Here is a 115343-nt window from a genome sequence, read left to right as displayed (position 1 = left end):
TGCTCTCGCATATCGGGGTGCCGCAGGCAGGCAACGTGATGAACCTGGTGGTGCTGACCGCGGCACTGTCCAGCCTCAACTCGGGCCTCTACTCCACCGGCCGCATCCTGCGTTCGATGTCGCTGGCCGGATCCGCGCCGAAGTTCACCGGCGTGATGAACAAGAACCACGTGCCCTACGGCGGGATCCTGCTCACTTCCGCAGTCTGCGTGGTCGGTGTCGGCCTGAACGCCGTCGTGCCGAGCCAGGCCTTCGAGATCGTGCTGAACTTCGCCGCCATCGGCATCCTCGGCACCTGGGCGATCATCGTGCTGTCGCATCTGATGTTCGTGCGCAAGGCCAATCGCGGCGAGGTCGAGCGACCGTCGTACCGCCTGCCGTTCTCGCCCTACACCGAGATCGCGACGCTGATCTTCCTCGCCGCGGTCGTGGTGCTGATGGGCTTCGACGAGACCGGCCGGATCACCCTGTACTGCCTGCCGATCATCGGGCTCGCGCTGGTGGCCGGCTGGTTCGGGGTCCGCAAGCGAATCAACATGGACGTCTTCGAAAAGACGAAGCTGTGATCCCCGAGCTCCGCGTTCCCGCTCACGAACCGCTGGTGCACCTCCTCCGCGACGGAATGGTCGAGGGGGTGCACCACGGTTCGGCCGTGGTCCTCGCGCCCGACGGCCGCGTGCTGTTCGCCGCGGGCGACATCGATGCGGCGTTCTATCCGCGTTCGGCGGCGAAGCCCTTGCAGGCAGCGGCGATGGCACGGCTCGGGGTCGAGCCGAGCGCCGCCGGGTTCGCCGTCGGCGCGGCCAGCCACTCCGGCGAGGAGATCCACCTCACCGAGGTGCGCAACACCCTCGACGGTGCCGGGCTCACCGCGGAAGACCTGCGGACACCGGAGGATCTGCCGTTCGATCCGGTCGAGCGCGACGCCTGGATCGCGTCGGGACGGACCGCTTCGAGACTGGCGCACAACTGCTCCGGCAAGCACGCGGCGATGCTCGCGACCTGCCGCCTGCACGAGTGGTCCACAAAGGACTACCTGGATCCCGCCCATCCGTTGCAGCGCGCGATCGCGGAATGCGTCGAGGAGCTGACGGGGCAGCGGATCCCGAAGGTCGCCGTCGACGGCTGCGGCGCTCCCCTGTTCGCGGTTTCTTTGCGCGGTCTCGCCACCGCTGTCGGCAAGATCGCGGCGGCCGCCCCGGGTACACCGGAAGGTCTTGTGGCCGAAGGGATCCGGAAGCATCCGGAACTGGTCGCCGGCACCCGTCGTGACGTCACCGCGCTCATGCGCACGGTGCCCGGGCTGATCGCCAAGGACGGTTTCGAAGCCGTCCAGGTCGCCGCCCTGCCGGACGGCACGGCGATCGCGATCAAGATCGCCGACGGCGGCGACCGCGCGCGGCGGCCGGTGCTCGCCGCCGCGCTCGCGCTGTGCGGTGTCGATCCGGACGTGCTGGAACCCACCCCCGGCTTGCGCGTGACGGGCGCGCTGGCCGAACTCCATCTCGCCGCCTGAGGAGCCTTCGATGCACCGCGTGGAACACGATCTGCTTGGCGACAAGGAAGTCCCCGCCGACGCCTACTGGGGTGTGCACACCGCCCGCGCCAGGGAGAACTTCCCCATCACCGGGACCGCGATCTCCGCGTATCCGCATCTGATCGAGGCGCTCGCCTCGGTCAAGGAGGCCGCCGCCCACGCCAACGCCGACCTCGGCCTGCTGGAGCCGGACGTCGCCGACGCGATCCGCCGGGCCTGCCGCGAAATCCGCGAGGGCGCACTGCACGATCAGTTCGTCGTCGACGTCATCCAGGGTGGAGCGGGCACGTCGACGAACATGAACGCCAACGAGGTGATCGCGAACCGCGCGCTCGAACTGCTCGGGCACGAGAAGGGCGACTACGCCCGCGTGCACCCGAACGAGCACGTGAACCTCGGGCAGTCGACCAACGACGCGTACCCGACCGCGGTCAACGTCGCGACGATCATCGCCGTCCATGAACTGGCCGAGGCGATGGTCGTGCTGGAGCAGGCTTTCGCGGCCAAGGCCGTCGAGTTCCACGATCTGCTGAAGATGGGCCGCACTCAGTTGCAGGACGCGGTCCCGATGACGCTGGGGCAGGAATTCGGGACGTACGCGGTCATGCTCGGCGAAGACCGGCTGCGGCTCACCGAGGCGGTGACGCTGCTGCACGAGATCAACCTCGGCGCGACCGCGATCGGCACCGGCCTCAACGCCGCTCCCGGATACGCCGAGGCCGCCGTCGCACACCTTCGCGAGATCACCGGGCTGCCCGTCGTGACCGCGGCGGACCTCATCGAGGCGACGCAGGACTGCGGGGCGTTCGTGCACCTTTCCGGGGTGCTCAAACGGATCGCGGTGAAGCTTTCGAAGAGCTGCAACGACCTGCGGCTGCTCTCGTCCGGGCCGCGGGCCGGGTTCAACGAGATCAACCTGCCGCCGGTGCAGGCGGGATCGTCGATCATGCCCGGCAAGATCAACCCGGTGATCCCCGAGGTGGTCAACCAGGTCGCGTTCGAGGTCATCGGCAACGACGTCGCCATCACGATGGCGGCCGAGGCCGGGCAGTTGCAGCTCAACGCGTTCGAACCGCTGATCCTGCACTCGCTTTCGGAGAGCATCACGCATCTGCGGTCGGCCTGCCTGGTGCTGGCGCGGCGGTGCGTCTCCGGGATCACCGCGAACGCCGACGTGATGCGAGGCTACGTCGAGAACTCGATCGGGCTGGTGACCGCGCTGAACCCGGCCATCGGGTACGCGGCGGCGACCGAGATCGCCAAGGAGGCCCTCGAGACCGGGCGCGGGGTGGCGGAACTCGTCGTCGAGAAGGGCCTTCTGCCCGCTGAGGAACTGGCGAAGCTGCTGAAGCCGGAGACGCTGGCGCGGCTGTCCTGAGACCCGCGGGGCGGTACCGGGCGGTCCGCCCCGCGCCATGAAAGCGTCCTTCATCGCAAATTTCGCAATGAAGGACGCTTTCATTTCAGGCGGGCGCGGGGGCGCGCGAGTACGGTCGTAAGTGGAAGGTGATCCTCCGCACGAAAGGCGGCACTGGCGTGCTCGACCGACTTCTCGACCGGTACCTCGGCCTCCCGCCCGCCGAAGGCCCCGCCCCCTCGGTGACCAAGGGGATCCCCGTCCCGATGCCCGACGGCGTCCGCCTGCTCGCGGATCGCTACGCCGTCCCGGGCGACGAGCCGCGGCCGGTGGTCTTGATCCGCACGCCGTACGGCCGCAAGGGCCTGATGGGCAAGATCTTCGGCGAGACGTTCGCGCGGCACGGGTTGCAGACGGTCCTCCAGAGCACCCGCGGGACCTTCGGCTCCGGCGGCGAGTTCCGGCCGTTCCACCTGGAGAAGGAGGACGGCCTCGCCACCGTCGCCTGGCTGCGCGAGCAGCCGTGGTGCGACGGCCGGGTCGCGATGGCGGGCGCGAGCTACCTCGGCCACACGCAATGGGCTGTCGCGCCGTACCTCGACGAGCCGCTCGAAGCACTGTGTCTCGGCGTCACCGCGTCGGAGTTCGTGTCGACCTTCTATCCCGGTGGGATCCTCGCTGTCGACAACATGGTCTCGTGGTCGGCGCTGATCGGCCGTCAGGAGGGCCGGTTCGCCGGCCTCCCGAATCCCTGGCAGACGAGGAAGACCCGCCGGGCCATGGCCTTTCTACCGATCTCCGGCGCGGACGTCGCGGCCATCGGCGAACAGGTGCGATTCCTCCAGGACGTCACCGGACACGCCGAACCGGGCGACGACTTCTGGGCGCCGTCGGACCACAGCGCCGAGGTCGCCGCGCTGCGGACCCCGGTGACCATGGTGACCGGCTGGTACGACCTGTTCATCTCCGCCCAGCTGCGCGACTTCAAGGAACTCGCCGCGGCCGGACGCGCACCGCGGATCACCATCGGCCCGTGGGCGCACGGCGAACCCGCCAGCCTCAAAACCCTGCTGACCGACCAGATCGGTTTCCTCTCCGCCCACCTCCTCGGCGACCGCGCGCCGCTGAGGCGGTCACCGGTGCGCCTGTACCTCCAGGGCTCCGGACGATGGCTGGACTTCGAAAGCTGGCCGCCCGACTCCGAAGCCACACCGTATTTCCTGCGCCCCGGCAGGCTTTCCCCCGATGCGCCGGTGGAGTCGAAACCGGGCAGGTTCACCTTCGACCCGGCCGACCCGACGCCGACCGTCGGCGGCCCCCTGCTGTCGGGCGTGCAGAAACAGCAGGACAACAAGGACATCGAGGCACGGCCGGACGTACTGCTCTTCGCCGGTGACGTGCTGAAACGCGACCTCGACGTCATCGGCGAGATCTCCGCGCTGGTGCACGTCCGGACCGACATCGGGCACGGCGACGTCTTCGTCCGGCTGTGCGATGTGGACGGTCGCGGTGTCTCCCGCAACGTCACCGACGGCATTCTCCGCCTGCGCCCCGGAATCCCCGAGTCCGATGTGGACGGCGTGGTCGCGGCCGAGGTCCACCTCGACCCAACGGCTTATCGGTTCCGTCGCGGACACCGGCTGCGGTTGCAGGTCGCGGGCGGGGCGTTCCCGCGCTTCGCCCGCAACCACGGCACCGACGAGCCCGTTTTCAGCGCGGTGGACGGGAAACCCGCGCGGTTCGAGATCTTCCACGACCCCGCGCGGCCCTCCCGGATCACGCTGCCGGTGTTCGCGGGCTGAGGCGGCAGTGGGGCCGGCGCTGCGTCAGGCCGGGACCACCCGCTGGTGCGTGGTCAGCCTGCCGTCGTCGTGCAGCACGTGGAACAGCAGCGACGGCGGCAGGTCGTAATCGATCGGCCCGCCTTCACTCCACGGCCGGAGGCCGTTCTCCTCCCACGGGAACAGGATGCTGGACCCGACCGAGGGCGCCGAACGCAGCGGCACTCCCGCGAAGATCGTCGACGCTGACGCGTGGACGTGTCCGCAGAGCAAGGCCACCACTCGCGGGTGGCGTGCGAGCAGCTCGGCCAGTTCGTCCTCGCCGTACTGGCGCATGGCGTCCACCAACGGCAGCCCGAGCGGAACCGGCGGATGGTGGAAGGCGATGAAGACGGGGCCGTCGCCGTCACCGAGCACGCGGTCCAGCCAGGCCATGGTCTCGTCGTCGAACTGACCGTCCGGTTTTCCCGGGATGCTCGAATCGGCCATCACGAAGGTGACGTCGCCGACCGTGTGCACCGCGTTGACCGGGGCGTCGTCCGGCGCCTGGCCGAGCAGCCCTTCGCGGAACGGGCCGCGCTTGTCGTGGTTGCCGGGGCAGGTGAACAGCGGGACGTCGGTCTTGAACAGTTCGGCCGCGCGCCGGTACTCCTCGAGCGTGCCGTGGTCGGCGATGTCCCCGGTCACCAGGATCGCGTCGACCGGGGTCGCCAGGTTCTCCAGATACCGCATCACCCGTGCGGTGCGTTCGTCGGCGCGTTCCCCGCCGTCGAGATGGTTGTCACTCAGATGTGCCGTCACGAACATCGTTTCACCCCATGTCTTCCAGATATGCCAACGTTTTCACCCAGTTCCGCACGAGCAGCTCCAACGCCGTCGCGAGGTCGGCGGCGCGGATCGCGCCGGCGATCCGGTAGTGCTCGTCGATACTCTCCCTGGCGCGCTCGGCGCCACCGAAATAGCGCGCGTCGTAGCGTTTCAGCAGCGGCTTCGTCTGCTCGAGCAGGCGCAGCAGATGCGGATTCGTGCACCGCGAGACGAGCAGCGCGTGCCAGCGATCATCCAAAGTGGACAGATCACCCTGCCGCTCGAGCTCCGCGGCCATCTCGTCGGCGATCCGGTCCAGGCCGCCGGTGAGACCGGCGAGGTCCTGCGGCGAGCTCCATCGCAACGCGAGCGACTCCAGCTCCGCGACGAGCGGGTACAGCTGCCGGGCCTCTTCCGGATCGAACGGCGGCACGAGAAAACCGCGCCCCGGCGCCGAAACGAGCAGCCCGCGATCGGCAAGCCCGATCAGCGCCTCACGCAAGGGTGTCCGGCTGACGCCCAGCTCGCGCGCGAGGTGTACCTCGTTGATGCGGCTGTCCGCGGCGATGCGGCCGTCGAGCACGCGGGCGGTGATCTCCTCCGCGAGGTCGCGCCGGAGCAGGTTCCTCGTCATCGGTGCAGTATTGCATGCAGTTCAGCCGTACTGTATTCAGTTAGACATGACGGACTTCGATGTGAACCGCGCTCGTGCCGAGACGCCGGGCTGCGCGGAAGTGGTCCACCTCAACAACGCCGGATCGTCGCTGCCGCCCGCGCGGGTGACCGACACCGTCGTCGGCTACCTCCGCGAAGAAGCCCTGATCGGCGGGTACGAGCAGGCCGCGGCGACCGTGGAACGGATGAACGGCGTGTACGCCTCGGCCGCACGCCTCGTCGGCGCCGACCCCGAAGACATCGCGCTGACCGACAACGCGACCCGGTCCTGGCAGGCGATCTTCTACGCGCTTCCCTTCGCCGCGGGAGACCGGATCCTGACCGCGAAATCCGAGTACGCGAGCAACGTCATCTCGTTCCTGCAGCTCGCGAAGCGCACCGGCGCCGTCGTCGAGGTGGTCGAGAACGACGAGTCCGGGCAACTGGACGTCGAGGACCTGAAACGCCGTGTCGACGGCGACGTCAAGCTGATCGCCATCTCCCACGTGCCGACCCAGGGCGGACTGGTGAACCCCGCCGAGGAGATCGGCGCGGTCGCACGCGAGGCCGGGATCCCGTTCCTGCTGGACGCTTGCCAGAGCGCCGGCCAGATCGACCTCGACGTCGCGCGCCTCGACTGCGACGCGCTCAGCGTGACCGGCCGCAAGTACCTGCGCGGACCGCGGGGCACCGGGTTCCTCTACGCGCACCCGCGGCTGCGCGAGCGCGTCGAGCCCGCGATGCTCGACCTTCATTCGGCGGCGTGGACGGCGCCCGAAAGCTACGAAGTCGATCCGACCGCGAAGATGTTCGAGGTCTGGGAACGCGATCACGCCGCCCTGCACGGTCTCGGCGCGGCGATCGACTACGCCCTCGAATGGGGCATGCCCGCCATCGAAGCCCGCGTCGCCGCGCTCGCCGCGAAACTGCGCGACGCGCTCCGCGAGGTCCCCGGCGTCCGCGTCCACGACCAAGGCTCGCGGCAGTGCGGGATCGTCACGTTCAGCGTGGCGAAAACGCCGGCACAGGAAGTGAAGAAGCGCCTCGCGGCGAAGAAGATCAACGTCAGCGTCGTCGAAGCGACGTCCGCGCAGTTCGACTTCGCCGCGCGCGGGCTGCCGTCGATGGTCCGGTCTTCGGTGCACTACTTCAACACCGAAGACGACATCGCGCTCCTCGTCGGCGAAGTCGAGAAGCTGGCTTAACGGCGGGAAAGCACGGACTCGGACGGCGGGGCGTACGGAAGCCCCGTCGTCTTCGCGCGAACGCCGATCACCAACGCCTCCCCCAGCAGGCTGACGCCGATCGACAACGTCACCGGCCGCGCGTCGGGATGCGCCCCGGCCGTCGTGGCCAGGAAGCCGATCCCGAAGTTCACCACCAGTGAAAGCACCCACACGCCGAACGTCCAGCCGGTGTAGCGCAGCCACAGCACGCCGTCGCGCTCGAACAGTTTCGTGGTGGCGGCGCGCACCGCTCCGAGACCGCAACCGATCACGGAGCCCAGCACGAGCCAGGCGCCGTCCGTGAAGGTGAAACTTTCCAGCTTGACCAGGCCGTAGACGCCGAAAGCGAGCAGGACCACCGGCGCCCCGAACACCTCGCGGGCGACCAGCGGCTCCCCGCTCAGCCTGCGCACGACGATCACGATCACCACGGCGACCGCCAGCGCGATCAGCAACCAGGTCCGCATGAACTCCCCCTTTGTAGCACGACTGTGCCAAATAAAATAGCAAGGTCGTGCTATAAAGGCAACATGCCGAAGATCGTCGACCCCGGGGCCCGGCGCCTGGAGATAGCCGAAGCCGTCTTCCGGGTGATCCAGCGGGACGGCCTCGCGCAGGCGTCGCTCAGGAGCGTGGCCGACGAGGCCGGGCTCGCGATCGGTTCGGTGCGGCACTACTTCCGGGGCCACGACGAGCTGATCGTGTTCGCCATGCGCGCGCTCGGAGACCGGGTCGAAGCCCGGCTGCTGCGCCATCTCCCCGAACTGCTCGATCCGGAGACCCCACGTTCGCGCCGTCAGGAGCTCACCGAAGCGCTGCTCGGCGAACTGCTTCCGCTCACCGAGCAGACCTGTGCCGAGACCGACGTCTGGCTGGCGTTCTCCGCCGCCGCGAAGTACCGCCCGGATCTCGCCGAGGAAGCCGCGCGGACGCACGCGGGAGTCCGCGCGCTCGTCCGCCGGGTGCTCGAAGGCGCGCGTGGCGCGGGCGGCCTGCTCGACGACCTCGACCTGGACGTCGAAACCGAACGGCTGGCGGCGTTGCTGGACGGCCTCGCCATGGCGGGCGGACGGACGCCGCCGGAGCTGATGCGCACGGTGCTCGGACGGCATCTGGAAACCCTGCGACACCCCGGATCGGTGACGAAATGAGCACGTTCTACGAGGTCGCCGCCCAGGACCCCGGCCGCGTCGCGGTGATCGACGTCGACGGGCGCGAGACCACCTTCGGCGAGCTCTCGGCACGCGCGAATCAGCTGACCCATGCCCTGCGGGCGCTCGGCCTCGGCGAAGGCGACGGCGTGCTCGCGATCATCCACAATGGACTCACCTACTACGAGCTCCTGCTGGCAACCCTGCAGGCGGGGATGTACTTCACGCCGGTCAACCATCGGTCCTCGCCCGCCGAGATCGCCTACATCGCGGCCAACAGCGGCGCCAAGGTCGTCGTCGCGGACGCGGACATCGCGGCCACATGCACCGCGGAATTGAAGGGCCTGCACCGGTTTTCGCGTGGTGTGACACCTGGCTGGGCGGACTACGCGGCCTGGGGCGCGGACCTGCCCACCACGACGCCGGAGCGGCGGACCGCGGGCCAGACGATGCTCTACACGTCCGGGACCACAGGGCGCCCCAAAGGCGTGCGGCGTGCCCTGTCCGGGCGGCCACCCGCGCTGCACCCGATCCACGCGCACGTGCTCGAACGGCTGGATGTCCTGCCAGGGCACGGCGTGCACCTCGTCGCCTGCCCGCTCTACCACGCGGCGCCGGGCATGTTCTCGACGTCGATCCTGCATCTCGGGCACACACTCGTGCTGATGGACCGGTTCGACGCCGAGGAAACGCTGCGGCTCACGGAAAAGCACCGCGTGACGAGCACGCATCTGGTGCCGACGATGTTCCACCGCATGCTGCGGCTGCCCGAGGACGTCCGCGTACGTTACGACCTGTCGAGCCTGATCTCGGTGATCCACGGTGCCGCGCCATGCCCGCGGGAGGTCAAGGAGCGGATGCTCGCCTGGCTCGGGCCGGTGGTCCACGAGTACTACGGCGCGTCCGAGGGCCTGAACACGGCGGTGCACGCGCGCGAATGGCTCGCCGCGCCGGGCACCGTCGGCGAGCCACTGGACGGAGTGCGGGTCAAGGTTCTCGACGACGACGGCGCCGAGCTCCCCGCGGGCGAGACCGGGACGCTCTACTTCAGTTCCGCGCACACGAAATTCGACTATCACGATGATCCGGACAAGACGGCCACCGCACGCTCCGGGGACTTCGTCACCGTCGGGGACGTCGGCTATCTCGACGCCGCGGACCGGGTGTTCCTTTGCGACCGGCGGACGGATCTCATTCTGTCCGGCGGCGTGAACGTCTACCCCGCCGAGATCGAGGCGCGACTCCTGAGCCATCCCGACGTCGCCGACGTCGCGGTGATCGGGGAACCGGATCCCGAGTGGGGGCAACGGGTCGTCGCCGTCGTGCAACCGGTCGAGGGCGCCGTCGGTGATTCCTTGCTGGCGAAGCGGCTCGAAGAGCATTGCCGAGCCGAGCTCGCCGGGTTCAAGACGCCGCGCCGGTTCGAATTCCGGGAGCGGCTGCCGCGGACCGAAAGCGGGAAGATGCTGCGGCGGACGCTTCGGGCGAAGTGAACAGCCCTTTCGGGCAGCGCCGATCGCGGTACCGTTTTCCCATGCGCCTGCGGTGACACACAACTCGGCCGACTGCGGGCTCGACGGCCTGTACCGGCAGGGCGCCGCCTTCACCGAACCGAGCGACACCGTCCACATCGGACGAAACCTCGGGACGACACCGGTGGTGCTCCAGGTGCTCTACGTGCTACCGCACGGGAGCCCGCTTTCGCAGGACACGGCCTAGGCGCTGTCCGGTAAGTCTGTTCGATGGGCTTCGTGATCCAGGTGGTTCCTGGCGGTGCGGGCGGATCGGCCTCGTACCGGGTCGTACTCGGCCGCGTCCGCCCGTGCCGTCAGGGACCGCCTGGGCGCGAAGACCGCGAACATGACTTACCGGACAGCGCCTAGGCTCCGAACCAGCCTGCCACGTCGAGACGGAAGCCCTCCGAAGGCGCCATCGTGCGAAGGTCGGCTTCGAGCGCGCGAACCCTTTCGACGCCCAGCGCGCCGACCCACTCGTTGCGCAGCTCCTCGAAGATCACCGCGGATCGGCCGAGTGAGTCGAATCCGCGAGCGGTCAGCCGGACGACCTTGCGCCGCGCGTCGGCCGGGTCGTCGGCGCGTTCGACGTAGCCGAGCTGCTCCAGCTTGTCGATGGTCTTGCCCGCCGCCTGCTTGCTGACCCCGAGCCGCCGCCCGATCTCGCTCGCCGTCGCGCCGTGGCGGCCGATCGCCTGCATGGCGAAGCCGTACGCCGGGCGGACGTCGGGATGTCCCTGCTCGGCCAGCTCGGCGTGCATCCGGTCGATGATCGAGCGGAAGCCCGCGAACAGCAGGAGCGGCAGCTCGAACCCCGGTGGGTCGGAAACCTGCTTGCGCCGTTCGACAACCTGGTTTACCTTTTCGTCAACCACGTTGACCATCCTAAGGGGCTGCCTTGTTCACCGATCACACCGTCGAAACCGCGCCCGAAGCCTCGCGTCGCTCGATGGAGGCGACCATCCGGAAGTTCGGCCACCTCCCCACCGCCGTCGCCCGTCAGGCGTCGTCACCGGAACTGCTCGACGGATTCCTGAAGCTCAGCGCGAGTTTCGAGCGGACGACGCTCGAACCCCTCGCGCGGGAGACGGTCGTGATGACCGTGGCGACCCGCAACGGCTGCGAGGTGTGCGTCGAGATCCACACCGGCAAGCTGAAGGGCCTGCACGCGGACGACGACGTCATCGCGGCGCTTCGCTCGCAGGAGCCCGTGCCCGACGAGCGGCTGGAAGCCGTCCGGCAGTTCACGCTCGCGGTGCTCGAAACCGCCGGCGGCGTGGACGACGACACCCTGCGGACCTTCTTCGAGTACGGCTACACCGAGCGGAACGCCCTCGAAGTCGTCATGGGCATCGGGGCCTACACGATGTCGACCCTGGCGAACCGGCTCATCCGCGCCTAGTCGCTCTGCGTGATCACCCCTCGTGACCCGGATCACTCCAATGGCCGCCGATCTTGATGTATCTGGGCAGTCCCGACCGTCTCCTGTCTTGTGCAGCCGAAAGTTCGCCACCCGCGGCGCGGCGCACCGGCGGTCTGGCCTGCCGAGGGGGCAGACCAGACCGCCGAAAAACCGAAAACGTTCCACAGGTGTTGGGGGTACGCGAAGGCCCTCTTCCCGCGACTGAGTCACGGGAAGAGGGCCTTCGCGTGTCTTCTTCCGCAATTAGTCACCTACTTGCGTCAGACCTCGAGGGCCCAACGCACGTACCGCATCGTCGGCGCGAAGCCCGCCTTCTCGAAGACCCCGAACGCCCCGGCGGGATCCGCGGAGTCCACGGTCGAACTCGCGCGGTCGTATCCCTGATCGGCGGCGACCCGCAACGCGTGCCCCATCAACGCGCCGGCGACGCCTCGCCGCCGGTACTCCCGAAGCGTTCCGATGACCATGAAGTGCGCGTCGCGAACGCCGGTGGCCTCCGTGTCGGCGTCCCAGCACATCGTCACCAGCATCCCCACCGCGGAGCCCGCCGCACGGAGGGAGGAAGCTGACCTCGGGCCGGAAAGTCTGGTTGGTGATCTTGTTCCGCCAGAGATCGACGGGCATCGGCACGGCACCCCAGTAGTCCCGGTACGCCTCGTTCCGGACCGCCCGGAAGTCCTCGTCGTTCCGCTCCGGCCACGGCTCGACCCGGAATCCGTCAGGGATCGCCGAACCGTCCAAGGCGCCGAGCGAGTGCTCCATGCGCTGGAAGTAGCGCACCGGCACGAAACCCCTGGACCGGACGAGTTCGGCCAGGCCCGGGATGCGCGCCGGCCGATTGACGTCGACCGCGAGCTTCGCCGACGGGTGATGCAGCGCGTGCACCACCTTGGCCGCCGCTACTCCCGCATCGACGAGCGCGCCGCCGATCCCCCTCCGGCGATACCCGGGATGCACTCCGCCGTGTAGTTCTCGCCGATCCGTCGACGGTCTCCATGGCGTTGAGGAGGTCGGCCGACGCCTGGGCGTCCCGCGGGGTGAGCGGCCGCCACGCGAGGTCGTGCATTCGGCCGAAGGTAGCGCCGCGCGTGCGGCCTGTCGCGGGGTTTTCGGTGGGCGCAGTAGGGATCGAACCTACGACCGCTCGGGTGTAAACCGAGTGCTCTCCCGCTGAGCTATGCGCCCGGGAGGTGGCACCCGCGCACGGGTGCCACCGGTGAAGACTCAGGCCAGCGAGGCCACGGCCTTCTTCCACGCCTGCTGGTCACGCGCCTCGCCGGGCTGGTTGACCTCGGCGAACCGCACGATGCCGTCCTTGTCGATCAGGAAGGTGCCGCGGGTGGCCAGGCCGGCCGTCTCGTTGAAGACGCCGTAGGCCTTCGCGACCTCACCGTGCGGCCAGAAGTCCGAAAGCAGCGGGAACTGGTAGCCCTCCTGCTCGGCCCACGCCTTGAGCGAGAACGGGGTGTCCACGGACACGCCGATGACCTGGACGCCCTGGCCGTCGTAGTCCGCGAACTCGTCACGGAGCTGGCACAGCTCGCCGGTGCAGATGCCGCTGAACGCGAACGGGTAGAACACGAGCAGGACCGGCTTCTCGCCCTGGAAGGACGACAGCTTCACGGCCTGCTTGTTGTAGTCGTTGAGCGTGAAGTCCGGGGCTTGCGTTCCGACCTCGACGGCCATACCGGCGGTTTCCTCTCAAGAGCGAACAGGGGCCTGCGACGACAACCCTATCGTGTCGCTCGCGCGGCTCCTGAGGTCACCGCTTGGTCTTCGACGACTTCGGCGACACCAGCCGGGTACCCGCCCACTTGGGGCCGGCGCTGATGTTGGCCGTCTGCGCCAATCCCACCTGCGGCACCGCTTCGGCGATCTCGCTCGGCTGGACGTGTCCTGGCTGCCCCGTCTTCGGGGTCAGCACCCAGATCACGCCGTTCTCGTTCAAGGGGGTCCGGACCTCGATCAGCGTGTCGCCGAGATCACCGTCGTCTTCGCGCCACCACAGCAGCACAACGTCGATGACCTCGTCGGCGTCCTCGTCGAGGATGTCGCCGCCGATCTGCTCCTCGATCGCCGCACGAAGATCGTCATCGACGTCCTCGTCCCAGCCGATCTCCTGGACCACCATGTCCGGCTTGATCCCAAGCCTTTCGGCGACGCTGTTCTGATCAGCGTCTCCCGCGGCGACCACTGCTGTCACTCCTCCAACTACGACGGAGCGTGGTGTCGCCACGGCCGGATCGACCGGGCGGGCACCACACTCGGGTACACGATGCCCGTTAGCGAACACTGGTGAGGCGCTGCGCGCAACCGTCCACACCGGATCTTGAACAACTCGTGTCGCAGCGTACGGACATTCGGACCACTCGTGCGAGGTCAATTCAGGCGCGCCTGGGCGCCTCCGAACGCCCTGCTCTAGGGTGGGAGAGAAAACGCGCGCGCGAATACAGGCGCGTGCGAGGCGTGTCGCAATCGGGTCCGCGAACGTTACCGATCAGTAGCGGTGACGAGAACGGAACCGGAGGACGACGATGGAAAGCGAACACGCCCGCGTACGAGCACAACCAGCTACCACCTTTTGCAAGGAGACCCCTTGGCCCCGCAGAACGACGGCGCCTCCGGCAAGGAGACCCCGGCACGCGTCCGCGTCATCCGTGACGGCTTGGCGGCGCACCTGCCCGACATCGACCCGGAGGAGACCGCCGAATGGCTGGACTCCTTCGACGAGGCGCTGGCCAGGGGTGGTCAGCAGCGCGCCAGGTACCTGATGCTGCGCATCCTCGAGCGGGCCAGGGAACGCCACGTCGGCGTTCCGGCGCTGACGTCGACGGACTACGTCAACACCATCCCCACCGAGAACGAACCCTGGTTCCCCGGTGACGAGGAGATCGAGCGCCGCTACCGCGCCTACATCCGGTGGAACGCCGCGATCATGGTGCACCGCGCGCAGCGTCCGGGCGTCGGTGTCGGCGGGCACATCTCGACCTACGGCTCGTCCGCGGCGCTGTACGAAGTGGGCTTCAACCACTTCTTCCGCGGCAAGGACCACTCGGGCGGCGGCGACCAGATCTTCATCCAGGGACACGCCTCCCCCGGCATCTACGCCCGCGCGTTCCTCGAGGGCAGGCTGAGCGAGAACCAGCTGGACGGGTTCCGCCAGGAGTACTCGCACGCCGGCGAGGGCGGCGGCCTGCCGTCGTACCCGCACCCGCGGCTGATGCCGGAGTTCTGGGAGAACCCGACCGTGTCCATGGGCCTCGGCCCGATGAACGCGATCTACCAGGCGCGGTTCAACCGCTACCTGCGCGATCGCGGCATCAAGGACACCAGCGACCAGCACGTCTGGGCGTTCCTCGGCGACGGCGAGATGGACGAGCCGGAATCGCGCGGCCTCATCCACGTGGCCGCCGGCGAAGGCCTCGACAACCTGACCTTCGTGATCAACTGCAACCTGCAGCGGCTCGACGGTCCGGTGCGCGGCAACGGCAAGATCATCCAGGAGCTGGAGTCGTACTTCCGCGGCGCCGGCTGGAACGTCATCAAGGTCATCTGGGGCCGCGAGTGGGACTCGCTGCTGCACGCCGACCGTGACGGCGCGCTGGTCAACCTGATGAACACCACGCCGGACGGCGACTTCCAGACCTACAAGGCCAACGACGGCGCCTTCGTCCGCGAGCACTTCTTCGGCCGCGACCCGCGGACCAAGGAGCTGGTCAAGGACCTCACCGACGCCGACGTCTGGAACCTCAAGCGTGGCGGCCACGACTACCGCAAGGTCTACGCGGCCTACAAGTCGTCGCTGGAGCACCACGGCCAGCCGACGGTGATCCTGGCCCACACCATCAAGGGTTACGGCCTCGGGCCGTCCTTCGAGGGCCGCAACGCCACGCACCAGATGAAGAAGCTCACCCTCGACGACCTCAAGCTGTTCCGGGACGCCCAGCGCATCCCGATCAGCGACGAGGAACTCGAGCGCGACCCGAAGCTCCCGCCGTACTACCACCCCGGCAAGGAATCGCCGGAGATCGAGTACATGATCGGCCGCCGCAAGGCGCTCGGCGGGTTCCTGCCGGAGCGTCGCCCGAAGGCCTCGAAGGCCCTCGTGCTGCCCGGCGACAAGGTCTACGAAGGCATCCGCAAGGGCTCGGGCAAGCAGGAGGTCGCCACCACGATGGCGTTCGTCCGGCTCGTCCGCGAGCTGGCGAAGGACTCCGAGATCGGCAAGCGGATCGTGCCGATCATCCCGGACGAGGCACGCACCTTCGGCCTCGACTCGATGTTCCCGACGGCCAAGATCTACAACCCGCACGGCCAGACGTACACGTCGGTCGACGCGAGCCTGATGCTGGCCTACAAGGAGTCCGAAAAGGGCGTCATCCTGCACGAGGGCATCAACGAGGCGGGGTCCACCGCGTCGTTCACCGCCGTCGGCACCTCGTACGCCACGCACGGCGAGCCGATGATCCCGATCTACATCTTCTACTCGATGTTCGGGTTCCAGCGGACCGGTGACGGCCTCTACGCGGCGGCGGACCAGATGGCCCGCGGGTTCGTACTCGGCGCCACCGCCGGCCGCACCACGCTGACCGGTGAGGGCCTGCAGCACGCCGACGGGCATTCGCTGCTGCTGGCGGCGACCAACCCGGCCGTCGTGGCCTACGACGCGGCGTGGTCGTTCGAGATCGCCCACATCGTGCGGGACGGTCTGCGCCGGATGTACGGCGAGACCGGGCCGGACGGCAACGGCGAGAACATCTTCTACTACATGACGATCTACAACGAGCCCTACCAGCAGCCCGCCGAGCCGGAGAACCTCGACGTCGACGGCCTGCTGAAGGGTCTGTACCGCTACGCCGACGCCCCGGCGGGCGACGGTCCGGAGGCGCAGATCCTGGTGTCCGGCGTCACCATGCCGGACGCTCTTCGCGCGCAGCAGATGCTCGCCGAGGAGTGGGGCGTACGCGCGGCCGTGTGGTCAGCGACGTCGTGGACCGAGCTGCGGCGTGAGGCCGTCGAGGTCGACCACGACAACCTGCTCCACCCGGGCGACTCCCCGCGTGTGCCGTACATCACGCAGAAGCTGTCCGGCGCGAACGGGCCGGTGGTCGCGGTTTCGGACTGGATGCGCGCCGTACCGGACCTCATCCGCCCGTGGGTGCCGAACGACATGCTGACGCTGGGCACCGACGGGTTCGGGTTCTCCGACACCCGTCCGGCCGCCCGGCGGAAGTTCCTGGTCGACGCTCAGTCGATCGTGGTCGGCACGCTGAGCGCGCTCTCCAAGCGCGGCGAGTTCGACCGGGCGAAGGTGGCCGAGGCGGCGCGGAAGTACCGCCTCGACGACGTCGCCGCCGCGGGTCCGCAGTTGTCGGACTCCGGCAGCGCCTGACGCTGAGATGAAGGGGCCTTTCATTGCAAAATTTGCGATGAAAGGCCCCTTCATTGCGTCTGACGGCGAAGCGGTTAGGGTTATACATCGGATGTTTCTGGGGGTAAGCGGAGAGGGTGAGTGAGTGTGACCAAGCGTCGACTGCCGAAGCCGAGTGAGCTGAAGCAGATCCTGCGGCCGAAGCCGATCGTCCTCAACCCCACCGAACGGCGGCTGGCGGGCGCGCACACGATCGCCGACCTGCGGATGCTCGCCCGCAAGCGGACACCGCGGGCGGCGTTCGACTACACCGACGGCGCCGCGGAGCTGGAGGACAGCCTCCGCCGTGCCCGGCAAGCCTTCCGCAGCGTCGAATTCCACCCCAACGTCCTGCGCGGAGTGTCCGATGTGGACACCGGCAAGGAGATCCTCGGCAAGCGTTCGGAGCTGCCGTTCGCGTTCGCGCCGACCGGGTTCACACGCATGATGAACCACGAGGGCGAGTCCGCGGTGGCCCGCGTCGCCCAGCGCAACGGCATCCCGATGGGCCTGTCGACGATGGCGACGACGTCGATCGAAGACCTCGCGGCGGCCGCCCCGGAGGCTCGCAAGTGGTTCCAGCTCTACGTCTGGCGCGACCACAAAGCAGGCGAAGATCTGATGAATCGCGCCTGGGCCGCCGGATTCGACACGCTCATGCTGACGGTGGACACCCCGGTCGCGGGCGCGCGGCTGCGCGACGTCCGCAACGGGCTGACCATCCCGCCCGCGCTCACCCTCAAGACGTTCGTCGACGGCGCGATGCATCCGGCGTGGTGGTTCAACCTGCTGACCACCGAGCCGCTGACCTTCGCGTCGCTGAGCCAGTTCGACGGCACGGTCGCCGAATTGCTCAACCAGCTCTTCGACCCGACCTTGAACTTCGACGACCTCGATTGGGTCCGCCAGACCTGGCCGGGCAAGCTCGTGGTCAAGGGGATCCAGAACGTCGACGACGCGCGTGACGTGGTCAAGCACGGCGCCGACGCGGTGCTGTTGTCCAATCACGGCGGCCGTCAGCTCGACCGCGCGCCGACCCCGATCGAACTGCTGCCCGCCGTGCTCGACGAGATCCAGGGCGACGCGGAGGTGTGGGTCGACACCGGCATCCTCTCCGGTGGCGACATCGTGGCCGCGATCGCGCGCGGCGCCGACGCGGTGCTCATCGGGCGCGCGTTCCTCTACGGCCTGATGGCCGGGGGCGAGCGCGGTGTTCAGCGGTGCGTGGACATCCTGCGCGCCGAGATGGTCCGGACGATGCAGCTGCTGGGCGTGCGCACCCTCGCCGACCTCAAGCCGTCACACGCCACCATGCGCTGACTCCCTCGCGATTCGGCACCTGCTTGCGGTACTTGCACGCGCAAGTACCGCAAGCAGGTGCCGAATCGCGAGGTCAGCGAACCGCGGCCGAGACGCCGGCAGGCGCGGTACGGACCTGCTTCGCCGTGCGGTTCCAGCTCCACCAGCCGTGCACGACCAAGCCGGCGAACACGATGTAGACCGCGGCTGAGAAGTACAGGCCCGAGGAGAGCTGCAGCGGTACGCCGATCGCGTCGACGACCAGCCACACCAGCCAGAACTCGACGAGACCCGCGCCCTGCGCGGCGAAGGCGACCAGGGTGCCGACGAAGATCGCGGCGTCCGGCCATGGCGCCCACGAGGCGTTCAGCGCGTCGAGGACCAGCGCCATCGCGGTGGTCCCGATCGCGAACGCGCCGATCATCGCCAGCCGCTCGCCGAGACGGCCCTTGCGGACGACGACGCCGTAGACCGGGTCGCTGCGGCGGGACCAGGCCCACCAGCCGTAGATCGAGATGACGAGGATCGCGATCTGCCTGGTGGCGAGCCCGCCGAGATGCGCGGAGAGGTAGACCGAAAAGAGCAGCACGGTGGCGCCGACCTGGACCGGCCACGTCCACAGCGTGCGGCGTTGCGCCAGGAAGACCACGGCCAGCGCGAAGATCTGCCCCGCCAGTTCGGCGAAGGAGATCCACTGTCCGAGCACCGTGACACCGTTGTGCAGCAGGAACTCCACGTCCGCACCCCTCTCCGTCTCCCGCTCCAACATGCTCCGTCGCGACGCCATTCCCCAGCGAGTGTGAGGTGCGGAACAGGGAGACGGCTCGAGAGACACTGAGGCGGAGTAGCCGGGGACCCGCAGGACACGAAAAGGGCCCTCCACCGCGTGCTCCGCGGCGACGGGCCCTCATCGACTCCACGCGGGCCCGGCGCCTTCCTCGATCACCGGGCCCGCGGGATGCTCAGGAATCTACGCGACCGATGCCCACGGGCGAAGTCGGCGGCTCCGAACGGACCTCCTGCTTGCCCGCGCCCGGCTCCAACTGGCCCTGCAGATTGGCCAGCCAGCCCTGCCAGCGGTCCTGCGCGGGCTTGATCAGGCCGCCGCCGAAGCCGACGACGACGACGCCGCCGATGGTGGCGAGGACGGCGATCAGGATCGGCCCGGTGATCGCCGTAGCGATGTTCACCTGGCCGAGCGCGGCGATGATGCCGAACGCCATGATCATCCAGTAGGCGATCGTGCCGAGCAGCCGTCCCGCCGGCCGGGTGGAGAGCGCCCCTGTCACCAGGTCTCGGACGACCTTCGCGACGGCGGCCGCGACGATCACCAGCACCAGTGCCACCAGGATCCGCGGCAGGAACGCGATGATGTCGTTGAGCAACGCGCTGACCGGATTGCTCTCACCGAATACGCCGAACGCGAGTTGCAGCGCGATCAGGAGAATGAAGTAGTACACGAGTTTGACGAGGATTCCGCCCGCGTCGACATTCGCCTGTTTGAGCGTTCCGGTGAGTCCGGTCTTCTCGATCAGCTTGCCGAATCCGATCTTCGACAGAACCAGTCCCAATGCCTTCGACAAGGCTTTCGCGATCAACCAGCCGATGAACAGGATGACCAGGAAACCGGCCAACTTCGGCACGAAGGTGGCAACAAGGTTCCATGCTTGTCCCAGACCGTCTTTCAGCTGCTCGCCCACGGCGAACTCCCTCCTCTGCGCATCCGCGACCTACCCGGTGCGGCTTGCGAGGGATCGTTGATCACCGGCACCGTACCGGCAACTCGGCGACCCACGATCGAGTGAGTGAGCTAGCGGGAAAAGATCCACAAGTCGCATACTTGTCCTACCGGTGGGGACCGGGGAGACGAGGCCGTCCGGCGCAGCGAAAAACGCGAGCGCCGGGCGGCCTCGAGTATTTTGCGAACTCCTTTCGCAATTCACCGCCATCTGTCCACTTAGGACTGGAGCGGTAACGGACCGCAGGATGAAGGCCACCTTTGCCCGGCGGACTAGGATCGGCTGACCATGGCTGATGCGACCTCCGGACGGCAAGTGCCCAAGCACCACGGGCTGTCCGTCAAGACCCTCCGGCGGCTCGAGCACGCCTCCGGCCGGCTCGCGAGCGCGAGCGTGGCGGTGATGGAAGAGCGACTGAGCTGGTTCAACCGTCTTCCCGCCGACCAGCGCGCGAGTGTCCTGCTGATCACCCAGGCGGGTGCCGCCGGTTTCGTCGATTGGCTCCGCGACGCGAAGGAGGCGCTCTCCCTCACCACCGAGGCGTTCCGCGAAGCACCCGCCGAACTTTCCCGTTGGGTGAGCCTGCGGCAGGCGGTCGGCATGGTGCGCCTGGCGATCGAGGTGTTCGAGGAGCAGCTGCCGGAGTTCGCCGCGAACGAGGCGGAACGCGCCGCGCTGATCGAGGGGATCCTGCGCTACGGCAGGGAGATCGCGTTCGCCGCCGCAAACTCCTACGCGGCCGCCGCCGAGGCGCGCGGCGCCTGGGACGCGCGGCTGGAGGCCTTGGTCGTCGACGGCATCGTCCGCGGCGACGCCGAGGAAGCGGTGCTCTCCCGCGCCGCCGCGCTCGGCTGGGATCCCGCCGCGCCCGCCACCGCACTGGTCGGCACCCCGACGTCGGACGACCCGCCCGCCGTCGTGTTCGAGGTCCGCAGCCGCGCCGCCCGCGTCGGGCGCCCGGTGCTGCTTTCGGTGCAGGGGTCCCGGCTGGTCGTGGTCGTCGCCGGTCCCACCGACGGCAGCGTCAAGGACCGCGAAATCCTCACCAAGCTTTCGGTCGCGTTCGCCGAGGGCCCGGTCGTCGCCGGGCCGACCGTGCCCACCCTCGCCGAAGCGCACCACAGCGCGACCGAGGCGCTCTCGGGCCTGCGGGCCGTCGTCGGCTGGCCCGGCGCGCCACGGCCCGCGAGATCGATCGACCTGCTGCCGGAACGCGCGTTGTCCGGCGATCCCGAAGCCGAACGCCTGCTCGTCGAGCAGATCGCCCGGCCGCTGGAGGAAGCAGGCCCGGCACTGCTGCGGACGGTGGAGACGTACCTCGACAGCGGCGGCGTCCTGGAGACCTGCGCGCGGACGCTGTTCGTGCATCCGAACACCGTCCGGTACCGGCTGCGGAAGGCCGCCGAACTCACCGGCCGCCACGCCGCCGAATCGCGCGACGCCTGGGTGCTGAAGGTGGCGCTGACCGTCGGGCGGCTGGCTCGCGCTCGCGGGCTCTGGTAGCCGCGGATCGTGAGTCAGGCCGTGGCCGGATCGGCGGCTTCGGCCGCCCGCTCGATTTCCGCCCGCCGCTTCTCCCAGAAGGCCGCGTCCCGCCGGGCCGTATCGACCTCGCCGTCCACTTGCTCGCGCAGGATGTCGGCGTGTCCGGCGTGCCTGCTGGTCTCCGTGAGCATGTGGACCAGGACGTTGAACAGCAGCACGTCCGGACGTGGCCACCAGGGCACGTGGCCGGGCGAGTCGATGGCGAGAGCGGCGATGGTCGCGTCCGTGTGTTCCCAGACGCGCCGGTAGCGGCCGGTGATCTCCTCGCGAGTTTCGTGTTCGGTCGCCCACAGGTCGGTACCGCGCTGCTCGAGATCATCCCATCGGGGGACGGGCTCGGGGAACGGCCGATCGAAGACCTCGCCGAAGTACCGGGCCTCCCAGACCGACAAGTGCTTGACGAGACCGAGCAGGTTGGTCCCCGTCGAGGTCAGCGGACGCCGGATGTCGTACTCGGACAACCCGTCCAGCTTCCGGAGCAGCACTTCACGGAGCTCCCGCAGTTCGCCGTGCAGGTACTCCTTCGCGAAATCGTCGATCATGAGCACGAGCATGCACCAACCGGCCGGTGACTCTGCGCAGTGACGGACTTCATAGGGAAAGCTGGTTGAACCCGACAAGGCTTTTGGGTTAAGCGCAGAGATCAGGATGGCACTTTTGGAGGTTTCCTACAACTACGTCGGCCGGACTTGGTGAGCGTCGGCATCACGACCATGGTGGCCGAGAGTGTTCTCTAGTGGGGTGACAGTCGCAGTCCTCGCCCCCGGTCAGGGTTCCCAAGCCCCAGGCATGCTCTCCCCTTGGCTCGAGCACGACGGTGCCCGCGCGCGCGTCGAAGCCTGGTCCGAGCGGGCCGGTCTCGACCTGGTCCGTCTCGGCACCGAAGCCGACGCCGAGGAGATCCAGGACACCGCGATCACGCAGCCGCTGATCGTGGCGCTGTCGCTGCTCGCGTTCGAGCACCTTCAGCGTGAGGCCCCGGTCGCCGCGGCCTCGCCGGTCGCCGGTCACTCCGTCGGCGAGCTGGCGGCCGCGGCCATCGCCGGGGTGCTGAGCCCCGAAGACGCCGTCGCGCTCGCCGCCGTCCGCGGCGCGGAAATGGCCAAGGCGTGCGCGCTGGAGCCCACGAGCATGGCCGCGGTCATGCTCGGCGACCCGGAGCAGGTCGTCGCATGGCTCGACGGGCACGGCCTCGCCGCGGCGAACCGCAACGGCGCCGGCCAGATCGTCGCCTCCGGCGCCGCCGACGCGATCGAGAAGATCGTGGCCGAGCCGCTGGAGGGCACCAAGGTCCGGGCACTCAAGGTCGCGGGCGCGTTCCACACCTCCTACATGGCACCCGCGCGTGAAGCGCTGGCCGCCCACGCTGCGAAGATCACCCCGGCGGACCCGACGCGTCCGCTGCTGTCGAACGCCGACGGCCAGATCGTCACCAGCGGAGCCGAGTACCTCGACCGGCTGGTCAAGCAGGTCACGAACCCGGTGCGCTGGGATCTGACCATGGACGGTCTGGTCTCCGCGGGTGTCACCTCGACGCTCGAACTTCCGCCGGCGGGCACGCTGACCGGGCTGGTCAAGCGGCAGCTCAAGGGAACCGTGACCACCACGATCGCTCTGAAGACGCCCGCCGAGCTGGCGAAGCTTCAGGGGCAGGAGGACGCTTCGTGACCGACCGATCCACCTTGCGGCAGGCGCCGGGCGCCGCCGGGACCCGCATCCTCGGTGTCGGGAGCTTCCAGCCCGAGAAGATCGTGACCAACGACGATCTCTCGAAGATCATGGACACCAACGACCAGTGGATCCGCGACCGGGTCGGCATCGTCGAGCGCCGGTTCGCCGAAAAGGACGAGTCGCTGGTCGACATGGCGGTCAAGGCTGGCACCGCCGCACTGGCGGACGCCGGGGTGGACCCGTCCGAAGTGGACACGGTCATCCTGCCGAACTGCACGATGCCCACGCAGATCCCGAACGCCGCCGCGCAGGTGGCCGACCGGATCGGCATCACGCATCCGGCCGCGTTCGATCTCAACGCCGCCTGCGCCGGGTTCTGTTACGGCATCGGCGTCGCCTCGGACCTCATCCGGGCGGGCACCGCGAAGAAGGCGCTCGTCATCGGCGCCGAAAAGCTCACCGACCACGTCGACCCGGTCGACCGCGCGAACGCGATCATCTTCGCCGACGGAGCGGGCGCGGCGGTGGTCTGCGCGGCCGACACCCCGCAGATCGGCCCGGTCGCGTGGGGCAGCGCCGGCGAGCACGTCGACCTCATCTACATGCGCGACGACAAGTGGATCTACCAGGAGGGCCAGTCGGTCTTCCGCTGGGCGACCACGCAGATCGCGCCGATCGCCTTGCACGCGCTGGAACTGGCCGGGCTCGAACCGTCCGATGTGGACGTGCTGATCCCGCATCAGGCCAACCTGCGCATCGTCGAAGCCATCGCCAAGAAGCTGCGCGCCAAGGGCGCCCGCGAGGACATGGTCGTGGCCGACGACATCAAGCACTCGGGCAACACCTCGTCCGCGTCGATTCCACTGGCGCTGGACCACATGCGCAAGGCAGGCACCGTGAAACAGGGCGACGTCGTACTCGCCGTGGGCTTCGGTGCCGGACTCTCCTACGCGGGCCAGGCCTTCATCTGCCCGTGATGAATACTTCCCTTGTGGACACCGTGTCCGCAGGGCAGCCGAAAGCATCACCGAGAAGGGAACAACCAGTGGCAGACAACGCAGAGATCCTCGCCGGCCTCGCCGAGATCGTCGAAGAGGTCGCCGGTGTGGCGCAGGACGACGTGACCGCCGAGAAGTCCTTCGTGGACGACCTCGACATCGACTCGCTGTCCATGGTGGAGATCGCTGTTCAGGCCGAGGACAAGTTCGGCGTCAAGATCCCGGACGACGAGCTCGCGAACCTGAAGACCGTTGGCGACGCGGTGAACTACGTGTCGGCCAACTCCAAGTAAGTCCGACTTCTTGATTGGCGCCGACCTTGGGGAGACTCCAATGAGCAACATCGACGTCGTGATCACCGGGATGGGCGCGACCACGCCGCTCGGCGGGGACGTCGCGTCCACGTGGGACGGCCTGCTCGCCGGCGCGAGCGGGATCCGCCGCATCGAAGCCGACTGGGTCGACGAACTCGAGCTGCCGGTGAAGATCGGCGCCATGCTCGCCGTCGACCCGTCCGAAGTCCTGCCGCGGGTCCAGGCCCGGCGGCTGGACCGCTGTGAGCAGGTGGCGCTCATCGCCGCCCGGCAGGCTTGGGCGGACGCGGGCTTCGAGCAGCCGACCGACGAGCATCAGGATGTGGAACCCGAGCGCCTCGGGGTGACCATCGGTACCGGTGTCGGCGGTCCGGTCACCCTGATCTCCCAGAACGACCTTCTGCACAAGCAGGGACTCCGCAAGGTCTCCCCGCTGACCGTGCCGATGCTGATGCCGAACGGCCCCGCCGCACACGTCGGGATCGATCTGAAGGCGCGTGCCGGTGTGCACTCGCCCGCGTCGGCCTGCGCGTCGGGCGCGGAAGGCATCGCCGCCGGCTACGAGATGATCCGCTCGGGCCGGGCCGACGTCGTGGTCGCCGGTGGGGCCGAATCGTGCATCCACCCGATCACCCTCGCCGGTTTCGCGCAGGCGCGGACGGTGTCCACCCGCAACGACGATCCGACCAAGGCGTCCCGGCCGTTCGACGTGAACCGTGACGGTTTCGTCCTCGGTGAGGGCTCCGGAGTCGTGATCCTGGAGCGGGCGGACCGCGCCAAGGCACGCAACGCGCGGATCTACGCGCAGCTCAGCGGATACGGGATCACCTCGGACGCCTACCACATCACGGGCAACCACCCGGAGGGCGTCGGCCAGATCGCCGCCATGCGGCAGGCGATGACGATGGCCGGGGTCTCCCCGACCGACGTCGGCCACGTCAACGCGCACGCGACCTCGACGGTCGTCGGCGACGTCGGCGAGGCCGCGGCGATCCGCAACGCCGTCGGCGAGCACGTCGTGGTGACCGCTCCCAAGGGCGCGCTCGGCCACCTGGTCGGCGGTGCCGGCGCGGTCGAGGGCATCGCCACGATCCTGGCGATCTACCACGGGCTCATCCCGGCGACACTGAACCTCGAGGACCTGGACCCGAAGGTGCAGCTCGACGTCGTCTCCGGCGAGGCGCGCAAGGTCGAGCTGGGCGCGGCGATCAGCAACTCGTTCGGCTTCGGCGGGCACAACACGGCTCTGCTGTTCACTCCGGCGGCCTGATTTCAGTACGTGAAGGCCCCCTTCACTGCGTCTAGCGCGGTGAAGGGGGCCTTCACGTATTTCGGCCGGGCTCAGGGATGGATGAGCCAATGCGTCATGGGGTGGTCGTCCTGGCAGATGTAGATCTGCATCTGCGTGAGATCCGCGGTCTCGCCCTTGGCGTCCAGGCACCGGATCCTGTTGTCGCCGCCGCCGACCCTGGAGTAGATGAACTTCGGCACGAAGTTGGGGACCACCGGTGGGATCCACCTCTGGTTGCTGTTGTCGTTGCATCTCACCTGGTTGACCGGGGCTCGACTGGTGTTCTCGCCGATGACGTTGAGGCAGAAGCCACTGGCCTGGTTGACGAAGTAAACGGTGTCGTGGGTATTGGGGACGATCGCCCATTTCTGGACGGCGTTGTCGTTGCAGGGCATCTGCACGACAGCCGCGAGCTCCGCCAGTGGGTTGTTCGGATGCGGCTGGATGCACTTGTTGCTGCCGTAGTTGCGTACGCGGTAGTAGCCGTCCGCGCCCGCGGGCGGGGCGGCCAGCGCCGTCACCGCGAGCGCGGCGCTCAGCAGTCCGATGATCTTGGCCTTCATGATTCCCCTCGTCTCCCTGGGTGCCGCTGACCGCGGCCTGGTGCGTCGAGACTGACCGGGTGTGCTGCGCCGTCACTGCGCCCGCGCTGCGGTGGAACGTTTCCGCCTCGGGGGACGACCTCTCCAGGAGGGGGTCTCATGCTGGTGCGGATTCTCGGGCCGGTGGACGTAGTGGCCGACAGTGTGGTGCGGCCGGTGCGGGGGTCGCGGCGCAAGGCGTTGCTCGCCGTGCTGGCCTTGCGGGCGGGCGAGATCGTGAGCGTCGACCGGCTCGTCGACGTGGTGTGGGGTGCTCGGCCGCCCTCGATGAACACGGTGCAGACCCACGTTTCGGCGTTGCGCCGGATGCTGGGCGACCGCGACGCGATCGTGGCTCGCTCCCCCGGCTATGTCCTGAACGCGGCGACGGATCTGGCCCGCGCACAGCGGCTGATCGAGCGGGCCGGGCAGGCACCGGATCCCGCCGCGTGCCTGCGGGAGGCCTTGGCGTTGTGGCGGGACCAGCCGCTGGCCGACGTCACCGGCATGCCGTGGCTCGACGAGCAGGCCGAGCGGCTCGCGTTGCTGCGGCTCGACGCCGTGGAAGCACTCGGCGAGGCACGGCTGGCGCTCGGCGAGCACGCGGGGCTCGTGCCCGAACTGGAAGAACTGTGCCGCCTGCATCCGTTCCGCGAGCACCTGCACCGGCAGCTGATGCTCGCGTTGTACGGCGTGGGACGGCAGGCGGACGCGCTCGACGTATACGACCGCGTGCGGCGGGCGCTGGACGATCAGCTGGGTGTCGAACCGGGTCCGGCGCTGCGCGAGTCGCACGCCGCACTGCTCCGTCAGGACACCTCCTTGGACCGGCCACCGGCGCCGCTCACCGCCGAACCGAACAGGTTCTGCACGACCGGCTCCGGCGCGCGGATCGCCTACAACGCCACAGGCCGGGGATCCCCGCTGGTGATCCCGCCCGCCTGGATCGCGGCGCTGGAGCTGGGCTGGGAAGACCCGGGACTACGCGCGCTCTACGCACCCTTGGTGGCCGGGCACCGGGTGATCCGCTACGACATGCCGGGCACCGGGCTGTCCAGTCCCCTTGTCCAGCCGAGGTCGCTGGACGGTGAGGTCGAATCGCTGCGCACGGTCGTCGACGCGGCCGGAGCGGAGCGGGTGGCCCTGCTCGGTGGGTCGATGGGGGCGCCGGTGGCGCTGGCGTTCGCGGCCCGCTATCCGCACCGGGTGGATCACCTCGTGCTGTACGGCGGGTACGCCGACGGCGGCGCCATCGCACCCGCGTCCGCCCGGCGGGCGTTCGTGGGCCTGGTCCGGGAGAACTGGGGTCTCGGCACGGAACTGCTCGCCGACGTCCTGATGCCCGACGGCGACGCGGCCGGCCGCGCGCGGTTCGTCCGCATGCAGCGCGCGACGGCGTCGGCCGAGGCGGCCGCCGGTTTGCTGACCACCTGCTACGAATTCCGCGTCACCGAACTGCTCGACCGGGTCACCGCCCCGACGCTGGTGCTGCATCGGCGAGAAGACCGGGCCATCCCCTACGAATCGGGCAGGGAACTCGCCACCCGGATCCGGGACGCCCGGTTCGTCGCGTTGGAGGGACGCAGCCACCTGCCGTACGTCGGAGACGCGCACGCGGTGGTGAACGCGATCGTGGACTTCCTCGCCTGTCACGCCTCCTGACGTTTGACCAGATGCCGCCCGATCCACCAGGCAGCTTCCACCAGCACGATCCCCACCCCGGCACAGGCGAACGCCGACAGCGTGTACGCGCTCACGCTCGGGTCCAGCGCGAAGAATTTCTGCGTGAACGGGATCAGGAACAACGCGAGCGTCAGCACGACCATCCCGCCGATCAGCAGGATCTTCCACCACCGGTACGGCCGCGCCACGATCCCGAGTACCCACAGCGCGATCGTGATGAGCGTGATCAGCGCGGTCGTCCCCGCTTGGATCTTGTCCAGTTCGGACTGGCCGGATCCCTTGTACACCAGCAGGTAGCTCACGAAGGTCGCGGTCGCGATGACCAGCCCGGCCGGGACGGCCATCCGCATCACCCTGCCGACGAAGCCGCTTCGGGCGCGTTCGTTGTTCGGCGCCAGCGAAAGCACGAAGGCGGGCAGGCCGATCGTGAACCACGCGGTGATGGTGATGTGCCGCGGCAGGAACGGGAACGGCACCTGCGCGATGCCGACCATCAGCGCCAGCAGCACCGAGTAGACCGTCTTGGTGAGGAACAGGTTCGAGACGCGCTCGATGTTGCCGATCACGCGCCGCCCCTCGGCGACGACGTGCGGCAGGGTGGCGAACTTGTCGTCCAGGAGCACGATCTGCGCGACCGCGCGGGTGGCGGGACTGCCGGCGCCCATGGCGACACCGATGTCCGCGTCCTTCAGCGCGAGGACGTCGTTCACACCGTCGCCGGTCATCGCGACGGTGTGGCCCTTCGACTGCAACGCACCGACCATCGCGCGTTTCTGCAACGGGGTCACGCGGCCGAATACGGCGCGCTCCTCCAGGGTGTCGGCCAGCTTTTCGGCATCGTCCGGGAGCTTCCGCGCGTCGACGGGTTTGTCCGCGCCCGGCAGGTCCAGGGTGCCCGCGACGGCGCCCACCGAAATGGCGTTGTCGCCGGAGATGACCTTGACCGCGACGTCCTGGTGCGCGAAGAAGTCCAGAGTGTCCTTCGCGTCCGGGCGGACCTTCTGCTCCAGCACCACGAGCGCGACCGGTTCGATGGCGCCGGGTCCCTCGGCCGCGTCGACGGCTCGCTCCGCACGGCCCAGCAACAGGACGCGCAGGCCGCGAGAGCCGATCTTCTCGGCCTCCGCCCGGTGCTCCCCCTCGGGCAGCAGGACGTCGGCCGCGCCGAGCACCCAGTCGCCGTCGCCGTTGAACGACGCGCCGCTCCACTTGCGCGCCGAGGAGAACGGCATGGTCGTGGAGACCCGCCAGCCCGGATCGGTCCGGTGCGCCTCCGCGATCGCCTGCAGGCTCGCGTTCGGCCGGGGATCGGCGGCGGCGAGCGCGGCCAGCGCGTCGTCCACCGGATGGCCCGGCGTGATCTCCCGAACCTCGGAAAGCCGCATCGCGTTCTCGGTGAGCGTGCCGGTCTTGTCCGCGCACACCACGTCGACCCTGGCGAGTCCCTCGATCGCCGGGAGTTCCTGCACCAGGCACTGGCGCTTGCCGAGCCGGATGACACCGACCGCCAGCGCGACGCTGGTCATCAGCACCAGTCCTTCGGGCACCATCGGCACGAGCGCCGCGACCATGCCGCGCAGCGCGTCCGGCCACGCCTGGTCGCCCGCGAGCTGGTTGTAGATGGTCAGCGCGCCCGCCGGGATCAGCAGGTACGTGATGAACTTGAGGATCTTGTCGATGCCCTGCCGCAGCTCCGACTTCACCAGGGTGAACTTGCTGGCCTCCGCGGCCAGTTTCGCCGCGTAGGACTCGTCGCCGATGACGTCCGCGCGGTAGGTGCCGCTGCCCGCGACGACGAAGCTGCCGGACAGCACCTTGTCGCCGGGCTGTTTGATCACCGGATCGGATTCACCGGTCAGCAGCGACTCGTCGACCTCCAGCGCGTCGGCCGTCAGCGTCGGGCCGTCGACGACGATCTTGTCGCCGGGCCCCAGTTCGACGAGGTCGCCGAGCACGACGTCTTCCGGGGCGATCTCGGCGCTCTGCCCGTCACGGCGGACCGTGGGCTTCGCCTGCCCGACGATGGCGAGCCGCTCCAGCGTCCGTTTCGCCCGGAGTTCCTGGATGATGCCGACCGCGCTGTTGACGATGATCAACCCGCCGAACAACCCGTCGATGAAGTACCCCGTCGACAGGATGAGCACGAACAGCACGCCGTAGATCGCGTTGATCCGGGTGAAGACGTTCGCGCGGATGATCTCGCCGGTGGTCCGGCTGGTCTTCGTCGAGACGACGTTGGTCTGGCCCGCGGCCACCCGCCGGGTGACCTCTTCGCTGGTGAGCCCCCTCGAGGCGTCGGTCAGCAGGGCCGGCTGATCTATTGCCATGCCCGCGACTCTATTCGGCCCGGTTCCCGCCCGCGTCAGCCTGCGGGACCATGTCACCCCTTACTTCAGCATCTTTCGTGTTCGGGGTTGGTACCGCCTTCGGTGGTGTCGACGCGCCACGAACCGCTCTCCAGTCGCAGCGGCAGCACCAGCCGCCAGCGGATGCACGCTTCCGGCAGGTACACCGGAGCGTCCTCGACGTCCTGCGTACTGGTGAAGGCGACGAGTACCCGGAGCGTGTTCGGCGCGCCCGGCTCGATGCGGTAGACGAGGATGCTGCCGTCCCGAGTGGACTGATAGTCCTTCTTCCACTCCGACGCGGACTTGGTCTTGGCCCGTTCGCGGGTGACCACCGAAGTCCACTTCGGATAGTCGCGTTCGTTGATGGAGTCGAAATATCCCTGCAGCACCTGCCGGACGCTTTGGTACTGCGGATGCGCGAAGACGTCAGGAGTCACCTCGACGGCGGGCGAGCCTGGCTGCTCCTCCGGGGCGACCGACGTCGGCGAGTCGCTGACGACCGGTTCCGTGGGCGCGGCTTCCGGGCGCAGATAGAGATCGCGTGCCAGCAGCCCGACGCCGACGGTCAGGGAGACCACGACCACGATGACGGGGATCAGCCACCGCTGGCGAGAGAAGGGGCGAGGCTGGGCGGTCACCCTGAAAGGTTAGCCGCCCGCCTCTTCCGTCCTCACCGGCGTCTACCCGACTTGGTGCAGCCAGGTGACCGGGGCACCGTCACCGGCGTGCCGGTACGGTTCGAGCGCTTCGTCCCAATTGGCGGCGAGGAGCTCGTCGAGCTTGTGCGCCAACGATTCGCCGGTGCGGACCTTGCTCACGAGAGCGCGCAACTGGTCCTCACCCACGACGATGTCGCCGTTGGCACTGGTCCTGCCGTGCCACAGGCCGAGACCTGGAGCGAAACAGAACCTTTCGCCGTCGACCCCCGCACTGGGCTCTTCGGTGACTTCGAACCTGATCATCGGCCACGCCTTGAGCGCGGACGCCAGCTTTCCGCCGGTGCCCGAAGGCGCACGCCAACCACATTCGGCGCGGAGCTGTCCTGGACTGGCGGGCTGCGCCGTCCACTTCAACTCGACTCGGGCACCCAGGGTGCCCGAAATGGCCCACTCGACGTGCGGACACACCGCAGACGGCGACGAGTGGACGTACACCACGCCACGGGTGTTGCCACGGGTGCTCACTGCTGACCTCCGCTACTCGACGAGGGGCGTCTTCCCCTACGACCTCGCGAGCTGCGCTGGTCAGGTGGCTCGTGCCGCCTCCCGGTACGCGTGAGCACATTGTGCACCCCAACTGTGCTGTTTGGCCACATGAACACCATAAGTCGCACCTGATTGGGACGCGTGACTCACGTGAAGGCCCCCTACGCGGGTTAACCCTGGTACGGCGTTCCGCACGGTCCGTGAAGGCCTCCTTGAGGGACTCTGGGTCCCTCAAGGAGGCCTTCACGGACTTGCCTCAGGTCAGCCCTGGGCGCCCAGGGACTTCGCCGCGGCGAAGGTGTCCACCAGGCCGGTGCCCTTGTCGAAGCTCGACGTGTACGGCCCGGCCGCCACATACGGCGAGCCGTTGGCGAACTTGTACGCCGTGCCCTTGATCGCGGCCTCGATGTCACCCGGGGTCGCGGACGGCGCGACCTGGAACAGCTGCGCGACGATGCCGGCGATCTGCGGCGCCGCCATCGACGTCCCGCTGATCACGTTGTAGGTGGCGAGATCCAGGAGTCCGGGGCCGTTCTCGGGTTGCAGGCCCTGCGTGCAGATCGGCTGTGTGGGACGGCAGGACGAGAGGATGTTCTCCCCCGGCGCGGAAACGTCGGGCCAGCTCGCCTGGGCGGTCTTGAGACCGCGCGAGGAGAAGTCGGACACCGTGCCGTCGCGGGTGCCGGTCCCCTTGTCGTTGAACGACGCCGCGGAAAGCACGCCCGGCGTCTGGTCCTGCCCCGGCGGGTTGGAGAGGTTCGCCGAACCGTCACCGCCGTCGTTCCCGTTCGCCCACACCGTGACGACGCCTTCCGCGGCGAGCGCGCGTTGCAGCTTCACGGTCGCCGAGTTCGGGTCGAAGGCGCCGCCGCCGCTGGGACCGTAGGAGTTGTTCGTCACCTTGATCGGCGGGCAGACCGACGCCGCGACACCCGCGCCGCAGGGTGCCTTGTGGTTCTCCAGCACCCAGTTCAGCGCCGCGTCCGTGCCGAGCACGAGCAGCGCCGCCCCGGTCGAGACCGAGACGATCTTCGAACCCGGCGCCGAGCCGCCGACCTTGGTGCCGTCGGTCAGCGTCAGCTGGTTCCCGGCGGCGATGCCGGTGACGTGCGTGCCGTGGCCGCCAAGGGCGAGGGTGTCGGTGTCGACGGAGGTCGGGACGTCGACGATGCAGTTCGTCGCCGTGCCGTCGAGACAGAGACTCTTGAGATTGCGCACCACCCGTGTCTTGCCGTCGGCGCCCTTGAACGCCGGATGGGTCGGGTCGACGCCGGTGTCGATGATCGCGACGGAGACGCCCCGGCCGTCCACGGGAGCGCCGCCGGCGTCCTTGAGCTGCGCCTGCGTCTGGAGGCTCCGTGTCGCCGTGGTGCCGGAGCTGCCGTGCGCCTTGAGCTTCTCGTTGCCTTCGACGTAGGTGACCCCGGCGGCCTTGCGCACAGCGCGCACCTGGTCGGCGGTGCCCCGGACGGCGACGACGCCGATCTTCCCGAACGAGGTGATCTTCGTGAGTCCGGCCGCGCGGGTCGCGCGTTCGGCGGTGGCGACGTCGCCGGCGTGCACGAGCGCGGTCACCCCCGTGGCGCCGGTGACGGCCGAGAGCAGTCGGGACAGTCCGGGGGCGACGGGGGCGAGCGGTCCCGCGGCCTGCGCGGGGACCATCCCCGCGGCCGGGACTGCCAGCAGGGCGACGACGAGCGCTGCGCGTCGACGCCAAGGACGAGATACGGCCATTGCGTTTCTCCTGGTGACAGGGGGCAAGGAACTGTCACCTACCAACGAGTACCACCCGGACGGGTGACGGTGCTCACGCGCATTACAACTTTTCGGAGCAACATCACCGCGCCTACCTGCGACGTGTCTTCCCGTTGCTCCGGATGGAGGCGCTAGTTTGTGCAGCGAGACCGACGAGATGGGGAGGGGTTCGGTGCGACTCGTTCGCCTCGCTCAACAGCCGTCCCGGGTGGCCGAGGACGTCCGCGCCGCGCTGGCTTCACTCGGCCGGGGCAGCAACGTCGTCGGCGGGGTCGCCCTCGTCGGCGCCAGCCCGGTCGACGGGCGGCCCGTGGAGGCCGTCGTCGTCATGCCGAAGGGCATCCTCATCGTCATCGGCGTCGACCTGCCGGACCCGGCGTTGAAACTCGAAGCCCCGCTCGGCGGACCGTGGAAGGCCGACGGCTGGCCGCTGGTCCACGGTGACACCTCGATCAACCCGGCCACGGACGCGCTCTCGCTGTCCGCCGCGTGCACCCACAAGATCGCGGACGTCGCCCCCGGCGCCGGGCCGATCGGCACGATCATCGCCGTCGGCCCCTATGTGGAGACGGTCGACCAGCCGGCCGCGGATCTCGCCGGCTCGGTCCGCGTGCTGTACCCGACGGCGACGACGATGCTCGCCGCGACGGTCTCGCTGGCCACCGCGCCCCGGCCCCGCTCGGTCCAGCAGGCGCGGGAACTGATCGCCGCGCTCGCCCCGGACGCGCCGCCGATGCCCGAGGAGATGCTGCTCGGCGAGGGGTTCAGCGCCTACTCCGACGACGAGCCGACGGTGATCCGCGAGAACCCGCTCGTCGCCATCGCCCCGACGGTTCCGGTGCAGCATCCGGGGAAGGCGAAAAGACCGGCGAAACCGGCCGTTCCCCCCGTCAAGCCCGTGCAGGCGGCCCCGCCCGTTCAGCCCGTTCAGCCTGTTCAGCAGGCCGCCGCCGCGAAGCCCGCTCCTCCGGCCCGGCGAACCCCGCCACCGGCGGGCGCTCCCGCCGAGCCGTCCCCGAAGAAGTCGCACCAGTCCAAGACGGTGAAGTGGCTTCCGGTCGCCGCGATCGGCCTGCTCATCGTGCTGCTGGTCGCGGCCATCAGCGTGGCCTCCGGTGGTGACGACACGGCGTCCACGCAGACTCCCCCGCCGCCGACCCCGGCCAGCAGCCCTCCGTCTCCGAGCAGCAGCGCGGTGGAAAACATCCAGTTCACCTCGCGGGCGTCGGCCGCGGATCAGAAATGCGCGTCGCACGCGTACGGCGACGTCCAGGCGAGCCTTCAGCAGACGAGTTGCGCAGGGGTGAAACGGGCCAGTTTCGCCAGTTCCATCGACGGCCGGGCCGCCGCGGTGACGATCGCCGTCGTGGAGTTCCCGAACACCGGGCAGGCGACCGCGTTCAAGGCCGCCGCCGACACCCCCGGCGGTGGCGGCATCCTCGACCTCGCCACCGAGACCAACCAGTGGCAGGGCGAGGTCCCGGTGTTCGAGGGCGCCGCCTACCAGAGCAGCCTCGACGGGAAGTCGGTCCGGCTGGTGCAGGTGGTGTGGGTGCCGGGACCGTCCACTGCGGACGATCCCGGCCTGGTCCGCGGCGCGAAGGCCGCACTCGAACTGCCGGTGAACGGCTAAAGCCCGTATGCCTCAAGCAGGCGCAGCCACACTTCGCTGATCGTGGGGAACGACGGGACCGCGTGCCACAGCCTCGACAGCGGGACCTCCCCGACGATCGCGATCGTCGCCGAGTGCAGCAGTTCGGACACGTCCTGCCCGACGAAGGTCGCGCCGAGGAGAACACCGCGTTCGGTGTCGACGACGATCCGCGCCTTGCCCGCGTAACCGTCCGCGTGCAGCGACGAACCGGCGACCGCGATGTCGATGTCGACGACGCGGTGCGGCTTGCCCTCCTCGGGTCCGGCGAGCCCGACCGAAGCGACCTCCGGGTCGGTGAAGACGACCTGCGGGATGGCGTGGTGATCGGCCGTGGCGCTGTGCGCGCTCCAGGCGGCGGAATCGACCGGCTTGCCCGCCGCCTGCGCGGCCACGGAGTCCCCGGCGGCCCTGGCCGCGTACTTGCCCTGATGGGTCAGCGGCGCCCGGCCGGTGACGTCCCCGACGGCGAACAGCCAGCGACCGTCCACAGCGGACACACGGCCGTTGTCGTCCGTCTCGAGCGGCGCGCCCGCTTCGAGCCCGATCGACTCGACACCGAGTCCGTCGGTCGCCGGGCGGCGGCCGGTGGCGACGAGGAGTTCGTCGACGATCAACCGGTCGCCGCCCTTCAACGCCAATTCCTTGCCACCGTCCACTGCGGACACGGAGTCGATCCCGGAGCCGGTGTGCACGGTGACCCCGGCTTCGCGGAGTCCCGCGATGACGGCGTCACCCGCGAACTCCGGCAGCCGCGGCAAGGGACGTGCCCCGGAGATGATCAGGTGGACTTCGGCGCCGAGTGTCGCGAAGGCTTGCGCCATTTCGACTCCGACCACCCCGCCGCCCAGTACGCCGAGGCGGCCCGGAACCTTCTCCGCCGAAGTCGCCTCTCGCGAACCCCACGGGGAAACGGTGTCCAGCCCGGGGATCGACGGTGTCCGTGGGACGCTGCCCGTGGCGACGATCACGGCGTGCCGCGCGGTCAGCACGTCGCCGCCGTCGACGGTGACCTCCCGCTCACCGGTGATCCGGCCGTGCCCGCGGATCGGGACGATCCCGACGCCTTCGGCCCACTTGACCTGTCCGGTGTCGTCTCCCTTGCCGGTGAACCAGTCCCGGCGCGCGAACACCTCGGCCGGGTCGACCGCGTCGCCCACCGGGACGCCGGGCACCCGCTTGGCGGCGGCGAGGAGGTTCCCCGGCCGCAGCAGCGCCTTGCTCGGAATGCAGGCCCAGTAAGAACATTCGCCGCCGAAGCGCTCGTGTTCGACGAGCGCGACCCGCAGTCCGCCGCGTGCTGCCCGTTCGGCGGCGACCTCGCCGACGGGGCCGCCTCCGATCACGATCACGTCAAAAGTCTGTGCTGACATGCATTCAGCGCACACCACCGCGCAGCTTCGCGCAACCTGCCGCTATCCTCGTGTCGCTGCGTGAGTCATCAGCCGCGGGTTCAGGTTGCACCGTGCCGGTTACGCAGTAGAACGATCGAGCGCGGGAGGTTTTTTTCATGGCCAGGAACACTGCTGTGCATTTGCTGGATGATCTGACCGGCGAGGCGGCCGAAGAAACAGTCGCTTTCGGCTTGGACGGAATCGCTTACGACATCGACCTTTCGGCCGACAACGCCACCGCACTCCGGGAAATCCTGCGTGCCTATGTGGAAAACGGCCGACGGATCGGTGGACGGAAACTGCGGCCGCGGGTCGTGCAGCGACCCAAGGGCGCGCGGGTGTCGAAGTCGACCCCGAAGACCACGGCCACCGCCGCGAAGGCCGAGGCGAAGTCGGCCGCGAAGCCGGGCCGCAAGCCCGCCGCGAAGGGTGTCGCCGGCCGCAGGCCCGCCGCCGCCAAGGCCGCTCCCAAGACCGCGGCCGCGAAGACCACCGCCGCCAAGGTGGAGGCCAAGGCTCCGGCCAAGACCACGGCGAAAGCCACCGCTGCCAAGGCGAAGGCGGCCCGCGGCGCGACGGCGAAGGCCACCGCGACCAAGGCTCCGGCAGGCCGCGCGAAGACCGCCGCCGCGACCAAGACCACGGCCAAGGCCGCGCCGAAGACCGCGGCCAAGACGACTGTCGCGAAGGCCGCGCCGAAGGCAGCCGCCGCGAAGACGACGGCCGCCAAGGCCGCGCCGAAGGCCGCCGCCAAGACTCCGGTGAAGAAGGCCGCGGAGCCGAAGAAGACCACGCGCGCCGCCCGTAAGGTGCCGGCCGTGACATTCTCGGCCACCGAAAAGTAATCGATAAACAAAAGGGGCCCCATTCGCGTGGTAGCGAATGGGGCCCCTTTGTTGTCGTGAGTGATTTGGGTCGTTCCAACGACCCAAATCACTCACGAGGCCGGACGCTGAGCCCCTTCCGAATGCCACTTCGGATACCCGTACCGCGTCTGCCGGAGCGAGCGGTGCCACTCCCGCTCCTCGGCCGTGGGCTTCCGGGTGGTGAGTTCACCCAGTCGCGCGGCCGCCGCCACGCGGACCGCGGCCGTGACTTCGGCAACACCTTTGCGCAGGCCATGCTCGGCGAGCGACGCGACCGGGCTCCGGTGGGAGTCGAGCGGACGGGGATCCGCGGGGGCCGAAGTGAGGTACCGGCCGACCCGCTCGGCCGCGGTCGACACGAGCAGTGTCGAATGCGCGAGCAAGCCCGTTCTCGTCCGGAACACGGCGAAACCGCACAACTTCGCGTCACCGACGAACAGTCCCCGATCACCGACCCGCGACGGCAGCCCGAGTTCGGCCACCGTCGCGGTCATCAGTTCCCCGAGCGCTTCGAGCGGCTTGACGGCTTTCGCCGACAAGCCGAGCTCTGGCAGGACGAGGGTGATGTTGAGATTGCCGGGATCGTGGAAAACGGTGCCGCCGCCGCTGGCCCGACGCAGCACCGGGACGCCGTCGCCGGCGCAGACGTCGGCCTTGACCTCGCGTTCGATCTTCTGCCCCCGCCCCACGACCACGGAGTCGGTGCTGCGCCAGATCCACAGGACCGGCGCCTCCGGTGCGGCACGCAGGAGGGCTTCGTCGAACGCGAGGTTGTCGGCCGGGTCGTCGAACGAGGCGACGACTTCCGAAGGACCGATCACAGTGCTTTGAGTTCCTCCACGATCTCGCCCACCGACGATTTGGCGTCGCCGAAGAGCATGCTTGTCTTCGCATCGTAGAAGAGCTCGTTGTCGATGCCGGCGAAGCCCGAGCTCATCGAGCGCTTGAGCACGATCACCGACCGGCTGTGGTTCACCTTGAGGATCGGCATCCCGTAGATGGGCGAGCCCGGATCGGTCTCCGCGGCCGGGTTCGTGACGTCGTTCGCGCCGATCACCAGCGCGACGTCGGTCTGGGCGAACTCGGAGTTGATCTCGTCCATTTCCTTGAGCTGTTCGTACGGGACGTCGGCCTCGGCGAGGAGCACGTTCATATGCCCCGGCATCCGGCCCGCCACCGGGTGGATGGCGTAGGCGACCGTGATCCCCTTGGCCTCCAGCAGTTTCGCCATCTCGCGGACCACGTGCTGTGCCTGCGCGACGGCCATGCCGTAGCCGGGGACGACCACGACCTTGTTCGCGTACGCCATCTGGATCGCGGTGTCGGACGCGCTGGTGCTGCGGACCGGGCGAACCTCGCCGGAGCCACTGCTCGCCACCGCCGTGCCGCCACCGAACCCGCCGGCGACGATGGCCGGGATCGACCGGTTCATCGCCTTCGCCATCAGGTTCGTCAGGATCGAACCCGAAGCACCGACGATCATGCCCGCCACGATCAGCGCGGTGTTGTCGAGCGCGAGCCCCATGGCCGCGGCCGACAATCCGGTGAGCGCGTTCAGCAACGAGATGACGACCGGCATGTCCGCGCCGCCGATCGGCAGCACGACCACCACGCCGACGACGCCGGCCGCGATCAGCAGGCCGATCATCAGCAGCTCGGCGTCACCGCCGACGGCGATGACGACCGCGAAGACGATCGCGGCGATCAGCACCAGCGCGTTCACCGGCTGCTGCAGTTTGCCCAGCGTGATCGGGCGGCCGGAGATGAGCTCCTGCAGTTTCCCGAACGCGATGTTCGAGCCCCAGAAGGACACGGATCCGACGATCGCGGCGAACAACGACGCGATCGCGACGTACGCCGGCTCGTGCGCGTAGCCCTCGGTGGTGCGGAACTCGACCCACGCGATGAGCGCGACCGCCCCGCCGCCGACGCCGTTGAACAACGCCACCATCTGCGGCATCGCGGTCATCTTCACCTTGCGCGCGGACGGCACGCCGACGACGACACCGATCGCGACACCGAGCGCGATCAGCAGCCAGTTGCTCATTCCCGGTGTCAGGAGCGTCGCGATCACCGCGATGCCCATGCCGATCGCGGCGATCCAGTTGCCGCGTACCGCGGTGCGCGGACCGGTCAGGCCCATCAGGCCGTAGATGAACAGTGCGAAGGAAATGATGTAGAGGACGGCGATGAAGGTCGTCACTTGTCACCACCGTCTTCCGGCTTCTTCGCCTTGAACATCGAGAGCATCCGGTCGGTGACGAGGAAGCCGCCGACCACGTTGATCGTGCCGAAGGCGATCGCGATCACCAGCAGGATCTTGTTCAGTACGCCGTCGACCCCGAGGCCGAGCACGATGAGCCCGCCGAGCAGGACGATGCCGTGGATGGCGTTGGTGCCCGACATGAGCGGGGTGTGCAGCGTGTTGGGCACCTTGGAAATGACCGTGAAGCCCACGAATCCGGCGAGTACGAGGATCGCCAAACTGCCTACGAGCATCACTCGCCCCCTTCTTCGTTTCCGGCGACGCAGGCCCCGGCGACGATCTCGTCGGAGAAGTCGAGCGCGAGCTTGCCGTCGGAGTCGACGAGCAGTTCGAGCAACTCGGTGACATTGCGCGCGTAGAGCTCGCTGGAATGCGCGGGCATCTCCGCGGCGAGGTTGAGCGGCGAGCAGATGGTGACGTCGTGCTCGACGACCTCCTCGCCCGGTTTCGTCAGTTCGCAGTTGCCGCCGGACTCGCCGGCGAGGTCGACCACGACACCACCGGCGGGCATCCCTTTCACCGCGTCGGCGGTGACGAGGACCGGCGCCTTGCGGCCAGGGACGAGCGCGGTGGTGATCACGACGTCGAACCTCGTGATCGCCTCGGTGAGCCTGCGTTGCTGCTCGGCCTTTTCCTCGTCGGTCAGCTCGCGGGCGTACCCGCCTTCGCCGACCGCCTCGATGCCGAGGTCGAGGAATTTCGCGCCGAGCGACTTGACCTGCTCACCGACCTCGGGCCGGACGTCGTACCCGGTGGTCTGCGCGCCGAGCCGTTTCGCCGTCGCCAAGGCCTGCAAACCGGCGACACCCGCGCCGAGTACGAGCACCTTCGCCGGTGGCACCGTTCCGGCCGCGGTGGTGAGCATCGGGAAGAACCGGGTGAGTTTCTCCGCCGCCAGCAGTACCGCGCGATAGCCCGCGACACTGCTCTGCGACGACAACGCGTCCATCGCCTGCGCGCGGGAGATCCGCGGGATCGCCTCGACGGCGAAGGCGCGGACGCCCGCCGATTCGAGCGCCGCTATCCCGTCCGGATCACCCCGTGGATTCAGGAAGCCGATGAGAATGGTGCCCTGCTTGAGCTTCGCGACTTCGGCCGCGCTCGGAGGCGCCACCTTCACCACGATGTCGGCATCCCACGGATCGCCGATCACCGCGCCGGCCTGCTCGAAGGTCTCGTCGGCGAGCAGCGCGCCGGCGCCCGCGCCGGGCTCGACCACCACCCGCAGTCCGCGTCCGGAGACGCGCTCGATGAGCTTCGGTACCAGCGCGATGCGGCGTTCACCTTGTCCGGTTTCCCGGACAACACCGACCGTGAGCTGCTCGTTTTCTGCCGCCACAGGCGACCTCCTCGCTGGAGAGGACCACACGAACCCGCACTGTTTACCACGTCCGGCCGACAACTTTCCTGGCTGAACGTATCCGGGCGGCATCTTTCCGTGACATCGCTCATCACGATCGATCCAGCCATCGATCCAGGTGCGCGACGTCATATGGGGTCGGCCGCTGGTGAGAGGAAGGCCGAACGTGGTGTGTCCGGGTGGTCGTGAGTGGCGTTTCGTGTTCTAACCCGAATCGCCACTCACGAGGGCTTGGCCGATGTCTTTGCCCGCCGGAGTACATGAAGGTCGAGTTTCCTCGGCTGAGCCGAGGGAAGGGGGCCTTCACGCGCCACTGTTGTGGCTGCTGGCGCCTGTGGGGCGAACGCTTTCCGCATCACGGAACGCTTCGCCAGTTCGGCACGCCCAGAAAGATCAGCCGCAGCCGCCGTTCGGCCGTACGCCCGATCTCGTCGTCCCGCGACGGTGCCTCGAGCAACTCCAGCACCGTCGTGAGCATTGTCGTCACGATCAGGTCGGCGAGCAGGTGGAGATCTTCGGTGCTCCATTCGCGGAGATTGTCGAACCGCGCGAGGTCGACGGCGAGTTCGCTGACGAAGAGCTTGAGCTCGAACGCGATCGCCTGCCGGACCGGTCCCGTGCCGCCGTAACGCTCCCGGGTGAGGAAATGGAAGTGGTCCTCGTGCGCCCGGACGTGCTCGCGCAGGATGCGCACGGACATCTTGATCATGTCGTTGTACGCGGCCGGTTTGGTGCGTGCCGAACGGATCATCGTGCGCAGTGTGCGCATCGACTCCTCGACGAGCGCCACGCCCAGTTCGTCCATCGACGCGAAATGGCGGTAGAACGCCGTCGGCACGATGCCTGCCTGTTTCGCCACCTCGCGCAGGCTCAGCCCGGAGAACCCTCGTTCCGCCACCAGATCCAGGGCGGCGTCCAGCAGCGCCTGCCGTGTGCGCTGTTTGCGCTCCTGCCGGGAAACGGGCTCCGTTGTCACGACGGACAGCGTAATGGCCTCCGCGGTATCACTCACGTCACATCGCCCTCCTCTCGCGTTGACAAGCGCGACCATCGCCACTTCACTATTGAGTGTACAAGCGTTCACTGAATTTGGGAGAAGTGATGACGGCACTGGTACCGCGCAGGGCCAGGCGGCTGGCCTCGCTGGCCGAGGCCCTGCTCACGCCCCATGGCATGGACCGCTACCTCGAACTCGTCGATCCGATGCTGGTCCGCCGGGAGGTCCGCGGCCTGGTCACCGACGTCCGGCGCCAGACACCCGACACGGTCACGCTGACCATCCGGCCGAGCCGCGCCTGGCGGGGACACGTCGCGGGCCAGTACGTGCGGGTGACCGTCGAGATCGACGGCGTCCGCCGGACCCGCTGCTACTCACCCGCCGGTTCGGAGCACGACGGATCACTGGAACTGACCATCAAGGCCGACCCGCAGGGGCTCGTCTCGCGGCACCTGAACCGCACGGTCACCATCGGTTCGGTGCTCGGACTGTCCACTCCGGACGGTGAGTTCACCCTGCCTTCGCCGAGGCCGCGGCGGATCCTGCTGCTCAGCGGCGGGAGCGGGATCACGCCCGTCCTGTCGATGCTGCGCACGCTCGCGGACGAGAAGTACGAGGGTGATCTCGCCTTCCTGCACTACTCCAACGGGGCCGAAGACGCGCTCTACCGCGCCGAGCTCGCCGACCTCGCGCGCCGCCTGCCCGGCCTGCGGGTGGTACACGCGTTCACTCACGCCAAAACCGGAGGCGACCTGCACGGGTTCTTCTCGAAGGAGCACCTCGCCGAGGCCGCGCCGTGGTATCCCGACGCCGAAACCTTCCTGTGCGGTCCGAAGCCGCTGATGGATTCGGTCCGCGAGGTCTTCGAGGCCGACGGTCACGGCGCACATCTGCACACCGAGGAGTTCACGCCGCCGGCGCTCACCTTCGACACCGAGAACGCCGAAGGGCAGGTGCGGTTCGCGCGCAGCGGCCGCGAGTTCGCCAACTCCGGGAAACCGTTGCTGGAGCAGGCCGAAGAAGCGGGGCTCAGTCCGGAGCACGGTTGCCGGATGGGCATCTGCTTCTCCTGCACTCAGATCAAGACCTCCGGCTGCGTGCGCAACGCCAAGACCGGCGAGACCTCCAGCGAAGAGAACGAAGAGATCCAGCTCTGCATCTCCGTCCCGGTCGGGGACGTCGAGATCAACGCTTAGAAAGGAGCCCGCGATGACCGGCTTGCAGGACAAGCTCACCCCCGCCCAGGTCGAGGAGTTCGGCCGCGAACTGGACGAGATCCGGCAGCGGATCGTCGCCGACCTCGGCCAGGTCGACGTCGACTACATCCACAACGTGATCAAGACCCAGCGCGCGCTCGAAGTCGCCGGGCGCGGGCTGCTGTTCGCCGGGTTCTTCCCGCCGGCGTGGGTCGCCGGGGTGACCGCGCTTTCGGTGGCGAAGATCCTCGACAACATGGAGATCGGCCACAACGTCATGCACGGCCAGTACGACTGGACGCGCGACCCGGCGCTGAGCTCGCAGAAGTTCGAATGGGACACCGTCGCGCCGTCGGAGAACTGGCGCCACTCCCACAACTACATCCACCACACGTACACGAACATCCTCGACAAGGACCGCGACATCGGTTACGGCGTCCTGCGGATCGACCCGGCGCAGAAGTGGAACCCGTACTACCTGGGCAACCCGGTGTACGCGACGCTGCTCGCGCTGTTCTTCCAGTGGGGCGTCATGCTGCACGACCTCGAGTTCGACCGCGTCGTCAAGGGCGAGCGCAAGTGGTCGGACAACAAGGAGGTCGGCCTGAAGATGCTCAAGAAGGCCGGGCGCCAGGTCGGCAAGGACTACGTGCTCTTCCCGTTGCTGACCGGTCCGCTCGCACCGCTGACCTTCCTCGGCAACGCCACCGCGAACCTGACCCGCAACCTGTGGGCGTTCTCGATCATCTTCTGCGGGCACTTCCCCGCCGACGTCGAGAGCTTCACCGAGGAGGAGACCGAGAACGAGTCGCGGGGCCAGTGGTACCTGCGGCAGATCCTCGGCTCGGCGAACATCAGCGGCGGCAAGCTCTTCCACATCATGACCGGGAACCTCTCGCACCAGATCGAGCATCACCTGTTCCCGGACATCCCCGCGCGCCGCTACCCGCAGATCGCGGGCGAGGTGCGGGCGATCTGCGAGAAGTACGGCCTGCCCTACAACACCGGTCCCCTGCACAAGCAACTGTTCTCGGTGGCCAAGAAGATCGTGAAACTGGCACTGCCCTGGAACGGTGAACCCCGCACTCCGGCTACCGTGGAGAGCGACAAGACCCTCCGAGCGGCTTAAGGTGTCTGACATGGTCGGTCAGTTCGAAAGCACCAAGGACGTGGTCCAAGAGGTCACCGAGTCCGCGGCCACCCACATCGGCAACATCGCGACGATCATCACCGGCGCGATCCGGGACATCGCCCGCGAGACCGGCGATTGGCTGACGGACGTCATCGAGATGCGTGAGGCGTCCCAGCGGGCGCAGGCCGACGGGACCCGCGAAGACTAGAGGAATCGTGAGTGGCGATTCGGGTTATCGACGGGTAAGACAAAGCGACATTCCCCTTGATTCGCGTCCTGTGGACGGCTGGCGAGCCTCCGGAAGTCCGTGAAGGCCTCCTTGAGGGACGCTGGGTCCCTCAAGGAGGCCTTCACGGACTTCGGCTGCCGACCCATGTCGCGAAACAAGCCTTCGCAACCTGCCACAGCCGCGTCGGCGAAGATTACGGAAAACCGGATGGGCACGAGGCGGTGACCACGGCAGGCTGAAGCCATGATCACCCGCCTCGCTCCGCGCCGGTTCGCCGGTCGCGTCCTCAGCGCGCAGCTGAGCCGCGCGTACTGGGCCGAGCTGGCGTGGGTGCTCATCGGCGCGCCGCTGACGCTGGTGTTCATGGCGCTCGTCGTCGTCGGGCTGTTCCTCGGGATCGGCCTGAGCCTGCTCACCATCGGCCTGCCGGTGCTCATCGGTGTCTTGGCGGGTGCGCGGCTGATCGGCGCCGCCCACATCGGCCTGGCGCGTGCCCTGCTCGGGACCACGGTCGCCCCGCCGGCCCGGCCCGAACCGCGGCCGGGGCTCTGGAACGGGGTCAAAGGGCGGCTCGGGGATCCGATGGGCTGGCGGTCGATCGCCTACCTGGTGATCCGGCTGCCGTTGTCGTTGACCGGGTTCTTCCTGGTCGTGTCCCTGTTCGTGTACGCCGTGAGCACGCTGACCTATCCGCTGTTCTGGTTCACCCTGAACGGCGAGGCCATGCCGACGTTCGACCTCCGCGTCGACACCTGGCCTCTCACCCTGCCGCTCGCCCTCACCGGGCTGGCCGTACTGCTGGCGATGCCGTGGGTGGTCCACGGCCTCGCCGAATTCGACCGCTTGCTGGTGCGCGGGGTGCTCGGCGTCGAGGACCTCTCGAAACGTGTGCGCGACCTCGAACGCACCCGGGCGACCGCGGTCGACGACGCGACGCGGCGGCTGCGCCGGATCGAACGCGACCTTCACGACGGCGCGCAGGCCCAGCTGGTCGCGCTGGCGATGAAGCTCGGCATCGCGAAGGACGAGCTGGCTGGCGACGGCGACATCGAGCAGGTCACCGCCCTGGTCACCGCCGCACACGCCAACGCGAAACAGGCGCTGGTCGAGCTGCGCGACCTCGCCCGCGGCATCCACCCCGCCGCACTCGACGCCGGCCTCGACGTCGCACTGTCCACTTTGGCAGCGGGCTCGGGCATCGACGCGCGGATCACCGTGGACCTGCCGAGCAGGCCGTCGCCGTCGATCGAGACGATCGCCTACTTCACCGTCGCCGAGTTGCTGACCAATGCCGCCAAACACACTTCCGCCGCGATCGAGGTCGACGTGGGTATCGTCGGCGACGGCCTGCGCCTCGTGGTGCGGGACGGCGGTGAAGGCGGCGCCCGGCTGGAACGCGGCGGCGGGCTCGCCGGGATCGCCGAGAGGCTCGCGACAGTGGACGGCGGGCTCGACATCGACAGCCCTCCCGGGGGGCCTACGGTGATCAGCGCGGAGATACCACTACGGAAATAGAACAATGGGGGGCGGCGTGCGCGTCGTGATCGCGGAGGATTCGGCCATCCTGCGGGCGGGACTCGTCGAACTGCTGAATCTTCGGGGGCACGAGGTCGTCGCGGCCGTCGCCGACGGCGACAGCCTGTGCGCGGCGGTTCGCGAACACCGGCCGGACGTGTCCATTGTGGACATCCGGATGCCGCCGACGCACACGGACGAAGGACTCCGCGCGTCGATCGCGTTGCGTGCGGAGCTGCCGGGGTGCGCCATCCTGCTGTTCTCGCAGTACGTCGAAACGCAGTACGCGACGGAACTCCTCGCCGACCGCGCGGGTGGCGTCGGCTACCTGCTGAAGGACCGAGTCGCGGAGGTGTCGGACTTCCTCGACGCGCTTCAGCGGGTCGCCGACGGTGAGACCGTGCTCGACCCGGAAGTGGTCAGTCAGCTGTTCACCGCCACCCGGAAGACGGACGCGCTCGCGGGACTGACGCCGCGGGAGCGAGAGGTGCTGGGACTGATGGCCGAGGGGCGGTCGAACTCGGCCATCGCGGCGGCGCTGTTCCTTTCGGCGGGCTCGGTGGAGAAGTACGTGTCGAGCATCTTCGGGAAGCTGGCGCTGCCTCAGTCCGAAGGGGACAATCGGCGGGTTCTCGCTGTGCTGCGGTACCTGGAGTCCTGAGAAGTGGACTGAAGGGGAGCTTCGCCGCATCGGCGGATCCGGCCACGGGCGAGGTCGGCCTCCAGCCGGCGAAGGCCTACCGGGCGATGCTGTGGACGGGCCGGCTGGACTGAACCGGAGGCGATAGCAAAGGTCCCCCGCTCCTTTCCGCAGGTCAGCACGCCAGGCGATACTTACCGGACACGGCCTAAGCCGGCTCCACCGGCACCCCGTCCACCTCCGGCAGGCACAGCTGCACCCACATGACATCCCGCCAGGCCCCGTGCTTGTACCCGATCCGCCGATAGGTCCCCACCGGCTCGAATCCCATCGCGCTGTGCAATCCGGCGCTCGCGTCATTCGGCAGCACCATTCCCGCGCAGAAGTTCCGGAAGCCACGCGACGCCAGCTTGTCCAGCAGCGCTTGATAGAGCGCGCGCCCGCCACCGGTCCGCCGTCGGCCGAGCTCCAGATAGATACTGACCTCGCAAGACCAGCGATAGGAAGGTCGGCCGCTGAACGGGCCTCCGTAGGCGTAGCCGCTGACGCGGCCTTCGTCGTCTTCAAGCACGAGCCAGGCATGCGATCGCTGCGCCTTGGCGATGCGCTCGGCCATCTCGTCCGGTTTGGGCGGCTCGGTCTCGAACGAGATCACCGTGTCGGTGACATACGGCGCGTAGATCTCCGCGCACGCCGTCGCGTCGGCTTCCGTCGCTTCCCTGATCACCATGGCAACCATAGTAACCATGGCTGCCACTATAGTGAGCAGCATGTCGGATCCCTTGTCCGCGTCGCTCGCCGCGACGCTCCAGTCCGCGAGACTCGACCAGAACCTTTCGGCCAACGCCCTCGCCGAGTCCTCGGGGGTGTCCAGGGCGATGATCGGCAAGATCGAACGCGGCGAGGCGCAGCCGACGGCCGTCCTGCTCAGCAGGCTCTCCGCCGCCCTCGGGATGACGTTGTCCGAGTTGATCGCGCGCGCCGAACACGGTGACCGCAGGCTCGTGCGCGCGGCCGATCAGCCGACCTGGACCGACCCGGACACTGGCTATGTGCGCCGCGCGGTGTCGCCTTCGCTCGGCGGGCCGCTCGAACTGGTCGAGGTCGCGCTGCCCGCAGGCGCCGAGGTCGCCTTCCCCGCCCACACCTATGCGCTGACCCACCACCAGATCTGGGTGCTGGACGGGCATTTGCGGTTCCGCGAGGGCGACGTCGAGCACGAACTCGACGCGGGAGACTGTCTTCAGCTCGGCAGTCCGCAGCAGTGCGCCTACGTCAACCCGACCGGGGAGCCGGTCCGATATCTGGTCGCGCTCGCCCGGCGGCACGCCTGATACTCGGGTGATGGCGCACCGGGCCCTCGCGTACGTCGCGGCGAAAGCACGCGGCGGGTTCGAGGCCGGGCTGCCGGTGACCCTGCACTTCCATCCGGACAGTTCCACAGTGGACGGACGCCCGCTGCTGGCAGCGATGGCGGCGGACGGGTTCTACCGCAACCAGTTCGAGACCGGGACGAGCAACGGAGGGCTGACCGCGTATCCCGGCGGAGATCGCTGGCAGTGGGAGAGCCGGATGTTCGGCGGTGCCTACGACGACGCGCCGCCCGCCGAACGGCCGAAGTACGGCGCCTTGAACTTCCGTCGCCGCGCGGCCGGCGGCGCGCCGAGATTCGGCTCGGCCCATTTCCGGATGGCCGCGCACACCGTGGACAGGACGACGTTCTGTTACCCGGACAGCGTGCTGGCGCCCCGAGATTTCGGCCACGGCACCCGGGTTTCCGCGCTGATCACCTTGGCGGAGCAAGACGACACCGATCTTCTCGACGACTACATCGAAGCGCACGTCCACGGCCCCGTCGACCTCGCGACGGATGTCCAAGCGCTCGTCCTCGACCCGAGTCACCGCGGCACCGACGTCGAGAAGGCCGCGTCACGACTCGGCTGCCCGGTCGAATGGCATCCGGGTTTCCGCCTGTCGACCGAAGAACTCGAACGGCACCCCGGCTACCGCGGTGCCGAATTCGTCGAACTCGGCCTGACACTGGCCGAGGACGGCTATCTCGATCCACGTGTCCTCGGCGAAGCACACCACCTCGACCAGCAGGCCCTCAAACGCGTCTGGCACTACGTCGCACGCTTCGGGGCACTACCGTGAAGAGCATGTACTCCACGGAGATCGAGGTGCGCACCGGCAGCGTAGCCGTGGTGCACGACCTGACCAAGGACGCCGAGACGTTCCTGCGCGACGCGGACGCCGAGGACGGGATCCTGCACGTCTTCGTCCCGCATGCGACGTCCGGGCTGGCGATCCTCGAGACCGGCGCGGGCAGCGACGAAGACCTGCTGGCGGCACTCGACGACCTGCTCCCCCGCGACGGCCGCTGGCGGCACCAGCACGGCAGTCCCGGTCACGGCCGTGACCACGTCCTGCCCGCGCTGCTGCCGCCGTATGCGACGATCCCGGTGCTCGGCGGCGTGCTGACGCTGGGCACCTGGCAGTCGGTCTGCCTAGTGGACACCAACCTGGACAACCCGGTCCGGCGAGTCCGCTTCAGTCTTCTGGAGGGCTGACCGGCCCGGCCACAGCGCGAACAGCAACCCCGCCGCGAGCAGTCCGGCGAGCACCCACACCCCGGTCGCGACGTCCGGCGCGCCGGGCACGCCCTGCAGCAGGCTCCGGAGGCCTTCGGCGGAGAACCGGAACGGCGTCCACGACCACAGCACCGCGCGATACGCGGGGTTCAGCAGTTCCGGCACCTGACCCGCGACGGCGGGCGCGACCAGGTACAGCGGGCCGAGGATCGCCATCGCCCGCACGCCGAGCAGGCGCAGCAGGCCGGTCTGCACAGCGGCGAAGGCGGTCGAGGCCAGGAAAAGGAAGCCGAGGACGTCCCAGCCCAGCGGGAGCGAGGAGTCCCACAGCTTCAGGAATCCGGCCAGCACACCGGTGACCAGCACACCTGCCGAAACGATCTGCGTGAAGCGCGCGGCGACTCCCGCTTCCCGGCCGATCCGCCGTCCGGCCAGGATCAGCACGGCGCCGGCGGCCAGGCAGCCGACCCAAGCCAGCGCGCTCAGCGCGAGCGGTGCGACCCGGCCAGCCGCACTGGCGGGATGCAGCGTTTCGACCTTGGGTGTCCCGCCCAGTGCTTGCGCGGCACCGGTCAGCACCTGTTGCGCGATCTGCGTTCCGGACGGGTTCACCGCCCCGGAGACGACGACCGTCGACGGAAGTTCGAGGACTCCGTAGACCTCCTTGTCCTCCAACAGTTTCCGGCCTTCCTCAAGAGAGGTCACCCGCCACGAGACCTGCCCTCCGCCATGGGACGCGATCCCCTTCGCGGCCGCCTGGAGCGGCCCCGGGGGCGCGGCCACGGCGACGGGGAGGCCGTCGGGTGCGACGGTGGCCTGCGCGCCGAAGGTGAGAAAGCCGAGTACGGCGGCGATCAGCGCACCGGCCACCGCGGCGAGTAAGGCGAACGCCCCGGCGGGGCGATGGCTCTGGGTCGGCATGGCCGTCCTCCCATTTATTCATCTTACGTTGAATTATTCGCCAAGGTAGGCGCCCGTGCCAAAGAAGTCAACAGACGTTGAATAAGCTCACCGGTACCGTCGACCGCGTGACTACTCCGCACCGGCTCGTGCTGTGGGACATCGACCAGACCCTCGTGGATCTGCGCGGCATCGGCGCCGCCTGGTACACGACCGCGCTCGCCGAGGTCGCGGGCGTCGAACTGCGGGCGCTGCCGAATTTCGGCGGCCGCACCGAACGCGCCATCAGCGCGGACATCCTGACCTCGCACGGCGTCGAGCCCACTGAGGAGAACGTGCGCAAGCTCTGGCTCGCGCTGATCGCGGTCTCCGAAAGCCACGCCCCGACGCTGTCCTCCAGCGGCCGGGCGCTTCCGGGCGCCAAAGACGCGCTGAACGCCTTCGCCACGCACGGCGGCGTCGTCCAGACACTGGTCACCGGGAACCTGCCGGAGATCTCCGTGCACAAGCTGACCGCGTTCGACCTGCACGAGCACGTGGACTTCGAGATCGGTGGCTATGGCTCGCTCTCGGCACACCGGCCCGATCTGGTGCCCGCCGCCGTCGGCCACGCTTCGGCGAAACACGGCACCGAGTTCGCGCCGGCGTCGGTCGTCGTCATCGGCGACACCCCGGACGACGTGCGGGCCGCGCTCGACAACGGCGCCGTCGCGGTGGCCGTGGCGACGGGGCAGTTCAGCGCCGAGGAACTGGCAGGCGCGGGCGCGCACACCGTGCTCGAAGACCTGTCCGACCTGCCAGCGGTGCGTGCGGCCGTCCTCGGGCGCGCCGACTAAACTCGGTCCATGGCATACCCAGGCGGCAACGGCTGGCCGGAGCAACCACAGCAGCCCGATCAGCGGCAAACCCCGCAGCATGGGTACCTGCCCCAGTACGCCCAGGATCCCCAGCAGCAGTACCAGGGTTATCAGCAGCAGGGTTTCCAGCAGTTCCCGCAGCAGGCCTACCAGGGTTTCTCTCCCGAACCGCCGAAGAAGGGCAAGAAAGGCCTGTGGATCGGCCTTGGCGCGCTCGTCGTGGTCATCGCCGTCGGCGCCACGCTGTTCTTCGTCCTGCGTGACGGCGAAGATCCGCGGCCCGAGCCCACTCCACCACCCGCGGCCGCGTCCGCGTCGAACCCTCCGCCGACATCCCGGGGCGGCGACGCCCCGGAGGACAACAAGGTCCCGTCCAAGACGTTGGGCTGGCAAGGAATCGTCTCCAGACAGGACAAGACGGCGTACGACCTGCCCCCCACGGGCTGGGAGACCAAGCCGGGATACGTCACCGGGAACACCGAGCGCGAGTTCAAGATGGTGATCCGCGAGGCGATGAGATACAAACTCGGCGCCTGCCCCGACATCAGCGGTTCGCACCGGGGAATGGTCGGCTTCGCCACCGCGGATCAGATCCCCGTCGAGAACGCCGCCAGAGGCGCGGTCCGGCTCTGGATCCAGTCCGCCACCGGCAAGGCCGACGTGCCGCTCCCCGAAATCAAGCAGATCCCCATCGCCGGCGGCACGATCCAGGCACTCAGTTCCTCCGCCTCGTTCACCCCGAGCGAAGGCGAAGGCTGCCGGGCGCCGACCGTGAAGGTCACGTCGGCGGCCTTCAAGATCGGTGAGCAGACCGTCTGCTTCGTGATGGTCCTCGATCAGGGCACCCCGGACGCCCTGTCCGAAGCGGACGCGCAAACGATCCTCGCCAGTTTGAGGCCGCAGCAATGACCGGCCCCGGTGGGCCCCTCGACGAACCTCGGCCGTGGTTCGTCGATCCGCTCACCGGGCAGCCGCTCGAAACCGAAGCCGAACGGACGGCGCCGCTTCCGGTCATCCGGGACAACGCGCCGCCGCGCCGCCGCCTCCGCCTCAGGCCGGTGCTGGGCGTTCTCGGCCTTGCCGTCGTCATCGCCGTCGGCACCACCGCCACCTACCAGGCCAAGACCGCGACGCCGCCGCCGTCCGTCCATGATCTCGTCCTGCCCGATCCGGTGGGGCCCACCCGGATCAAGCCGGTGATCGCGGGCTGGCAACCCGTGCGGTCCGACGATCACCCGCTCGTCTACGACGTCCCGCCGGACTGGAAGATCGAAGAGCCCGACGTCGCCGTCGGATACGAGACACCGGCAGGCGACCTTGTCACCCTGCAGGGTGTCGCCCGGTACCGCCGCGACTTCTGCCCCGCCGCCGGACTCTCGGCGCGGGCGATGGCGGGGTTCACCACCATCGACGAGGGCGAGGTCGGCGGCATCGCCCAGGCGGCCGAGGAAACGACCCTGCGGTGGGCCGAAGCGGCGTACGGGCGGTCCACGAAGGCCGAAGTCGGCAAGGCCGGTCCGGTGCCGCTCCTCGACGGCGGCACGACCGCCAACTCCGTGACCACCACCGTCGTCCCCGCCGCGGACGGACCCTGCCCCGCCCCCTCGGTCGCGATCACCGCGATCGCCCTCCCGCTGGACGCCCTGCCCGGTTCCGGCCGCTACCACGTCCTCCTGGTGCTGGCGGACCAGGAGATCTCCGGCCAGGTGGCCAGGGACGTCGTCCTCAAGATGGGTGAGAGCATCCGTCGCGAGTAGCACTCCCCTAAGGGAAATATGGGTCCCCTGCCGGATGTGGCCGACGGGCCCCCGCACTTACCTTGATTTCCATGCCAACAGGGGGAAGCGGGACGGCCGCGCCGGGCCGGACACACAAGATCGCCACGGTGCTGAGGCACCGGCTGCCTTTCACCACCCTCGTCACGGTGACCATGCTCGCGCTCGCCTTGGCCACGGGCGCGCTCTGGTCGGCCGCCGAGGATCGCGCGGTGTATCCGTACATCGCGTATGGGCTGCCGTCGCTCGAAGCGGGCCGATGGTGGACCTTGCTGACCGGACCGCTGTTCGCGGTCGTCCCGCTGTACTACCTGCCGATGGTGCTCAGCTTCGCGTTGTTCGCCGGGTTCGCGGAATGGCGGCTCGGCACGCGGCGGGCGATGGCCGTCGCCATCGGCGGCCAGTTCGTCAGTGTGCTGGTGGCGGTGCAGTTCCTCGCGTTGAGCCGTAACTCCGGCTGGGAATGGGCGGAACGGGTCGCGGGCAGCCTCGACGTCGGGTTCTCCGGTGGCGCGCTCGCCGCGGTCGCGGTCGCCAGCGCCACCCTGCGCCCGCCGTGGCGGCTACGGTTGCGCGCCGGATTGTGCGTCTACGCCGGGATCGCGATCATCTTCGTCGGCACACTCGCCGACCTCGTGCACTTCTTCGCGCTCGTCCTCGCGCTGCCGTTCGGGCGCAGGTTCCTCGGTACCAAGGACGCCTCGCGCGAACGGAGGCCGAGCCTGCGCGAGTGGCGGTTCTACGTCGTGGCCGGGCTGCTGGTGCTGACCGTCGCCGAACTGGTGATGTCCTTCGTGCCGGGTAACGGCCCCTTCGGTTCGTCCGAAGAGCTTTCGCTGTCCACGTGGGAAGTCATCATCCTGTGCGTGATCGTCGTGCCGATCATGAACGGCCTGCGCAAGGGGAGCCAGGTCGCCTGGTGGTGCGCGATGATCCTGACGTCGTTCGTCATCCTGCAGGTGATGGTCTACGGCGGGGTGCTCACGCTGGCGGAGATCTTCGGCGAAGACGCCGGCCTGCTGGATCCGCCGCTGTTCTTCGTGGACAACCTGCTGTGGACGGTCGAATTCGCGCTGTTGATCTCCGCGCGAGGCGCCTTCCGGGTTCCGTCGCGGCGGAAGCGCCGTCGTCTCGGCCGGATGGGCAACCCCGCGCTGGCCCGCACGCTGCTCAGCCGTCACGGCGGAAGCACGCTTTCGTGGATGACGACCTGGCCGCAGAACTCGTACTTCGTGGCCGCGGACGGCAAGTCCTACCTCGCCTACCGGCGGCACGCCGGGGTCGCCATCGCCCTCGGCGACCCGATCGCCCCGGACGGCGCCGCCGACCGGACGATCGCCGAGTTCATCACCATGTGCGAGAACACCGGTCTCGTGCCGTGCCTGTTCTCCGCCACCGGCGACACCACCGCCAAGACCGAAGAGCTCGGCTGGAAGCAGGTCCAGGTCGCCGAGGACACCCTGATCGAACTGGAAACGCTGGAGTTCCGCGGAAAGCGCTGGCAGGACGTGCGGACCGCGCTCAACCGCGCCAAGAAGGACGGCATCGAGTTCCGGCTCGTCCGGCTCGCCGATCAGCCGCGCGCGGTGATCTCGCAGGTGCGCGCGATCTCCGAGGAGTGGATCAGCGACAAGGGCATGCCGGAAATGGGCTTCACCCTCGGCGGGGTCGACGAGGCGATGGACCCCGAGACCCGCGTGGGTCTCGCGGTGGACGCGGACGGCGTCGTCCACGGCGTGACGTCGTGGCTGCCGGTGCACACCGGCGCGGGCGCGATCGGCGGCTGGACGCTCGACGTCATGCGCAAACGCGCCGACGGATTCCGCCCGTCGATGGAGTTCCTGATCGCGTCGTCGTGCTTGGCCTTCCGTGAGGAAGGCGCGAAGTTCGTTTCGCTGTCCGGCGCCCCGCTGGCGAGCTCCGGCGAACCCGCGCACGCCGTCGAGCGGGTGCTCGACGCGCTCGGCACGATGATGGAACCGTTCTACGGCTTCCGTTCACTGCACGCGTTCAAGGCGAAGTTCCAGCCGCGCCACGTCCCGCTGTACCTCGCGTTCCGCGACGAGGCGGATCTGCCGCGGATCGGGATCGCGCTCGGCCGGGCGTACCTGCCGAACACGGGACTGCTGCGGCTGGCGAAGCTCGCGCGCTCCGGCAAGAAGCCTCAGCGCCTTCTCGCGAACCCACAGCCGCGAACGACTTCTTCGCTGGCTTCACGGTAGAAGAGGCCTTAGCGGACTGGACCCTTCTTGAGGGCAAGGCAAACGTGGCGTGAGCGAGTCGATGGTGGGAGTGGGGTCAACCAAGGAGCCCGGCGCGCCCTTGATCGTCCACAAGGGACGCCGACCAGGCAACGATGTCCATTTTGGGCACTTTGCGCGGGAGTCGTGAGTGGCAATGAGCGTTCTAACCCGAATCGCCACTCACGACCCCCGCGCAAAACCGTGCATATGGGCATCAACCAGACATTTCACCACTCGACAGTGTCCCTTGTGGACACCTAAGGCGCGGCCGGCTCCCGGCTCAGCCGGCAAGTTCAGCGCAACGTCGAAGGCGGCGGCGTGATGGTCTTGCGGTCGGCCTCCGGGACACCCCGGTAGGTCTTGAGGATCTTCAGGATCTGCTCGCGGTCCGCACCACCCGGCGTGTCCTGGCCCGAATAGACGGCCAGGGCCGCCGAGGCTTCGCCCAGCTCCGGCGCGAGCACGCCGACCAGAGCTCGCCGCGCGCCACAGGGTCCGGGCGGGGTGACGACCTCCGCGAGGACGATGCTCGCGGGGACCTTCTTGCCGGTACCGAGCGTGAACTCGGCCGGCTGGGCCGGTTCCTTCGTGATCTTGGCCGTCAGCGGACCGTTCTCCGGGTTGTAGGCGCTGACAGCGAGGTCGTCGATCGCCTTCTGCGCCGCGGCGGAAGGTTCGGAGACCTTCACGTTCGTCACGCCGCTGCCACCGATCCTGCTCTCCTTGTCCTGCGGGCAGTAGCCGTCGCCGACGAAGGCACTGGCGACCATGCGGATGCCCGGGACCTGGGTGCCCTTCTCCCAGCCGTGGATCGTGCCGGGTTTCGGCGTCCAGTTCGGCGGGACGTCGTAGGCGTAGACGCCGTCCTTCCCGGCCACCGACTGCCAGCCGTCGGTCACCGGCGGCGCGACGACCTGGGGTGAAGGCGTGTAGACGATCGGGGTCCGGCTGGTCGGCGTACTGCTCGACGACCGGTCCGAACCGTTGTTCGCGAGCGTCGCGACCGCGATGACACCGAGCGTCGCGAAGAAGCCGTACATGGCCCTGCGCCCGCTTCGTGACATCGGCTGCTTCGCGGGCTGCGGCTCCGGTTCGACAGGAACGGCCAATTCAGGAGCCGGCGGCGTGTAGCCGGACGAGTCCGAGGGCTGGTAGCCCCCGAACCCGTCCAGCGCCGCGTTGTCCTCGTAGCCCGGCGAATCCCCGCGCTTCTTGCCGAACAAGCCCATTACGAACGGACGAGCTTGACCAGGTGCTCCACGACCGCGTCCACGGCGATCTCTTCACGGTCGCCGGTGCGGCGGTCCTTGACCTCGACGACACCGTTCGCCAGCCCGCGCCCGACCACCAGGATGGTCGGCACGCCGACGAGTTCGGCGTCCGCGAACTTCACACCGGGACTGGCCTTGCGGTCGTCGAGGACGACCTCGACGCCGGCGGCGTCCAGTTCGGCCGCGAGCTTCTCCGCGCCCGCGGTGACCGTCTCGTCCTTGCCCGCGATGACGATGTGGACGTCGAACGGCGAGACCTCGCGCGGCCAGATGATGCCGAGGTCGTCGTAGTTCTGCTCGGCGAGCACGCCGACGAGGCGGGAGACGCCCACGCCGTACGAGCCCATGGTGATGCGGATGGGCTTGGAGTCCGGGCCCAGCGCATCGAGTTCGAACGCGTCCGCGTACTTGCGGCCGAGCTGGAAGATGTGCCCGATCTCGATACCGCGCGCGGCGACCAGGGTGCCCTTGCCGTCGGGCGACGCGTCGCCTTCACGGACCTCGGCGGCCTCGATCGTGCCGTCGCCGGTGAAATCGCGGCCCGCGACCAGGTCGACCACGTGGTGATCGCGCTCGTCGGCGCCGGTGACCCAGGCGGTGCCGTCGACGACGCGCGGGTCGAGCAGGTAGCGGACGCCGTTGTCCTTCAGCGCCTTCGGGCCGATGTAGCCCTTGACGAGGAAGGGGTTCTTGGCGAAGTCGGCCTCAGTGAGCAGTTCGAACTCGGCGGGCTCGAGCGACGCTTCGAGGCGCTTCGTGTCGACCTCTCGGTCGCCGGGGAGGCCGATGGCCAGCAGCTCCCACTCCTTCGCGCCCGGCTGGCGGGTCTTCACCAGGACGTTCTTGAGCGTGTCCGCGGCAGTGAAGGTGCGGCCGAGGTCGGCGTTGTTCAAGAACGTGACGAGCGACTCGATGGTCGGGGTGTCCGGCGTGTGGTGGACCTTCGCCTCGGGCAGGCCTTCGACCGGCTTCGCCTCGGGAGCGGGCGTGGTGACCGCTTCGACGTTGGCCGCGTAACCCGATTCGGTGCTGCGGACGTAGGTGTCCTCACCCGTCGCGGCGACGGCGAGGAACTCCTCGGAGGCCGAGCCGCCCATCGCGCCGGAGGTCGCCTTCACGACGACGTACTCGATGCCGAGACGGTCGAACAGCTTCGTGTACGCCTGGCGGTGCAGCTCGTACGACTTCGTCAGGCCCTCGTCGTCGAGGTCGAAGGAGTAGGAGTCCTTCATGACGAACTCGCGGCCGCGCAGGATGCCGGCACGGGGACGCGCCTCGTCGCGGTACTTGGTCTGGATTTGGTACAGGACGACGGGGTAGTCCTTGTACGAGTTGTATTCACCCTTCACGGTGAGCGCGAAGAGCTCTTCGTGCGTCGGGCCGAGGAGATAGTCGGCGCCCTTGCGGTCCTTGAGGCGGAAGAGGGCGTCGCCGTACTCGGTCCAACGGCCGGTGGCCTCGTAAGGCTCCTTCGGCAGCAGCGCGGGGAACTGGATCTCCTGCGCGCCGATGGCGTTCATCTCTTCACGGACGACGTTCTCGATGCGGCGCAGCACCCGCAGGCCCAGCGGCAGCCAGGAGTAGCCGCCCGGGGCGACCCGGCGGACGTAGCCGGCGCGTACCAGGAGCCGGTGGCTCGGTACCTCGGCGTCCGCCGGATCCTCACGCAGGGTGCGAAGGAACAACGACGACATCCTGGTGATCACTTCTGGGCTCCTCGCTGGAATTACGTGCTGAGACGTTCTGCGCAGCGTAGTCACCCCGCCCTGGGACGGTTCAACCGGTTATCGCGGGCGCCCGGTTCTGTCGGTGGTCTCCGCTAGCTTGCCGCCATGGGTATCGAGCTGGGCATGATCACGATCGACTGCGCGGATCCGCGCGGGCTCGCGGCGTTCTGGACGAAGGCGCTCGGCGTGGAGGTGGATCAGGACTACGACGGCGAGTTCCTGATCCTGCACCCCAAGGTGGAGAACGGGCCCGTGCTCGCGTTCCAGCGCGTGCCGGAGCCGCGGGCGGGCAAGAACCGGGTCCATCTGGACTTCGGTACGGACGACATGGAGAAGGAGGTGGACCGCCTGACCGGACTGGGTGCGAAGGAGCTGGACAAGAAGGAGATGCCGGGCCTCGCCTGGACGGTGCTGGCCGATCCCGTCGGCAACGAATTCTGCGTGGCCACCCACGAGGGCTGAGGCAGGCCGCGATGGTCAGAATGGCGGCATGACGGAGCGAGCCATCCTGCCCTGGACCGACATCGAGCTGCCCGAAGGTCTGAGCGCGCGGTTCTACGACGGTACGGGCCCGCTGCCGGACGAAGGCCTCGATGACGTCGAGGTGTACGTGCTGCCGTACGACACCGGCATGGAGCCGGTGAAGCTGATCGCCGGGCTTCCGTCGCTGAAGCTCGTGCAGTCGCTGTCGGCCGGGGTGGAGAAGCTGATCCCGCTGGTGCCGGCGGGGGTGCGGCTCGCCAACGGCCGCGGTCTGCACGACCTCAGCGTGGCCGAGCACACGCTGGCGCTGATCCACGCGTCGCAGCGTGATCTGCCGCGCTGGTTCACGCAGCAGGCGACGGCGTCGTGGGAGCGCGAACACACGCGCTCGCTGGCCGACAGCCGGGTGCTGCTGGTCGGGTACGGCTCGATCGGCCAGGCCATCGAGCGGCAGTTGCTCGCGGCCGAAGCGGTCGTGACCAGGGTGGCGAGCACGGCCCGGCCGGCGGAGCAGGTGCGCGGCGTCGGCGAACTGGCGGGGCTACTGCCGTCCGCCGACATCGTGGTCCTGATCCTGCCCGAAACACCCGCGACGATGGGCATGTTCGGCGCCGCGGAGCTCGCCGCGCTGCCGGACGGCGCCCTGGTGGTGAACGTCGGGAGGGGCTCGGCGATCGACACCGAGGCGCTCACCGCCGAGACCGTCTCCGGACGCTTGCGTGCCGCGCTGGACGTCGTCGACCCCGAGCCGCTGCCCGCCGGGCATTCACTGTGGACCGCGCCGGGAGTGATCATCACGCCGCATATCGCGGGCGGGTCCGCGTCGTTCTACCCGCGTGCGAAGCGGCTGGTCGCCGAGCAGTTGCGCCGGTACGCCGCCGGCGAAGAGCCACTGAATCTCGTTAGCGGTAAGGACGGTTAGGGCCAAGGGTGCCTCAGGTACGTACTGCCGGTGCGCGTGTGGCGGTTTCGCGTGACTGAACGGACGGCACACGTGTCAGGAGGGACGACACGCGTGATCGGGCGGACGGCTCGTGGCGGAACCCGGCCGCGGTCGTGTCGTCCGTCCAGTCACGCGTGTCGTCCGCCGGATCACGTGTGTCGTCCGCCGGATCACGGGTGTCGTCCGGTCAGTCACGTGACATCGCCGCTACTGGACCTCGTGAGTGACTAGACGTTGCGAAAGCCACTTTCGCAACGTTGAAGGTTGCGAAAGTGGCTTTCGCAACACGTCGGCGCTCACGAACCGGACGAGCCGCTGCTACTGCCAGTGCGTCCGGTATGCGAGCCAGTCGCGCATCGCCGCGGCGAGACGGCGCTGCGCCGCGCGGACCCCTGTCGTCGCGGGCGGTTCCGGTAGCCGGCTCGCTCGTTCGGCGTGCCCCGCCAGGGCGACGCCGAACGCGGTGACCGCCCAGACCGGGACGCCGGTGAGCACGGGGCGCCGCCGGAGCAGGCCGTCGACGTCGGCGGGCTCGTGTCCGGCGTCGAGCAGATACGGGACGAGCGCGACCAGATCGAGCCAGCCCGCACCCCTCGCCGGGTAACGCCACTTGGTGACGAGCACCCTGCCCGATCCGGTCCGCACCAGGCACTCGGGCTGGATGTCGTTGTGCAGCAACGTGTCCCCTGCCGACCAGGGATGCCAGGACGTCTCCAGCTGGACGAGCCTGTCGAGGTTGCGGACGGCCCAGCCGTCGAGGTCGTCCGGCGGTTCCTTCGCCAGTTCGTGCCAGCCGCGCAGGAGCGGGCCGAGATCGTCGAGCGCGTCCGCGACGTCGGGCAGCGGGCACGGCGTGAGCGTGCGCCCGAGCGTGCCGAAGGTGGCCAGGACAGCGGAGAGGTCCGGCGACCCCGGGCGCAGATTCGGCCTGGTGCCGTCGAAATCGGCGAACGCGAGCACCAGCCAGTTACCGTCCACAAAGGACAGCAGTTTCGGCGCGGGTGCTTCCGCGGGGAGCCGCCGCGCGATGTCGGCCTCCGTGCGGTAGCCACCCGCTCGTGGGCTGTCGGCAGGGATCGCCTTCAAGAAGACCCAGCGATGACCGCGTTCGAGTTCGAGCCTCGCGGCGACACCGCCGTCGAATTCCGGGGTCTGCCACAACGAACGGCGCACCGCCGAACCGAGCTCACGCTCCACGGCGTCACGCGTCGCCGACGGCAGGTCATGCCAGCCGAGGCGTGCGGAAACCGGCAACGCCCTACCACCCCCACCGATCTCTACGAGAAGATCGACTGTACCGAAATCCACCCTTTCGGGTGACGACCGGTCAGGTCGGGATGGGCTTCACGTACCCGCCCCAGCGCTGGAACTCGGTGAACCCGACTCGTTCGTAGACCCCGAGAGCACGGTGGGTGTTGTCCTGGTCGACGTTGAGCGAGGCCCGCTGGAAACCCCGGGCCTTGGCCTGGACGAGCGTGTGCCCGAGCAGCGCGCCCGCGATACCGCGTCCGCGAAGGCTCGCGTCGGTCGCGACGTGACTGACGTACAGGTCCTTCACTCCCGTGGCGGCCTCGTCGGAGGCGAAGAACGCGCTCAGCACCATCGCGACCACCCTGTCCCGCTCAGGGCTCAGCAGCAGGAACGACAGGTCCGGCTGGAAGTCCTTCGCGCCGACGACCAGATGCCGCCACGCTCGCGGGGACTGCTCCGTGCTCCCCCAGTGGTCCGCGAAGGTCTCGTTGCGGGACCGCAGGGTGAGGGCCTCGTACTTGTCCTCGTACGTGACGAGCGGGAACTCTTCGGGTAGCGGCTTGACCGGCGGGATCGAGCCCAGGTCGGCGCGCATGTCGACGAACCACCGGACGTGCTGGTACCCGGCGCCCGCGAGGACGTCGACGAGCCATCGCTGCTCGGCGCCGGCCGCGGCGTGGAGTTCCAGCGGCACGTCCGGGTGGGACGTCGCGTGGAGCTTCTTGCCCGCCTCCTCGAACCAGCCGGTGAGGCGCGCGGCGATCGCCGCGTCGCGGTACGCGGGGTGGACAAGCGTCTCGACCCGCATCATGTGCACCGGATCCGCCGCGTCACGTTTCCGGAGCAGACCGTAGGCGACCAGGGTGTCGCCATCCCAGGCGCTGGTGGACGCCGTCGGCAGGTCGACGGTCGGCGTACCGATCTCTTCGGTGAGATCCTCCGCGCTGTAGTGCTCGTCGATCGGCTCGACGCGCTCCGCCTCGGCGAAGGTCTCGGCCAGTCGCGGCATGTCGTCCAAGGTCAGCGGGCGCCAGGTCAGGCTCATGCGGACGAGGCTAAGCCCGCGCCTCGGGATGACGCACTCCATTTAGTTACGCTTCCGTGGTGCTCGTGCTCCTGCCCCCTTCCGAAACCAAGGCCACCGGCGGCACCGGCGCGCCACTGGACCTCGGCGCCCTGTCGTTCCCGGAACTGAATCCGACCCGGGCGAAGCTGGCCGACGCGCTGGCCGAACTGGCGGGCGACGTCCCGGCCAGTGTCGCCGCGCTCGGGATCACGCCGCGGCAGGCCGACGAGGTCATCCGCAACGCCGAGCTGTGGACCTCGCCCACGATGCCCGCGCTGCGCCGTTACACCGGTGTCCTCTACGACGCGCTCGACGTGAAGTCCTTCACCAAGGCGACGCTGGCGAAGGCCGAGAAGCGCCTCGCCGTCGCTTCGGCGCTGTTCGGGGTGGTCGCGGCGACCGACCCGATCCCCGCGTACCGGCTTTCCGGCGGGAACGCGCTGCCGTCGCTCGGCACCGTCCGCAGCGTGTGGAAACCGGTCCTCGAACCGGTGCTCCAGGGTATCGAGGGGCTCGTCGTCGACCTGCGTTCCGGAACCTACTCGGCGCTGGCGAAGCTCCGCCCGGACGCGGTGACGGTGCGCGTCGTGACCGAGGACGCGAAGGGCAACCGGACCACGGTGAGCCATTTCAACAAGGCCTACAAGGGACGGCTGGCCGCGGAGCTGGTGAAGTCCCGCAGCGAACCGTCCACTGTGGAACAGCTGATGCGGGTGCTGTCGAAGGCGGGCCTCGACGTCGAACGCACCGGGGAGCACAGTGTGGAGCTGCTCACCGGGGACGCGGTGCATTAGTTCCGTACCCCTACGGGCTCCTTCCTCGGTTGTTCCGCCAGGTGCAGATGCGGAAAGTGATTTCCAGCCACCTGGAAAGGAACCACCGTGAACAGAAGAAAACGGCTACTGGGGATCGCCACCGCCACCCTCGGTTGCCTCTCGGTCCTCCTGCCCGCGCCCGCGGCCGCCGCGAACCTGCCCGCCGTCACCCCGACGGATCAGGCGGTCGTCCCCGGTGGACTGCACACGAACTCCATCGGCGGCACCCCCGCCTCGGTCCGGGACTACCCGTTCATCATCGCGGGCCTGCGCGAAGGCGGGACGCGGCCGCAGGGCCAGACGTGCACCGGGTCGGTCGTCGCGCCGCGCAAGATCCTGATCGCCGCGCACTGCAAGGACGCGGCGGGTGAGAAGTCCTTCCTCTACGGGCTGGACGACCTCAACGCCGGCGGCGGAACGCGGATCGGCGTCGTCAGCTATGAGAAGCACCCGAAGTACGTCAACTTCGACCAGGGTTACGACGTCGCGGTGGTCACCACCGACGCCGACATCCCGGTGCCTGGTGGCCAGTACGCGAAGGTCGCGACCTCGGCCGACACGGAGCTGCACAAGCCGGGCAAGTCCGGGCTCGGGCTCGGTTACGGCAAAAAGGACCACAACGACGACACCCGCAACGTCGAACTGCACAAGTTCACCCTGCCGATCGTCCAGGGCAGCAACTGCAACGGCGTCGGCGCGGGCTTCAAAGACGCGACGATGATCTGCAGCGGTTACAGCGACGGCCGCGTCACCATCCTGCCGGGCGACAGCGGCGGGCCGCTGATCGTGGACGGCAAGGTCGTCGGTGTCGCTTCCTGGAGCCGCAACGACTTCAAGTGGTACAGCGTTTACGGCAGGCTCAACAACGACATGGGCGACTGGGTCAAGCAGCAGATCGGCGAGCCGCAGAACCCGGAGAAGTTCTCGCTCGGGGTGACGCCGTCCGCGCTCAAGGTCGAGCCGGGCAAGTACGTGTCGGCCACGGTGACCAGTAAGCCCGGCAAGAACGGCGCGGAGAAGGTCGACCTCAGCGCTTCGGGACTTCCCGAGGGCGCGACGGCCACGTTCCAGCCCACGTCGATAACCTCGGGTGAGTCGGCGAAGGTGAGCATCGAGGTGCCCGCCGGGACGGCCGAAAAGGACTACGCCGTCACGATCTCGGGCAAGGGCACCACCGACACCGCGACCACGAACCTGACGCTGACCGTCGGCGACGGCGGGCCCCAGCCCGGTGAGCTCAAGGTCGGCCTGAGCCCCACCAGCGGGACCTCGCAGCCCGGTTTCTTCAGCAACGTCACGGTTTCCGCCACCGGTGGCACGGGCGCGATCACGTTGTCCGCGTCCGGGCAGGGGCTGCCGTTCGCACCGTTCTTCAACCCGAAGACGATCTCGAGCGGGGGCAGTTCGACCATGCAGGTGGTCGCGCCGTTCCAGCGTGGCACGTACCCGGTGACCGTCACCGCGACGGATTCGGCGGGCAAGACCTCCACGGCGACCTACACCCTGACCGTGCAGTAATCCAACCCGCGTGAAGGCCCCCTTCCCTCGGCTGAGCCGAGGGAAGGGGGCCTTCACGCGCTTGCCAGCACCGCCATGGCGGCATTGTGCCCAGGGATGCCGGAGACACCGCCGCCCCGCACGGCCCCGGCACCGCAGAGCAGCACCCGCTCGTGCGCCGTCTCGACACCCCAAAGTCCCACCTGAGCGGCATCGGCGGCGTACGGCCACGACAGATCGCGGTGGAAGATGTGTCCCGCGGGCAGCCCCAGTTCGGCTTCGAGGTCCAGCGGCGTCTTCGCCTCGACGCACAACCTGCCGTCCGGCGAACGCAGCACGCAGTCCTCGATCGGCTCGGCCAGCACACTGTCCAAAGAGGACAATGTGGCCCGTAGTGCCTCGTCGCGCGCGGCGTCGTTGCGCCCTTCGAAGAGCCGCGCGGGCATGTGCAGCCCGAACAACGTCAGCGTCTGCACCCCGGCGGCCTGTTCGGCCGGGCCGAGGATCGACGGGTCGGTCAGCGAATGGCAGTAGATCTCGCACGGCGGCAGCGACGGGATCCGGCCAGCGGCGGCGTCGGCGTAGGCCGTCGCCAGCTGCTCGTAACCCTCGTTGACATGGAACGTGCCGCCGAACGCCTCACGCGGGTCGACGCCCGAATCCCGCAGCCGAGGCAGCCGTGACAGCACCATGTTCACCTTGAGCTGCGCGCCTTCGGGCGTCTCCGGCGGCTCCTCCCCCAGCAACCGCGCGAGCGTCCGCGGCGCGACGTTCGACAGCACGTGCCCGCCGCGCACGGTGAATTCGTCGTCGCCGAGCCGGTAACGCACCGAGCCACCTGGGTCGATCGACAGCACTTCGGCGCCGGTCAGCAGCCGTGCCCCGGCGGAAGACGCGGCCGACGCGAGCGCCCCGGTCACCGCGCCCATCCCACCCACCGGCACGTCCCAATCGCCGGTCTCGTTTCCGATCACGTGGTAGAGCAGGCACAGGTTCTGCCGGAAGTCGCCGGCGCCGGCGAAGGTGCCGATCAGCGCGTCGGTCAGGACGACGCCGCGAACGGTGTCGTCGCCGAACATCCCGGTGAGCGTTTCCGAGATCGGCCGTTCGAACAGCGCGTCCCATGCCTCCGGCTCGATGCCCGAGCGCAGTTCGTCCCTGGACACCAACGGTTCGGTCAGGGTGGGGAACGTCCGTTCCGCGACCTGGATCGTCATCGCGTAGAACCGCCGCCACGCCTCGAAGTCCTTTGTGGACCCGGTGAGCGCGGAGAAAGACGCCGCCGTACGGTCGTCGTCGCCCGTGTCGACAAGGAGACCACCGTCGCCGACAGGTGTGTACGACGACATCCGCCGCCGCCGGAGATCGAGCCCGAGCCCGAGGTCCGCGATGATCTTGCGCGGCAGCAGGCTCACCAGATACGAGTACCGCGACAGCCGGACGTCGACGCCGGGGAAGGCCCGGAAGGAGACCGCCGCCCCGCCGACCTCGTCCCGGCGTTCCAGCACCAGCACCGAACGGCCGGCCCTGGCCAGGTAGGCCGCCGCCACCAGGCCGTTGTGCCCGCCACCGACGATCACGGCGTCGAACGACTCCATGCAAGCCTCCCAGCGAAAACGACAGTGCGCCGCGGTCATCGTGACCGCGGCGCACCGCCGTTCGCAAGGACTCAGAAGGTGATGGAGAAGCCTTCGATCGTCCCGCTGTCGAACCGGTAGACGTCACGGACCCGCAGTTTCCAGGTCCCGTTCGCCGGTTCGGAGGAGGCGTTCACCGTGTACGACGTGTGCACGCCGGTCGCCTCGCTCATCCCTCCCGCCTGCTTGAGGCCGAACACCGCACCGCTCGGCCCGATCAGGTCTATCGCCAGGTCACCGGTGTAGGTGTGCGCGATGTCGACCTTGACCGGCAGCGTCGCCGACGCCTTGCCGTCGCAGCCGTCCTGCGTCACCGAACTGGTCACCGCGTCACCCGCGTCCGGAATGGACACCGGTGTCGTATTGGATTTGACCCCGCACGTCGGCGTGGGGCCACCTCCGCCGATGAACGACACGTTCAGCAGCTTGTTCGCCGTACCACTCGGCAATCCCTTGAGCACGCCGTCCGAGGCGTTGTTCACCAGCGCGTCCCGCGTCTGCTGCGCGGTGGCACCGGGGTTCGCCGCCAGGTACATCGCCGCCGCGCCCACCACGTGCGGCGTGGCCATCGACGTGCCGTTGTTGACCGCCGTGCCACCGTTCGAAGTGGACAGCGACGTGATGTTGCTGCCAGGGGCGAAGATGTCCACGCACGAACTGTGGTTGGAGAACGAGGATTTGTTGTCGCTCTGGTCCGAGGCGCCGACCGTGATCGCCTCGGGGACCCGAGCGGGACTGACGTTGCAGGCGTTCTGGTTCTCGTTGCCCGCCGCCACCACGTAGACGAAGCCCGCCGCGATGGATTTCTTGATGACGTCGTCGCCGACCCCGGCCTGGTCCATCCGGAGGCTCAGGTTCGCCACCGCCGGTTTGGTGCCGTTCGCGGTGATCCATTCGGCCGCGTCGATGATGCCGGAGTCGGGCCCGTTGCCCGAACAGTCGTTGCCCAGCACCTTCAGCCCGACGAGCTTGACCTTCTTCGCCACGCCGTAGGTCTTGCTGCCGATGGTGCCCGCGGTGTGACTACCGTGCCCGTTGCAGTCCTTCCCGTTGCCGCCGAAGAAGTCCTTCCCGACGGACGCGCGTCCCTCGTACTCCGGGTTCTCCGGGTTGATCCCGGTGTCGAGGTCGTACGCGGTGACGCCCTCGCCCGTGTTCGGGTAGGTGAAACTCTTGTCCAGTGGCAGGTTCTTCTGGTCGACCCGGTCGATGCCCCAGGTGGGGTTGGTCTGCGTGCCGACGGCACGCGCGGTGCCGTCCTGGTAGACCGCCTTGACCGCCGGGTCGGCCGCGAGCCTGCGGGCCTGCCGCTCGGACATCCCCTTCACCGAGAAACCGCGCAGCACGTTCTTGTACGCCGACCGCACCTCGCCGCCGTAGCGGCCGGTCAGCGCGGCCGAGGACTGTTCGACCGCCATCGTGCCGACATCGTGGAGCTCCACGATGTACTGCTCGCCGTAGTGCTGCCTCGCCTGCACGACAACGCCTTCCGCCTCCGCGGCGAGGGCGTTGCCCGCGGCGAGCGCGGCCAGCGCGGTTGCCGCGACGGCCACCACACCGGCCCGCACGCCGCGGCGCATCAGAGACCCGCCACGTTCAGCAGCTTGTTGGTCGAACCGTAGCCCGGGTTGATCACGACACCGTTGGAAGCGGCGTTGGCCAGACCGGAGGCGACGGCGGCGGGGGTGGCCGACGGGTTCGAGGTCAGGTAGATCGCGGCCGCGCCGGCGACGTGCGGCGTCGCCATCGAGGTACCGCTCATCTGCTGGGTGCCGCCACCGTTGCGCAGGGACGTGATGCTGGTGCCCGGCGCGAAGATGTCGGTGCAGCTGCCGTAGTTCGAGAACGAGGACCGGCGGTCGTCGCTCTGGGTGGCGTTGACGGTGATGGCCTCACGGACGCGGGCCGGGCTGGTGGAGCAGGCGTCCGTGTTGGAATTGCCGGAGGCCACCGTGTTCGTGATGCCCGCGGACACGGCGCGGCGCACGGCGGCGTCCACACCGGAGTCGGCCGGGCCGCCGAGGCTCATGGTGAGCACCGACGGGCCCTTGGCGTTCTTCACCACCCAGTCGATCCCGCTGATGATCTGCGAGTACTGGCCGCTGCCCTGGCAGTTCAGCACCCGGACCGCGACGATCTTGGCGCCCTTGGCGACGCCGTAGGTGGCGCTGCCGACCGTTCCGGCGACGTGCGTGCCGTGGCCCTGGCAGTCGCGGGCGTCGCTGTCGTTGTCGATGAAGTCGTACCCGCTCGTCGCACGGCCGCCGAATTCGGTCTGGCGGTAGTCGACACCGGTGTCGAGGACGTAGACCGTCGCCCCGGATCCGTTGTTCGGGTAGGTGTACTTCTTGTCCAGCGGCAGGTTCTTCTGGTCGATCCGGTCGAGGCCCCAGGTCGGGTTGGTCTGGGTGCCGGTCATATGCGCGACCGCGTCCTGCTGGACGAAGTCGACGTTCGGGTCGGCGGCGAGCCGTTTGGCCTGCGCCTCGGTCATCTTCACCGAGAAGCCGTTCAACGCGGCGGTGTAGGTCGCCTTCACCTGGCCGCCGTACTTGGCCGCGAGGCCGGCGTCGCCGCTCTTCAGCGACACGATGTACCCATCCGTGACGGCTCCCGGCACACCGGCGCCGCGGATCTGTCCCTCGGCGGCCGTGGCCGATCCGGCGAAGGCCAGCGAGGCCGTCACACAGGCCCCGGCGAGTACCGCACCCGCGATCCGGTGACGTCGAAGTTCTCCACGCATTTCCTGAGCTCCGTTCACTCGAACAGGTGGTTCGCGCCGGCAGAAGTCCGGGCCGGCGCCGTGACGTGCAGTCACGCTGCACTCACTTTCGGGTGGCGGGACCTGCGCGAACAAGCGAGGCAACGGTCCGTAGGACTACGTATCTAATAGGGAAACCCGCCGTCCCTACGAAAGTTCCGTGACGGTCCGAGTGGGTTCCGTGATCACTAAGCAGGCGCTTAAGCTGCGTTCACTCGAACGGTGTGGTTCGTGAAGCGGGGGTGACCCGGCATGGTGATCGGTGACTGCCGACGCAGGACGAGTTCGCCGGTGCTCGTCGGCCGTGAGACGGAACTGAGCGAGCTTCTCGACGGCGCGATGCGCTCGCCGTCGGTGCTCATGCTCGAAGGTGAAGCGGGCGTGGGCAAGACCCGGCTCGCCATCGAACTGCTGGCGCGTCCGGAACTGGCCGGACGGCCGGTGCTCACCGGAATCTGCCAGCCAATGCGCGAGCCCTTCCCGTATGGCGTGATCTTCGACGCGCTGAAGGATGTCCGCCCCGCGCGCGACCTCAACCCGGTGACCGGTGTACTCGCGCCCTATCTGCCGGAACTCGCGGGCTTCCTGCCCCAGCCGCCGCCGAGGCTCGGTGATCCGCGAGCCGATCGGCACCGGCTTTTCCGCGCCGTCCGGGAACTGCTCGGTTCACTGGGCCCGCACGTCCTGCTCATCGAAGACCTGCACTGGGCGGACGACGGTTCCCGGCGGCTGCTGCGGTTCCTGATGACCGAACCGCCCACGGGCCTGACCCTCGTGCTCACGTACCGGCGCGAAGAGACGCCCGGCGGCATCCCGCTCGGCAGTGCCTACCGGCCGGCTCCCGGCACCGCGCACGCGCTCGTCGCCCTTCGCCCGCTGGATCGCGACGGCGTCCAGTCGCTGGTATCGGCCCTGCTCGGCGAAGCGAACATCTCGGCCGAGTTCGCCGCGCGGCTGCACGAGCGGACCGCCGGGATCCCGTTCGTGGTCGAGGAGATCGTGCACGCGATCGGCGACACCGAGGCCGCGGTCCACGCCGACGGCGCGACCGCGCGGCGTCTGCTCGACGAGGTCGAGGTCCCGGCGTTGCTGAGAGAGGCGACGGTCGAACGCCTCGTGGCGCTGCCGTCGGCCGCCCGGCGGATCACCGAGGCCGCCGCCGTCCTCGGCACACCGTCCACTTCGGACCTGCTGACCGCCGCGGCCGCGCTCACCCCCGAACGAGCCCGCCGCGCGCTCGTCCTCGCGCTCGAACGCAACGTCCTGGTGGAGATCGGTGAAGGCACCTACGACTTCCGGCACGCGTTCGCCAGGCAAGCCGTCTACCGCACCATCCCCGGCCCTGACCGCCAGGAGCTGCACCGGCGGGCCGCGCGGCTGCTGCGCGACCGGCTCCCGCAGTCGCTGGTGCGGCTCGCCGAACACTGCCGCAAGGCCGGCGACCGGGCCGGAGCGCTGAAGTACGGCGAAGCGGCCGCCGATCAGGCGTCGACGGTCGGTGATCTGGCCACCGCGACCGATCTGCTCCGCACCCTGCTCGACGAACCCGGCCTGCAACCGTCCGATGTGGACAGACTGGCGGTCAAGTTCAGTTCGGTGGCGTGCAACGGCCTCGCGCAGACCGAAGTCGTCCCGGCACTCGAGCGGCTCCTCACCGACGGCAGGCTGTCCGGACGGCTGAGCGGCGAGGTCCGGCTGGGGCTCGGACTCCTGCTGGTGCGCCAGGCGGGTGGGCTGGAGGCGGCGAGGACCGAGATCGAGATCGCCGTCAACGACCTCGCCGACCGGCCCGACCTGGCCGGGCGCGGGATGGGCGTCCTCGCCCAGCCGTGGGTCGGCGCGACCCCGTTGCGGGAGCACCGGCGCTGGATGGACCGGGTGGACGAGCTCATCGAGCGGGCCACGGACCGGCGGCTGAAGATCATCCTGCTGGCCAACAACACGGCGTCGCGGCTGCACATCGGGGACGCGCGCGGCTGGGACATGCTGGACCGGGCGCCCACCAGCGTCGGGTCCGCCGACGAACAGCGGCATCTGGCGCGGCTGCACTGCAACAGCGCCGACGCCTGCGCCTGGACCGGCCACCACCGGCGGGCGAAGAGCCTGCTGCGCAGCGGGATGCAGCTGGCAGCCGACTGCGGGGCGCCGTACGTGGTCAGCACCGCCCGCGCGACGGCCGTCCACACCGACTGGCTCACCGGGAACTGGGACGGCCTCGCCGAACGGGCGGGCGCGCTGATCGACGAGTACCGCGACCTCCTGCCGGTGACCAGCGAACTGTGCCTGGTGCTCGGCCTGCTCGCCGCCGCCCGCGGCGAATGGGACGAGGCCGCCGCCCGGTTCGTCTTGACCGCGGCGGACCAGCCGGAGAACGCGTTCACCCCGGTCGCGATCGCCGCGCACGCCGGGATGGCGGGCATGCTGCTCGCGCAGGATCTCGGCGAGGCCGCCGTCGCCCAGGCCGAAAAGGGACTGGAACTCTTGCGTGCCAAGGGTGTCTGGGCCTGGGGCGCCGATCTGCTGATGGCCGCTGTCGACGCGTACTGCGCCACCGGGCGGGACGCCGAGGCGCAGGCGCTGACCGACGAGTTCGAACGCGAGATCGGCGACCTCGACGCGCCGTCGACCCGCGCCGCGCTGGCCGCGAACCGCGGGCTCGTCGCGGCATCCCGCGGCGACCACGCGGAGGCGATCGAGGCCTTCGAGCAGGCACGGACCCGGTTCGAAGCCCTCCCCGCGCCGTATCACGCGGCGCTGATCGCCGAACGGGCCGCGCGATGCCGCCTGGCCTGCGACGAGGACGTCGCCGAGACATTCGCGGCGCTCGCCGAGACCTTCGACCACCTCGGCGCCACCCGGGACGCCGCCCGCTGCCGCCACGCCTTCCGGTCCACCGGCGCGGTCGCCCCCTCACGCCGCGGCCGCCGGGGTTACGGCGACGAACTGTCCCCACGCGAGCGCGACGTCGCCCGCCTGCTCGCCGCCGGGCACACCAACCGGGAGATCGCCGAGGTGCTGTTCCTGTCCCGGCGCACGGTGGAACAGCACGTCGCGAGCGTGTTGCGCAAGCTGAAGGTGCGGTCGCGGAGCGAGCTGGCCGGGCTGCGGTCGGCGTAGGACGTCGTAGCGATCAACTCACCGCCGAAGCGCCCGATAGCGCTTGAGCAGGGCGGTGATCCGCGAGGGGTCAGCGGAGCCGTTCAGCTCGGCGAGCAAGTCGTCGGGGCACAGCTCGTAGTGGTCGCCCCACCACCGCCGCGCCTTGGTGTCCCAGATCCGGTACCCGCCGGGCACGCCCCTCGCCACATACCGCCGCTTCGCCAACCAGCCCTCCCCGGATCGCCGTCCGCCACCAGGATCGCACCGGACGGCAACCGGGTATCGGGACTCTCGAAATTATTGAGAGGTAAGGCAAACGTGGCGTGCCTCGGGCGAGACGAACGAGGCCCTCACTACCAGGAGAACGCGTACGCAGAAGCGGACGCCGGCCCCGCGCCACAACACGTTCGACCTACCCCTCAATAAATCGGTTGCGCGCGCCTGAGTGCGTCCGTGATGATCGTGCTCGATCCGGCAGGGAGCCGGTGGATGCGACCGGGAGGTGCCTCGTGCTGATGACTGTCCGGGGCCTTGGCCGCCCCCATCCACTCGCCCCTCGCGGCTGAGCCACGACGCTCGCCCGGTGGGGCATCCCTGACTAGGAGAACCCACCAGTGCGCAAGCACGATCTCGAAGAAGAAACCTACGACCGTCCGAGCCGCACCCGTCGTCGCCGTTTCGACGACGAACCCGAACCCGCCCGCGGCGGACGGCTCACCGAAGCCGAACGCGTCCGGCTCGCCCGGCTGCGTGAGGACGCCTACACCGAAACCGCCATCCCCGACGGCGCGGACCGTTGGAGCACCTGGGGAGAAGCGGAGCAGGGGCCGCTTCCGCGACCCGATTGGGTGATCACCGAACTGGCAGCGGTGGACACCGAACTCGGCATCCTCAAAACCGGCAAGGAGGCGGACGTCCACCTCGTCCGGCGCAACCTGCCGGGCACCGAGGGCACCGTGCTCGCGGCCAAGCGGTATCGCAGTGGCGAGCACCGGTTGTTCCATCGCGACGCCGGCTACCTCGAAGGCAGGCGGATGCGGCGGTCGCGGGAGATGCGGGCCATGGAGTCGCGCAGCAGCTTCGGCCGCAATCTCATCGCCGAACAGTGGGCGGTGGCCGAATTCGGCGCGCTGAGCAAGCTGTGGGTGGTCGGTGCGCCGGTGCCGTACCCGGTGCAGCGCGACGGCACCGAGCTGCTGCTGGAATTCCTCGGCGACGGCGGGACGGCGGCGCCGCGCCTGGCGCAGGTCCGGCCGGAGCCGGAACAGTTGCGGGAACTGTGGTTCCAGACGGCGGCGATGCTGGAACTGCTGGCGTCGCAGGGGCTCGCGCACGGCGACCTCTCGGCGTACAACCTGCTGGTCCACCGGGACCGGATCATGGTGATCGACCTGCCGCAGGTGGTCGACATCGTGGCCAATCCCGGCGGGCTCGAGTTCCTCGCGCGGGACGTGCGCAACATCGCCACGTGGTTCCACTCGCGGGGGCTGCCGGAGCAGCTCACGGCCGTCCCGGAGCTGATCGAGGAACTGCGGGAGATCGCCGGTCTCCGCTGACCGTCCACAGTGTCTTGAAAGGGTCGTTCCCGACACAGCACGTCAGGAACGACCCTTTCAAGACACGCCGGGAGAAGCCGTCGTGGAGACCCTGCCCACAATCGGTCCCTCCAATTGGGAGGCCGGATAACGGTCCGGTACAGTAGTGCTAGACCGCAACCGGCGGCGTGGATGAGTGGTGTCCGTCGCCTCCAAAGCCAACCGAATGGCTCGCGGTATCCGTATCAACCAATTGGCGCGCGGTGTCATGCAGACGCGGTGTGCCGGGTTCGTCCCTGTGAACGCCCATCTGTGCACACCATCTTGCCTGCCTGCGTGCGGGCAGCCCCGGGCCTCCTTGCGACGTGCCACGTCCGAGAGGCATTTGTGACAGTCACGTTCAACTCCGGCCACTCTTCACCGTCGGCCCGGCAACACCGCAAGCCGCGCACCCGCCCCGCGGGTGACTCGATGCTGCACAACGACGCCGTCGAGAGTGTCCAGGCCACCACCTGGGCGGAGCTCGGGCTTCCCGAGCCTCTGCTGCGGGCACTGGCCGACGCCGGTATCACCACCCCGTTCCCGATCCAGTCGGCGACCATCCCCGACGCGCTCGCCGGCCGCGACGTGCTGGGCCGCGCCCAGACCGGTTCCGGCAAGACCCTGGCCTTCGGCCTCGCGATGCTGACCCGGCTCAACGGCGGCCGCGCCCGTCCGAAGCACCCGCGTGCGCTGATCCTGGTCCCGACCCGCGAGCTGGCCATGCAGGTCGCCGACTCGCTGACCCCGCTGGCCAAGTCCCTCGGCCTGTGGTGCCGCACCGCCGTCGGCGGCATGGCCTTCACCCGTCAGGCCGACGCGCTTTCCCGCGGCGTCGACCTGCTGATCGCCACCCCCGGCCGGCTGTCGGACCACGTCCGGCAGGGCACCGCGTCGCTGTCGGACTGCAGCTTCATCGCGCTCGACGAAGCCGACCAGATGGCCGACATGGGCTTCATGCCGCAGGTCCGCGAGATCCTCGACCTGACCCCGCGTGACGGCCAGCGCCTGCTGTTCTCCGCCACCCTCGACGGTGACGTCGACCGCCTGGTCCGCGCGTATCTGACCAACCCGGTCACGCACTCGGTCGCCCCGTCGACCGCCAGCGTCACCACCATGGATCACCACGTGCTCCAGGTGTCGCACCAGGACAAGCAGGACATCATCACCGAGATCGGCGCCCGCGAGGGCCGCACGATCATGTTCGTCCGCACCAAGCACCACGTGGACCGCCTCACCGAGCGCCTGCGCGAGAAGGGCGTCCACGCGGCCGCACTGCACGGCGGCAAGACCCAGGGCCAGCGCAACCGGGTCCTCGCGGACTTCAAGGAAGGCTTCGCCCCGGTCCTCGTCGCCACGGACGTCGCCGCGCGCGGTATCCACGTCGACGACATCTCGCTGGTGCTGCACGTCGACCCGGCCGCCGACCACAAGGACTACCTGCACCGCGCCGGCCGCACCGCGCGCGCCGGGGCGTCCGGTGTCGTGGTCACGCTGGTCACCCACGACCAGCGCCGCATGGTGCGCCGGATGACCGACCGCGCCGGTGTCCGCGCCGAGCAGACCACGGTCCGCCCCGGCGACGCCGAGCTCATCCGCATCACCGGTGCGCAGCAGCCCAGCGGCGAGCCGGTCATCGAGCGTCGTCGTGAATCCCCGCGTCGTGGCGGTGGCCGCGGCTACGGTGGCGGCGACCGCGGTGGTTACCAGGGCTCCCGCGAGGGTCACGGTCACCGCGAAGGCGGCCGTCCCGGCGGTGGCGGCTTCCGCGGCCGCCCGCGTCGTGGCGAGTCCGGTGGCGGCAGCGGCCGTCCGCAGCGTCCGGGCACCGGTCGCCCGCGTCGCAGCTACGACAGCTGAGCGAAGCCGGTTGATCCGGCTTCAAGCTTGAGATGAAGGGGCCTTTCATAGCAAATTTTGCTATGAAAGGCCCCTTCATTGCGTTCGCTGTGGGGACCACCACGCCCAGCGCCGAACGGCGGATGGGAGACTGCGGGGCGTGACTTCTCCCGGCCCCGCTCACCAGAACCTCCCGCCCGACCAGGTCTTCGACTGGCTCGACGTGGAGGCGGAGAAGCGGGCCGAGGCCGGGCTGGTGCGCAAGTTGCGCATCCGGCAGGCGCAGGAACCGGAGCTGGACCTCGCGGGCAACGACTACCTCGGGCTCGCCAGGGACAAACGCGTCGCCGGTGCCGCCGCGGCGGCCGCGCTGCGCTGGGGCGCCGGCGCGACGGGCTCCCGGCTTGTCTCCGGCACCACCGAGGTCCACGCCGAACTCGAGCAGGACCTCGCCCGCTTCTGCGGCGCGCAGGCGGCGCTGGTCTTCTCGTCGGGCTTCACCGCGAACCTCGGCGCCGTCACGGCCCTGTCCGGCGCGGATTCCGCGATCGTGACGGACAAGTACATCCACGCCTCACTGATCGAAGGCTGCCGCCTGTCCCGCTCGGACATCGCCGCCGTCGCGCACAGCGACCCGAACGCCTTCAAACACGCGCTGGCGACCCGCCGCAAACCGCGCGCGCTCGTCGTCACCGATTCCGTCTTCTCCGTCGACGGTGACATCGCCCCGCTGGAGCAGCTCGCCGGTGTTTGCCGGGAGCACGGCGCTTCGCTGCTCATCGACGACGCGCACGGTTTCGGCGTCCTCGGCGAGGGCGGCCGCGGGGCCGTCCACGCGGCGGGGCTCTCCGGCGCGCCGGACGTCGTCACCACCATCACGCTGTCGAAATCCCTTGGGGCACAAGGCGGAGCAGTGCTCGGGCCGCGTCGCGTGATCAAGCATCTGGTGGACACGGCGCGCAGTTTCATCTTCGACACCGGCCTCGCGCCCGCCAGCGCCGCCGCCGCGCTGGCCGCGCTCAACGCGTTGAAGGCCGAGCCGGAGCTGGCCACGAAGGTGACCGAAGCCGCCGGAAACCTTGCGATGCAACTGAAATCGGCGGGTTTCCGGGTCAGCCTCCCGGACGCCGCGGTGATCTCGGTGCAGGCGCCGTCACCGGAATCGGCCGTCGCCTGGGCGGCCGCGTGCGCCGATCAGGGGGTGCGGGTCGGCTGCTTCCGCCCGCCGTCCGTGCCCGACGGCATCTCCCGCCTGCGCCTGACCGCGCGGGCCGACCTCACCGAGGCCGATGTGGACCGCGCGGTCGGGGTGATCACAGCCGCTGCGCCTCCCGGCGCCACATCGTGAGGTGCGGGATCCCGTCTTCCAGGAACTCGTCGCCTTCGACGACGAAGCCGTACTTGGCGTAGAAGTCCTTCGCGTAGGTCTGCGCGTCGAGGACGCATGGCGCTTCCCCGATCCCCGCGAGCGCGGTCTCCATCAGCCGTCCCGCGAGTCCCTTGCCGCGTGAGCGGACCGCCGTGCACACCCGGCCGATGCGGAAGGTTCCGCCGGCGTCCTGCAACACGCGCAGATACGAATCGACGGCGACCGAACCGCCGATCCAGAGGTGCCGGGTGCCGGGCAGGAGGTCGCGTCCGTCGATCTCGTGATAGGCGCAGTCCTGCTCGACGACGAACACGTCCACGCGCAGGCGGAGGATGCCGTGCAGCTGTGCGGCCGTGATCTCGTCACCGGCGACGGACAGCGGGAACGACGTGGTCTCGGTGATCGGGGTGTCGGTACTCACGCCCACTTGTTAGCACATCGGACGTGAAGAAGGCACCGATCAGCCGATCAGGCCGCGGTTGTTCTGCTTCGAGATCTCGTTCGCGAAGTGCGAGACACGGGTGTAGACGCCCGGCTTGTTCGGCTTCGCACAGCCTTCGCCGTACGACACGATCCCGATCAGGGTGTCGCCCACCATCAGCGGTCCGCCCGAATCGCCCTGGCAGGCGTCGATCCCGCCTTCGGGATAACCGGCGCACACCATATCGCTCGGGTCGTAGCCCGAGTACGCGCTGCGGCAGGTCTTGTCGCTGACCACCGGGACGACGGCGCTGCGCAGATAGTGCGACCGCGCGCCGCCTTCGGCGACCCTGCCCCAGCCGAGCACTGTCGCCTTCGTACCTTCGCTGTACAGGTCGGCGTTGCCGTTGTCCGCGACCTTCGCGGGCCGGTACGGCAGCTGACCGCTGACCGTCATCACCGCGATGTCGTCGCCCTTGCCCGGATCGCCGCTGTAGTCGGGGCTGACCCAGATCCGCGAAACACGCAGCTCCACGCCGTCCCGTGAGCGCTTGTCCTCGCGTCCGGCGACCACCCGGACATCGGAACGCTTGACCGCGACCGCGCAGTGCGCCGCCGTCGCGACCGTCGTGGAGCTGACGATCACCGCGCCGCAGTACTGGTTGCCGCCGCGATCGGCCAGGTACACCGCGTACGGGTACTGCGAGACCGAAGCCTTGCCGCCGCCGACGATCCTCGGCTGCGCGGCCTTGTCCGGGCCGCTCACCGCGCTGTCGTCCGCCGACGCGCTGTTGACCGCGATCGGGACCATCACGGCCGTCGCGAGGACCGCTCCGACAGCGAGCAGCAGGGTGCGGCGTGACTTCTTGGGCATGTTCTGTCCCTTCACCGGGGCGTACGTACGGTCAGACCCTGGGAAGTCATTCGACTCCAGCGCGTACACGAGCGATCGCGAATACCCTAATCGGAGAAAGCCCGATGCGGTGTCACTGAAACGGGTGGACCTGTGCTCACCGAACGCATCTGTCACCCTGGACCTCGTGCGGGCTACGGCGATGATTCTGGCGGCTACGGCCCTTCTGCTGTTCTCGTGTTCGAGCCCGGTCGTCACCAATGGTCCGGCGCAAACCCCTTCGGCGACAACGACTCCGAGCACGCCCGCACCGTCACCCGTACCGGCCTGGCGGGTCGGCGCGACGCCACTTCCCTTGCGCGGTGACGGTTTCGGGCAGGTCCTCCCGACACCTCCCGTGCTGGCCGACCGTTCCCTGCCGACCACCGACCTGCTTCCCCCACCCGCCGGAAACCGGTTCGCGGGCACGGTGAATCCCGTTCCCGCCGAGGTGCTCGCGCGCAGTACCTGGCAAGCGGGCTGCCCCGTCTCCGCCGGCGAACTGCGCTATCTCACGCTCTCGTTCTGGGGTTTCGACGGTCGCGCGCACACCGGGGAAATGCTCGTGAACGCTTCCGTGGCGAACGCCGTCGTCACCGTATTCGGGCAGTTGTTCGCCGCGAAGTTCCCGATCGAGGAGATGCGGGTGACCGCGCCCGCCGAACTCACCGCTCCACCGACGGGTGACGGGAACAACACCACCGCGTTCGTCTGCCGCCCGGCACGCGGCCAGACGAACTGGTCCTCGCACGCCTACGGGCTCGCGATCGACGTCGACCCCTTCTGCAACCCGTACACCAAGGGTGATCTCGTCCTGCCCGAGCTCGCGTCGGCGTATCTCGACCGAGGGAAGCTTCGGCCCGGGATGATCGTCCCCGGCGACCGGACCGTGGCCGCGTTCTCCGCGATCGGCTGGACCTGGGGCGGCACTTGGACGACGCCGAAGGACCGGATGCACTTCAGCGCCGACGGGCGTTGAACCGGGAACAACCGGCCTTCGTGACAAGTTGGCTAGAGTCGGAACCACCCGCTCCCGCCGCAAAGGAAGACAGCGTGCCCCACTACGACCTGGTGATCGTCGGTACCGGATCGGGCAACTCGATCCTCGACCCGCGTTTCGCGGACTGGAACACGGCGATCGTGGAGAAGGGCACGTTCGGTGGCACCTGCCTGAACGTGGGCTGCATCCCGACGAAGATGTTCGTGCACGCCGCCAATGTCGCGGCCACCCCCGCTTCGTCGTCGAAGTTCGGCGTCGACGAAGAGCTGACCGGGGTCCGCTGGCGCGACGTGCGCGACCGGATCTTCGGCCGGATCGACCCGATCGCCGCCGGTGGGCGCGAGTACCGCGTCGAGCACGAGGACAACAAGAACGTCACCGTGTACGAGGGCGAAGGCCGCTTCACCGGTCACAAGGAACTGCGGGTCAGCTACCCCGACGGCCGCCCCTCGGAAACGATCACCGCCGACAAGTTCGTGCTCGCCGCCGGCGGGCGCCCGGTGATCCCGGACGTCCCCGGTCTCGCCGAAACCGGCTACCACACCTCCGACACGGTGATGCGGCTCGACGAACTGCCGTCGAGCATCGTGATCCTCGGCGGCGGATACATCGCCGCCGAGTTCGCGCACGTCTTCGCCTCGTTCGGGGTGAACGTGACCTTGGTCAACCGGTCCGGCGCGCTGCTGCGGTCCGAGGACGACGACGTCAGCGCCCGGTTCACCGAACTGGCCGCGCAGCGGTTCGACGTCCGGCTCGACCGGAAGACCGTCCGCGCGCGCAAAACCGCGTCGGGCGTCGCTCTGGACCTCGAAGGCCCGGAAGGCGCCGAGACCGTCGAAGCCGACGTGCTGCTGGTCGCCACCGGCCGGAAGCCGAACTCCGACCTCCTCGACGTCGCCGCCACCGGGGTGACCACCGGCGAGCGCGGGCACGTCGTGGTCGACGAGTACCAGCAGACCGCGGTCGACGGGATCTACGCGCTCGGCGACATCTCGTCGGTGTTCGAGCTGAAGCACGTCGCGAACCACGAGCAGCGCGTCGTGCAGCACAACCTGCTGCACCCGGACGAGCGGATCGAGGCCGACCACCGGTTCGTCCCGCACGCGGTGTTCACCTCGCCGCAGGTCGCGTCCGTCGGGCTGACCGAACGCGAGGCCCGTGAGCGCGGCGTCTCGTACGTGACGTCGCACCAGGACTACGCGGGCATCGCCTACGGCTGGGCGATGGAGGACACCACCGGCTTCGCGAAGCTGCTCGCCGACCCGGCCACCGGGCAGCTGCTCGGCGCGCACATCATCGGCCCGCAGTCGTCGTCGGTGATCCAGCCGCTGATCCAGGCGATGAGCTTCGGCTTGGACGCGAAGAGCATGGCGCGCGGGCAGTACTGGATCCACCCGGCGATGCCGGAACTGGTCGAGAACGCGCTGTTGAACCTTCCGCTGGACTGACCTTCCGCCGCAATCAGTCACCTACTTGCGGAGGTTCCCTGCCGCAAGTAGGTGACTGATTGCGGGTGTTCAGACGACACGGTCGCAGTTGCGGGCCCCGTTGCGCGCCGCGAGCGCGCTCACCGCGTTCATCTCGACGTCCGAGGCGCCCATCAAGGCGGGCGAGCGGGCTCCGTCCTGCTGGAACCGCTCCCCCGCCTCGACGTATCGGCGGATCGCCACCAGGAAGTCCTCCCGCGCGGATGCCGCCCCTCCAGGCACCGCGCGGACCCCTGTCGCCCCCTTGAAGACGTCCTTGGCGTCGTCCACCTTCGTCGCGACGTAGTGCTGCCACTTGCGCAGCTCCGTCGCGACGTCCCCCTCCGGGTCCGGCCAGTAGCGCTGGATCGCCGCCCTGCTGTCCTTCCCCACCTGCACGCACACCCGGTCCACGGCGCGATAGAACTCGTGCGGCGAGACCACCGCTTCGGGCCGTTGCGGCGCCAAGGCGACACACACCGCGGCGAAACACGCCAGGGCCGCCCCGTACGCCGTTCCCTCCACCACGCCGACCCCCAGAACCGAGTTTTTGAACAGGTTCAACTCGCTCAGGTTATGGCTCCGCCCCGGCGGGGTCAAGAAGTTTTTTGAACGCGTTCAGACGAAGCGGCGGCGACCGGCGAGGGCGCCGAAGGTCATCTGCGCGACGAAGACCACGAGCATCATGATCCAGGGCACGGTCCAGGCATGGGTGAGATCGTGGAGCAGCCCGAAGAGGAACGGCCCGACGGCCGCCATCAGGTAGCCGATGCCCTGCGCCATCCCCGACAGCCGCGCGGTGTCCTCGCCGGAGCGCGCCCGCAAAGCGATCACCGTGAGCGCGAGCGAGAAGACGCTCATCCCGAGCCCGATGAGGAGGCACCACAGCAAGGGCGAGGCGGCGGGCGCGACCATCATGCCGACCATGCCGACGAAGCCGGGGACACCCAGCCCGACGATCCACGGGCTCTGGCTCTTGTGCCGTGCGGCCATCGGCGCCACCACGAGACTGATCGGGACGGCGATGAGCGAGATCAACCCGAGCAGCAGCCCGGAATCACCCTTGCTCACCCCCGCGTCGATCATCACCTCCGGCAGCCAGCCCATCACGACGTAGGCCAAAAAGGCCTGAGTGCCGAAGAAAAGGGTGACCATCCACGCAAGGGGGCTCCGCAGCAGCGATCGCCCGCTACCCTGCTTGCCTGCCTCCGGAACGGGCACCCGCCCCGCACCGCGGGCTGCGAGAATCCATACGAGGAGTGCGAGCACCGCCAGCACCGACCAGGCGCCTAGACCTTGACGCCAGCCGCCGAACGCGCTCTCCAAGGGAGGGGTGAGCGCGGACCCCAGTGCGCCCCCGCCCTGCAGAGCGGCGGTGTACACGCCGGTCATCATGCCAACACGCGCCGGGAAGGAGTCCTTGATGACGACCGGGATCAGCACGTTCGCCAAGGCGATTCCCGCCGTGGCGACCAGCGTTCCACCGAGCACGACGTACGGTCCGTCGAGCACTCGCAGCACCAGGCCGACGCCCAGCACCGACAGCGCGGCCGCGATGGCCGCGCCGATGCCGAACCGGCGGGCCAGCGCGGGCGCGGCGAATCCGGCGGCGGCGAAACACAGGCCGGGGAGCGTGGTGAGCACGCCTGCCCAGGTCGCCGTGGCACCGAGGTCGTCGCGCATCTCGCCGAGGATCGGGCCGACGCTGGTGATCGCCGGGCGCAGGTTGAGGGCCACCAGGATCACCGCGACACCCAGCAGGACGCCGCCGGTGATCACCCCCGGCCGCCACTCCGTTTCGATCGAGCCTTCGAGTTCAAGACTTTCATCGAACGGGGAAACGGATTCTCGGGAGTCGACACGCACGTCGGCTAGTATCACATACATAGGATGATTGGATGAAGGGACAACGCTGTGCCATTGGCCACCACGCGCCGTGCCGGCCTGGTCGATCAGGTCATCGAGCAGCTGCGTGACGCCGTCACGCAGGGAGAATGGCCTATCGGTCAGCGGATTCCGACCGAACCGGAGCTGGCAGGACAGCTCGGCGTCGGGCGCAACACCGTCCGCGAGGCCGTTCGCGCGCTCGCGCACACGGGGCTGCTCGAGGTCCGGCAGGGCGACGGGACCTACGTGAGGGCGACGAGCGAGGTCTCGGGCGCCATCCGGCGGTTGTGCGGTTCGGAACTGCGCGAGGTACTGCAGGTGCGGCGCATCCTCGAGGTCGAGGGAGCCCGGCTCGCGGCCGCCTCACGGACCGACGAGGAAGTCGCCGAGCTTCGCTCCCTGCTCGACCGCCGCAACGCCGAACTCCGCCAGGGCCATTGGGAGGATTTCGCCCGCCTCGACGCGGAATTCCACTTCGCCGTCGTCCAAAGTGGACATAACACCCTGCTGACCGAGATGTACCGCGGGCTCACCGAGGTGATAACGGCCAGCGTGGCCGCGACGTCGAACGTGACGCCGGGAGGCGAGTACCTGCCGGAGATAGGGCACGAGGGGCTCGCCGAGGCCATCGCCGACGGCGACGCGGACCGGGCCGCCAGCGAGGCGTGCGGTTTCCTGGACGAACTCCTGGCCAGGGTGGAGCAGGACGAGAGCTGAGCGGCGTGCAGTCTCCCCAACGGCGCCCCGCGCCCGACGGAGACTGCACGTCGCGCGCCCTCTTTTGGGCCGGAGGCCCACGGAAACACGATGAAGGGGCGCCTTCGCACACAACGTGAGTTGCGTACGATACGGCGCCCCTTCGGCGTGTTTCCGTCAGCGCGCGACCTAAGGCACCGTAAGGACTTCAGCGCCGTCCTCGGTCACCACGAGGGTGTGCTCGAACTGGGCCGTCCACTTCTTGTCCTTGGTGGTGACGGTCCAGTCGTCGGCCCAGATGTCGTAGTCGATGGTGCCGAGGGTGATCATCGGCTCGATCGTGAAGGTCATGCCCTGCTCGATGACCGTGTCGACCGACGGTTCCTCGTAGTGCAGGACGGTCGGCGCGGTGTGGAACGCCGGGCCGACGCCGTGGCCGGTGAAGTCGCGGACGACGCCGTAGCCGAACCGCTTCGCGTAGGCCTCGATGACGCGGCCGATGACGTTGAGCTGCCTGCCGGGGCGGACGGCCTTGATGGCGCGCATGGTCGCCTCGCGCGTGCGCTCGACCAGCAGCCGCGCCTCTTCCGAGACGTCACCCGCCAGGAACGTCGCGTTCGTGTCGCCGTGGACGCCGCCGATGAACGCGGTGACGTCGATGTTGCAGATGTCGCCGTCCTCGATCACCGTCGAGTCCGGGATGCCGTGGCAGATCACCTCGTTGAGCGAGGTGCAGCACGACTTCGGGAACGCGCGGTAGCCCAGCGTCGACGGGTACGCGTGGTTGTCCAGCAGGAACTCGTGGATCACCTTGTCGATGTCGTCGGTGGTCGCGCCGGGTTTGACGGCCTTGCCACCCTCCTCGAGCGCTTGCGCCGCGATCCGGCTCGCGACGCGCATCGCCTCGATCACCTCGGGCGTGCGGACCCCGTTGCCCGTGTCGCGTTTCGGCGCCGGCCGGTCGACGTACTCGGGACGGGCGATGCTGGCGGGGACGACTCGCCTCGGCGTCTGGACGCCGGGCTTCAAGGGGGATCGAACGGACATGAGCCCAGCCTACGACCTGACGGCTAGCCGAGTCCCGCCAGGAAGCGCTGGGCGGCCTCGACCGCGGGTTTGGACGTCCCCGCGTCGGTGGTGAGCACCGCGAAGGCCAGATCCCCGGTGTAGCCGACGAACCAGCCGTGCGAACGCGTCCCGTCGCCGAACTGGGCCGTCCCGGTCTTGCCCCGCACGTCCGGCAACGGTTTGAGCAGTGTCGCCGTGCCGTCGGTGACAACCTCGCGCATCATCCCGCGCAGCGCGTCGAGCACCTCCGGCCGGATCGGTTTGCCGAGCCCGGACGACGTCGCGGCCATCCCCCGCACCAGCGTCGGCACCGGCACCTTCCCGGACTGGACCGTCGCGGTGGCGACGGCCAGCCCGAACGGGCTCGTCACGACGGTCCCCTGACCGAAACCGTTCTCCGCCCGCTGCGCGACGGTGTTCGCCGGTGGCACCGAACCGGTGATCGTGGTCAGGCCGGGGATCACGAAGTCGGCGCCGACGCCGAGGTCTCGCGCGGCGTCGGTCAGCGCGGCCGGCGGCAGATCGGTCGAGAGTTTCGCGAACGTCGTGTTGCAGGACTTGGCGAACGCCGTGGACAGCGGGACGACACCGAGGGCGAACTTGCCCTCGTTCGGCACCGTCCGGTTCTCGAAGGTGGCCGTTCCGGGGCAGTCGACGGGGCTGTCCGCCCGCACCGCGCCCGCGGACAGCGCCGCGACGGCGGTGGCCATCTTGAACGTGGACCCCGGCGGGAACCGGCCGGTGAGCGCGATCGCGCCCTGGGTGTCGGCCGGGGCGTTCTGCGCCACCGCCAGCAGTTCGCCCGTCGACGGCTGGATCGCGACCAGCGCGGAGGCCGTCGGGACCGGGGCGAGCGCCCGTTCCGCCGAACCCTGTGCCTTCACGCTGAGCGTGCTGACGACCGCGGGCGCCGGTTTGGGGTGTTCGGAGTGCAGGTCGATGATCTCGCCGCCGCCCGTGTCGAGCGTGACCACGCGCCAGCCCGCCGAGCCCTCCACCTGGTCCTCGACGAGCGACCGGACCGCGGGAAGCACCTGCTTGCCGAAGTTCTTGTCGTCGGGCAGAAGCCTTTCCTGCTGACTGAACCGGACGCCGGGCAGTTCGTAGATCTCGGGCTTCACCTCTTGGTAGGCGGCGGCCCGCAGGCTCACCACCGGGTAGCCGGAGCCGGGTTTGAGCGTCTTCACCCCGTCGCGGATCGACTGACCGGTCACCGACGCTTCGAACCGGTTGAGCACCGCGCCGAGTTTGTCGGAGACCGCCACCAGGTCTCCCGCCTTCGCCGGGTCGAGCACCACGCTGACGACGGTCTGCGGGCGCAGCAACGGCATCCCGTCGCGGTCCAGCACCGGCGCGAGGTCCGGCGGGTCGGCTTTCAGCGCGATGCTCTGCTGCGCGGCCAGTTGCGGGTGGAGCGCGGTGGGCAGCCAGCGCACCTTCCAGCCGTCTTGGGTGGAATGGACCTGAGCGTCGGCCTTGTACGTCCAGGCGCGGCCGCGCGGGAGATTCCAGGTGAGCTGGTAGGTCGCCGTCCCGTTGTCCGCCCCGGACGAATGCCGGACCTGCTTGTCCACGATCTTGATCGACTCGGGGGAAAGCGCTTTCCGAGCCATCTCCAGTACTGCGCGGGCAGCGTCCGGCGAATCGGTGAAGGAGGCCGCGGCGGCGACGTCACCTGAAGAGAGCCCGCCGAGGAAACCCGTGACGGCGTCTTCGGGTCCGGAATCGGCGAAGAGTCCACACCCGGCGGCCGAGAGGCCCACCACCCCCGCGAGCACGACGACGGCGAAACGACGACCTGCTGGCATGCCCCGGATCCTGCCAGCCCCGGCCCGATCCGGCCGGACGCGACACGGCCTAGAAAAGAACGGTCGCGTACTGCCCGACCTGGTGGAAGCCGATCTTCCGGTAAGCGGCGAGCGCCGGGCTGTTGTAGGCGTTGACATAGAGACTCGCGGTTCGGCCCATCCCGCGGACGAGCCTGTTCACCACGGACGCCGTCCCTGCCGTGCCGAGACCGCCGCTCCGGCGATCCGGATGCACCCAGACCCCCTGGATCTGGCCGACCGTGGAGGACATCGCACCGATCTCGGCCTTGAAGACGACCTCGCCGTCCTCGAACCGCGCGAACGCCCGGCCGCCGGCGATCAGTTCCGCGACGCGGGCGCGGTAACCGGCGCCACCATCACCGTTGCGGGGGTCGACGCCGACCTCTTCGACGAACATGGCGATCGCGGCCGGGAGATACCTGTCGAGCTCCTCCGGGCGCACCGCGCGGACCAGCGGATCGGCGGCGACGGACGGAACCCCGTCGAGCGCCATCAACGGCTGGTCGTGCCGGACTTCGCGGGCGGGACCCCATTCCGGCTCGAGTTCGTCCCACAGCCCCAGCACCTGCTCGGCCGGGCCGACCAGCGACGAACAGCTCCGCTGGCGGCGCAGGGCGCGATCGGCGAAGGAACGCAAAGCGGAGGCGTTGCCGCGCAACGGGATCAGATTCGGCCCGGAGAAGCACAGCCCCTGGAGCCTGCCCGCCCGGACCGGACGGGAATCGGCGGCCCAAAGCTCACCACCGAGCCGCCAGGGATCGAGACCCGCGGTCTCCACCCTGGCACTGACCATGCAGCTGCCGACCGGGTCTGTCGCGAGCGCGGCACGGACCGCGGGATAGTCCCGATCATCGAGCAGCCGTGCACCTGCAAGCCGCAACACCACTCCAGGGTGCCAGATCGGCGGCATAAACGGAACGCAAGCTTCACGACACGCTGAGAGAACCTGGGCAGGTGGGGGCATCAAGCGCAATGAAAGGCCCCTTCATAGCAAAATTTGCCATGAAGGGGCCTTTCATTGCGCTTGACTCGACCAGTCAGCCGACGGTGACGGTCGGCTCGCCCTCACCGATCGTCTGGCCCGACTCCTCGGCGATCCGCATGGCCTCTTCGATCAGCGTCTCGACGATCGCGTGCTCGGGCACGGTCTTGATGACCTCGCCCTTGACGAAGATCTGGCCCTTGCCGTTGCCCGAAGCGACGCCGAGGTCCGCCTCGCGGGCTTCGCCCGGCCCGTTGACGACGCAGCCCATGACCGCGACGCGCAGCGGGATCTCCATGCCCTCCAGCCCGGCGGTCACCTGCTCGGCGAGGGTGTACACGTCCACCTGCGCACGGCCGCACGACGGGCAGGACACGATCTCGAGCTTGCGCTCCTTGAGGTTCAGCGACTGCAGGATCTGGATCCCGACCTTGACCTCTTCCACCGGCGGCGCCGACAGCGAAACGCGGATGGTGTCGCCGATGCCCTGCCGAAGCAGCGCGCCGAACGCCACAGCCGACTTGATGGTGCCCTGGAACGCCGGGCCCGCCTCGGTCACGCCGAGGTGCAGCGGGTAGTCGCACTGCTCGGCGAGGATCTCGTACGCGCGCACCATGACCACCGGGTCGTTGTGCTTCACGGAGATCTTGACGTCGTGGAAGTCGTGCTCGGCGAACAGCGACGCCTCCCACAGCGCCGACTCGGCCAGCGCCTCCGGGGTCGCCTTGCCGTACTTGTCCATGATCCGCTTGTCCAGCGAACCCGCGTTGACGCCGATCCGGATCGGCGTGCCGTGGTCCTTCGCGGCCCGCGCGATCTCCTTGACCTGGTCGTCGAACTTGCGGATGTTGCCCGGGTTCACCCGGACCGCCGCACAGCCCGCCTCGATCGCGGCGAAGACGTACTTCGGCTGGAAGTGGATGTCGGCGATCACCGGGATCTGCGACTTCCGCGCGATCGCGGGCAGCGCCTCGGCGTCGTCCGCGGACGGGCACGCGACGCGCACGATGTCACAGCCCGCGGCGGTCAGCTCGGCGATCTGCTGCAGGGTCGCGTTGACGTCGGAGGTGAGGGTGGTGGTCATCGACTGCACCGAAATCGGGTGCTCGCTGCCCACGCCGACCGACCCGACCTGCAACTGTCGGGTCTTGCGACGCTCGGAGAGGACGGGAGGAGGAAGCGCTGGCATACCAAGAGCGACAGTCACGCCTTCAAGCGTACCTACCCCGATCGGCGGACATACACGACGTCAGTCGTCACGGTGAGCAGCATTACCCGAGAAGTCCAACGGTGCTGACAGCGCGCTCCGTAACCGTCCTCCCGCGTCACTGAAACAGCTTGACCGGGTTCACGATGTCGGCGGTGACGGTGAGCAGAGTCACCGCGCCGCCGATGAAGACGAGCACCATCGTGACCGCCGACAGCTTCGTGTAGTCGACCGGACCGCCCGCCGCCTTGCCGCGCAGTTTCCGGATCCAGTCCCGCACCCGCTCGTACCAGACGACCGCGATATGCCCGCCGTCGAGCGGGAGCAGCGGCAGCAGGTTGAACACGCCGATGAAGAAGTTCAGGCTCGCCAGCAGGAGGACGAAGATCTCCCACAGGCCACGCTCGGCCGCCTCGCCGCCGATCCGGCTGGCGCCGACCACGCTGACCGGGGTGTTCGGGTCGCGCTCACCGCCGAAGATGGAATCCACCACCGCGGGAATCCGCGACGGGAACTCGATCAGCCGCTTGGCGGTCTCGGAGAACATCGTGCCGGTGAAGCTGACCGTCGCCCCGACCGCGTCGACCGGGCCATAAGTCGCCACCAGCGTTTTCGGTACCGGTGAGGCGCCGATCATGCCGACGTCCTTGACCGTGGTCTTCTTCTCGCCGTCGGCGACCAGTCGCTGCACGCGCGGCACGTCGACGGTCAGGTTCAGCCGCTGCCCGCCGCGCTCGACCACGAACGGCGTCGGGCCACCGGCGACCTGGACGGCCGCGAGCACGTCGGTCCAGGTCGGCGTCGGCTTGCCGGCGACCGACACGATCTTGTCACCGGCCTGGATTCCGGCGGTCTTCGCCGGAGTGGGCGCGTCCGCCGGACAGGTCGTGTCGTTGAGCTGCTCCATGGTGGTGGCCGTCCGGGCACAGGAAGTGCTGTTGATCACCGGCTGGGTGGGAGCGGCCTGTGCCTCCGGGTTCGGCAGGCCCATGGTGATGGCCATCAGGTACAGAATGATGAACCCGAGGATGAAGTGCATCGCCGAACCCGCCGACATGACGACGGTGCGCTTCCAGGTCTTGAAGCGCCACATCGCGCGCTTCGACTCCTCCGGGGTGACCTCGTCGAGCGCGGTCATGCCCGCGATGTCGCAGAAGCCGCCGAGCGGGATCCACTTCACGCCGTACTCGGTCTCACCTCGGCGGAAGGAGAAGATCGTCGGCCCGAAGCCGATGAAGTAGCGCCGGACCTTCATGCCGAAGGCCTTGGCCGCCCACATGTGACCGGCCTCGTGCAGCGCGACCGACAGGCAGATGCCCAGCGCGAACAGCACGATCCCGAGAATGAAGACCACGCGCTACTTCCCCTTACCGATCAGCGCACCGGCACGCGCGCGAGCCCAGCGCTCGGCAGCTAGTACGTCATCAACGTCGCGAGGTTCGCGACGCCATTCGTCGGCGGTTTCCACCACCTGGGCAATAGTGTCCACAATCGAGGTGAAGCCGGTGTTCTGTGCCAGGAAAGCGGCCACCAGTTCCTCGTTCGCCGCGTTGTACACCGCCGGGATGCAGCCTCCGGCGTCTCCGGCGTGCCTCGCGAGCTCGACGGCGGGGAACGCGTCGTTGTCCAGCGGCTCGAAAGTCCAGCTCGCGGGCTTGTCCCAGCCGCACGCGGCCGCGGCGCCGGGCACGCGGTCCGGCCAGTGCAGGGCCAGCGCGATCGGCAGCCGCATGTCGGGCGGGCTGGCCTGGGCGATCGTCGAGCCGTCCACGAACGTCACCATCGAGTGGATGATCGACTGCGGGTGGACGACCACGTCGATGCGGTCGGTCTCGATGTCGAACAGGAGCTTCGCCTCGATCAGCTCCAGGCCCTTGTTGACCAAAGTGGACGAGTTGATCGTGATGAGCGGCCCCATCGACCAGGTCGGATGCGCCATCGCCTGCTCGACTGTGACGTCCGTCAACTCCTCGCGTTTTCGGCCGCGGAACGGGCCGCCCGAGGCGGTGAGGACCAGCCGGGCGACCTCCGACTCGCGGCCGGCGCGAAGGGCCTGCGCGATCGCGGAGTGCTCGGAATCGACCGGAACCAGCTGTCCGGGTTCGGCCGCCGCCAGCACGAGCGGTCCGCCCGCGATCAGCGATTCCTTGTTGGCCAGCGCGAGCGTGGCGCCGGTGGCGAGCGCGCGCAGGGTCGGCGGGAGCCCCTGTGAGCCCGGGAGCGCGTTGAGCACGACGTCGACCGGGGTGGCGTCGATCATCTCGACGATCGCGTCGGCTCCGGCGAAGATGCGCGGGAGTTTGAAGTCGCCACGGTTGTAGCCGCGCTTCTGCGCCTCGGCGTACAACGCGAGCTGCAGGTCTTCCACGGCCGTCGGCCTGCTGACGGCGACGGCGTCGACCTGGTGCGCCAGGGCCTGCGCGGCCAGCGCGGCGGGGTCGGAGCCGCCCGCGGCGATCCCGGCGACCCGGAACAGCTCCGGGTTGCGGGCCGCGACGTCGAGGGCCTGGGCGCCGACCGATCCGGTCGAACCGAGCACGAGCACACTTCGCGAGGTAGTCATCGGGTGCCATTGTCGCGCGGGCCCCGTCGGGCGCGTGCAGCCAGGTGTGGGATCATTCGCGGGCAAGCGAACCATCGGGTTTTGAGGAGTTGATCGTGGCGAGCAAGGCGGTCGAAAAGCGCGGCCGGGTAGGCGTCGACACCGTTGACCCCCGCGACGAGCCGTCGGCCGAGTGGGGCTGGCACGGTTCCTTCCCGAAGGCGACGCGGATCGCGGGCTGGCTGACCGCGATCATCCTGCTGGTGATGCTGTACGGCAACCACCACGGCTGGACCGAGAACCTGTGGCTGATCGGCCTGTCGCTGTTCATGATGTTCGGGCTGGTGCTCGACATCCGGAAGCAGCGCACGGCCTGGCGCAAGTAGTTCCTTCACGGCTCACCGGCCCCCGCTCTCCTTCGAGGACGGGGGCCAGTTGCCGTCCTGGGACCACAGCTCGTTGACGATCGTGACCGCGTCGCCCGCCTCGACCCCGTAGCGATGCCGGTACTTCGCGGCCGGCCGCTGGACCGCCGCCGCGACGTCCCCGATGGCGACGTTGTTCCACGTGTCGTTCGGGTAGAACTGCCGCATCACGGCGAGGAATCTGCCGGTCGCCCAGACCGGGTCGGTCCGCTGTTGGAAGGAACCCCAGCTCGCGCGCTGCTGGAAGAGCCCGACCGAGTCGCCGAGGCCGCCGTCGAGGTTGGCGATGCTCGACTCGACGATCACCGTGGCGATCGCGATGGCCGCCGCGCGATCGTTGAGCCCCTGTCTCTGGACGGTCTCGACGATCGCTCTGGCGCACGACGTGTTGTACGGGTTCATGTAGCCGCGCATCTTGGTGCCGAGTTGCTGGTTGAGGCTCTTGGCGGCGTCCGCGTCGTCGGTGGACGCGCCCGTCTGAACGCACGGCAAGGCGACATGATCGACCTGGTCAGGCCGGATCTCGGTCGGCGGGATCAGCGTGAGGGAGACGGCGAGGTACGCGGCGGTGAGTGAGCTCAGCATGTGCGGTGACCGTTCGGTGCAGGTGGTCGTGAGTGGCGATTCGTGTTCTAACCCGAATCGCCACTCACGACCACTTGGACCACGCGCCGCGTGAACTGCTACCCGACGACCACCCTTTTGGGTTAGGTTTCCCCTCATGAAGCTGCGCTGGGGTGTCACCGCTGTCGTTTCCGCTCTCGCCGCCGTGCTCCTGCCCGGTGTCGCCACCGCCGCGCCCGCGTCTTCGGCGCCGATCGTGCGCTGCGAATTCACGCCGACGCCCGAAAACCCCGCGGCCCGGCCGGTGCTGCGCCCGCTTCCCTTCGCGCTGACCCGCGGCACCGTGGACGTCACGTTCCGCTTCAACTACGGCCCGGTGACCGTGCGCCTGAACCGCGCCGGCGCCGCTCCGTGCGCCGTCCACAACCTGGCGAGCCTGGCCCTGCAGCGCTTCTACGACCGCAGCCAGTGCTGGCGCCTGACGAACTCGTCGCGCCTCGGCGTCCTTCAGTGCGGCGACATCTACGAAGCCGAGAAGGGCGGGCCGGGCTACAAGTTCCCGGACGAGGTCGACGGCACCGAGACCTACGAACGCGGCACCATCGCCATGGGCAACCAGGGCCCCGGCACGAACGGCAGCGAGTTCTTCATCGTGCACTCCTTCGCGAACATCCCGAAGAACTACTCGGTGATGGGCAAGGTCGTGCGGGGCATGGAGGTGCTGGACCGGATCGTGGCGAACGGCATCATCCCGACCGATCCGAACGGTCCTGCCGACGGGCTGCCCGCGAAGCCGGTGAAGATCCAGAAGGCGTCTGTGGGTTTCTGATTCATTCGCAGTCTCCCTATTGATAGCGAAAAGGCCGAGCGGGGAGGATCTGGGACGTTCAACGCCCCAAATCCTCCCCGCTCGTTTGACATGAAGCCTGATCGCCGACCAGATTCGGCAACAAAGAGCCATAAAACTCGACAGCACGCAAATCTCCAACAATGTCCACGGGAAAACCGCAGCCCCCTCACAGGAACGAGCGATTCACCCTTTAGAGTGACGCATCCTTACCGGTCAGTCCGCCGGTGACGTTCCTGGGCGGCCACGATGATGACTCACGAGCAGTACCTGTCCACCAGAAGATTCCCGGCCCTCGACGGGTTGCGTGCGATCGCCGCGCTCCTCGTGGTGGTGTTCCACTACGGAGGACCGTCGTGGGCCATGGCCAACGGGTGGATCGGTGTCCACCTGTTCTTCGTTCTCTCGGGCTTCCTGATCACCACGCTGGCACTGCGCGAAGAAGACCGAAAAGGCAGGATTTCGCTCGCCGACTTCTACATCCGTCGCGCGTTTCGCATTCTTCCGGTGTACTTCGCGGTTTTGGGCATCATCGTGGTGTTCACCTATCTGCGTGGCCAGTACACCTCGAGCGGGCTCTCCGGCGCGATGCCTTACTTCCTCACGTTCACCAACGAATTCGCCCATAACGCGCCTTTCGGTCAATCATGGACGCTGGGCGTGGAGCAGAAGTTCTATCTCGTCTGGCCGTTCCTCGCCTTCGGCATCGCGGCGCTGAGCTTCCCGAAGCGGCTCGGCCTGGCGATCGGCCTGATCGCGCTCATGATCGCGCTGATCCCGGTGATGCCGTACGCCGGTGCCTACTCCCCCATCATCATCGGTTGCGCGCTCGCCATCGGTCTCCACTACCGCAAGGGCTTCGCGGTCCTCCGCTTCTTCACCCACCCGCTGGCCTGCTTCGTCCTGCTCGCGGCGCTCGTGGTTCTCCAGATCCACGTGACCGACATCGAGGCCTTCTTCAAGGACGGCGGCACGATCGGCGGCACGACGTATGCGGTCCTGGTCGCCCTGTTCATCACCTCGCTGATCCCGCGCGGTCCGATCGCCTGGCTCTTCTCCACCCCGCCGATGCGGTTCATCGGCGAGCGGTCGTACTCGGTGTACCTCTTGCAAGGGGTGGCGGCGACCGTGGTCGCCTTGTCGATCCCTCAGTTGGGCATCCAGCGGACCTTGACCGCGATCGCCGTGACCGTCGTCGCACTCATCATCTCCGACGTCCTTTACCGGTGGGTCGAAGTGCCGATGATCGACGTGGGCCGCAAGGTGGTCGCCCGGCGCGGGCCCGTCCTGCCCGATCCCACAGTGCGGGAAGCCGAACCCGCTCTGGCCAGGAGCTGAGCGATTCGGGCGGATCGCCCTTGTGCTGGTCCGGTACTCTGATCGCCAAGGTCGAGAGGCGCTGCAACGGACCACGGGTCCGCCACGCTCGGCCCCGAGCTTGACCAGCAAGGGCGCCTCCCACGACATGGGAGGAGCGCTGGATGGAAACGACCGCCCTGCGAAAGCTGCTGGATGAGCGCATCGTCGTGCTCGACGGCGCGTGGGGGTCGATGCTCCAGAACGCCGGCCTCAAGCCTGAGGATTACCGCACCGAGCGGTTCCAGGACCATCCTCGTGACATCACCGGCGACCCCGACCTGCTGAACCTCACCCGGCCGGACGTCGTCCTCGACATCCACCGCCAGTATCTGGACGCCGGCGCGGACATCACGACGACGAACACGTTCACCGCCACCACCATCGGCCAGGCGGATTACGGGCTCGAGAACCTCGCGTACGAGATGAACCTCCGCGGCGCCCAGATCGCGCGCGAGGCGGCGGACGCGGCGGGCGGGAAGTTCGTCGCCGGGTCGGTCGGGCCGCTGAACGTCACGTTGTCGCTGTCGCCGAAGGTCGAGGACCCGGCGTTCCGCGCGGTGACCTTCGACGAGGTGTACGCCGCGTACGCGGATCAGATCAAGGCGCTCGCCGAAGGCGGCGTCGATCTGCTGCTGATCGAGACGATCTTCGACACCCTCAACTGCAAGGCCGCGATCGCCGCCGCCCGCGACGTCGCGCCGCAGCTGCCGCTGTGGATCTCGGTGACGATCGTCGACCTGAGCGGCCGGACGCTGTCGGGGCAGACGGTCGAGGCGTTCTGGAGTTCCATCGAGCACGCCGATCCGCTGCTGGTCGGCGTCAACTGTTCGCTGGGCGCCGAGGAAATGCGCCCGCACATCGCCGAACTTTCCCACCTCGCGGGCACCTACACGGCCTGCCACCCGAACGCCGGACTGCCGAACGCGTTCGGCGGATACGACCAGACGCCCGAGGAGACCGGCGGGCTGCTCGGCGACTTCGCCACGGCCGGGATGGTCAACGTCGTCGGCGGCTGCTGCGGCACGACTCCCGCGCACATCAAGGAGATCGCCGACGCCGTCCGCGGGATGGCGCCGCGGACCGTGCCGGAGCCGAAGGCGAACACCCGCTTCAGCGGGCTGGAGCCGTTCGAGATCGGCAAGGACACCGGTTTCGTCATGATCGGCGAGCGGACCAACGTCACCGGGTCCGCCAAGTTCCGCAAGCTGATCGAGGCCGACGACCACCAGGCCGCCGTCGACGTCGCGCTGGAGCAGGTGCGTGGCGGGGCGAACCTGCTGGACGTCAACATGGACGCCGACCTGCTCGACAGCGAAAAGGCGATGACCACGTTCCTGAACCTCATCGCCACCGAACCCGAGGTCGCCCGGCTGCCGATCATGATCGACAGCTCGCGCTGGACGGTGCTCGAGGCCGGGCTGAAATGCGTGCAGGGCAAGGGAGTCGTCAACTCCATCAGCCTCAAGGAGGGCGAGGAGCAGTTCCTGCAGCAGGCCCGGCGCATCCGCGACTACGGCGCGGGCGTGGTCGTGATGGCCTTCGACGAGCAGGGCCAGGCCGACACCGCCGACCGGAAGGTCGAGATCTGCGGGCGCGCCTACGACCTGCTGACCCAGAAGGCCGGTTTCGTCGCCGAGGACATCATCTTCGACCCGAACGTGCTCGCGGTCGCGACCGGGATCTCCGAGCACAACGGGTACGCCAAGGCGTTCATCGACGCGCTGCCGCGGATCAAGGAACGCTGTCCCGGCGTGCACATCAGCGGCGGTATCTCGAACCTGTCGTTCTCCTTCCGCGGCAACAACGTCGTGCGTGAAGCGATGCACTCGGCCTTCCTGCTGCACGCGGTACGCGCCGGGCTGGACATGGGCATCGTCAACGCCGGGCAGCTCGCGGTCTACGAGGACATCCCCAAGGATCTGCTGGAGCTGGTCGAGGACGTGCTCTTCGACCGTCGCGAGGACGCCACCGACAGGTTGGTCACCTTCGCGGAAACGGTCAACGGCAAGGGAACACAGCGCGTCATCGACCTGTCCTGGCGCGAAGGTACGGTCGAGGAGCGCCTCAGCCACGCGCTGGTGCACGGCATCGTCGACTACATCGAAGAGGACACCGAGGAAGCCCGCCAGAAGCTGCCGAAGCCGCTCGAGGTCATCGAAGGCCCGCTGATGGACGGCATGAAGATCGTCGGCGACCTGTTCGGGTCCGGGAAGATGTTCCTGCCGCAGGTGGTCAAGAGCGCGCGCGTGATGAAGCGGTCCGTGGCGTACCTCGAACCGTTCATGGAGGCCGAGAAGGAGAAGGCGCGCCTCGAAGGCCGCGTCGAAACCCGCCAGGGCAACGGAAAGGTCGTCCTGGCGACGGTCAAGGGCGACGTGCACGACATCGGCAAGAACATCGTCGGCGTCGTCCTCGGCTGCAACAACTACGAGGTGATCGACCTCGGCGTGATGGTCCCGGCTTCGGTCATCCTGGACACGGCCGTCTCCGAGGGCGCCGACGCCATCGGGCTCTCCGGCCTGATCACGCCGTCGCTGGACGAAATGGTCAACGTCGCGGCCGAAATGGAGCGGCGCGGGCTGAAGCTGCCCCTGCTGATCGGCGGCGCGACCACGTCACGCCAGCACACCGCGGTCCGCATCGCGCCCGCGTACGAGCACACGACCGTGCACGTCCTGGACGCCTCGCGTGTCGTGGGCGTCGTCGGTGACCTGCTCGACGCGGACCGCGCCGATATCCTCGACAAGAAGAACCGCGAGGACCAGGAAGCGCTGCGCGTGCAGCACGCGAACAAGCAGCGGACGCCGTTGCTGACGGTCGAGCAGGCGAGGGCCAACCCGGAGAAGGTCTCCTTCGACGACATCCCGACGCCCGAGTTCACCGGTGTCCGGTACGTCTCGCCGACGCTCACCGAGCTCCGCGAGATGATCGACTGGACCTTCCTGTTCCTGGCATGGGAGCTGAAGGGCAAGTACCCGGCGATCCTGAACAACCCGGTGGCGCGGGAGCTGTTCGACGACGCGAACACCCTGATGGACCAGATCATCGCCGAGGACCGGTTCCAGGCGAAGGGCGCGTACGCGTTCTGGCCGGCGCACTCCGAGGGCGACGACATCATCCTCGAGTCGGGAGTCAAGTTCCCGATGCTGCGCCAGCAGACCAAGAAACCGCTGTCGCGGCCCAACCGCTGTCTGGCGGACTACATCGCCCCGGCGGGCGCGGGCGACCACCTCGGCGGGTTCGCGGTCACCATCCTCGGTGCCGAGGATTTCGCGGCCGAGTTCGAGGCGAAGCAGGACGACTACCGCGCCATCATGGTGAAGGCGCTCGCGGACCCGCTCGCCGAGGCGTTCGCCGAGTACCTCCACCTCCGGGCGCGGCGGGACTGGTTCGAGCCGGACGCCGATCCGAAGCTGGAGGACCTGCACGCCGAACGCTTCCGCGGCATCCGCCCGGCGCTGGGTTACCCGGCGAGCCCGGACCACAGCGAGAAGCAGGAGCTGTTCGACCTGCTCGACTCGGACCGGCTCGGCATGGCGCTGACGGAGTCGTTCGCGATGATGCCGGCGGCGAGCGTCAGCGGGCTGATCTTCGCCCACCCCGATTCGCGGTACTTCACCGTCGGACGGCTCGGCAAGGACCAGGTCGAGGACTACGCCGCCCGCCGCGGCCTGGAACTGTCCACTATGGAGCAGTGGCTGCGGCCGAACCTCGCCTACGAACCCGAATGACACAATGATCGGGTGACTGCCGAGGGCTCGGACTTCCTGCAGCTGGACATCGGGGACGCACCGCCGGGGCGCCGGTCGGACTGGCTGGCGTCGCGGTTGCGGCACGCCATCTCCGACGGCCGCCTGCCGGTCGGCAGCAGGCTGCCCGCGACCAGGGCGCTGGCCGCGGACCTGCGGGTCTCCCGCGGTGTGGTCACCGAGGCGTACCAGCGCCTCGTCGAGGACGGCCATGTCGCCGGACGTGGCCGGGCGGGCACGGTGGTCGTCGCGGCGCCTGCACGGACGAAGGAGCAGCGGACGTCCGGGCCGCCGTCCGCTGGCACGATCTTCCAGCCCGCTCCCGGGATCGGCGTCTTCGACTCGCTGCGGTCGACCCCGGCGCGGATCGACCTGTCCCCCGGCGTGCCGGATCTGACGGCCTTCCCTCGAACGGCGTGGTTACGCGCCGAGCGCACCGTGCTCAACGACCTTTCGGCGGCGGCCTTCGGCTACGGCGACCCTCGGGGCGCTCCCGCGTTGCGGCTGGCCATCGCGCACTGGATCGCCCGCACCCGGGGCATCACCGCCGACGCGGACGACGTGCTGATCGTCGCCGGTGTCGCGCAGGGCCTCGGCTTGCTGGCGCAGGTGCTCTGTGACAACGGGATCTCCGAGATCGCCGTCGAGGATCCGAGTTCGCTGGGCGCGCGGCAGCATCTGCACGACCGGCGGCTGGCGACCCCGCCGATCCGGGTCGACGACGACGGCATCGACGTCGACGAGCTCGTGCGCAGCGGCGCGCCCGCCGTGCTGCTCACTCCCGCGCACCAGTTCCCGACCGGTGTCGTGCTCGGCGGGGAACGCCGTCGCGAGCTCATGCGCTGGGCCGCGAACGGCGGACTGATCATCGAGGACGACTACGACGCCGAGCACCGCTACGACCGTCCGCCGGTGCCCGCGTTGCGCTCGATGCTCGCCGAACAGGTCTGTTACGCGGGCAGCGTGTCGAAGTGGCTCGCACCCGCGCTCCGGGTGGGCTGGATGCTGGTGCCGCCGCGGTACCGCGACGAGGTGGTCGCGGCCAAACGGTTCGCCGACCTCGGCAACGCCGTCCTCCCGCAGCTGGTGCTCGCGCATCTCATGGAGTCCGGGGAGATGGAGCGGCAGCTGCGGTTCGTGCGCAAACGGCACCGCCGCCGGCGGGACGCGATGATCGACGCGCTCCGGGCGCATCTCCCGGACGCCGTGGTGCATGGCGCCGCCGCCGGGCTGCATCTGACGATCACCTTCGACGCCGAGTTCTCCGATCTCGACTTCGCCGCCGCCGCGCTGGAGCAGGGCGTGAAGGTGCAGCCGCTGTCGTGGCACTGTCAGCGCCCGATGAATCCCGGCCTCGTCCTCGGCTACGGGGCGAGCCCGGCGAGCGACATCGCCGAGGGCATCGCCGTCCTGGGGCGGCTTCGGCGCTAGGCGCGTTCAGAGGGCGAATTGCCTGGGGAAGGGCAGGAGCGAGGACGGGTCTTCGACGTGGGCGTTGTGGCCGAGTCCCCGGAGTACGGCCGAGTGCGGGCTGAGGGCGCGAAGCTGCTCCGGACGGCTCATCGGGTCGTGCTCACCGGCGGCGAGGACGACCGGGCAGCGCGCCGCGCCGAGCAGTCCGCGCATGTCGGGTGCGCCGACGCCGAACGCGCGGGGGTCCAGCGCCAGCCGCCAGCCGCCTTCGGTTTCGGCCACCCCGTCGGGATCCGCCTCGGCGATCCCGACCAGGCCGGCGATCTTGAGGAAGCCGCGTTCGGCGTCCTCGCGGGTCGGGAACACCCTCGGCGGCTTGGCCGCCATGGCGGCCGCCCTCGCGAGGTCGTCCTCGCTCCATTCGACCTTGACGCCGACCGTGAACAGCCCGGCGACCTTCACCCCGAACCAGCCGCTGGCCAGCGCCAGCCCGACCACGCCGCCCAGTGAATGCCCGATCACCAGCACCGGACCGCGTTCCGGGAGCGCGTCGGCGACCGCCGCGGCCAGCCCGCCGAACGAGTAGTGCGGCAACCGGGGCGATCCCCCGTGGCCGGGCAGATCCGGCGCGAGCCAGCGATATCCCGGATGCGCCATGAGGCCGTCCCAGACCGCTCCTGTCGCGCCGAGGCCGTGCAGCAGGAGCACGGGCGGGCCTTCGGTTCCGGCGGTGCGCATCTTCAGTGTTTCCACCGGACGGATCTTTCCTCAGTCCCCCGCCCGCGGGCTAGGGTCGACGGCGTGATCACCGATCCGGACGTGTACACGCGGGGCGTGCCGTATGAGCACCTAGCGTCGCTGCGCCGGGAGTCGCCAGTCACGCGGGTGGACGATTTCTGGGCCGTGCTGCGGCATTCCGACGTCAAGCACGTGCTGAAGAACCCGAAGCTGTTCTCGTCGCGCCTCGGCGGGACACAGATCCGGGACCCGGCGACCGAGCAGGACCTCGGCTACGTCCGGCGGATGATGCTCAACATGGATCCGCCCGAGCACGCCCGGCTGCGAGGCCTGCTCACCAAGGCGTTCACACCGCGCGCGGTCGGGAGGCTGACCGAGCGGATTCACGGCTGGGCGAGGGAGCTGATCGCCGAGGTCGCCGCGGACGGCCGCTGCGACTTCGCCGCCGTCGCCGCCGATCTCCCGCTGCTGACGCTCGCCGAGGTCTTCGGGATCCCCGAACAGGACCGGCGGCTGATGTACGACTGGAGCAACCGCGTGATCGGTTACCAGGACGCCGACTACGCGGTGAGCGCGACCGTCGAGGCCGGCGAGGTCACCGATCTCGCGCGGGCGGCGCTGGCCGTCCGGCCGGTTCCGGGGCCCGACGGGTCGATGCCCGACCCGCGCACCCGCGCGGGGATGCCGGATCTCTACGCGTACGCCACCGCGCTCGGCGAGTACAAACGCCGTCACCCCGGCGACGACGTGATGAGCAATCTGATGGGTCACGTGGGCAGCGACACGGACGGCGGCCGCGTGGCGATCGCGGAGTTCGAGAACCTGTTCTGGCTGTTTTCCGTGGCGGGCAACGAAACCCTGCGCAACGGCATCCCGGGCGGGATGCTCGCGCTGCTGTCGCATCCGGATCAGTACCGGCGGCTGCTGGCCGACCGGTCACTGCTTCCCGGCGCGGTGGAAGAGATGCTGCGCTGGTGGACGCCGGTGATGCACTTCCGCCGGACCGCGACCGAGGACGTCGTTCTGTCCGATGTGGACATCCGGGCAGGCGAGAAGGTCGTCGTCTGGTTCTCCTCCGCGAACCGCGACGAGTCCGTTTTCGAGGATCCGGACCGCTTCGACATCGGCCGCACGCCCAACGATCACGTGACCTTCGGGCACGGACCGCATTTCTGCCTCGGCGCCCAGCTCGCCAGGGTGCAGTTGCGGGCGATGTTCGAAGCGGTGCTCGACCTGCTCGGCGAGGTCGAACTCGCCGGGGAGCCGGTGCGGTTGCGGTCGAACTTCCAGAACGGCTTGAAGTCGCTGCCGATCCGCTGGTGAACGCGCGTAAAGGCCCCCTTCCCTCGGCTGAGCCGGGGGAAGGGGGCCTTCACGCGCGTTGGCGCGGTGGTCATTCGGCCGCGGCGAACTCCGGTTCGGCGACGGCGGAGCGGGCTTCGGCCTTGCGCAGGCCGACGACTCCGGACAGCGCCACCAGGACGCTGATCACGGCGATGCCGGTGACGACGGTCAGCGCGGGCGCCAACCCGTTCAGCAGCGCGGCCGGGCCGGTGGCACCACCCGAGTTGCCGGTCAGGACCGCGGTCACCACGGCGAGGCCGATCGCGCCGCCGACCTGGATCGACGTGTTCAGCAGCCCGCCGGCGAGCCCCTGCTCGTCGTCGGAGATGCCGTTGGTCGCCTGGATGTTCAGCGAGGAGAACGCCAGCATGAAGCCGATACCCAGCAGGATCATGCTCGGCAGCACCGAACCGGCGTAGCTGGAACTCTCGTCGATCCGCAGGAACAACGCGTACCCGATCACGTGGGCGACGACACCGGCGAGGATCGTGCGCGGCGTGCCGAGCCGGTCGATCAGCGGCTCGATCCTGGGTGAACCGAAGGCGACGATCAGCGCCGCAGGCAGGAATCCGAGCGCCGTCTGCAACGCGGACCAGCCCAGCACGGTCTGCAGGTACAGCATGACCACGAACTGGAAACCGATGTAGGCGCCGAAGAACGTCGCGCCCCCGAGGTTGGCTCGGGCCAGCGGACCGGAACGCAGGATGCCGAGGCGGAGCAGCGGGTGCTTGCTGCGCTTCTCGATGAACACGAACGTGACGAGCAGAGCGAGCGCGACGGCGAACGAGATCAGGGTCCGCGGGGCGGCCCAACCGATCTCCGGCGCTTCGACCACGGCGAAGACCAGCAGGAGGGAACCGGCGGCACCGGTGATCGCGCCGGGGAAGTCATAGCCGCCACCGGTTTGCGGCTGGTAGGACGGGATCAGCTTGATCGCGGCGACCAGCGCGGCGAGCGCGATCGGCACCGGCAGCAGGAACGTCCAGCGCCAGCCCACCTCGGTGAGCAGACCGGAGAAGACGAGGCCCGCGGAGTAACCGCTGGCACCGAACACGGCGAAGATGCTGATCGCCCGGTTGCGGGCGGGGCCTTCGTGGAAGGTCGTGGTGATGATGGAAAGGGCCGCCGGCGCGGTGAACGCGGCCGCGAGTCCCTTGATGAACCGGGTGGCGATCAGCAGCGCGCCGTCGTCGACGAGCCCGCCGAGCAGGGAAGCGAGCGCGAAGACCGCGACGGCGACGAGGAAGACCCGGCGCCTGCCGAGCAGGTCGGCGGTGCGGCCGCCGAGGAGCAGCAGGCCGCCGTAGCCGAGCACGTAGGCGCTGATGATCCATTGCAGGGCACCGGTGGAGAGACCGAGTTCGGCCTGGATGGACGGGAGGGCGACGGCGACCATCGACACGTCGAGCGCGTCGAGGCCCACGACGACGGACACAGTGAGCAGGACACCCCAGAGGCGCGCGTCCCACCTGGTCGAGCTGGTGGACAGCTGCACGGAAGAACTCATGATCCGTACAGTACATGCACGCGCATCTAATGCAAGTGCATTTAATGACTTTGCATAAAATTCACGTGCATGCTATCTTGGGCCGCGTGAGCGACGACGCCGAACAAGACCTGCTGCGGGAGTGGCACGACCTGTCCGCCCGGCACGCGGCGGTCTTCGGGCGCCTCGAGTGCCGGCTCCAGGAGCGCCACGGCCTCGGCGTCACCGAGTTCGAAGCCCTCGAACGGCTGGTGAACTGCGTCGTCGGCAAATGCCGCGCGGCCGATCTGACCGAGGTCGTCCACTTGAGCCAGAGCGCCACTTCACGTCTCGTCGCCCGCCTGGAACGCGAGGGACTCGTCCAGCGCTCGCTCTGCGAGTCGGACCGGCGCGGGATCTTCGTCATCGTGACCGACGAAGGCCGCCGTCGCTACGAAGAGGCGAAGCCCACGCACCGGGCGACCCTCGAAGAGACTCTCACCGTCGGGGCCTGAATCCCGGCGGTCTCACTTCTCGCCGATTTTGACGGCGGTCAGCGTGATCACCGCGTCCGCGGTCACCTTCGTCCCCGGCGCCGGATCCTGCCCGGTCTGGACCCAGTTCCGGTCCAGCGCGAGCATCCGGCCTTTCCCTGTTCCGTCGACTTCGCGCAGGTTGTACAGGCCCGCCGCCTGCATCGCGTCCTGCGCGTCCTGATGGTTCATCCCCGAAACATCGGGGACGGAGATGAGGCGAGCGGCGGAAGACGCAGGTCCGCCGGTCTCCGCCGGCGGCTGGACACTCACGGACGTCTCGGTCACCGTCGACGGCGCCCCAGGCCGCGTGGCCGGGGCGCCGCAAGCGGTCAGCACGGCGGCACCGGCGACGAGGATCAGTGCGACGGTCTTCGGCATTCGCGAACTCCACTCCGAGACGATGAGACCGAGAGAAGTCGCGCCCGGACCGCGGACCGTTAACACCCGGTCGGGTCGGCTTCGGACGAGTTCGCCCGACGCGGGCGTCGAGGTAAAGAATGTTTGACATGATGTCTAAAACTCTTTACCTTGGCCCTCGTGGCCTTGGAAGAGAAACGCGCATGGATCATGGCGGTGGTGACGGTCTTCGCCTACGCGGCGTACCTGATCGTCGTCTTCGGCCGGGCAAGCTCCGGCATGGTCGTCGATGTCCCTTACGTGGCACCGTTGCTGTGGACCGTCGGGGCGGCCATCGTGGCCTCGATCGTGCTGCACATCGCCGCCGCGATCGCCTCACCGCGTGACGCGGGCCGCAAGGACCAGCGCGACCGCGAGATCGGCCGGTTCGGCGAGCACATCGGGCAGTCGTTCGTCGTGCTCGGCGGGGTCGCGGCACTCGTCATGGCGATGGCGGAGCTGGACCACTTCTGGATCGCCAACTCCGTGTACCTCGCCTTCGTCCTGTCCTCCCTGCTCGGCTCGATCGCGAAGATCGCCGCCTACCGCTGGGGATTCCAGGCATGGTGAAACCGACCAAGGTCACGAACTCCATCCGCGCCCTGCGGTTCGCGAAGGGCGAGATGACCCAAGCGGAACTCGCGGACCGGATCGACGTCACCCGCCAGACGGTGATCGCCATCGAACAGGGCCGCTACTCGCCGTCCTTGGAGATGGCCTTCCGGATCGCCCGGGTGTTCGGCGTCGGGCTCGACGACGTTTTCCAGTACCCAGACCAGGAATGAGGCCGCCGTGAAGGCGATCGTCCAGAACGAGTACGGCACCACCGACGTCCTGACCCTGACCGACCTGCCCGAACCCGAAGCCGGACCGGACGGTGTGGTCGTGCGGATCCGGGCGGCGGCGGTCGATCCCGGCGTCTGGCACCTCATGGAGGGCACGCCGTACTTGGTGCGGCTCATGGGATTCGGGGTACGGAGACCGAAGGCCCGGGTCCGCGGGCTGGATTTCGCCGGCGTGGTGCACGCCGTCGGCGGCAACGTGACGCGGTTCCGGCCGGGCGACGAGGTTTTCGGAACCTGCGAAGGTTCTTTCGCCGAGTACGCACTGACCACAGTGGACAGAGTCACCAAAAAGCCCGAGCGGCTCAGCTTCGAAGAAGCGGCGGCGGTCCCCATCTCCGCTTTCACCGCGCTTCAGGCGCTCCGGAACCGAGGGCAGGTCGCGCCGCGGCAGAAGGTCCTGGTCATCGGCGCGGGCGGTGGCGTGGGCACCTTCGCGGTGCAGATCGCCAAGGCGTTCGGCGCCGAGGTGGACGGCGTATGCGGCACGGGCAAGGTGGAGCTCGTCCGTTCACTCGGCGCGACCCGGGTTTTCGACTACACCCGTGAGGATTTCGGCGGCGGCTACGACCTCATCCTTGACACCGCCGGCAACCGGTCGCTGACATCGTTACGCGAATCCCTTACCCCGCAAGGCACTCTCGTCATCGTCGGCGGCGAGGGCAAGGGGAAGTGGATCGGCCCGGTGGGTCGCAATCTGCGGGCACTGCTCCTCGGGCCGTTCGTGAAGCAGAAGCTCCGCGGCCTGTTCTCCACGGAGAACCAGGACGATCTCCAGACGCTGCGGGCGCTCATCGAGGCGGAGAAACTGACACCGGTCATCGACCGTGCCTTCTCGCTCGTCGAAGTGCCCGAAGCCATCAGTCACGTGCACGAAGGACACGCACGCGGCAAGGTTGTCATCACCATCTGATGTTCTCCCCCACGTCGGCCTCCGGCCATCTTGGGAGTGTTCGCTCTCGGGGAGCGATCCGCCGAAGGCCGAGGGAGAACACCGATGTCCGTCAACCGCCGGGACCTGTTGCGAGGCGCCGCCACCGCCGGGGCGCTGGGGCTGGCCTGGCCGTTGAGTTCGCGGATGACGATCGCGCAGGCCGAGGAGGCCGCGGTGGCGCTGGGCGCGACCTGGGACGAAGCACCGTTCACGCTCGGCGTCGCGTCCGGCGACCCGGTCCCGTACGGCGTCGCCCTCTGGACCAGGCTCGCGCCGAAGCCGATGGAGTTCGAGCAGCCGCTCGACGACACCGTCGAAGTCGCCTGGGAGGTCGCCACCGACCGCGGGTTCCGCCGCCGCGTGGCGCACGGGACGACGGCCGCGACCGCCGGGCTCGGGCACAGCGTGCACGTCCCGGTTTCCGGGCTGGAGCCGGGCTCGCAGTATTACTACCGGTTCCACGCGCTCGGCAAGGTCAGCCGGATCGGCCGCACCCGTACCGCGCCGGTCGGGCCGGTCCGGCGGGTGCGGTTCGCCTCGGCGAACTGCCAGGCGTTCCACGACGGGTTCTACGCGGCGCACGCCGGGATCGCCAGGGAGGAGCTCGATTTCGTCGTCCACCTCGGCGACTACGTCTACGAGCACGGTCAGGTCGGCGGGAATCCGCTGCGCGACCACGAAGGTCCCGAGGTGCTGACGCTGCAGGCGTACCGGCGGCGGCACGCGCTCTACAAGTCCGACCCGTCGCTGCGGGACGCCCACGCGGCCCATCCCTGGTTCGTCACCTGGGACGATCACGAGGTCGTCAACGACTACAGCGGTACCACCCCGTCGCTGCGGGCGCGGCGTTCGGCGGCGTACCAGGCCTGGTTCGAGCACATGCCGGTTCGCCCGGACCATCCGTCGACACCGAGGATCCACCGGCAGCGCCGCTGGGGCGATCTGCTCGATCTGTCCATTTTGGACCTCCGGCAGTACCGGTCGGCGCAGAACCTGCCCGACGGCACGATCCTCGGCACGGATCAGAAGGCGTGGCTCAAGGACCAGGTGACCGGCTCCGGCGAGGCGTGGCACTGCTGGGTGAACTCGATCATGCTGAGCCAGCTGGCGAAACCCGGTGGCGGCTACATGTTCACGGACCAGTGGGACGGCTTCCTCGCCGAGCGCAAGGAGGTGCTGACCCACGTGGCGAACAGCGGCCTCGAAGACCTCGTGGTGATCACCGGCGATTGGCATTCGGCGTTCGTCGACGACATCCGCCCGGACTTCGCGGATCCGGCCACCCCGGTGATCGGCACGGAGTTCACCGCGCATTCGGTCACCTCCGGCGCCTACTCCCCCGAATGGAACGCCACAAACGGGCCGAAGATGGGCGCGGCGAACCCGCACCTCAAGTACTTCGAGGGTGACCGGTACGGCTACGACGTCTACGAGGTCACCCCGCGCCGCTGGAGCACGCACATGCGGGTGATCGGCGACCGGCGCGACCCGCGTTCTCCGGTGAGCACCCTGACGACGTTCCACGTCGACCGCGGCAGGCCGGGATCCTATGAGGACCGGGCCACGATCACCTCCCCGGCGCAGTACCGGCGACGCTAGGCCAAAAGGGGAGCCGGGGACTCAGAAGGGGGGCCGCGACGCTCTTTCGGAGCAGCGCGGTTCACCGCACGCGATCTCGTTTCACCTGCCCGATGAATTCACGACAATTCTTCCGTGCGGCTAATCTGGGCTTTCCATTGGGAACGAGCCGCGGGAGAAAAGCATGAAGAAGAAAATCGCCGCTTTAGTCATGGCCGCCTTTTCGGCGGCCGGATTCCTGGCCGCCGCACCGGCCTCCGCGGCGACCGAAGGCAAGTTCCCGCCCTACGGCTGCGGCAGCGATCGCTATGGACTTCTCTTCGGCGAAGGCATTTCCCTGACCTGCTTCTCCTTGCCGAGACACTCGGAAACCTATCGAGTGGTCGCTCACTGCGCGTCGGGGTCGTCCTATTGGTACACCGTCGGACATTGGGTTCCGGTCGGCTTCGGACCCTCGACGGCGGAATGTCACGGCGCATTGCTTTCAAGTGCCTATGTGGCCGGATATCACGTAGACGACTTCTAATATCCGAATGGAACTATGTTGATCTTGGCGGCGCCTTTCAGCGTCCGCTCCCGGCGGATCCCCACCGGTCCACTTCCGCCGTGAGCCACCGATGCAGGGAAAAGGCCAATTCGACCGGTGCGTCGTACTGGATCAGATGCCCGGCATCGGGGATGACGTCCAGGAGGGCGCCGGGAATCGCGCCGGCGAGCTGTTCCGCGCGGTCCACCGGGATCCACGTGTCGTCCGCACCCCAGATCACCTTCACCGGCAACGTGAGTTCCGGATAGCGGTCCTGGATCTCGTCGGTGTACCGGACGTCCGCCTCGGCGATCTGCCGGTAGAACGCACGTTGCCCCCGCGCGTCCAGCCAAGGCCCGGTCAGGGTGGCCAGTTGCGCTCCGGTGAGACCACGGTGGGAGGCCGTCGCGATGTAGGACTCCAGCGCGCCCCGGTGCACGGTCGGCGGCTGCGCTTGGAAGACCTCGGCGTTCTCCGCGACGAGCCGGAAGAATTCCGAGCCCCATGGCCGCAGCGCGACGACGTCCACCAAGGCGAGCGAGGCGTACTCGGCACCGTGCAGCAGCTTCGCGCGCAGGGAAACCGCCCCGCCGTAGTCGTGGGCGATCACGTGCGGGGCCGCCAGCCCCCAATGCTCGAGCAGGTCGGCGAAAAGCTCGCCCTGCGTTCCGAGATCGACGGCGTGGCCGGGTTCCTTGGACGAACGGCCGTATCCCGGCATGTCCCAGACGTACACGGCGAACTCTTCGCTGAGCGCTCGCGCGAAAGGCGCCCACAGTTGCGCCGACCACGGTGTCCCGTGGCACAGCACCACCGGGGCGCCTTCGCCGAGGCGTTCCCACGCCACCGAACGGCCACGCCAGTCGAACGTCCGCGACAACTCCAGCTCACCGAAACCCATGATCGCGATCGTAGCCGCAGCCGGACGGTCAGTCGGGCAGCTGCAGTTCGGTATGCCGTTTGGACAGCATCTCCGCCAGCTCCCGGAGTTTGACGTTCATGTTCTGCGACGTGTGCCGCAGCACCTCGAACGCCTCCGCGGCGTCGATTCCGCGCCGCGCCATCAGGATGCCCTTGGCCTGCCCGATCGCGTCCCGGCTGTCCAGCGCCTGCTGGAGCTGTTCCTCCTGGAGCTGACCGCGGGTGACCGCGTGCGTGGTCGCCAAGGCCAGTGACGCGTGCGTCGCCAGGAGCAGCAGCACGTCGCGGTCGGCCCTGGCGATGCCGTGGGGACGCCGCGAGTAGACGTTCAGCGCACCGGAAAGCTGCGAACTCGACGCTTCCGGCAGCAAGGCCGTCGAGACCAGCGAATGGAAGCCGAGCGCCGCGGCTGCCGGGCCGAAGCGCGGCCAGCGGGCGTCCTCCGCGAGGTTGTCGCTGAAGGCCGCGGCCGGTCCCGAAACCCGCGCCGCCTCGACGCAGGCACCCTCGCCGTACTGGTACTGCAGCTGGTCCAGCTCGCCGGCGATCTCGTCGGTCCGCACCGGTGTGTGGAACCCGCCGTCGGGATCGAGGAGGGTGACGCTGACCAGATCAGCGCCCGGCACCAGATCGCGCGTCGCGAAGACCACCCGTTCGAGGACCGCCCCGATCGAACCGGAATCCAGCAACGCCCTGGTCAGGGCTACGAACTGGTTGACCAGTGGCCCGGCTATGAGCCGAACGCCGTTTTCGGAGGTCACCGGCAGTTCGCCGTCGCCGACATCCTCGACGAATCGGTTCTTGTCCTGCTGCCAGTCGAATTCATCGGCCAAAGCCCGCCTCTCCCACTTCTGCACATCGGCGTGATGCACCACGGGAGTCACCGGCGGGAACCGGCGCCGAGCGCGCACCATCAACCGCCGCAACCAACCCGGTTACCGGCGGATCGGCGCTAACTTCTCAACGCTCAGAACCGCTTTCGGAAAACGACCTTAGCCGAATGCGATCACCCGGCCTCCCGCGCCCCATGTTCCGCCCGTCCCGGATCGTCTCGGTCTGTCGCGATGGCCCCGAATCGTTCGTCCACCTGGCCTAACCGTCACCGCGCCGCAACGGTACAGCCGATCATGTGCCCGACTCATGTTTCATCCCGGGTCGTGGTTGGTATCCAGGCCGGTGTCGCCGAGAACAGGGGGTGATCACCGTGTCCGCCCTCAAGGCCGAGGAGCAACGACGGATCGTCGCCGCGTGTTTCGCACGAACCGGGCTCACCGTGGAGCAACTGTGGCTGAGGTATTTCGCCCTGGGCGGCGACGTCAGCGAGGTCGAACTGGACGCGTTCCTGCAGGGCGTGCTCCCCCTGCCCAGAATCCAGCGGGACATGGTGACCCACGCGGTTAACGAGCGGCTCGACGAACTCTCCGGCGTACCGCGGGCGCCCTACAGCCGCGAGACCGGTGAGAGCACCCGCCCGCGCGGTACTCTGGCCGCCCTGCTGGGGCTCCTCGACGGTGCCCACCATGCCGCCCCGGAGCGGTTGCCCGAGGTCATCGCCGCCGCGGGGCGTGCGCTGAACGTCGAGATCGCCGTCTACCTCGCCGACTACGACCAGCGTCATCTCCTTCCGATGCGAGGGTCGGTCTCAAGCCGGGCACCGTTGCCCATCGAGACGAGCAGCGCCGGTCACGCTTACCGGCACGTCGACACCCTGCTGGCCGAGGAGCCGGGAGGAACGCGGTTGTGGGCCGTGCTGCTCGACGGCGACGAGCGGATGGGCGTGCTCGAGGTCGAAGCCGGTGCGGACACCGACCTCCACGACCCCGCCCTGCGAACCCAGTGCCGGTGGCTCGCGTCGCTGGCAGGCCATCTCATCGCCGCCGCGATGCGTTATGGCGACGCCCTCGACATGACAAGGCGTGGACGACGACGCGACCCCACCGCGGAGTTGCTCTGGCACAACCTGCCCCCGTTGACGGCGGCGACACGCGACGTGACGGTGGCGGGCGGTGTCGAGCCCGCCTACGACCTTCGCGGTGTCACCTTCGACTACGCCCTTTCCGAAACGACGGCATGGCTGGCCATCTTCGACGCGGGCCGGGAGAGCCCGTCCGCGGGTCTCATGGTCTCGACGGCGCTCGCGGCCTACCGGTCCGCCCGCCGCGAGGGCCAGGACCTGCGCGGCCAGGAGACCGCTGTCGACAAAGCGCTCTCGACGCAGTTCGGTGACGGCGCCGCCGTTCGCGGCACGCTGGCCGAACTGGACCTCGCCCACGGCGACCTGCGCCATCTCGAAGCGGGCGGGCCGCCGCCGATCGTGCTCGGCACCGAGCACGAAGCGGACCGTACGTCCACAGTGGACTGTGTGCCGCGGCCGCCGTTCGGCGCCGGGCCGCCCGGCCGGATCATGACCGCCCACCTCCGGTCCGGAGATCTCTTCGTCCTGCACACCGAAGGCCTCTCGGACGCGCGTGACGCCGACGGCGAGCGGTTCGAGCTCGCCGAATACCTGAACGCCCATGCCGGACGACTACCACCCGAGACCACCCGGCGCGTGCTCCATGCGGCGAAGTCCCACTGCCGCGGCGCTTTCACCGGAGACGCAGGTCTGCTGGTCGCACGCCGGCCATGAAGCGGTTCAGCCGCTGAAATCCACGTCTTCGCTCTTGACCGTCCCTCCTTTCCGGCCCGGCGCGGCCTGATACCGCCAGTACAGATTCGTGTGCGCGATGACCTGCTCCGGTGCGGGCGCTCCCCGCTCCGTTTTGTCCACGGTGGTGTGCGCGTCGCCGACCAGCGTCGCGTCGTATCCGCGGACCATGGCGCCGTGCAGCGTCGAACGGATGCAGGCGTCGGTCTCCGCACCGACGACCACGAGCCGCCCGACCCCGCGCTCGGCAAGGACCTGCTCCAGATCGGTGTCCTCGAACGAGTCCCCATAGGACTTTTCGACGAGCGGCTCGGCGTCCTCCCGGTTCAGTTCGCCGACGATGCGCCATTCTTCGCTGCCACGCACGAGCCCCTCGTCGGAATGCTGCACCCACACGACCGGAACGCCTTCCCGCCGTGCCCTGCCGACGAGCCCGCCGATGTTCGCCACCACCGCGTCGCGCTCGTGGCCCTCGTCTACGACGGCGTTCTGGACGTCGACGACGAGAAGCGCGGTGTTCGGCCGGTTGTCGAGAGTGGTCATGACGTGATGTCCCTCCTGGTCAGGCTGCTGCCGCAGACCTTAACCCGGAGCACCGACAAGAACCGGCGATCAAGCGCCGGGGACGGCCAGCGCCTTCGCGTTGCGCCGGACGTCGGGCTCGGGCGAACGGGTCTTGTGACCGGCCTCAAGGTGGTGTGGTCGGCGCCGGTGGTCGTGAGTGGCGTTTCGGGTTCTAACCCGAAACGCCACTCACGACCCCCTGCCGCCAGGACCCTCTCAACTGTCCGCTGTGGTCGTCACCCGAACGTCGAAAGCCCGTCCAGCAACCTGTCGACGTCCTCGGCGCTGGTGTACGGCGCCAGCCCGACCCGGAGCGCCGGATCTTCCAGCTTCAAGGCCGCGAAGACTTCGTAGGCGTAGAAGGAGCCTGCCGGAGCGACGACGTTCCTCTCGGCGAGATGCCGTTGCGCCTCACGCTCGCGGCCGCCGAGGCTCATCAGGACGGTCGGGGTCCGGTCGGCAGCCTTGCCATGGACGGTGACGGCGTCGCCCAGTCCCTTCTCCAGCCTGGCGCGCAACGTGCTTTCGTGCTCGTGCAACGAATTCATCGAGTTCGCGAGGCGCTCCCGCCGTGTTCCGCCCGCTCCGGGGTCGAGCGCGACGAGGAAGTCCACCGCAGCCGTCGCGCCCGCGAGCAGCTCGTAGGGCAGGGTGCCGAATTCGAACCGTTCCGGCACGGCGTCGGGTGACGGCATGAGCTTGTCCGGCTCGACGGTTTCGAGGAGGGCGGGCGACGCGCCGAGCACCCCGCAGTGCGGGCCGAGGAACTTGTACGGCGAGCAGACGAAGAAATCCGCCCCCAGCGCCGGAACGTCCACGAGTTCATGAGCGGCATAGTGCACGCCGTCCACGAACACCAGCGCCCCGGCGTCGTGGGCGAGATCGGCGATCCGGCGGATCGGCGGTTTGGTACCGAGGACGTTCGAGGCCGCCGTGACCGCGACCAGCCTCGTCCTCTCGGTGAGCACGAGGGAATCGAGATCGAGATCGGTGGTTCCGGGATCGATGTCGAGCCAGCGGACGGTCATCCCGGACCGTTCGGCGGCCTGCACCCAGGGCCGGACATTGGCGTCGTGATCGAGACGGCTGACGACGATCTCGTCCCCCTCACGCCAGTCCTTGGCCAGGTGCCGGGAAAAGTCGTACGTCAGCTGCGTGGCGCTGCGGCCGTGGACGACGCCTTCGGCAGGCACGTTCAGGAAGTCGGCGTAGGCGGCGCGGAAGTCCGAGACGGCCCGCTCCGCGTTGAGTTCGGACGGGCTGACCGTGCCCCGGTTCGACAGTGGACCGGTCAGTGTCCCGACGATGGCGTCGGCGACAGGCTGGGGTGTCTGGGTACCCGCGGGTCCGTCGAAGAAGGCGGTTCCGTCGGCGAGGGAGGGGAAGTGAAGCCGGAGAGCGGCGACGTCGATGGCCATGCCCCCGACTCTGACATCCGATGCGGGACCGGGTAAACGCTTCGTGGCCGGAACTTTCGCCTGCCACGAAGCGTCCCGTGCTCAGTACAGGTTCAGCCGGTACGCCCCGGACTGCGCGGTGCCCGCGAACAGGTACCGGCCGTCCGCGCTGATCGCCATGGACAGCACCCTGGTGTCGGGCAGCGCGCCGGGCACGGGCGACCAGGTGCGGCCGAAGTCCGTGCTGCGCAGCACGCCTCCCCCGGTCGAGTCGCTCGCGAACCACACCCGGAAGTCGAACGGATGCGGCAGGATCCGGCTGATCCCGAGGGGACTCTCACCGTCGCGGACGCGGCGGAACGTCCGGCCGTCGTCCTCGCTGAGCAGGATGCCCGCGCCACCGGCGAGGACGCGTCCGCCACCCCATCGGCTGACCGAGATCGAACTGACCGGTTCGCCGGAGACATGGGTCCAGGTCTTGCCGCCGTCGTCCGACCGGGACAGGCCCTGAGAGTCGCCGCCCCAGACCCGGTCCGGGTTCCACGGGTCACCGGCGAACGCGATGAAACCGCTGTCGGTCGCGAGCTTTTCCCAGGTCTTCCCCGCGTCGTCACTGCGGTAGAGCACGTAGCCGCTGGGCGCGAAGGCCGAGACGAAGATCCTGTCCGGGGCGGCCGGATGGGCGAAGATCGCCCGCGGAAGACCTTGTTTCGCCTTCGCCGCGAACTGCCAGGTCCGCCCGCCGTCGCCGCTGCGGAGCACGTCGAGCGCGAAACCGTTCCGGGTGACCTGCCAGACGACGTCCGGGCGGCCGGGTGAAACGGACAGGCGCGCGTCCTCGTGCAGCCGGTCGGTGGGATGCGACTGCCAGACCCGGTCCGCCGCGGAGACCTTGCCGCGCGGGAGCGGGGTGTTGTAGATCTCCTGCACACCGGCCGCGACGACGTGCTCCCGCAGGAGGTTCCCGGTGGTCACGAGGTCGCGAATGGATTCGCCGGGTACGCCGATCTGCCGGTAGCCGCTCTTGCCGGCGTCCGCGTACACACCGCGGTAGAGCGAGGAGATCAGCGTGGTGGCGGATTTGCCCGCCGCGGCGGGGAGATCGATCATGTCGCTGACGCCCTCGCCCGGTGCGGGCACCGGTTTGCGGGTCCAGGTGCGGCCGCCGTCCGCGCTGACGTCTATGTCGTTATACGTCGAGACGTACAAACGCCCGCCGACGAAACGCGGTTCGCGCAGAGGCTGCCCGCCGGGATCGCGGCGCAGCACCGTCCAGGTCTTGCCGCCGTCGGTGGAGCCGTGCAGTTCGGGGCCGACCGTGACCACGAGCAGCTTGCCGTCCGAAGCGACCTGCCCGACCTCGCCGTCGGCCCGGTACACGAGTTCGGCCCGCGGCTCCTTGCCGCTGACCCCGCGGACCGCCCAGAGCGCGTACTCCGGGTAGACCGTCGCGAAGTAGGCGTCGTCACCGACCAGCGTGAGTTTGAGCGCGCCGACCGGCGCGGCGATCCCCTCGCGCGGCCAGGTCCTCGGCACGTCGTTCCAGTGCACGCCGCCATCGATGCTGACACTCAGCGAATCGAGGTTCTGCACCACGACGACCCGGCCCGCCGGATCCGTGGCCATGCCGAACGCGCCGTCGGGGTACCACTCGCGCAGGGTTTCCCAGCTCTGGCCGCGGTCGGCGGTGCTCAGCAGGAGGCCGCGCCACTCGCCTTGGAACCCGGCGGTCTTGTTTCCCACCGCGAGCATCCGGTCCGGGTTCACCGGATCGGCGAAGAACCCCTGGATGACGGTTTCCGCGGGCAGGCCCCGGCGCGCGGCCCACGAAGCGCCGCGATCGCCGGAGAGCCACAACGCGGGCGGGCTCGGCTGCATCATCGCGAGCCCGGCGGGGGAAGCGGCCAGCAACCCGCCGATGCTGTTCGGGCCGACCGGCTCCCAGCCGCCGCGCGGCAGTCCGGTCGCGTTGACGTCCGCGGGCGGTCGCTGGGGTTCGGCGGTGGCCACCGACGTCGCCCCGGTGGTCCCGAGAACCGTCAGCAGCCCGAGAACGAACATGCGTTTGGTGATCGATCTCAGTTTCATGCGGGAGATCTTGGCGCAAGATCCGCAAAAGAGATAGAGGATTCATCGGATCTTTGCCTGGCGATAACCCCTTGCCATGGCGCCGATTCCCTGTCAAGGGCTTGACATCGGCGGAACTCATCCGACCACTACCGGACAACGATCGCGATCAATGCGGCGGTGAGGAGGGCGAGGTACGCGATCGCGTGCGCGCGGTCCGGGATCCGGCCGACCACCCGGCGCGTCACGGCGATGGTCGGCAACGAGCCGCACAGCAGCGCGCCCGCGGCCACCAGGTCGATGTAGCCGAGGTGGGCGGTGCCCGAAGCCGTGCCCGTCGCCGCGAAGGCGTAGACCGCCGTGCCGATCACCGCCACCGGGAGGCTCAGGGGATTCGCCAGCGCGGCCGCGTCGGCCATCGGCAGGCCCTTGCGCCGCATGAGCGGGACGGTCAGCACGCTGCCCCCGACGCCGAGGAAGCTCGCCACGGCACCGATCCCGGTCCCGCCGGCGGTGGCTGTGAGCCCGCCGAGCGCACGCGGCCGGATGTCGTCCCGCCTGCTCACGAACCCCTTCCTTGCCAAGCTATCGGCGATGGTCAGCGCGAGGTAGGCGACGAAGAGCCAGCGCAGGACGCTCTCGTCGGCCACGGTGGCGGCGAAAGACCCGAGCACGGCGCCCAGGCCGATGAACGCGACGAGCGGCCACAGATAGTCGCGGCGAAGCCGCCCTGTCCGCAGTTGGGCGAGGGTCGCGCTGCCGGCGTTGACCACCATCACCGCGGTCGAGGTGGCCACCGCCACGTGCAT

The 115343-nt window shown here is 68.9% G+C and carries 106 protein-coding genes and 1 tRNA gene (2 of these 107 cut by a window edge); 55 read left to right on the top strand and 52 right to left on the bottom strand.

Annotation, left to right across the window (positions count from 1 at the left end):
* The 4 genes from DL990_RS17235 to DL990_RS17220 all read left to right on the top strand — a co-directional run.
* Positions 1-566, top strand: partial view of an amino acid permease gene (locus DL990_RS17235; RefSeq protein WP_125786395.1) — the 3' end only. The gene continues 874 nt to the left of window position 1, outside the view; only the last 566 of its 1440 coding nucleotides appear in the window; the start codon falls outside the window, past its left edge; it ends in the stop codon at positions 564-566.
* Complete coding sequence (locus tag DL990_RS17230) at positions 563-1516, top strand: asparaginase (RefSeq protein ID WP_125799243.1); 954 nt, start codon at positions 563-565, stop codon at positions 1514-1516. Before DL990_RS17235 ends, DL990_RS17230 begins: the two co-directional genes overlap by 4 nt.
* Before the next feature lie 10 nt (positions 1517-1526).
* Positions 1527-2915: an aspartate ammonia-lyase gene (gene aspA / locus DL990_RS17225; protein ID WP_125786397.1), complete on the top strand. Its 1389-nt coding sequence runs from the start codon at positions 1527-1529 to the stop codon at positions 2913-2915.
* Between the two features lie 158 nt (positions 2916-3073).
* On the top strand, positions 3074-4696 hold the full coding sequence (locus DL990_RS17220; RefSeq protein WP_125799242.1) for a CocE/NonD family hydrolase: 1623 nt from the start codon (positions 3074-3076) through the stop codon (positions 4694-4696).
* Positions 4697-4720: 24 nt separating this feature from the next.
* On the opposite strand, the gene DL990_RS17215 is transcribed toward DL990_RS17220, so the two are convergent.
* Together DL990_RS17215 and DL990_RS17210 are read right to left on the bottom strand one after the other, a co-directional pair.
* Positions 4721-5482 (bottom strand): phosphodiesterase, encoded by a 762-nt coding sequence (locus DL990_RS17215; RefSeq protein ID WP_125786399.1) that lies wholly within the window; start codon positions 5480-5482, stop codon positions 4721-4723.
* 4 nt (positions 5483-5486) lie between these two features.
* Entirely contained in the window at positions 5487-6116 is a 630-nt protein-coding gene (locus tag DL990_RS17210; RefSeq protein ID WP_125786400.1) for a GntR family transcriptional regulator, read from the bottom strand.
* Between the two features lie 46 nt (positions 6117-6162).
* Here DL990_RS17210 and DL990_RS17205 point away from each other — a divergent pair, with 46 nt between their 5' ends.
* Positions 6163-7341: an aminotransferase class V-fold PLP-dependent enzyme gene (locus DL990_RS17205; protein ID WP_125786401.1), complete on the top strand. Its 1179-nt coding sequence runs from the start codon at positions 6163-6165 to the stop codon at positions 7339-7341.
* On the opposite strand, the gene DL990_RS17200 is transcribed toward DL990_RS17205, so the two are convergent.
* A complete protein-coding gene (locus DL990_RS17200; RefSeq protein WP_125799241.1) occupies positions 7338-7829 on the bottom strand; it encodes a DUF1453 domain-containing protein in 492 nt (163 codons plus the stop codon). The two genes, DL990_RS17205 and DL990_RS17200, sit on opposite strands and share 4 nt — an antisense overlap.
* 63 nt (positions 7830-7892) lie before the next feature.
* On the opposite strand from DL990_RS17200, the gene DL990_RS17195 reads away from it, so the two are divergent.
* From DL990_RS17195 to DL990_RS17185, 3 genes are read left to right on the top strand one after another with little or no spacing between them, the layout of a single operon-like run.
* Positions 7893-8513 carry a TetR/AcrR family transcriptional regulator gene (locus DL990_RS17195; protein WP_125799240.1) on the top strand — a complete coding sequence of 207 codons (621 nt, stop codon included), beginning with the start codon at positions 7893-7895 and terminating at the stop codon, positions 8511-8513.
* On the top strand, positions 8510-10006 hold the full coding sequence (locus tag DL990_RS17190; RefSeq protein ID WP_125799239.1) for an AMP-binding protein: 1497 nt from the start codon (positions 8510-8512) through the stop codon (positions 10004-10006). The genes DL990_RS17195 and DL990_RS17190 overlap by 4 nt, the downstream gene beginning before the upstream one ends.
* A 52-nt stretch (positions 10007-10058) precedes the next feature.
* Positions 10059-10232 (top strand): hypothetical protein, encoded by a 174-nt coding sequence (locus DL990_RS17185; RefSeq protein ID WP_233598944.1) that lies wholly within the window; start codon positions 10059-10061, stop codon positions 10230-10232.
* Positions 10233-10392: 160 nt separating this feature from the next.
* Here the strand turns inward: DL990_RS17185 and DL990_RS17180 are convergent, their stop codons facing one another.
* Complete coding sequence (locus DL990_RS17180; RefSeq protein WP_125786405.1) at positions 10393-10911, bottom strand: MarR family winged helix-turn-helix transcriptional regulator; 519 nt, start codon at positions 10909-10911, stop codon at positions 10393-10395.
* 14 nt (positions 10912-10925) lie between these two features.
* Here DL990_RS17180 and DL990_RS17175 point away from each other — a divergent pair, with 14 nt between their 5' ends.
* Complete coding sequence (locus DL990_RS17175) at positions 10926-11429, top strand: carboxymuconolactone decarboxylase family protein (RefSeq protein ID WP_125799238.1); 504 nt, start codon at positions 10926-10928, stop codon at positions 11427-11429.
* 281 nt (positions 11430-11710) lie between these two features.
* On the opposite strand, the gene DL990_RS41840 is transcribed toward DL990_RS17175, so the two are convergent.
* From DL990_RS41840 to DL990_RS17155, 4 genes are all read right to left on the bottom strand, one after another.
* Positions 11711-11968: a GNAT family N-acetyltransferase gene (locus DL990_RS41840; protein WP_233598945.1), complete on the bottom strand. Its 258-nt coding sequence runs from the start codon at positions 11966-11968 to the stop codon at positions 11711-11713.
* A gap of 595 nt (positions 11969-12563) precedes the next feature.
* Positions 12564-12635 (bottom strand) — tRNA-Val (locus tag DL990_RS17165).
* A 39-nt stretch (positions 12636-12674) separates the two neighbouring features.
* Positions 12675-13136 carry a peroxiredoxin gene (locus DL990_RS17160; RefSeq protein WP_125792822.1) on the bottom strand — a complete coding sequence of 154 codons (462 nt, stop codon included), beginning with the start codon at positions 13134-13136 and terminating at the stop codon, positions 12675-12677.
* 76 nt (positions 13137-13212) lie between these two features.
* Complete coding sequence (locus DL990_RS17155; RefSeq protein ID WP_125786920.1) at positions 13213-13644, bottom strand: DUF3052 domain-containing protein; 432 nt, start codon at positions 13642-13644, stop codon at positions 13213-13215.
* Positions 13645-14046: 402 nt separating this feature from the next.
* Here DL990_RS17155 and aceE point away from each other — a divergent pair, with 402 nt between their 5' ends.
* Together aceE and DL990_RS17145 are read left to right on the top strand one after the other, a co-directional pair.
* Positions 14047-16842, top strand: a complete 2796-nt coding sequence (aceE, locus tag DL990_RS17150) for a pyruvate dehydrogenase (acetyl-transferring), homodimeric type (protein ID WP_125786408.1) — start codon at positions 14047-14049, stop codon at positions 16840-16842.
* A gap of 126 nt (positions 16843-16968) precedes the next feature.
* Positions 16969-18180, top strand: a complete 1212-nt coding sequence (locus DL990_RS17145; protein WP_037342403.1) for an alpha-hydroxy acid oxidase — start codon at positions 16969-16971, stop codon at positions 18178-18180.
* A gap of 73 nt (positions 18181-18253) precedes the next feature.
* On the opposite strand, the gene DL990_RS17140 is transcribed toward DL990_RS17145, so the two are convergent.
* Both DL990_RS17140 and DL990_RS17135 read right to left on the bottom strand, forming a co-directional pair.
* Positions 18254-18895, bottom strand: a complete 642-nt coding sequence (locus DL990_RS17140; protein WP_125786409.1) for a nicotinamide mononucleotide transporter family protein — start codon at positions 18893-18895, stop codon at positions 18254-18256.
* Between the two features lie 226 nt (positions 18896-19121).
* A complete protein-coding gene (locus tag DL990_RS17135) occupies positions 19122-19859 on the bottom strand; it encodes a hypothetical protein (protein ID WP_125786410.1) in 738 nt (245 codons plus the stop codon).
* Positions 19860-20186: 327 nt separating this feature from the next.
* Here DL990_RS17135 and DL990_RS17130 point away from each other — a divergent pair, with 327 nt between their 5' ends.
* Positions 20187-21401: a CdaR family transcriptional regulator gene (locus tag DL990_RS17130; protein WP_125786411.1), complete on the top strand. Its 1215-nt coding sequence runs from the start codon at positions 20187-20189 to the stop codon at positions 21399-21401.
* Positions 21402-21415: 14 nt separating this feature from the next.
* Here DL990_RS17130 and DL990_RS17125 read toward each other — a convergent pair whose 3' ends face one another.
* Positions 21416-21985, bottom strand: a complete 570-nt coding sequence (locus DL990_RS17125; protein WP_125799237.1) for a DinB family protein — start codon at positions 21983-21985, stop codon at positions 21416-21418.
* A 199-nt stretch (positions 21986-22184) separates the two neighbouring features.
* On the opposite strand from DL990_RS17125, the gene DL990_RS17120 reads away from it, so the two are divergent.
* The 4 genes from DL990_RS17120 to DL990_RS17105 all read left to right on the top strand — a co-directional run bounded on the left by DL990_RS17120 (position 22185) and on the right by DL990_RS17105 (position 25696).
* Positions 22185-23111 (top strand): ACP S-malonyltransferase, encoded by a 927-nt coding sequence (locus DL990_RS17120; RefSeq protein WP_255431373.1) that lies wholly within the window; start codon positions 22185-22187, stop codon positions 23109-23111.
* Positions 23108-24091 (top strand): beta-ketoacyl-ACP synthase III, encoded by a 984-nt coding sequence (locus tag DL990_RS17115; protein ID WP_125799236.1) that lies wholly within the window; start codon positions 23108-23110, stop codon positions 24089-24091. Before DL990_RS17120 ends, DL990_RS17115 begins: the two co-directional genes overlap by 4 nt.
* 68 nt (positions 24092-24159) lie before the next feature.
* Positions 24160-24405, top strand: a complete 246-nt coding sequence (locus DL990_RS17110; protein ID WP_004559006.1) for an acyl carrier protein — start codon at positions 24160-24162, stop codon at positions 24403-24405.
* Positions 24406-24445: 40 nt separating this feature from the next.
* Positions 24446-25696, top strand: a complete 1251-nt coding sequence (locus DL990_RS17105) for a beta-ketoacyl synthase (RefSeq protein WP_125786415.1) — start codon at positions 24446-24448, stop codon at positions 25694-25696.
* Between the two features lie 71 nt (positions 25697-25767).
* On the opposite strand, the gene DL990_RS17100 is transcribed toward DL990_RS17105, so the two are convergent.
* Positions 25768-26280: an RICIN domain-containing protein gene (locus DL990_RS17100; RefSeq protein ID WP_125786416.1), complete on the bottom strand. Its 513-nt coding sequence runs from the start codon at positions 26278-26280 to the stop codon at positions 25768-25770.
* Between the two features lie 138 nt (positions 26281-26418).
* On the opposite strand from DL990_RS17100, the gene DL990_RS17095 reads away from it, so the two are divergent.
* On the top strand, positions 26419-27960 hold the full coding sequence (locus tag DL990_RS17095) for an alpha/beta fold hydrolase (protein ID WP_125799235.1): 1542 nt from the start codon (positions 26419-26421) through the stop codon (positions 27958-27960).
* Here the strand turns inward: DL990_RS17095 and DL990_RS17090 are convergent.
* The 4 genes from DL990_RS17090 to DL990_RS17070 form a co-directional block, all read right to left on the bottom strand.
* The gene (locus DL990_RS17090) at positions 27948-30308 is read right to left on the bottom strand and encodes a cation-translocating P-type ATPase (RefSeq protein WP_199746429.1); all 2361 of its coding nucleotides are present in this window, start codon (positions 30306-30308) and stop codon (positions 27948-27950) included. The genes DL990_RS17095 and DL990_RS17090 overlap by 13 nt on opposite strands.
* 65 nt (positions 30309-30373) lie before the next feature.
* The gene (locus tag DL990_RS17085; RefSeq protein ID WP_125786418.1) at positions 30374-30967 is read right to left on the bottom strand and encodes a hypothetical protein; all 594 of its coding nucleotides are present in this window, start codon (positions 30965-30967) and stop codon (positions 30374-30376) included.
* A gap of 42 nt (positions 30968-31009) precedes the next feature.
* Positions 31010-31513, bottom strand: coding sequence for a DUF3145 domain-containing protein (locus DL990_RS17080; RefSeq protein ID WP_091599164.1), 504 nt, complete (start codon positions 31511-31513; stop codon positions 31010-31012).
* A gap of 282 nt (positions 31514-31795) precedes the next feature.
* Positions 31796-33268: a S8 family serine peptidase gene (locus DL990_RS17070; RefSeq protein ID WP_125799234.1), complete on the bottom strand. Its 1473-nt coding sequence runs from the start codon at positions 33266-33268 to the stop codon at positions 31796-31798.
* 193 nt (positions 33269-33461) lie between these two features.
* On the opposite strand from DL990_RS17070, the gene DL990_RS17065 reads away from it, so the two are divergent.
* Entirely contained in the window at positions 33462-34922 is a 1461-nt protein-coding gene (locus DL990_RS17065; RefSeq protein ID WP_199746428.1) for a hypothetical protein, read from the top strand.
* Here the strand turns inward: DL990_RS17065 and DL990_RS17060 are convergent.
* Positions 34919-36292 (bottom strand): NAD(P)/FAD-dependent oxidoreductase, encoded by a 1374-nt coding sequence (locus DL990_RS17060; RefSeq protein ID WP_199746426.1) that lies wholly within the window; start codon positions 36290-36292, stop codon positions 34919-34921. The genes DL990_RS17065 and DL990_RS17060 overlap by 4 nt on opposite strands.
* Positions 36293-36450: 158 nt before the next feature.
* Between DL990_RS17060 and DL990_RS17055 the strand changes: the two genes are divergently transcribed.
* The gene (locus DL990_RS17055; protein WP_125799233.1) at positions 36451-37179 is read left to right on the top strand and encodes a histone-like nucleoid-structuring protein Lsr2; all 729 of its coding nucleotides are present in this window, start codon (positions 36451-36453) and stop codon (positions 37177-37179) included.
* A 92-nt stretch (positions 37180-37271) separates the two neighbouring features.
* On the opposite strand, the gene DL990_RS17050 is transcribed toward DL990_RS17055, so the two are convergent.
* The 5 genes from DL990_RS17050 to DL990_RS17030 all read right to left on the bottom strand — a co-directional run bounded on the left by DL990_RS17050 (position 37272) and on the right by DL990_RS17030 (position 41838).
* Positions 37272-38021 carry a lipoate--protein ligase family protein gene (locus tag DL990_RS17050; RefSeq protein WP_125786421.1) on the bottom strand — a complete coding sequence of 250 codons (750 nt, stop codon included), beginning with the start codon at positions 38019-38021 and terminating at the stop codon, positions 37272-37274.
* Positions 38018-39403: an NAD(P)(+) transhydrogenase (Re/Si-specific) subunit beta gene (locus DL990_RS17045; protein WP_125799232.1), complete on the bottom strand. Its 1386-nt coding sequence runs from the start codon at positions 39401-39403 to the stop codon at positions 38018-38020. The genes DL990_RS17050 and DL990_RS17045 overlap by 4 nt, the downstream gene beginning before the upstream one ends.
* On the bottom strand, positions 39400-39699 hold the full coding sequence (locus tag DL990_RS17040) for an NAD(P) transhydrogenase subunit alpha (RefSeq protein WP_007032801.1): 300 nt from the start codon (positions 39697-39699) through the stop codon (positions 39400-39402). Before DL990_RS17040 ends, DL990_RS17045 begins: the two co-directional genes overlap by 4 nt.
* Positions 39699-40805, bottom strand: coding sequence for a Re/Si-specific NAD(P)(+) transhydrogenase subunit alpha (locus DL990_RS17035; protein ID WP_125799231.1), 1107 nt, complete (start codon positions 40803-40805; stop codon positions 39699-39701). Before DL990_RS17035 ends, DL990_RS17040 begins: the two co-directional genes overlap by 1 nt.
* A gap of 376 nt (positions 40806-41181) precedes the next feature.
* The gene (locus tag DL990_RS17030) at positions 41182-41838 is read right to left on the bottom strand and encodes a TetR family transcriptional regulator (protein ID WP_125786424.1); all 657 of its coding nucleotides are present in this window, start codon (positions 41836-41838) and stop codon (positions 41182-41184) included.
* Between the two features lie 89 nt (positions 41839-41927).
* Between DL990_RS17030 and DL990_RS17025 the strand changes: the two genes are divergently transcribed.
* The 5 genes from DL990_RS17025 (at position 41928) to DL990_RS17005 (ending at position 46556) form a co-directional block, all read left to right on the top strand.
* On the top strand, positions 41928-43019 hold the full coding sequence (locus DL990_RS17025) for a ferredoxin reductase (RefSeq protein WP_125799230.1): 1092 nt from the start codon (positions 41928-41930) through the stop codon (positions 43017-43019).
* 13 nt (positions 43020-43032) lie between these two features.
* On the top strand, positions 43033-44148 hold the full coding sequence (locus DL990_RS17020; protein WP_125786426.1) for an acyl-CoA desaturase: 1116 nt from the start codon (positions 43033-43035) through the stop codon (positions 44146-44148).
* Positions 44149-44158: 10 nt separating this feature from the next.
* On the top strand, positions 44159-44359 hold the full coding sequence (locus tag DL990_RS17015; protein ID WP_125786427.1) for a hypothetical protein: 201 nt from the start codon (positions 44159-44161) through the stop codon (positions 44357-44359).
* A 264-nt stretch (positions 44360-44623) separates the two neighbouring features.
* Positions 44624-45895, top strand: a complete 1272-nt coding sequence (locus DL990_RS17010; protein ID WP_125799229.1) for a sensor domain-containing protein — start codon at positions 44624-44626, stop codon at positions 45893-45895.
* Positions 45896-45911: 16 nt separating this feature from the next.
* Complete coding sequence (locus DL990_RS17005) at positions 45912-46556, top strand: response regulator transcription factor (protein WP_034311085.1); 645 nt, start codon at positions 45912-45914, stop codon at positions 46554-46556.
* 187 nt (positions 46557-46743) lie between these two features.
* On the opposite strand, the gene DL990_RS17000 is transcribed toward DL990_RS17005, so the two are convergent.
* Positions 46744-47274: a GNAT family N-acetyltransferase gene (locus tag DL990_RS17000; RefSeq protein ID WP_125799282.1), complete on the bottom strand. Its 531-nt coding sequence runs from the start codon at positions 47272-47274 to the stop codon at positions 46744-46746.
* A gap of 31 nt (positions 47275-47305) precedes the next feature.
* Between DL990_RS17000 and DL990_RS16995 the strand changes: the two genes are divergently transcribed.
* From DL990_RS16995 to DL990_RS16985, 3 genes are read left to right on the top strand one after another with little or no spacing between them, the layout of a single operon-like run.
* Positions 47306-47869 (top strand): XRE family transcriptional regulator, encoded by a 564-nt coding sequence (locus tag DL990_RS16995; RefSeq protein WP_125786429.1) that lies wholly within the window; start codon positions 47306-47308, stop codon positions 47867-47869.
* 10 nt (positions 47870-47879) lie between these two features.
* Positions 47880-48689 (top strand): DUF3626 domain-containing protein, encoded by an 810-nt coding sequence (locus DL990_RS16990; RefSeq protein ID WP_199746424.1) that lies wholly within the window; start codon positions 47880-47882, stop codon positions 48687-48689.
* A 5-nt stretch (positions 48690-48694) separates the two neighbouring features.
* Complete coding sequence (locus DL990_RS16985) at positions 48695-49105, top strand: secondary thiamine-phosphate synthase enzyme YjbQ (RefSeq protein ID WP_125786430.1); 411 nt, start codon at positions 48695-48697, stop codon at positions 49103-49105.
* Here the strand turns inward: DL990_RS16985 and DL990_RS16980 are convergent.
* The gene (locus DL990_RS16980; RefSeq protein WP_125799228.1) at positions 49043-50047 is read right to left on the bottom strand and encodes an ABC transporter permease; all 1005 of its coding nucleotides are present in this window, start codon (positions 50045-50047) and stop codon (positions 49043-49045) included. The genes DL990_RS16985 and DL990_RS16980 overlap by 63 nt on opposite strands.
* Before the next feature lie 128 nt (positions 50048-50175).
* Between DL990_RS16980 and DL990_RS16975 the strand changes: the two genes are divergently transcribed.
* The 4 genes from DL990_RS16975 (at position 50176) to DL990_RS16960 (ending at position 54880) form a co-directional block, all read left to right on the top strand.
* Entirely contained in the window at positions 50176-50862 is a 687-nt protein-coding gene (locus DL990_RS16975; RefSeq protein ID WP_125786926.1) for an HAD hydrolase-like protein, read from the top strand.
* Between the two features lie 9 nt (positions 50863-50871).
* Positions 50872-51792, top strand: coding sequence for a hypothetical protein (locus DL990_RS16970; protein ID WP_125786432.1), 921 nt, complete (start codon positions 50872-50874; stop codon positions 51790-51792).
* Positions 51789-52640, top strand: a complete 852-nt coding sequence (locus tag DL990_RS16965) for a hypothetical protein (RefSeq protein WP_125786433.1) — start codon at positions 51789-51791, stop codon at positions 52638-52640. Before DL990_RS16970 ends, DL990_RS16965 begins: the two co-directional genes overlap by 4 nt.
* Positions 52641-52711: 71 nt before the next feature.
* Positions 52712-54880, top strand: a complete 2169-nt coding sequence (locus DL990_RS16960; protein ID WP_125786434.1) for a bifunctional lysylphosphatidylglycerol flippase/synthetase MprF — start codon at positions 52712-52714, stop codon at positions 54878-54880.
* Positions 54881-55194: 314 nt separating this feature from the next.
* On the opposite strand, the gene DL990_RS16955 is transcribed toward DL990_RS16960, so the two are convergent.
* A complete protein-coding gene (locus tag DL990_RS16955; protein WP_125799227.1) occupies positions 55195-56130 on the bottom strand; it encodes a hypothetical protein in 936 nt (311 codons plus the stop codon).
* Complete coding sequence (locus tag DL990_RS16950; RefSeq protein ID WP_125799226.1) at positions 56130-57878, bottom strand: proline--tRNA ligase; 1749 nt, start codon at positions 57876-57878, stop codon at positions 56130-56132. The genes DL990_RS16955 and DL990_RS16950 overlap by 1 nt, the downstream gene beginning before the upstream one ends.
* 126 nt (positions 57879-58004) lie before the next feature.
* On the opposite strand from DL990_RS16950, the gene DL990_RS16945 reads away from it, so the two are divergent.
* Both DL990_RS16945 and DL990_RS16940 read left to right on the top strand, forming a co-directional pair.
* Positions 58005-58361 carry a VOC family protein gene (locus tag DL990_RS16945; protein ID WP_125786437.1) on the top strand — a complete coding sequence of 119 codons (357 nt, stop codon included), beginning with the start codon at positions 58005-58007 and terminating at the stop codon, positions 58359-58361.
* Positions 58362-58389: 28 nt separating this feature from the next.
* Entirely contained in the window at positions 58390-59304 is a 915-nt protein-coding gene (locus tag DL990_RS16940) for a 2-hydroxyacid dehydrogenase (protein WP_125786438.1), read from the top strand.
* Positions 59305-59643: 339 nt separating this feature from the next.
* Here the strand turns inward: DL990_RS16940 and DL990_RS16935 are convergent, their stop codons facing one another.
* Together DL990_RS16935 and DL990_RS16930 are read right to left on the bottom strand one after the other, a co-directional pair.
* Positions 59644-60579, bottom strand: a complete 936-nt coding sequence (locus DL990_RS16935; RefSeq protein WP_125799225.1) for an aminoglycoside phosphotransferase — start codon at positions 60577-60579, stop codon at positions 59644-59646.
* A gap of 73 nt (positions 60580-60652) precedes the next feature.
* The gene (locus tag DL990_RS16930) at positions 60653-61621 is read right to left on the bottom strand and encodes a GNAT family N-acetyltransferase (RefSeq protein WP_125799224.1); all 969 of its coding nucleotides are present in this window, start codon (positions 61619-61621) and stop codon (positions 60653-60655) included.
* Positions 61622-61680: 59 nt separating this feature from the next.
* Here DL990_RS16930 and yaaA point away from each other — a divergent pair, with 59 nt between their 5' ends.
* Together yaaA and DL990_RS16920 are read left to right on the top strand one after the other, a co-directional pair.
* Positions 61681-62436, top strand: coding sequence for a peroxide stress protein YaaA (yaaA, locus tag DL990_RS16925; protein WP_125799223.1), 756 nt, complete (start codon positions 61681-61683; stop codon positions 62434-62436).
* An 87-nt stretch (positions 62437-62523) separates the two neighbouring features.
* The gene (locus tag DL990_RS16920) at positions 62524-63975 is read left to right on the top strand and encodes a trypsin-like serine protease (protein WP_125799222.1); all 1452 of its coding nucleotides are present in this window, start codon (positions 62524-62526) and stop codon (positions 63973-63975) included.
* A gap of 53 nt (positions 63976-64028) precedes the next feature.
* Here DL990_RS16920 and DL990_RS16915 read toward each other — a convergent pair whose 3' ends face one another.
* The 3 genes from DL990_RS16915 to DL990_RS16905 form a co-directional block, all read right to left on the bottom strand.
* Positions 64029-65552: an NAD(P)/FAD-dependent oxidoreductase gene (locus DL990_RS16915; RefSeq protein WP_125799221.1), complete on the bottom strand. Its 1524-nt coding sequence runs from the start codon at positions 65550-65552 to the stop codon at positions 64029-64031.
* Positions 65553-65623: 71 nt separating this feature from the next.
* The gene (locus DL990_RS16910) at positions 65624-67171 is read right to left on the bottom strand and encodes a S8 family serine peptidase (RefSeq protein WP_125799220.1); all 1548 of its coding nucleotides are present in this window, start codon (positions 67169-67171) and stop codon (positions 65624-65626) included.
* Positions 67171-68334 carry a S8 family peptidase gene (locus tag DL990_RS16905; RefSeq protein ID WP_125799219.1) on the bottom strand — a complete coding sequence of 388 codons (1164 nt, stop codon included), beginning with the start codon at positions 68332-68334 and terminating at the stop codon, positions 67171-67173. The genes DL990_RS16910 and DL990_RS16905 overlap by 1 nt, the downstream gene beginning before the upstream one ends.
* Positions 68335-68643: 309 nt before the next feature.
* Between DL990_RS16905 and DL990_RS16900 the strand changes: the two genes are divergently transcribed.
* Entirely contained in the window at positions 68644-71469 is a 2826-nt protein-coding gene (locus DL990_RS16900) for an AAA family ATPase (RefSeq protein WP_125799280.1), read from the top strand.
* Positions 71470-71487: 18 nt separating this feature from the next.
* Here DL990_RS16900 and DL990_RS16895 read toward each other — a convergent pair whose 3' ends face one another.
* The gene (locus DL990_RS16895) at positions 71488-71676 is read right to left on the bottom strand and encodes a hypothetical protein (protein ID WP_199746422.1); all 189 of its coding nucleotides are present in this window, start codon (positions 71674-71676) and stop codon (positions 71488-71490) included.
* A gap of 389 nt (positions 71677-72065) precedes the next feature.
* Here DL990_RS16895 and DL990_RS16890 point away from each other — a divergent pair, with 389 nt between their 5' ends.
* From DL990_RS16890 to DL990_RS16880, 3 genes are all read left to right on the top strand, one after another.
* A complete protein-coding gene (locus DL990_RS16890) occupies positions 72066-73007 on the top strand; it encodes a serine protein kinase RIO (RefSeq protein ID WP_125799218.1) in 942 nt (313 codons plus the stop codon).
* A gap of 366 nt (positions 73008-73373) precedes the next feature.
* Positions 73374-74885 carry a DEAD/DEAH box helicase gene (locus DL990_RS16885; RefSeq protein WP_125786447.1) on the top strand — a complete coding sequence of 504 codons (1512 nt, stop codon included), beginning with the start codon at positions 73374-73376 and terminating at the stop codon, positions 74883-74885.
* 139 nt (positions 74886-75024) lie between these two features.
* Positions 75025-76212, top strand: coding sequence for an 8-amino-7-oxononanoate synthase (locus DL990_RS16880; RefSeq protein WP_125786448.1), 1188 nt, complete (start codon positions 75025-75027; stop codon positions 76210-76212).
* Here the strand turns inward: DL990_RS16880 and DL990_RS16875 are convergent.
* Entirely contained in the window at positions 76178-76660 is a 483-nt protein-coding gene (locus DL990_RS16875; RefSeq protein ID WP_125786449.1) for a GNAT family N-acetyltransferase, read from the bottom strand. The two genes, DL990_RS16880 and DL990_RS16875, sit on opposite strands and share 35 nt — an antisense overlap.
* Positions 76661-76693: 33 nt before the next feature.
* Positions 76694-77527, bottom strand: coding sequence for a trypsin-like serine protease (locus DL990_RS16870; RefSeq protein WP_125799217.1), 834 nt, complete (start codon positions 77525-77527; stop codon positions 76694-76696).
* Positions 77528-77708: 181 nt separating this feature from the next.
* Here DL990_RS16870 and DL990_RS16865 point away from each other — a divergent pair, with 181 nt between their 5' ends.
* Positions 77709-78524: a M15 family metallopeptidase gene (locus DL990_RS16865; RefSeq protein WP_370451348.1), complete on the top strand. Its 816-nt coding sequence runs from the start codon at positions 77709-77711 to the stop codon at positions 78522-78524.
* Between the two features lie 74 nt (positions 78525-78598).
* Complete coding sequence (locus tag DL990_RS16860) at positions 78599-79993, top strand: mycothione reductase (protein ID WP_125786451.1); 1395 nt, start codon at positions 78599-78601, stop codon at positions 79991-79993.
* A gap of 69 nt (positions 79994-80062) precedes the next feature.
* On the opposite strand, the gene DL990_RS16855 is transcribed toward DL990_RS16860, so the two are convergent.
* Positions 80063-80575: a hypothetical protein gene (locus DL990_RS16855; protein ID WP_233620490.1), complete on the bottom strand. Its 513-nt coding sequence runs from the start codon at positions 80573-80575 to the stop codon at positions 80063-80065.
* 54 nt (positions 80576-80629) lie between these two features.
* Positions 80630-81877 (bottom strand): MFS transporter, encoded by a 1248-nt coding sequence (locus tag DL990_RS16850; RefSeq protein ID WP_125786452.1) that lies wholly within the window; start codon positions 81875-81877, stop codon positions 80630-80632.
* Positions 81878-81925: 48 nt separating this feature from the next.
* Between DL990_RS16850 and DL990_RS16845 the strand changes: the two genes are divergently transcribed.
* Positions 81926-82615, top strand: a complete 690-nt coding sequence (locus DL990_RS16845; RefSeq protein WP_125786453.1) for a FadR/GntR family transcriptional regulator — start codon at positions 81926-81928, stop codon at positions 82613-82615.
* A 168-nt stretch (positions 82616-82783) separates the two neighbouring features.
* On the opposite strand, the gene map is transcribed toward DL990_RS16845, so the two are convergent.
* The 6 genes from map to dxr all read right to left on the bottom strand — a co-directional run bounded on the left by map (position 82784) and on the right by dxr (position 90243).
* The gene (gene map / locus DL990_RS16840) at positions 82784-83641 is read right to left on the bottom strand and encodes a type I methionyl aminopeptidase (protein WP_125799216.1); all 858 of its coding nucleotides are present in this window, start codon (positions 83639-83641) and stop codon (positions 82784-82786) included.
* 23 nt (positions 83642-83664) lie between these two features.
* Positions 83665-85470 carry a penicillin-binding transpeptidase domain-containing protein gene (locus DL990_RS16835; protein WP_125786455.1) on the bottom strand — a complete coding sequence of 602 codons (1806 nt, stop codon included), beginning with the start codon at positions 85468-85470 and terminating at the stop codon, positions 83665-83667.
* A 49-nt stretch (positions 85471-85519) separates the two neighbouring features.
* The gene (locus DL990_RS16830) at positions 85520-86374 is read right to left on the bottom strand and encodes a GNAT family N-acetyltransferase (RefSeq protein ID WP_125786456.1); all 855 of its coding nucleotides are present in this window, start codon (positions 86372-86374) and stop codon (positions 85520-85522) included.
* Positions 86375-86528: 154 nt separating this feature from the next.
* A complete protein-coding gene (gene ispG / locus DL990_RS16825) occupies positions 86529-87680 on the bottom strand; it encodes a flavodoxin-dependent (E)-4-hydroxy-3-methylbut-2-enyl-diphosphate synthase (RefSeq protein WP_199746421.1) in 1152 nt (383 codons plus the stop codon).
* 118 nt (positions 87681-87798) lie between these two features.
* Entirely contained in the window at positions 87799-89034 is a 1236-nt protein-coding gene (locus DL990_RS16820; protein ID WP_125786457.1) for an RIP metalloprotease, read from the bottom strand.
* 3 nt (positions 89035-89037) lie between these two features.
* Positions 89038-90243 carry a 1-deoxy-D-xylulose-5-phosphate reductoisomerase gene (gene dxr, locus DL990_RS16815; protein ID WP_125799215.1) on the bottom strand — a complete coding sequence of 402 codons (1206 nt, stop codon included), beginning with the start codon at positions 90241-90243 and terminating at the stop codon, positions 89038-89040.
* Positions 90244-90338: 95 nt separating this feature from the next.
* On the opposite strand from dxr, the gene DL990_RS16810 reads away from it, so the two are divergent.
* The gene (locus tag DL990_RS16810) at positions 90339-90608 is read left to right on the top strand and encodes a DUF2631 domain-containing protein (RefSeq protein ID WP_125786459.1); all 270 of its coding nucleotides are present in this window, start codon (positions 90339-90341) and stop codon (positions 90606-90608) included.
* A 12-nt stretch (positions 90609-90620) separates the two neighbouring features.
* On the opposite strand, the gene DL990_RS16805 is transcribed toward DL990_RS16810, so the two are convergent.
* Positions 90621-91232 carry a hypothetical protein gene (locus DL990_RS16805; RefSeq protein WP_125799214.1) on the bottom strand — a complete coding sequence of 204 codons (612 nt, stop codon included), beginning with the start codon at positions 91230-91232 and terminating at the stop codon, positions 90621-90623.
* Between the two features lie 136 nt (positions 91233-91368).
* On the opposite strand from DL990_RS16805, the gene DL990_RS16800 reads away from it, so the two are divergent.
* The 4 genes from DL990_RS16800 (at position 91369) to DL990_RS16785 (ending at position 98597) form a co-directional block, all read left to right on the top strand.
* The gene (locus tag DL990_RS16800) at positions 91369-92040 is read left to right on the top strand and encodes a peptidylprolyl isomerase (RefSeq protein ID WP_125792768.1); all 672 of its coding nucleotides are present in this window, start codon (positions 91369-91371) and stop codon (positions 92038-92040) included.
* A 267-nt stretch (positions 92041-92307) separates the two neighbouring features.
* Positions 92308-93396 (top strand): acyltransferase, encoded by a 1089-nt coding sequence (locus tag DL990_RS16795; RefSeq protein ID WP_125799213.1) that lies wholly within the window; start codon positions 92308-92310, stop codon positions 93394-93396.
* A gap of 143 nt (positions 93397-93539) precedes the next feature.
* Positions 93540-97148: a methionine synthase gene (gene metH, locus DL990_RS16790; protein WP_125799212.1), complete on the top strand. Its 3609-nt coding sequence runs from the start codon at positions 93540-93542 to the stop codon at positions 97146-97148.
* Positions 97149-97160: 12 nt separating this feature from the next.
* Positions 97161-98597 carry a PLP-dependent aminotransferase family protein gene (locus DL990_RS16785; RefSeq protein WP_125786466.1) on the top strand — a complete coding sequence of 479 codons (1437 nt, stop codon included), beginning with the start codon at positions 97161-97163 and terminating at the stop codon, positions 98595-98597.
* A gap of 6 nt (positions 98598-98603) precedes the next feature.
* Here the strand turns inward: DL990_RS16785 and DL990_RS16780 are convergent, their stop codons facing one another.
* Positions 98604-99332 carry an alpha/beta fold hydrolase gene (locus DL990_RS16780; RefSeq protein ID WP_125786467.1) on the bottom strand — a complete coding sequence of 243 codons (729 nt, stop codon included), beginning with the start codon at positions 99330-99332 and terminating at the stop codon, positions 98604-98606.
* Between the two features lie 48 nt (positions 99333-99380).
* On the opposite strand from DL990_RS16780, the gene DL990_RS16775 reads away from it, so the two are divergent.
* A complete protein-coding gene (locus DL990_RS16775) occupies positions 99381-100640 on the top strand; it encodes a cytochrome P450 (protein ID WP_125799211.1) in 1260 nt (419 codons plus the stop codon).
* A gap of 70 nt (positions 100641-100710) precedes the next feature.
* On the opposite strand, the gene DL990_RS16770 is transcribed toward DL990_RS16775, so the two are convergent.
* The gene (locus DL990_RS16770) at positions 100711-102168 is read right to left on the bottom strand and encodes an MFS transporter (RefSeq protein WP_125799210.1); all 1458 of its coding nucleotides are present in this window, start codon (positions 102166-102168) and stop codon (positions 100711-100713) included.
* 86 nt (positions 102169-102254) lie between these two features.
* On the opposite strand from DL990_RS16770, the gene DL990_RS16765 reads away from it, so the two are divergent.
* Positions 102255-102641: a MarR family winged helix-turn-helix transcriptional regulator gene (locus DL990_RS16765; protein WP_125786470.1), complete on the top strand. Its 387-nt coding sequence runs from the start codon at positions 102255-102257 to the stop codon at positions 102639-102641.
* A 12-nt stretch (positions 102642-102653) separates the two neighbouring features.
* Here the strand turns inward: DL990_RS16765 and DL990_RS16760 are convergent, their stop codons facing one another.
* Positions 102654-103040 carry a PASTA domain-containing protein gene (locus tag DL990_RS16760; RefSeq protein WP_125799209.1) on the bottom strand — a complete coding sequence of 129 codons (387 nt, stop codon included), beginning with the start codon at positions 103038-103040 and terminating at the stop codon, positions 102654-102656.
* A gap of 159 nt (positions 103041-103199) precedes the next feature.
* On the opposite strand from DL990_RS16760, the gene DL990_RS16755 reads away from it, so the two are divergent.
* From DL990_RS16755 to DL990_RS16735, 5 genes are all read left to right on the top strand, one after another.
* Complete coding sequence (locus DL990_RS16755; protein WP_125799208.1) at positions 103200-103628, top strand: hypothetical protein; 429 nt, start codon at positions 103200-103202, stop codon at positions 103626-103628.
* Entirely contained in the window at positions 103622-103843 is a 222-nt protein-coding gene (locus DL990_RS16750) for a helix-turn-helix transcriptional regulator (protein ID WP_125673158.1), read from the top strand. Before DL990_RS16755 ends, DL990_RS16750 begins: the two co-directional genes overlap by 7 nt.
* Positions 103844-103850: 7 nt before the next feature.
* Positions 103851-104813, top strand: a complete 963-nt coding sequence (locus DL990_RS16745) for an NAD(P)-dependent alcohol dehydrogenase (protein WP_125799207.1) — start codon at positions 103851-103853, stop codon at positions 104811-104813.
* 84 nt (positions 104814-104897) lie between these two features.
* Positions 104898-106433 carry an alkaline phosphatase gene (locus DL990_RS16740; RefSeq protein WP_125799206.1) on the top strand — a complete coding sequence of 512 codons (1536 nt, stop codon included), beginning with the start codon at positions 104898-104900 and terminating at the stop codon, positions 106431-106433.
* A 163-nt stretch (positions 106434-106596) separates the two neighbouring features.
* Positions 106597-106938 (top strand): hypothetical protein, encoded by a 342-nt coding sequence (locus tag DL990_RS16735; protein WP_125786475.1) that lies wholly within the window; start codon positions 106597-106599, stop codon positions 106936-106938.
* Positions 106939-106975: 37 nt separating this feature from the next.
* On the opposite strand, the gene DL990_RS16730 is transcribed toward DL990_RS16735, so the two are convergent.
* Together DL990_RS16730 and DL990_RS16725 are read right to left on the bottom strand one after the other, a co-directional pair.
* Positions 106976-107839 (bottom strand): alpha/beta fold hydrolase, encoded by an 864-nt coding sequence (locus DL990_RS16730; RefSeq protein ID WP_125799205.1) that lies wholly within the window; start codon positions 107837-107839, stop codon positions 106976-106978.
* A gap of 28 nt (positions 107840-107867) precedes the next feature.
* Complete coding sequence (locus DL990_RS16725) at positions 107868-108692, bottom strand: GAF and ANTAR domain-containing protein (RefSeq protein WP_370307327.1); 825 nt, start codon at positions 108690-108692, stop codon at positions 107868-107870.
* Between the two features lie 371 nt (positions 108693-109063).
* Here DL990_RS16725 and DL990_RS16720 point away from each other — a divergent pair, with 371 nt between their 5' ends.
* Positions 109064-110488, top strand: a complete 1425-nt coding sequence (locus DL990_RS16720) for a PP2C family protein-serine/threonine phosphatase (RefSeq protein WP_233620489.1) — start codon at positions 109064-109066, stop codon at positions 110486-110488.
* A 6-nt stretch (positions 110489-110494) separates the two neighbouring features.
* On the opposite strand, the gene DL990_RS16715 is transcribed toward DL990_RS16720, so the two are convergent.
* From DL990_RS16715 to DL990_RS16700, 4 genes are all read right to left on the bottom strand, one after another.
* On the bottom strand, positions 110495-111049 hold the full coding sequence (locus DL990_RS16715; RefSeq protein ID WP_125786479.1) for an isochorismatase family protein: 555 nt from the start codon (positions 111047-111049) through the stop codon (positions 110495-110497).
* A 257-nt stretch (positions 111050-111306) separates the two neighbouring features.
* Positions 111307-112488, bottom strand: a complete 1182-nt coding sequence (locus DL990_RS16710; protein ID WP_125799203.1) for a cysteine desulfurase-like protein — start codon at positions 112486-112488, stop codon at positions 111307-111309.
* An 81-nt stretch (positions 112489-112569) separates the two neighbouring features.
* Positions 112570-114555 carry a peptidase S8/S53 subtilisin kexin sedolisin gene (locus tag DL990_RS16705; protein ID WP_125799202.1) on the bottom strand — a complete coding sequence of 662 codons (1986 nt, stop codon included), beginning with the start codon at positions 114553-114555 and terminating at the stop codon, positions 112570-112572.
* Between the two features lie 128 nt (positions 114556-114683).
* Positions 114684-115343 carry the 3' portion of a sulfite exporter TauE/SafE family protein gene (locus tag DL990_RS16700; protein WP_125799277.1) on the bottom strand. Its footprint extends 144 nt past the window's final position, so 660 of the gene's 804 nt are visible here — the last part of the coding sequence; its start codon lies beyond the right edge, outside the window; the stop codon is at positions 114684-114686.

The organism is Amycolatopsis sp. WAC 01416 (assembly GCF_003947485.1).
Lineage (GTDB): Bacteria > Actinomycetota > Actinomycetes > Mycobacteriales > Pseudonocardiaceae > Amycolatopsis.
Note: the sequence above shows the minus strand (reverse complement) of the source record. Positions and strands in the feature narration are given on the sequence as shown.

Bases quoted from the DNA above. Each gene is read 5' to 3' on its own strand.
- DL990_RS17130 (WP_125786411.1), top strand. From the start codon at position 20,187: ATGGCTGATGCGACCTCCGGACGGCAAGTGCCCAAGCACCACGGGCTG.
- DL990_RS17215 (WP_125786399.1), bottom strand. From the start codon at position 5,482: ATGTTCGTGACGGCACATCTGAGTGACAACCATCTCGACGGCGGGGAA.
- DL990_RS17190 (WP_125799239.1), top strand. From the start codon at position 8,510: ATGAGCACGTTCTACGAGGTCGCCGCCCAGGACCCCGGCCGCGTCGCG.
- DL990_RS17040 (WP_007032801.1), bottom strand. From the start codon at position 39,699: ATGCTCGTAGGCAGTTTGGCGATCCTCGTACTCGCCGGATTCGTGGGC.
- DL990_RS17095 (WP_125799235.1), top strand. From the start codon at position 26,419: ATGCTGGTGCGGATTCTCGGGCCGGTGGACGTAGTGGCCGACAGTGTG.
- DL990_RS16750 (WP_125673158.1), top strand. From the start codon at position 103,622: ATGGTGAAACCGACCAAGGTCACGAACTCCATCCGCGCCCTGCGGTTC.
- DL990_RS16965 (WP_125786433.1), top strand. From the start codon at position 51,789: ATGACCGGCCCCGGTGGGCCCCTCGACGAACCTCGGCCGTGGTTCGTC.
- DL990_RS16865 (WP_370451348.1), top strand. From the start codon at position 77,709: ATGATTCTGGCGGCTACGGCCCTTCTGCTGTTCTCGTGTTCGAGCCCG.
- DL990_RS16985 (WP_125786430.1), top strand. From the start codon at position 48,695: ATGTACTCCACGGAGATCGAGGTGCGCACCGGCAGCGTAGCCGTGGTG.
- DL990_RS16705 (WP_125799202.1), bottom strand. From the start codon at position 114,555: ATGAAACTGAGATCGATCACCAAACGCATGTTCGTTCTCGGGCTGCTG.
- DL990_RS17020 (WP_125786426.1), top strand. From the start codon at position 43,033: ATGACCGGCTTGCAGGACAAGCTCACCCCCGCCCAGGTCGAGGAGTTC.
- DL990_RS16945 (WP_125786437.1), top strand. From the start codon at position 58,005: ATGGGTATCGAGCTGGGCATGATCACGATCGACTGCGCGGATCCGCGC.
- DL990_RS16730 (WP_125799205.1), bottom strand. From the start codon at position 107,839: ATGGGTTTCGGTGAGCTGGAGTTGTCGCGGACGTTCGACTGGCGTGGC.
- DL990_RS16915 (WP_125799221.1), bottom strand. From the start codon at position 65,552: ATGGAGTCGTTCGACGCCGTGATCGTCGGTGGCGGGCACAACGGCCTG.
- DL990_RS17015 (WP_125786427.1), top strand. From the start codon at position 44,159: ATGGTCGGTCAGTTCGAAAGCACCAAGGACGTGGTCCAAGAGGTCACC.
- DL990_RS17210 (WP_125786400.1), bottom strand. From the start codon at position 6,116: ATGACGAGGAACCTGCTCCGGCGCGACCTCGCGGAGGAGATCACCGCC.
- DL990_RS16970 (WP_125786432.1), top strand. From the start codon at position 50,872: ATGGCATACCCAGGCGGCAACGGCTGGCCGGAGCAACCACAGCAGCCC.
- DL990_RS16940 (WP_125786438.1), top strand. From the start codon at position 58,390: ATGACGGAGCGAGCCATCCTGCCCTGGACCGACATCGAGCTGCCCGAA.
- DL990_RS16910 (WP_125799220.1), bottom strand. From the start codon at position 67,171: ATGCGCCGCGGCGTGCGGGCCGGTGTGGTGGCCGTCGCGGCAACCGCG.
- DL990_RS16960 (WP_125786434.1), top strand. From the start codon at position 52,712: ATGCCAACAGGGGGAAGCGGGACGGCCGCGCCGGGCCGGACACACAAG.
- DL990_RS16760 (WP_125799209.1), bottom strand. From the start codon at position 103,040: ATGCCGAAGACCGTCGCACTGATCCTCGTCGCCGGTGCCGCCGTGCTG.
- DL990_RS17125 (WP_125799237.1), bottom strand. From the start codon at position 21,985: ATGATCGACGATTTCGCGAAGGAGTACCTGCACGGCGAACTGCGGGAG.
- DL990_RS41840 (WP_233598945.1), bottom strand. From the start codon at position 11,968: ATGTGCTGGGACGCCGACACGGAGGCCACCGGCGTTCGCGACGCGCAC.
- DL990_RS16735 (WP_125786475.1), top strand. From the start codon at position 106,597: ATGAAGAAGAAAATCGCCGCTTTAGTCATGGCCGCCTTTTCGGCGGCC.
- DL990_RS17010 (WP_125799229.1), top strand. From the start codon at position 44,624: ATGATCACCCGCCTCGCTCCGCGCCGGTTCGCCGGTCGCGTCCTCAGC.
- DL990_RS16715 (WP_125786479.1), bottom strand. From the start codon at position 111,049: ATGACCACTCTCGACAACCGGCCGAACACCGCGCTTCTCGTCGTCGAC.
- DL990_RS17090 (WP_199746429.1), bottom strand. From the start codon at position 30,308: ATGGCAATAGATCAGCCGGCCCTGCTGACCGACGCCTCGAGGGGGCTC.
- dxr (WP_125799215.1), bottom strand. From the start codon at position 90,243: ATGACTACCTCGCGAAGTGTGCTCGTGCTCGGTTCGACCGGATCGGTC.
- DL990_RS16770 (WP_125799210.1), bottom strand. From the start codon at position 102,168: ATGAGTTCTTCCGTGCAGCTGTCCACCAGCTCGACCAGGTGGGACGCG.
- DL990_RS16905 (WP_125799219.1), bottom strand. From the start codon at position 68,334: ATGCGTGGAGAACTTCGACGTCACCGGATCGCGGGTGCGGTACTCGCC.
- DL990_RS16835 (WP_125786455.1), bottom strand. From the start codon at position 85,470: ATGCCAGCAGGTCGTCGTTTCGCCGTCGTCGTGCTCGCGGGGGTGGTG.
- DL990_RS17025 (WP_125799230.1), top strand. From the start codon at position 41,928: ATGACGGCACTGGTACCGCGCAGGGCCAGGCGGCTGGCCTCGCTGGCC.
- DL990_RS16710 (WP_125799203.1), bottom strand. From the start codon at position 112,488: ATGGCCATCGACGTCGCCGCTCTCCGGCTTCACTTCCCCTCCCTCGCC.
- DL990_RS16800 (WP_125792768.1), top strand. From the start codon at position 91,369: ATGAAGCTGCGCTGGGGTGTCACCGCTGTCGTTTCCGCTCTCGCCGCC.
- DL990_RS16740 (WP_125799206.1), top strand. From the start codon at position 104,898: ATGTCCGTCAACCGCCGGGACCTGTTGCGAGGCGCCGCCACCGCCGGG.
- DL990_RS16795 (WP_125799213.1), top strand. From the start codon at position 92,308: ATGATGACTCACGAGCAGTACCTGTCCACCAGAAGATTCCCGGCCCTC.
- metH (WP_125799212.1), top strand. From the start codon at position 93,540: ATGGAAACGACCGCCCTGCGAAAGCTGCTGGATGAGCGCATCGTCGTG.
- DL990_RS16980 (WP_125799228.1), bottom strand. From the start codon at position 50,047: ATGCCGACCCAGAGCCATCGCCCCGCCGGGGCGTTCGCCTTACTCGCC.
- DL990_RS16990 (WP_199746424.1), top strand. From the start codon at position 47,880: ATGGCGCACCGGGCCCTCGCGTACGTCGCGGCGAAAGCACGCGGCGGG.
- DL990_RS17160 (WP_125792822.1), bottom strand. From the start codon at position 13,136: ATGGCCGTCGAGGTCGGAACGCAAGCCCCGGACTTCACGCTCAACGAC.
- DL990_RS17195 (WP_125799240.1), top strand. From the start codon at position 7,893: ATGCCGAAGATCGTCGACCCCGGGGCCCGGCGCCTGGAGATAGCCGAA.
- DL990_RS16805 (WP_125799214.1), bottom strand. From the start codon at position 91,232: ATGCTGAGCTCACTCACCGCCGCGTACCTCGCCGTCTCCCTCACGCTG.
- DL990_RS16870 (WP_125799217.1), bottom strand. From the start codon at position 77,527: ATGCCCAAGAAGTCACGCCGCACCCTGCTGCTCGCTGTCGGAGCGGTC.
- DL990_RS17105 (WP_125786415.1), top strand. From the start codon at position 24,446: ATGAGCAACATCGACGTCGTGATCACCGGGATGGGCGCGACCACGCCG.
- DL990_RS17205 (WP_125786401.1), top strand. From the start codon at position 6,163: ATGACGGACTTCGATGTGAACCGCGCTCGTGCCGAGACGCCGGGCTGC.
- DL990_RS17070 (WP_125799234.1), bottom strand. From the start codon at position 33,268: ATGGCCGTATCTCGTCCTTGGCGTCGACGCGCAGCGCTCGTCGTCGCC.
- map (WP_125799216.1), bottom strand. From the start codon at position 83,641: ATGTCCGTTCGATCCCCCTTGAAGCCCGGCGTCCAGACGCCGAGGCGA.
- DL990_RS17055 (WP_125799233.1), top strand. From the start codon at position 36,451: ATGGCCAGGAACACTGCTGTGCATTTGCTGGATGATCTGACCGGCGAG.
- DL990_RS17180 (WP_125786405.1), bottom strand. From the start codon at position 10,911: ATGGTCAACGTGGTTGACGAAAAGGTAAACCAGGTTGTCGAACGGCGC.
- DL990_RS17100 (WP_125786416.1), bottom strand. From the start codon at position 26,280: ATGAAGGCCAAGATCATCGGACTGCTGAGCGCCGCGCTCGCGGTGACG.
- aspA (WP_125786397.1), top strand. From the start codon at position 1,527: ATGCACCGCGTGGAACACGATCTGCTTGGCGACAAGGAAGTCCCCGCC.
- DL990_RS17200 (WP_125799241.1), bottom strand. From the start codon at position 7,829: ATGCGGACCTGGTTGCTGATCGCGCTGGCGGTCGCCGTGGTGATCGTG.
- DL990_RS17000 (WP_125799282.1), bottom strand. From the start codon at position 47,274: ATGGTTGCCATGGTGATCAGGGAAGCGACGGAAGCCGACGCGACGGCG.
- DL990_RS16995 (WP_125786429.1), top strand. From the start codon at position 47,306: ATGTCGGATCCCTTGTCCGCGTCGCTCGCCGCGACGCTCCAGTCCGCG.
- DL990_RS16955 (WP_125799227.1), bottom strand. From the start codon at position 56,130: ATGGGCTTGTTCGGCAAGAAGCGCGGGGATTCGCCGGGCTACGAGGAC.
- DL990_RS16930 (WP_125799224.1), bottom strand. From the start codon at position 61,621: ATGAGCCTGACCTGGCGCCCGCTGACCTTGGACGACATGCCGCGACTG.